General features: G+C 47.3%; 109 protein-coding genes (2 of these 109 cut by a window edge). 60 read left to right on the plus strand and 49 right to left on the minus strand.

What is annotated here, in order from left to right:
- The 11 genes from OZ401_RS00260 to OZ401_RS00310 all read left to right on the plus strand — a co-directional run.
- Positions 1-544, plus strand: the end of a protein-coding gene (locus OZ401_RS00260) for an adaptor complexes medium subunit family protein (protein ID WP_341468700.1). It extends 914 nt beyond the left edge of the window; only the last 544 of its 1458 coding nucleotides appear in the window; the start codon falls outside the window, past its left edge; the stop codon is at positions 542-544.
- Between the two features lie 72 nt (positions 545-616).
- The gene (locus OZ401_RS00265; RefSeq protein WP_341468701.1) at positions 617-955 is read left to right on the plus strand and encodes a hypothetical protein; all 339 of its coding nucleotides are present in this window, start codon (positions 617-619) and stop codon (positions 953-955) included.
- 124 nt (positions 956-1079) lie between these two features.
- Complete coding sequence (locus OZ401_RS00270; protein WP_341468702.1) at positions 1080-1592, plus strand: hypothetical protein; 513 nt, start codon at positions 1080-1082, stop codon at positions 1590-1592.
- Complete coding sequence (locus OZ401_RS00275) at positions 1592-2383, plus strand: DUF6754 domain-containing protein (RefSeq protein WP_341468703.1); 792 nt, start codon at positions 1592-1594, stop codon at positions 2381-2383. The genes OZ401_RS00270 and OZ401_RS00275 overlap by 1 nt, the downstream gene beginning before the upstream one ends.
- A gap of 6 nt (positions 2384-2389) precedes the next feature.
- The gene (locus OZ401_RS00280; RefSeq protein ID WP_341468704.1) at positions 2390-3010 is read left to right on the plus strand and encodes a hypothetical protein; all 621 of its coding nucleotides are present in this window, start codon (positions 2390-2392) and stop codon (positions 3008-3010) included.
- Between the two features lie 52 nt (positions 3011-3062).
- Positions 3063-7091: a zinc ribbon domain-containing protein gene (locus OZ401_RS00285; protein ID WP_341468705.1), complete on the plus strand. Its 4029-nt coding sequence runs from the start codon at positions 3063-3065 to the stop codon at positions 7089-7091.
- Positions 7091-7756 (plus strand): hypothetical protein, encoded by a 666-nt coding sequence (locus tag OZ401_RS00290; RefSeq protein WP_341468706.1) that lies wholly within the window; start codon positions 7091-7093, stop codon positions 7754-7756. The genes OZ401_RS00285 and OZ401_RS00290 overlap by 1 nt, the downstream gene beginning before the upstream one ends.
- A 4-nt stretch (positions 7757-7760) precedes the next feature.
- Entirely contained in the window at positions 7761-10010 is a 2250-nt protein-coding gene (locus tag OZ401_RS00295; RefSeq protein WP_341468707.1) for a glutamate mutase L, read from the plus strand.
- Between the two features lie 7 nt (positions 10011-10017).
- Entirely contained in the window at positions 10018-11208 is a 1191-nt protein-coding gene (locus OZ401_RS00300) for a hypothetical protein (RefSeq protein WP_341468708.1), read from the plus strand.
- Between the two features lie 95 nt (positions 11209-11303).
- Positions 11304-14435 (plus strand): tetratricopeptide repeat protein, encoded by a 3132-nt coding sequence (locus OZ401_RS00305; protein WP_341468709.1) that lies wholly within the window; start codon positions 11304-11306, stop codon positions 14433-14435.
- An 18-nt stretch (positions 14436-14453) separates the two neighbouring features.
- On the plus strand, positions 14454-14840 hold the full coding sequence (locus OZ401_RS00310) for a hypothetical protein (RefSeq protein WP_341468710.1): 387 nt from the start codon (positions 14454-14456) through the stop codon (positions 14838-14840).
- Positions 14841-14887: 47 nt separating this feature from the next.
- On the opposite strand, the gene fabF is transcribed toward OZ401_RS00310, so the two are convergent.
- The gene (fabF, locus tag OZ401_RS00315; RefSeq protein ID WP_341468711.1) at positions 14888-16132 is read right to left on the minus strand and encodes a beta-ketoacyl-ACP synthase II; all 1245 of its coding nucleotides are present in this window, start codon (positions 16130-16132) and stop codon (positions 14888-14890) included.
- Positions 16133-16694: 562 nt separating this feature from the next.
- Here fabF and thrS point away from each other — a divergent pair.
- The gene (thrS, locus tag OZ401_RS00320; protein WP_341468712.1) at positions 16695-18557 is read left to right on the plus strand and encodes a threonine--tRNA ligase; all 1863 of its coding nucleotides are present in this window, start codon (positions 16695-16697) and stop codon (positions 18555-18557) included.
- Between the two features lie 71 nt (positions 18558-18628).
- Here thrS and OZ401_RS00325 read toward each other — a convergent pair whose 3' ends face one another.
- Positions 18629-19420, minus strand: a complete 792-nt coding sequence (locus OZ401_RS00325; RefSeq protein ID WP_341468713.1) for an AfsR/SARP family transcriptional regulator — start codon at positions 19418-19420, stop codon at positions 18629-18631.
- A gap of 302 nt (positions 19421-19722) precedes the next feature.
- On the opposite strand from OZ401_RS00325, the gene OZ401_RS00330 reads away from it, so the two are divergent.
- The 3 genes from OZ401_RS00330 to OZ401_RS00340 all read left to right on the plus strand — a co-directional run bounded on the left by OZ401_RS00330 (position 19723) and on the right by OZ401_RS00340 (position 21380).
- Positions 19723-19929 carry a hypothetical protein gene (locus OZ401_RS00330; protein WP_341468714.1) on the plus strand — a complete coding sequence of 69 codons (207 nt, stop codon included), beginning with the start codon at positions 19723-19725 and terminating at the stop codon, positions 19927-19929.
- A 185-nt stretch (positions 19930-20114) separates the two neighbouring features.
- Positions 20115-20378, plus strand: a complete 264-nt coding sequence (locus OZ401_RS00335; protein WP_341468715.1) for a hypothetical protein — start codon at positions 20115-20117, stop codon at positions 20376-20378.
- A 24-nt stretch (positions 20379-20402) separates the two neighbouring features.
- A complete protein-coding gene (locus tag OZ401_RS00340) occupies positions 20403-21380 on the plus strand; it encodes a tetratricopeptide repeat protein (RefSeq protein WP_341468716.1) in 978 nt (325 codons plus the stop codon).
- A 68-nt stretch (positions 21381-21448) separates the two neighbouring features.
- Here the strand turns inward: OZ401_RS00340 and OZ401_RS00345 are convergent, their stop codons facing one another.
- From OZ401_RS00345 to OZ401_RS00370, 6 genes are all read right to left on the minus strand, one after another.
- Complete coding sequence (locus OZ401_RS00345) at positions 21449-22288, minus strand: PrsW family intramembrane metalloprotease (protein WP_341468717.1); 840 nt, start codon at positions 22286-22288, stop codon at positions 21449-21451.
- A gap of 18 nt (positions 22289-22306) precedes the next feature.
- Positions 22307-23245 carry an AEC family transporter gene (locus tag OZ401_RS00350; RefSeq protein WP_341468718.1) on the minus strand — a complete coding sequence of 313 codons (939 nt, stop codon included), beginning with the start codon at positions 23243-23245 and terminating at the stop codon, positions 22307-22309.
- Positions 23246-23264: 19 nt separating this feature from the next.
- Complete coding sequence (locus OZ401_RS00355; protein ID WP_341468719.1) at positions 23265-23807, minus strand: MerR family transcriptional regulator; 543 nt, start codon at positions 23805-23807, stop codon at positions 23265-23267.
- A gap of 245 nt (positions 23808-24052) precedes the next feature.
- Positions 24053-24427, minus strand: coding sequence for an HU family DNA-binding protein (locus tag OZ401_RS00360; protein ID WP_341468720.1), 375 nt, complete (start codon positions 24425-24427; stop codon positions 24053-24055).
- 92 nt (positions 24428-24519) lie between these two features.
- A complete protein-coding gene (locus OZ401_RS00365) occupies positions 24520-24825 on the minus strand; it encodes a hypothetical protein (protein ID WP_341468721.1) in 306 nt (101 codons plus the stop codon).
- A gap of 4 nt (positions 24826-24829) precedes the next feature.
- The gene (locus OZ401_RS00370; protein ID WP_341468722.1) at positions 24830-25111 is read right to left on the minus strand and encodes a hypothetical protein; all 282 of its coding nucleotides are present in this window, start codon (positions 25109-25111) and stop codon (positions 24830-24832) included.
- A 364-nt stretch (positions 25112-25475) separates the two neighbouring features.
- On the opposite strand from OZ401_RS00370, the gene OZ401_RS00375 reads away from it, so the two are divergent.
- The 3 genes from OZ401_RS00375 to OZ401_RS00385 all read left to right on the plus strand — a co-directional run bounded on the left by OZ401_RS00375 (position 25476) and on the right by OZ401_RS00385 (position 26827).
- The gene (locus OZ401_RS00375; RefSeq protein ID WP_341468723.1) at positions 25476-25964 is read left to right on the plus strand and encodes a DUF4177 domain-containing protein; all 489 of its coding nucleotides are present in this window, start codon (positions 25476-25478) and stop codon (positions 25962-25964) included.
- Between the two features lie 111 nt (positions 25965-26075).
- The gene (locus OZ401_RS00380) at positions 26076-26570 is read left to right on the plus strand and encodes a hypothetical protein (protein ID WP_341468724.1); all 495 of its coding nucleotides are present in this window, start codon (positions 26076-26078) and stop codon (positions 26568-26570) included.
- An 11-nt stretch (positions 26571-26581) separates the two neighbouring features.
- On the plus strand, positions 26582-26827 hold the full coding sequence (locus OZ401_RS00385) for a hypothetical protein (protein WP_341468725.1): 246 nt from the start codon (positions 26582-26584) through the stop codon (positions 26825-26827).
- Here OZ401_RS00385 and OZ401_RS00390 read toward each other — a convergent pair.
- From OZ401_RS00390 to OZ401_RS00400, 3 genes are read right to left on the minus strand one after another with little or no spacing between them, the layout of a single operon-like run.
- Positions 26824-27522: an esterase/lipase family protein gene (locus tag OZ401_RS00390; protein WP_341468726.1), complete on the minus strand. Its 699-nt coding sequence runs from the start codon at positions 27520-27522 to the stop codon at positions 26824-26826. The two genes, OZ401_RS00385 and OZ401_RS00390, sit on opposite strands and share 4 nt — an antisense overlap.
- On the minus strand, positions 27519-28778 hold the full coding sequence (locus tag OZ401_RS00395; protein ID WP_341468727.1) for a glycosyltransferase family 2 protein: 1260 nt from the start codon (positions 28776-28778) through the stop codon (positions 27519-27521). Before OZ401_RS00395 ends, OZ401_RS00390 begins: the two co-directional genes overlap by 4 nt.
- Positions 28775-29680: a tetratricopeptide repeat protein gene (locus OZ401_RS00400; RefSeq protein WP_341468728.1), complete on the minus strand. Its 906-nt coding sequence runs from the start codon at positions 29678-29680 to the stop codon at positions 28775-28777. Before OZ401_RS00400 ends, OZ401_RS00395 begins: the two co-directional genes overlap by 4 nt.
- 213 nt (positions 29681-29893) lie before the next feature.
- Here OZ401_RS00400 and dnaN point away from each other — a divergent pair, with 213 nt between their 5' ends.
- The 7 genes from dnaN (at position 29894) to OZ401_RS00435 (ending at position 37807) form a co-directional block, all read left to right on the plus strand.
- Positions 29894-31048: a DNA polymerase III subunit beta gene (dnaN, locus tag OZ401_RS00405; protein ID WP_341468729.1), complete on the plus strand. Its 1155-nt coding sequence runs from the start codon at positions 29894-29896 to the stop codon at positions 31046-31048.
- A 77-nt stretch (positions 31049-31125) separates the two neighbouring features.
- Entirely contained in the window at positions 31126-33168 is a 2043-nt protein-coding gene (gene ligA / locus OZ401_RS00410; protein ID WP_341468730.1) for an NAD-dependent DNA ligase LigA, read from the plus strand.
- Positions 33169-33268: 100 nt separating this feature from the next.
- Complete coding sequence (locus OZ401_RS00415; RefSeq protein ID WP_341468731.1) at positions 33269-33496, plus strand: hypothetical protein; 228 nt, start codon at positions 33269-33271, stop codon at positions 33494-33496.
- A 217-nt stretch (positions 33497-33713) separates the two neighbouring features.
- Entirely contained in the window at positions 33714-34679 is a 966-nt protein-coding gene (locus OZ401_RS00420; RefSeq protein ID WP_341468732.1) for a DUF4349 domain-containing protein, read from the plus strand.
- Positions 34680-34889: 210 nt separating this feature from the next.
- Complete coding sequence (locus tag OZ401_RS00425; protein WP_341468733.1) at positions 34890-35663, plus strand: ParA family protein; 774 nt, start codon at positions 34890-34892, stop codon at positions 35661-35663.
- 11 nt (positions 35664-35674) lie between these two features.
- Positions 35675-36751 carry a ParB/RepB/Spo0J family partition protein gene (locus OZ401_RS00430; RefSeq protein WP_341468734.1) on the plus strand — a complete coding sequence of 359 codons (1077 nt, stop codon included), beginning with the start codon at positions 35675-35677 and terminating at the stop codon, positions 36749-36751.
- 3 nt (positions 36752-36754) lie between these two features.
- Positions 36755-37807, plus strand: a complete 1053-nt coding sequence (locus OZ401_RS00435; protein WP_341468735.1) for an SAM-dependent methyltransferase — start codon at positions 36755-36757, stop codon at positions 37805-37807.
- 111 nt (positions 37808-37918) lie between these two features.
- On the opposite strand, the gene ndk is transcribed toward OZ401_RS00435, so the two are convergent.
- From ndk to OZ401_RS00465, 6 genes are all read right to left on the minus strand, one after another.
- Complete coding sequence (gene ndk, locus OZ401_RS00440) at positions 37919-38374, minus strand: nucleoside-diphosphate kinase (protein WP_341468736.1); 456 nt, start codon at positions 38372-38374, stop codon at positions 37919-37921.
- 139 nt (positions 38375-38513) lie between these two features.
- Entirely contained in the window at positions 38514-38861 is a 348-nt protein-coding gene (locus tag OZ401_RS00445) for a roadblock/LC7 domain-containing protein (RefSeq protein WP_341468737.1), read from the minus strand.
- A 64-nt stretch (positions 38862-38925) separates the two neighbouring features.
- Entirely contained in the window at positions 38926-44019 is a 5094-nt protein-coding gene (locus OZ401_RS00450) for a tetratricopeptide repeat protein (protein ID WP_341468738.1), read from the minus strand.
- Between the two features lie 110 nt (positions 44020-44129).
- Entirely contained in the window at positions 44130-45410 is a 1281-nt protein-coding gene (locus tag OZ401_RS00455) for a metallophosphoesterase family protein (RefSeq protein ID WP_341468739.1), read from the minus strand.
- Positions 45411-45422: 12 nt separating this feature from the next.
- Positions 45423-46400 carry a methylmalonyl Co-A mutase-associated GTPase MeaB gene (meaB, locus tag OZ401_RS00460; RefSeq protein ID WP_341468740.1) on the minus strand — a complete coding sequence of 326 codons (978 nt, stop codon included), beginning with the start codon at positions 46398-46400 and terminating at the stop codon, positions 45423-45425.
- On the minus strand, positions 46401-46847 hold the full coding sequence (locus tag OZ401_RS00465) for a cobalamin B12-binding domain-containing protein (protein WP_341468741.1): 447 nt from the start codon (positions 46845-46847) through the stop codon (positions 46401-46403). It abuts the gene before it with no gap.
- A gap of 193 nt (positions 46848-47040) precedes the next feature.
- Here OZ401_RS00465 and OZ401_RS00470 point away from each other — a divergent pair, with 193 nt between their 5' ends.
- The 10 genes from OZ401_RS00470 (at position 47041) to OZ401_RS00515 (ending at position 55492) form a co-directional block, all read left to right on the plus strand.
- Positions 47041-48405, plus strand: a complete 1365-nt coding sequence (locus OZ401_RS00470; protein ID WP_341468742.1) for a S41 family peptidase — start codon at positions 47041-47043, stop codon at positions 48403-48405.
- A gap of 15 nt (positions 48406-48420) precedes the next feature.
- Positions 48421-49608 carry a calcium/proton exchanger gene (gene cax, locus OZ401_RS00475; RefSeq protein ID WP_341468743.1) on the plus strand — a complete coding sequence of 396 codons (1188 nt, stop codon included), beginning with the start codon at positions 48421-48423 and terminating at the stop codon, positions 49606-49608.
- Between the two features lie 181 nt (positions 49609-49789).
- Entirely contained in the window at positions 49790-50131 is a 342-nt protein-coding gene (locus OZ401_RS00480; RefSeq protein WP_341468744.1) for a roadblock/LC7 domain-containing protein, read from the plus strand.
- 218 nt (positions 50132-50349) lie between these two features.
- Entirely contained in the window at positions 50350-50844 is a 495-nt protein-coding gene (locus OZ401_RS00485) for a roadblock/LC7 domain-containing protein (protein WP_341468745.1), read from the plus strand.
- Positions 50845-50867: 23 nt separating this feature from the next.
- Positions 50868-51446, plus strand: a complete 579-nt coding sequence (locus OZ401_RS00490) for a GTP-binding protein (RefSeq protein WP_341468746.1) — start codon at positions 50868-50870, stop codon at positions 51444-51446.
- A 99-nt stretch (positions 51447-51545) separates the two neighbouring features.
- Positions 51546-52355, plus strand: a complete 810-nt coding sequence (locus OZ401_RS00495; protein ID WP_341468747.1) for a DUF4388 domain-containing protein — start codon at positions 51546-51548, stop codon at positions 52353-52355.
- A gap of 58 nt (positions 52356-52413) precedes the next feature.
- Positions 52414-53436, plus strand: a complete 1023-nt coding sequence (locus tag OZ401_RS00500; RefSeq protein WP_341468748.1) for a lamin tail domain-containing protein — start codon at positions 52414-52416, stop codon at positions 53434-53436.
- Between the two features lie 15 nt (positions 53437-53451).
- Positions 53452-53820, plus strand: a complete 369-nt coding sequence (locus OZ401_RS00505) for a hypothetical protein (RefSeq protein WP_341468749.1) — start codon at positions 53452-53454, stop codon at positions 53818-53820.
- A gap of 97 nt (positions 53821-53917) precedes the next feature.
- Positions 53918-54598: a DedA family protein gene (locus tag OZ401_RS00510; protein ID WP_341468750.1), complete on the plus strand. Its 681-nt coding sequence runs from the start codon at positions 53918-53920 to the stop codon at positions 54596-54598.
- A gap of 150 nt (positions 54599-54748) precedes the next feature.
- On the plus strand, positions 54749-55492 hold the full coding sequence (locus OZ401_RS00515; RefSeq protein WP_341468751.1) for a DedA family protein: 744 nt from the start codon (positions 54749-54751) through the stop codon (positions 55490-55492).
- Positions 55493-55533: 41 nt separating this feature from the next.
- Here the strand turns inward: OZ401_RS00515 and larC are convergent, their stop codons facing one another.
- The 3 genes from larC to OZ401_RS00530 all read right to left on the minus strand — a co-directional run bounded on the left by larC (position 55534) and on the right by OZ401_RS00530 (position 58842).
- A complete protein-coding gene (gene larC / locus OZ401_RS00520) occupies positions 55534-56802 on the minus strand; it encodes a nickel pincer cofactor biosynthesis protein LarC (protein WP_341468752.1) in 1269 nt (422 codons plus the stop codon).
- Positions 56803-56832: 30 nt separating this feature from the next.
- Positions 56833-58005, minus strand: coding sequence for a dual-specificity RNA methyltransferase RlmN (rlmN, locus tag OZ401_RS00525; protein WP_341468753.1), 1173 nt, complete (start codon positions 58003-58005; stop codon positions 56833-56835).
- A gap of 84 nt (positions 58006-58089) precedes the next feature.
- Entirely contained in the window at positions 58090-58842 is a 753-nt protein-coding gene (locus OZ401_RS00530) for a response regulator transcription factor (protein ID WP_341468754.1), read from the minus strand.
- A gap of 197 nt (positions 58843-59039) precedes the next feature.
- Between OZ401_RS00530 and OZ401_RS00535 the strand changes: the two genes are divergently transcribed.
- Positions 59040-60131 (plus strand): IS4 family transposase, encoded by a 1092-nt coding sequence (locus tag OZ401_RS00535; protein ID WP_341467879.1) that lies wholly within the window; start codon positions 59040-59042, stop codon positions 60129-60131.
- A 44-nt stretch (positions 60132-60175) separates the two neighbouring features.
- On the opposite strand, the gene mutS is transcribed toward OZ401_RS00535, so the two are convergent.
- The 3 genes from mutS to OZ401_RS00550 form a co-directional block, all read right to left on the minus strand.
- Positions 60176-62926 (minus strand): DNA mismatch repair protein MutS, encoded by a 2751-nt coding sequence (gene mutS / locus OZ401_RS00540; protein ID WP_341468756.1) that lies wholly within the window; start codon positions 62924-62926, stop codon positions 60176-60178.
- Complete coding sequence (locus OZ401_RS00545; RefSeq protein WP_341468757.1) at positions 62923-64374, minus strand: O-antigen ligase family protein; 1452 nt, start codon at positions 64372-64374, stop codon at positions 62923-62925. The genes mutS and OZ401_RS00545 overlap by 4 nt, the downstream gene beginning before the upstream one ends.
- 62 nt (positions 64375-64436) lie before the next feature.
- Entirely contained in the window at positions 64437-65714 is a 1278-nt protein-coding gene (locus OZ401_RS00550; RefSeq protein WP_341468758.1) for a hypothetical protein, read from the minus strand.
- A gap of 201 nt (positions 65715-65915) precedes the next feature.
- Here OZ401_RS00550 and ilvA point away from each other — a divergent pair, with 201 nt between their 5' ends.
- Together ilvA and OZ401_RS00560 are read left to right on the plus strand one after the other, a co-directional pair.
- Positions 65916-67160, plus strand: a complete 1245-nt coding sequence (gene ilvA / locus OZ401_RS00555) for a threonine ammonia-lyase (RefSeq protein WP_341468759.1) — start codon at positions 65916-65918, stop codon at positions 67158-67160.
- A gap of 254 nt (positions 67161-67414) precedes the next feature.
- Positions 67415-67981: a TMEM165/GDT1 family protein gene (locus OZ401_RS00560; RefSeq protein WP_341468760.1), complete on the plus strand. Its 567-nt coding sequence runs from the start codon at positions 67415-67417 to the stop codon at positions 67979-67981.
- On the opposite strand, the gene OZ401_RS00565 is transcribed toward OZ401_RS00560, so the two are convergent.
- From OZ401_RS00565 to OZ401_RS00590, 6 genes are all read right to left on the minus strand, one after another.
- A complete protein-coding gene (locus tag OZ401_RS00565) occupies positions 67953-68174 on the minus strand; it encodes a hypothetical protein (RefSeq protein ID WP_341468761.1) in 222 nt (73 codons plus the stop codon). The genes OZ401_RS00560 and OZ401_RS00565 overlap by 29 nt on opposite strands.
- A 76-nt stretch (positions 68175-68250) precedes the next feature.
- Positions 68251-69246, minus strand: a complete 996-nt coding sequence (locus OZ401_RS00570) for an alpha/beta fold hydrolase (protein WP_341468762.1) — start codon at positions 69244-69246, stop codon at positions 68251-68253.
- A gap of 389 nt (positions 69247-69635) precedes the next feature.
- Positions 69636-72638 (minus strand): WD40 repeat domain-containing serine/threonine protein kinase, encoded by a 3003-nt coding sequence (locus tag OZ401_RS00575; RefSeq protein ID WP_341468763.1) that lies wholly within the window; start codon positions 72636-72638, stop codon positions 69636-69638.
- A 112-nt stretch (positions 72639-72750) separates the two neighbouring features.
- Positions 72751-74013: a phospholipase D-like domain-containing protein gene (locus tag OZ401_RS00580; protein WP_341468764.1), complete on the minus strand. Its 1263-nt coding sequence runs from the start codon at positions 74011-74013 to the stop codon at positions 72751-72753.
- Between the two features lie 33 nt (positions 74014-74046).
- Positions 74047-75222 carry an undecaprenyldiphospho-muramoylpentapeptide beta-N-acetylglucosaminyltransferase gene (gene murG, locus OZ401_RS00585; protein WP_341468765.1) on the minus strand — a complete coding sequence of 392 codons (1176 nt, stop codon included), beginning with the start codon at positions 75220-75222 and terminating at the stop codon, positions 74047-74049.
- A 24-nt stretch (positions 75223-75246) separates the two neighbouring features.
- On the minus strand, positions 75247-75888 hold the full coding sequence (locus OZ401_RS00590) for a ribonuclease HII (protein ID WP_341468766.1): 642 nt from the start codon (positions 75886-75888) through the stop codon (positions 75247-75249).
- A gap of 82 nt (positions 75889-75970) precedes the next feature.
- Here OZ401_RS00590 and OZ401_RS00595 point away from each other — a divergent pair, with 82 nt between their 5' ends.
- The 6 genes from OZ401_RS00595 to OZ401_RS00620 all read left to right on the plus strand — a co-directional run bounded on the left by OZ401_RS00595 (position 75971) and on the right by OZ401_RS00620 (position 80296).
- Complete coding sequence (locus OZ401_RS00595) at positions 75971-76375, plus strand: YraN family protein (RefSeq protein ID WP_341468767.1); 405 nt, start codon at positions 75971-75973, stop codon at positions 76373-76375.
- Between the two features lie 86 nt (positions 76376-76461).
- Positions 76462-77352 carry an ATP-dependent sacrificial sulfur transferase LarE gene (gene larE, locus OZ401_RS00600; protein WP_341468768.1) on the plus strand — a complete coding sequence of 297 codons (891 nt, stop codon included), beginning with the start codon at positions 76462-76464 and terminating at the stop codon, positions 77350-77352.
- Complete coding sequence (locus tag OZ401_RS00605) at positions 77349-77768, plus strand: M67 family metallopeptidase (RefSeq protein ID WP_341468769.1); 420 nt, start codon at positions 77349-77351, stop codon at positions 77766-77768. The genes larE and OZ401_RS00605 overlap by 4 nt, the downstream gene beginning before the upstream one ends.
- A gap of 1 nt (position 77769) precedes the next feature.
- Complete coding sequence (locus OZ401_RS00610) at positions 77770-78237, plus strand: hypothetical protein (protein WP_341468770.1); 468 nt, start codon at positions 77770-77772, stop codon at positions 78235-78237.
- 254 nt (positions 78238-78491) lie between these two features.
- Positions 78492-78986 (plus strand): hypothetical protein, encoded by a 495-nt coding sequence (locus tag OZ401_RS00615; RefSeq protein WP_341468771.1) that lies wholly within the window; start codon positions 78492-78494, stop codon positions 78984-78986.
- Between the two features lie 125 nt (positions 78987-79111).
- Positions 79112-80296 carry a trans-sulfuration enzyme family protein gene (locus OZ401_RS00620; protein WP_341468772.1) on the plus strand — a complete coding sequence of 395 codons (1185 nt, stop codon included), beginning with the start codon at positions 79112-79114 and terminating at the stop codon, positions 80294-80296.
- 71 nt (positions 80297-80367) lie between these two features.
- On the opposite strand, the gene OZ401_RS00625 is transcribed toward OZ401_RS00620, so the two are convergent.
- Positions 80368-81408 carry a PDDEXK family nuclease gene (locus OZ401_RS00625; protein ID WP_341468773.1) on the minus strand — a complete coding sequence of 347 codons (1041 nt, stop codon included), beginning with the start codon at positions 81406-81408 and terminating at the stop codon, positions 80368-80370.
- Positions 81409-81757: 349 nt separating this feature from the next.
- On the opposite strand from OZ401_RS00625, the gene recD2 reads away from it, so the two are divergent.
- Positions 81758-84127, plus strand: coding sequence for an SF1B family DNA helicase RecD2 (gene recD2 / locus OZ401_RS00630; RefSeq protein WP_341468774.1), 2370 nt, complete (start codon positions 81758-81760; stop codon positions 84125-84127).
- Between the two features lie 18 nt (positions 84128-84145).
- Positions 84146-84535 (plus strand): hypothetical protein, encoded by a 390-nt coding sequence (locus tag OZ401_RS00635; RefSeq protein ID WP_341468775.1) that lies wholly within the window; start codon positions 84146-84148, stop codon positions 84533-84535.
- A gap of 85 nt (positions 84536-84620) precedes the next feature.
- On the opposite strand, the gene OZ401_RS00640 is transcribed toward OZ401_RS00635, so the two are convergent.
- The 6 genes from OZ401_RS00640 to lysW form a co-directional block, all read right to left on the minus strand.
- Positions 84621-85805 (minus strand): aspartate aminotransferase family protein, encoded by a 1185-nt coding sequence (locus OZ401_RS00640; RefSeq protein ID WP_341468776.1) that lies wholly within the window; start codon positions 85803-85805, stop codon positions 84621-84623.
- 62 nt (positions 85806-85867) lie between these two features.
- Positions 85868-86674 (minus strand): [LysW]-aminoadipate kinase, encoded by an 807-nt coding sequence (locus OZ401_RS00645; protein ID WP_341468777.1) that lies wholly within the window; start codon positions 86672-86674, stop codon positions 85868-85870.
- Positions 86675-86709: 35 nt separating this feature from the next.
- Complete coding sequence (locus OZ401_RS00650) at positions 86710-87105, minus strand: hypothetical protein (RefSeq protein WP_341468778.1); 396 nt, start codon at positions 87103-87105, stop codon at positions 86710-86712.
- Between the two features lie 43 nt (positions 87106-87148).
- Positions 87149-88201 (minus strand): N-acetyl-gamma-glutamyl-phosphate reductase, encoded by a 1053-nt coding sequence (gene argC / locus OZ401_RS00655; protein WP_341468779.1) that lies wholly within the window; start codon positions 88199-88201, stop codon positions 87149-87151.
- A 70-nt stretch (positions 88202-88271) separates the two neighbouring features.
- A complete protein-coding gene (gene lysX / locus OZ401_RS00660) occupies positions 88272-89123 on the minus strand; it encodes a lysine biosynthesis protein LysX (protein ID WP_341468780.1) in 852 nt (283 codons plus the stop codon).
- A gap of 3 nt (positions 89124-89126) precedes the next feature.
- Positions 89127-89294, minus strand: coding sequence for a lysine biosynthesis protein LysW (gene lysW, locus OZ401_RS00665; RefSeq protein WP_341468781.1), 168 nt, complete (start codon positions 89292-89294; stop codon positions 89127-89129).
- Positions 89295-90009: 715 nt separating this feature from the next.
- On the opposite strand from lysW, the gene OZ401_RS00670 reads away from it, so the two are divergent.
- Positions 90010-90528 (plus strand): hypothetical protein, encoded by a 519-nt coding sequence (locus tag OZ401_RS00670; RefSeq protein ID WP_341468782.1) that lies wholly within the window; start codon positions 90010-90012, stop codon positions 90526-90528.
- 50 nt (positions 90529-90578) lie between these two features.
- On the opposite strand, the gene OZ401_RS00675 is transcribed toward OZ401_RS00670, so the two are convergent.
- The 5 genes from OZ401_RS00675 to OZ401_RS00695 form a co-directional block, all read right to left on the minus strand.
- Entirely contained in the window at positions 90579-91286 is a 708-nt protein-coding gene (locus OZ401_RS00675; RefSeq protein WP_341468783.1) for a hypothetical protein, read from the minus strand.
- 38 nt (positions 91287-91324) lie between these two features.
- A complete protein-coding gene (locus OZ401_RS00680) occupies positions 91325-91762 on the minus strand; it encodes a peptidylprolyl isomerase (RefSeq protein ID WP_341468784.1) in 438 nt (145 codons plus the stop codon).
- A gap of 95 nt (positions 91763-91857) precedes the next feature.
- Entirely contained in the window at positions 91858-92970 is a 1113-nt protein-coding gene (locus OZ401_RS00685; protein ID WP_341468785.1) for a peptidylprolyl isomerase, read from the minus strand.
- Positions 92971-93090: 120 nt separating this feature from the next.
- Positions 93091-95208 (minus strand): ArnT family glycosyltransferase, encoded by a 2118-nt coding sequence (locus tag OZ401_RS00690; RefSeq protein ID WP_341468786.1) that lies wholly within the window; start codon positions 95206-95208, stop codon positions 93091-93093.
- Positions 95198-96409, minus strand: a complete 1212-nt coding sequence (locus OZ401_RS00695; protein ID WP_341468787.1) for a glycosyltransferase family 87 protein — start codon at positions 96407-96409, stop codon at positions 95198-95200. Before OZ401_RS00695 ends, OZ401_RS00690 begins: the two co-directional genes overlap by 11 nt.
- A gap of 313 nt (positions 96410-96722) precedes the next feature.
- On the opposite strand from OZ401_RS00695, the gene OZ401_RS00700 reads away from it, so the two are divergent.
- The 3 genes from OZ401_RS00700 to OZ401_RS00710 all read left to right on the plus strand — a co-directional run bounded on the left by OZ401_RS00700 (position 96723) and on the right by OZ401_RS00710 (position 100917).
- A complete protein-coding gene (locus OZ401_RS00700; protein WP_341468788.1) occupies positions 96723-98588 on the plus strand; it encodes a sensor histidine kinase in 1866 nt (621 codons plus the stop codon).
- Positions 98589-98811: 223 nt separating this feature from the next.
- Entirely contained in the window at positions 98812-100089 is a 1278-nt protein-coding gene (locus OZ401_RS00705) for a sensor histidine kinase (protein WP_341468789.1), read from the plus strand.
- A gap of 45 nt (positions 100090-100134) precedes the next feature.
- Complete coding sequence (locus tag OZ401_RS00710; protein WP_341468790.1) at positions 100135-100917, plus strand: response regulator; 783 nt, start codon at positions 100135-100137, stop codon at positions 100915-100917.
- A gap of 52 nt (positions 100918-100969) precedes the next feature.
- Here OZ401_RS00710 and OZ401_RS00715 read toward each other — a convergent pair whose 3' ends face one another.
- Entirely contained in the window at positions 100970-102472 is a 1503-nt protein-coding gene (locus OZ401_RS00715; RefSeq protein WP_341468791.1) for a class I SAM-dependent RNA methyltransferase, read from the minus strand.
- Between the two features lie 110 nt (positions 102473-102582).
- Between OZ401_RS00715 and proC the strand changes: the two genes are divergently transcribed.
- Complete coding sequence (gene proC, locus OZ401_RS00720; protein ID WP_341468792.1) at positions 102583-103428, plus strand: pyrroline-5-carboxylate reductase; 846 nt, start codon at positions 102583-102585, stop codon at positions 103426-103428.
- A gap of 31 nt (positions 103429-103459) precedes the next feature.
- On the opposite strand, the gene OZ401_RS00725 is transcribed toward proC, so the two are convergent.
- Positions 103460-103765 (minus strand): ATP-dependent Clp protease adaptor ClpS, encoded by a 306-nt coding sequence (locus OZ401_RS00725; RefSeq protein WP_341468793.1) that lies wholly within the window; start codon positions 103763-103765, stop codon positions 103460-103462.
- A 154-nt stretch (positions 103766-103919) separates the two neighbouring features.
- Between OZ401_RS00725 and OZ401_RS00730 the strand changes: the two genes are divergently transcribed.
- The 6 genes from OZ401_RS00730 to OZ401_RS00755 all read left to right on the plus strand — a co-directional run bounded on the left by OZ401_RS00730 (position 103920) and on the right by OZ401_RS00755 (position 108240).
- On the plus strand, positions 103920-104417 hold the full coding sequence (locus OZ401_RS00730) for a hypothetical protein (RefSeq protein ID WP_341468794.1): 498 nt from the start codon (positions 103920-103922) through the stop codon (positions 104415-104417).
- A complete protein-coding gene (locus OZ401_RS00735) occupies positions 104417-104626 on the plus strand; it encodes a hypothetical protein (protein WP_341468795.1) in 210 nt (69 codons plus the stop codon). Before OZ401_RS00730 ends, OZ401_RS00735 begins: the two co-directional genes overlap by 1 nt.
- 193 nt (positions 104627-104819) lie before the next feature.
- Entirely contained in the window at positions 104820-106046 is a 1227-nt protein-coding gene (locus tag OZ401_RS00740) for a histidine kinase (RefSeq protein WP_341468796.1), read from the plus strand.
- A complete protein-coding gene (locus tag OZ401_RS00745; RefSeq protein WP_341468797.1) occupies positions 106043-106852 on the plus strand; it encodes a LytR/AlgR family response regulator transcription factor in 810 nt (269 codons plus the stop codon). Before OZ401_RS00740 ends, OZ401_RS00745 begins: the two co-directional genes overlap by 4 nt.
- A 4-nt stretch (positions 106853-106856) precedes the next feature.
- Complete coding sequence (locus OZ401_RS00750; protein ID WP_341468798.1) at positions 106857-107609, plus strand: hypothetical protein; 753 nt, start codon at positions 106857-106859, stop codon at positions 107607-107609.
- Positions 107610-107745: 136 nt separating this feature from the next.
- Positions 107746-108240, plus strand: a complete 495-nt coding sequence (locus OZ401_RS00755; protein ID WP_341468799.1) for a flavin reductase family protein — start codon at positions 107746-107748, stop codon at positions 108238-108240.
- A gap of 47 nt (positions 108241-108287) precedes the next feature.
- On the opposite strand, the gene OZ401_RS00760 is transcribed toward OZ401_RS00755, so the two are convergent.
- Together OZ401_RS00760 and OZ401_RS00765 are read right to left on the minus strand one after the other, a co-directional pair.
- Positions 108288-108701 carry a 6-carboxytetrahydropterin synthase gene (locus OZ401_RS00760; protein ID WP_341468800.1) on the minus strand — a complete coding sequence of 138 codons (414 nt, stop codon included), beginning with the start codon at positions 108699-108701 and terminating at the stop codon, positions 108288-108290.
- 12 nt (positions 108702-108713) lie between these two features.
- Positions 108714-109445, minus strand: coding sequence for an SDR family NAD(P)-dependent oxidoreductase (locus OZ401_RS00765; protein ID WP_341468801.1), 732 nt, complete (start codon positions 109443-109445; stop codon positions 108714-108716).
- A gap of 150 nt (positions 109446-109595) precedes the next feature.
- Between OZ401_RS00765 and OZ401_RS00770 the strand changes: the two genes are divergently transcribed.
- Positions 109596-110732: a glycosyltransferase family 4 protein gene (locus OZ401_RS00770; protein ID WP_341468802.1), complete on the plus strand. Its 1137-nt coding sequence runs from the start codon at positions 109596-109598 to the stop codon at positions 110730-110732.
- Here the strand turns inward: OZ401_RS00770 and OZ401_RS00775 are convergent.
- The 4 genes from OZ401_RS00775 to OZ401_RS00790 form a co-directional block, all read right to left on the minus strand.
- Positions 110729-111424, minus strand: coding sequence for an SDR family oxidoreductase (locus OZ401_RS00775; protein WP_341468803.1), 696 nt, complete (start codon positions 111422-111424; stop codon positions 110729-110731). The two genes, OZ401_RS00770 and OZ401_RS00775, sit on opposite strands and share 4 nt — an antisense overlap.
- A gap of 18 nt (positions 111425-111442) precedes the next feature.
- On the minus strand, positions 111443-112063 hold the full coding sequence (locus OZ401_RS00780) for an HD domain-containing protein (protein ID WP_341468804.1): 621 nt from the start codon (positions 112061-112063) through the stop codon (positions 111443-111445).
- Positions 112063-113115: a BadF/BadG/BcrA/BcrD ATPase family protein gene (locus OZ401_RS00785; protein WP_341468805.1), complete on the minus strand. Its 1053-nt coding sequence runs from the start codon at positions 113113-113115 to the stop codon at positions 112063-112065. The genes OZ401_RS00780 and OZ401_RS00785 overlap by 1 nt, the downstream gene beginning before the upstream one ends.
- A 123-nt stretch (positions 113116-113238) precedes the next feature.
- Positions 113239-113547, minus strand: a complete 309-nt coding sequence (locus OZ401_RS00790; protein ID WP_341468806.1) for a hypothetical protein — start codon at positions 113545-113547, stop codon at positions 113239-113241.
- A gap of 213 nt (positions 113548-113760) precedes the next feature.
- Between OZ401_RS00790 and OZ401_RS00795 the strand changes: the two genes are divergently transcribed.
- Positions 113761-115209, plus strand: coding sequence for a TldD/PmbA family protein (locus OZ401_RS00795; protein WP_341468807.1), 1449 nt, complete (start codon positions 113761-113763; stop codon positions 115207-115209).
- Positions 115209-115343, plus strand: partial view of a hypothetical protein gene (locus OZ401_RS00800; protein WP_341468808.1) — the 5' portion only. Its footprint extends 462 nt past the window's final position; the window shows 135 of its 597 coding nt (coding positions 1-135); the start codon lies at positions 115209-115211; its stop codon lies beyond the right edge, outside the window. The genes OZ401_RS00795 and OZ401_RS00800 overlap by 1 nt, the downstream gene beginning before the upstream one ends.

Raw genomic sequence — 115343 nt, forward strand, 5'->3', positions numbered from 1 at the left:
TGTCGCTGCGGGCAGAGGCAATCGCTATGTGTTAACTTTCACTTTGCATAACGGTCTTCAGAATACCATAAATGTACAGAACACCGTGGAAATCCCGCTTGCTAACGGCGTATCGGTGGTATCGGCTTCCACTGATATAGGCACAACTCGCACCGAAGATAACGGCAAGCGCGTGAGTTGGAACGGTTACGATTTGCCATCTGGACGTTCTGCAGTACTGAACCTGACGGTGGAAGCTCCGCCTGCATCAGCAGGGACTGTAAGCAGCCTTTTATCGCAGGATGTTTTCGCTGAAGTTATTGATGCAGTGACAGGCAGCCGCTATGAAGGTTATGCCGGTGCTATTAGTAGTCAAACCGGGCAGAGCCGAACTCAATTACAACCCCAACCCGCAGTACCGGGTAAAGTGCCTGCTACCGGTGCTAATAATTCAGACTTTCCACGCTGGTGGGGCTTGTTATTGCTTGGCAGTGGTACTCTCGCGATAGCGGTTTCCGGCTTGTGGTCAAGCTATATACTTTGGCGCAAACGAGCAAGGCGTTAAAAGCTGGAATGGCATAAATGGCTTATAGCGGAGCGTGGTGGTAAACTGCGCTCTGCTATAGTATTAGCCTTATTGACAGTAATATGGCTGGTGTTGGTGATTAGCCTGCCGCTAATGGTGGCAGGAGTGCTGGCATTAGCTCTTTTATTTACTTTACTCCCCTTTTTTACTCCAAGTTATTACCGGATAGATGCTGCTGGCATAACCATCCAGCGCGGTTTCAAGTTATTCAACCGCCAATATAAATGGTTGGATTTCGGTGGCTGCCGCGAAACTGCCGGAGGTTTCTGGCTAATTCCGCTTGAATCACGCGCCGCAGTGTTTCGCGCTCTCTATCTTCCATTTCCTCCCGACTCTGCTTTGCTTGAGAAATTGCGTAATACTCTGGAAGAGCATTTTCCAATTATTTAGTAGGCATTAACCATTTACAAAGCCTCAAAATATGGTATCATAAGGCTAAGACGTATTAACATAACAAATATTTATTGGTCTTTATTTCAGGTTTGAGGCAACTTAAGCCCGTCGCAATTGCTTAATGAGAAATAGCGAAAAAACTGGGGAAAGCTTTATAACTATACAGGCTACCCCCGCGCAAGCACAGCGACTCCTTGAACTGGGCGCAATAAGCGAATCCCAAGCTCGCCATGCCAGTGAGGCTGGTGGGCTAATGGTGCGTTTACCGGCTCATTTGGTAAATGAATTTCGCAACAACGAACCCGTTTCGTTACCTGACAGCCTTATCACTCTCGCTGCTACAGGCGGGACTCAATCTCAACCTTTCGATGAGGAACTTGAACTGGATAAAATGGCAGACTGGTTTCACCGCGCTGGGTTGAACTCCGCGGCGCGCCTGTTTTTCGCCACAAACCGTCCTTTAAGTTTTTTCGGAAGCCAGTTTTTACTGGCGCTGCAGCCCCTTACCCGTACCGCTTTCGGTTTGAACGATCCGACCGGGCGCTGGAGTAAATTGCTGGAAAAACGCTCCAACCTTGATCGGCTGGTTTACAAGCTGGAACGGTTGGCGCAGCAACAAAGAGGTAAGAAATAATGGCAGGCTTATCCGGTGGTACGCTGCTTTCAATAGTTATTATACTGGTATTCGTAATCTTATATTTCTATATCTGGGCGCAACTGGAACGAAAGCGCACTGTTAATTTACGCCCTTTAACGGGCTTGAATCGGTTGCGTCTGATGGTTCAGCGCACAGTTGAAACCGGCTCAAAAGTGCATTTTTCGGTTGGGAACGGTGGCTTGGAAGGTGAAGCCGGGACTGCTGAAACCCTTAGTGGAATCAGCGCTTTATCCTCGGTGCAACAAGTGGCAGCACGCAGTAAAGGGAATGTAATCACCACCACTAACGACTCGATTACTTATTTGATGGCAGCCGCTACCTCCGATGCCGAATACGTTCAGGCGGGTCGCCTTCAGGATTATAAGCCTGATCAAACCCGTTTTATTACTCAGCAACAAAGCGCTGCTTTTGCGGCAGGGCTTGCATCGATAATCGCAGAGCCGAACATTAGTGGCAGTGCCTTGATAGGGCGGATAGGTCCTGAATATCTGTTGGTGGGTGACACGGCAAATCGGCGGGATATTCCGCAGGTGGTAGGCACTACCAGTACACAAGCAATGCCTTTGGCGATTGCCAGCGCCGGTTTTGAAAATACGCTGCTGGGCGAAGAAGTATATGCTGCGCCTGCGTATCTCAGCCGTAAGCCGGCTCAACTAGCCTCGCTTCAAGTGCAAGATTTATTCCGAATTTTGATAATTATCGGCATTCTGGGAGGTGTAGTGGCGGCAACTCTCGGATTTAATGTTGGGGATTTATTTTTACGGTAATAGCTTATGCGCAAACCCGGTTTATATATACCAATAATCATTATTTACCTGAGTGCAGCTCTGGTTTTAATCGATTTTTTCACCAGTAATGTAGTAGAGGGCTTTGCCTCACTGTTGGGGCTTTGGGCTTCTATTATTATGGCGTTTGCTGTGCTGGTTGGACTGGGTAACGTAGTACGAGTCCATTTTGGGCGAGTACTAAAGCGCGAATCGGGCTATGTTTACAGCCTAATCTTGCTTTTGAGCGCCGGGGGCGTGCTTATTGCCGGTATAATCGGACGAGTCACAAATCTGCAAGATGATGTTACAAACTGGATATACCAGTATATTTATCAACCGCTTTCGACCACTTTGTTTTCTCTTTTGGCGTTCCTAATGGTTTCAGCAGCGGTAAAAGCTTTAAGAATAGGAACAGTAGAGTCTACTTTGATGATGGTGGGCGCTTTGATTGTATTGTTAGGGCAAGTTGCGTTACAACCATTCGGCGGTTTAAGTGACCTTGCGCACTGGTTCCAGAATTACCCGGTTATGGGAGTGTTGCGCGGCGTGCTAATCGGGGCGGCTTTAGGAGCAATTGCAACTAGTTTACGTTATATTCTGGGCGTGGATAATCGCTATCTGGGCTGAAAATTTGCCCAAAGGCGTTTTATGAAGTAGCAAACGGGATTCGGGTAACTTTATGTCTGACCGGGCTGAACAGGTTAATAAATGCCAGGCGTGTGGGCAAATAAATTTGCCTACTGCTACCCTATGCCAGAATTGTGGCACGCCACTTCCGCGTATAAAAGCGAAGAAAGATGAAAGCCAGTTAGGAAATCAAGAAACACCTACTCTTGGAGGGCGGGTGAACTTGCAGCAGTTCGGACAAGAGACTCCTACTGCTAACCGTAGGCTCTCGCGTTTTGCCGAAGCGGCTGCTAAAAAACGTCAGGAAAAAGGTAACGAATCCTCACATACCGAGTCCTTTGATTCTTTCAGCGCCCTAAGGAGTGATTTACCCAAACCCACCGATTTTTCACCAGTGGAGGAAGAATCTGTTGCGCTGGAAGAACTAAATTTGGATTTGCCCGCTTTTGCACCGGAAGATTTTGGGCTACTTGCCGAGGAATTACGCTTGCCAGTTGAGGAAATTCCACCGGAAGAGCGTCCGGTTGCAGCCCCACCACTTCGTCGCTCGAACCTGCCACAGACCGGTGAATTGCCAGATTGGTTATCTATGGCACAGCCTTCCGGTGAATCAGTTTTTCACAGTTCAAATATAGAGCAAAACTCTACACTTGAAGCCTTCTCGCCGGAAGAAACGGGAACTTTCAATTCTGCTGAAGTATTACCCTTTGAATTATCCCCGTCTGAAAGAGGGTTTGCTACCGGTAGCAGTAGAGTATCCGATACCGAAGATTTGGATAGTGGCGTACCTGAATGGTTGCGCGACCTTACTGCACCTTCCTCGGAAAAGCAAGAAAATCGCACCTCCAGCCGTTTGCGCGATCAGCCGGTTTTCGTTCCTTTCCCACACCAAACCGACGAACTGGTAGAGCCTACGGAAGGTTTGTTCTCCCAGACCGAAAAACAGCCTCGCCCTTTAAGAGATGCGCCGGAATGGCTCAACCGTAACCAAACTGAACCAGATTCTGCAAGCGGAAAGTCGGGCATTTTTGGCGATGTTGAACTTGAAAAAGCTCTCGAAGAGGCATTTGAAGAAGGCGATCCCAAATCTCTCGCCCGAAAATTACTCGGTCTTGACACTTTTGAGCTTGAAGAACTCCCCGATTTGAGTCAGCCTAATGTGGCTGGAGTGGTTAGGAAGAATAGCACTTCAGAGTTGTTAGATTCAGAGTCGCTACCACCGTTGGAAGAACTGTTTATAGAAGAAGAAAATGTTGAAGAGAGTGCAACCACTCTATCAAAAGAAACTGCTTCGGGGCAGCCTGATGCTAATAATGTACCACCTTGGGGTGAAGGTGTTGCTCCATGGCTTAGAGGGCTGGTTCTTCCAAATTACACACCATCTGCTCCTACTAAAGCCGAAATAACGCTTGCGCCTTTCAACCCTGTTGCTGAACAGCAAATAGCGCGCCAAAAGTTTATTCATACTGATGAGTTTGATGCCGATAAGCCCCAATGGGTAGAGGAAGCCGCTGTTTCAGCAGAATCTACAGATGAAACAAGACCGCTTTCGATGCGTGAATTGTTGCGACAGACTAACGAACTTGCCGGTCCTGAGATGTTGTTACAAGAGGTAAAATCTTCGGAGGATATAACTACACCTCCGTTAATTGATATACATCAACGCCCCACCGAAGAATTCAGCCTTGCCGATTTGGATATACAACAAATATCGGATAGTCCTGTAAATTTGCCGGAAGCTGCCTCGTCTGAGGAAAACCTGATTGAGCAAGTAGCCTCTCTTGATATGCCGGAATGGCTGAGTAGTGAGATAAAAGCAACCGGAAGTCAAGAAACCCTTGATGAACTGCCAGCATGGTTGAAAGCCGAAATTGGCGATGAGCCAGTTACACCTCCACCCGGAGTAATGCCGGATTGGCTTACAACCGGAGTCCAAACTGAGAAGCAAGCACAGGAAGAAGAAGCTATACCCGATTGGCTAGGTGAAATCTCACCGTCTGAACCTACTTCTGTTGAAGAAGAGATACCGGATTGGCTAAAGGGTTTAAAAGAAGAGCTACCAGAAGAAAAAACCATTGCCCCTGTACCCACCGAAGAGTATCCGCAGTGGTTGGGCGATGTTGACGTGCAAGCCACCGCTAAACCGGCTGAGCAAATGCCGGAGTGGTTACAATCGCCTATTTCTGAAAGCGCTACTGCCGCCCCTGACACTCAGCCAGAGTCTGCTGAAGATAAATTAGAACCGTTTGACCTTGCTCATTTTGTGGAGACAGAACCAGAAGTTGACGAGTCATCTCATACAGTTGTGGATGCGTCAAGTACTTCTAGTTCTGAAATTCCGGAATGGCTAGGTGAATTTGAACATCCGCAAGGTCAGGCAGGTGAGGAAGAACCACCTGAGTGGCTCAAATCTATGATGCAAGGTACTGCTCCATCTCGTAAAGCGGAAGAAGCGCCTAAAACCTATTCGCAGGTAGGCTCTTACGCTTTGGATGAGCAGCTTGAAAATATACCGGAATGGCTCAAGGATAAAACTGAAGCTCCTGTTGCAAATACCGCTGCGGCGACTCCGGTTGCGCAAGAGTCCCAGATAGGCGCATTATTGCGTGAAATCGCGCTGCTGGGCGATGATGAACAATTGCCCGTGACAACTCCGGAATGGCTCAATACCGAAAAGAAACCTGAGCCTGAACCTGAGCCTGAAATACCCATGCCGCTCTCTGAAATACCGGATTGGTTAAAAGATGATACGGCAAATCTTAAGGGTATCGCTCAAGTGGCGGACGTTGGTACTCTCCAGCCAAATTTGCAAATGCCACAGGTGGAGGTTGCTACTCCTTTTGAAATAGAAGGTCAGAACTTCCTCGGTGACCTAGATGTACCATCATGGTTGGTACAACAATCCCAACCTGCTGTTGTTGCGCCTGCTCAACCCCTGACTCAGCCCACCCCGGCAGAATTTGTGCCTGGGCAATTACCCGCTTGGTTGCGCACTGTTGGTCCGACTGTAACTGAAGAACCAGATCAACTTACCGATTCGGTTAAACTTGTCGGTAGCCTTCCTTTAGTGACTATACCGATAACGTTGGCTGGTGCAGAGGTGCTTAATACTTTGCTATCCTCCCCACATAAAATAGCAGTTGAGGATAAAAAAGAGCAGAAAAAACCGCTCATCAGCCAAGCTATCTTGATAAGATACGCAGGTTTTATGGTGCTGTTACTGGCGGCGTTGCTTGGTATTCTGTTAACACCGCTAAAAGATGCCTCTATTAATATTCAGCCTTCTACCCTCAATTTCTTTACTGCGGTTGAAAGTCTGCAACCAAATCAGAAGGTGTTGCTGGCTTATGATTGGGATGCTGAAGTAAACGGCGAAATGCGAAGCCTATCTCAGAGTGTGACCCAGCATGTTATGGCGAAACGTTCGCGCATTGTGACGGTTAGTTTGAACCCACAAGGACCTGCCCTTGCCAGCCAAATTCTGAACGAACTTGCTACTCGCCCTGAATATGGTAATAGCGCCACTCGTCTTTACGAATATGGAATCGGCTATTTGAATCTAGGCTACCGTTCCGGCAATGAAGCCGCTTTGCGCAGCCTTTTCTCAAATATCGGCGCTTTGCCCGATTACAAGAAAGGCGCACAGGCATCCAGTTACCCGGTGATGCAAGGGATTAACGGTTTACAAGATTTTGACATGATAATTGTGCTGGCTGGGAATGACGGCAGTGTACGTTCATGGGTCGAGCAATTAAGTATTCAGCCAAATGCCCGACTGTTATTGGTAACTCCCTCGGCAGTCGAACCTTTCGCGCAGCCTTATGTGTTTGGTCCTCCTGCTGCGGACACGCAAACCATCGGCAAGTTTACCAGACCACAAGCTTTGCTAACGGGATTGAACGGTGCGGCGCAATATCAGCAGTTACTGCTTGACCGTAATATTTCTTCAGATCGGAATCTGAATTTGCTCCAACGCCTAAATGCGCAAACTTTTGCAGCGTTGGGGTTGGTCTTGATAATTATTGTAGTGAACGTGGTTTACTTATCGACTGAGTTAAGGAAACGACGGGGGTCTGCCTGATGGATTGGTCAAGCCTAGGAACAGGTATTGCGGTGGTACTGACACTGATGATATATAGCTATCTGGTAGGCGACAATGTGCTGTTCCGGATTGCCGAATATCTGCTGGTGGGGGTTAGTATCGGTTGGTCTACTTTACAAATAATATTTGGAATTATTATTCCGGCGTTTGATTCTGTACGACAGGAAACTGCCGGAGGTTCACCCACCTTAGCTACCGTTTTAACCTTTGCAATTCCGCTAGTTCTGGGCGCACTTTTGCTGGTTAGAGTAGGACGCGCCACTCGCTCTCTCCATAATCTCATAATGGCGTTGGTAATCGGTACGGTTTCTGCGCTGGCATTGGCAGGTGCAGTATTCGGCACTCTAGTTCCGCAGGTTGGGCAAACAATTGTTAATCTGCGTGGGGGCGCGGGGTCGAATAGCTGGGATATTCTCGGCAATATTGTGCTGGTAGCAGGTGTGTTGCTTTCGCTGGCTTATTTCCAGTTTACCATTCGTAAGAACCCTGAAGAAAGTGGTACTGCTCAAGCAGGGGTGATAGTGCGTTTGTTGGGGCGCTGGTCTTTAATGCTAGCCTTTGGCGCAATTTTTGGGTCAGTATTCCTGACTTATTTTGCGGCTTTGATAGATCGGCTGATGTTTCTTATCAAATTAGGAGGCTGATCCGGTGTTTTCCAGTCGTCAAATGCTGGCGGGGCAAATTGAGTCGGCGTTGGTAGCGGATTGCGGCAGCAATGTAACCCGCGTGGTTTTGATAGAAATCGTCGATACTGCCTATCGCTTTATAGCTCGCGGCGAAGCGCCTAGCACTGCCGAAGCCCCATTTATGGATGTAACTGTCGGAATCATGAACGCCATCGCTTCGATTGAAGCCAGCACCGGTCGAAAACTTATTTCTAACGGGCGTATTCTGATACCACAAGAAGATGACCGTACTGGCGTAGATGCTTTCTTGGCAAGTAGTAGCGCTGCCGAATCTTTGCGGTTAGTTGCCGCTGGTTTGGTAAAAAATGAATCGGCTGAGGCTGCGGCACGTGGTAGCCATTCCACTTATACCACCGTGTTGGATACTATCAGTCTTGATGATTACGGTGATGACTTTGACCCTGAAACCGATTTTACTACCGTCGAGATTGATTTTGATAATCCTGAAGCCGAATTTAATCCTTTTAAGGGTTCCACTGCCAGACCGCCTATTTTTGGTAGCGCGCAGGAAGATTTAGTCAGCAAACGTACAAAAAAGAAACAAAAAGGCATAAGCCTAGCCGGTGACCGCACGTTGCGACATTGGCGTGAGCGGCAAATCGCCAAATTGCGGAGATTAAGCCCCAACTTTATCGTAATGAGCGGTGGCGTGGATAGCGCTTCTTACCAACCTTTATTGGATTTGCTCGATGTGTTGCTTGAAGCTAATCGCCAAGAAGCAGTACTGGCAATGGCAACTGGCGTATCTCATAAAGCGCCTACCCTTATATTTGCTGGTAATTCAAAAGCGCATGATGCTCTGCTGGAGAAAATGGCAGGGCAGTTGGAGTGTTTCCTCGTAGATAATATCAGACCCGTCCATGAGCGGGAGAATCTTGAACCTCTTCAGAACCAACTTTCCTTACTATATCAGGAAAGGCTCTTGCCGGGCTTGCCGGGCTATCAGAAACTTGCCCAATTATCGAGTGGGCAGATAAATACAACCTGTCGTGCAGTTGGTTTGATGACTCGCTATTTGGCGCATCAGATTGAGGGAAATAAGGTTCTGACCGCCGATATTGGCGGGAACAACACTTCTCTGTTTTATGCCACCGCCGAAGAATTTAACTCGATGGTGCAGGGCGATTTTGGCTTAAGCTATGGGCTGAGTAATGTACTAGCCCAAACAGGGGTAGCAAGGATAATACGCTGGATTCCTTTTAAAATTACTGAAGATGAGGTAATCCATTACGCCTTGAACAAAACCCTGCGCCCAAAATCTATTCCCGCCGATGAACGTGAGCGTTATATCGAAGCCGCGTTTGCGCGTGAGGCTTTGCGCTGTAACTATATAATGCTATCCAAACAGAGTTCCAAAGGGCTGGATTATAACCGGGTTATCGGGGCGGGTGGTCCTTTGGTAAATGTTAACCCTTGGCATGCAGTATTGATGTTGTTGGATGCTTTTGAGCCTGCCGGAAGTGCAGGAACGGGCTTACTTGATATAGAGCTTGATACCACAATGCTCATGTCAACTGCCGGTACGCTGGCAACTTATAACGCCAATGCAGCGGCTTACCTATTCCAATATGATTGCCTTAACCGACTCGGTTCGGTAGTTGTACCGTTGGGGCATGCCTCACCGGGTAGCCTTGCCGTAACTATAAGTTTGCATACTCGTTCTGGGCGTACTCGCGAATTGAAAGTGAAATACGGCGATATAGAAATTATTCCTTTTTATTCCGATGAAGAAGCAACCCTTGAGATTGTACCTTCACCTGGTTTCAGAATCGGTAGCGCCGCTGCAGGCGTACCGGTACGTAGCCAAGAATTTATTAGTGGCGGTTCGGTGGGGTTGATTATTGATGCGCGTGGTCGCCCTTTACACTTTTCTTCTAACTCAGATGAGCGGCAAGAAGCAGTTGCACGCTGGTATAGCGCTTATCGCAATGCTCTCCAAAGAGCCGAGCAGGATACTCAGGGGGGTTATTCGTTGAAGGCTTTGACCACTCGCAAAGCTCAACCTTCTCAACCCGTGACTGAACCAAAAGCGCCGTCTGAAAAAGAGCCAGTGAAAGCCGCGCCTGCTCCAAAGCCGCTGGCGAAGACAAAACCGCAAAAAACTTTCACGCCAGCCAAGAAGAAAACTGAAGAACCGCCAGCCCTTTCAGAGCTAACTCCTGAAGAGCTATTGCGAAGAGAATTGACCGGAAAAGGCAAGAAGAAAAGATAGTGGGACTATGAGCGTTAATATGCGTTTCCAACAAGCAACCCCCGTTCCGGCGTTTCGCCCCTACCCAACGTTGGCGTGGAATATTCCTATAGTGGTGGAACGCTATCTGCCGCTTGTGGGTGAGGTAGTTGTTGCCGGGGGTCAGCGGGTGGATAATGACACGCCTGTAGCACGCACTCTTTTGCCCGGTCGTCCTAGCTTATTCAATCTTAGCGAGTATTTTGATATGCCTCCTAAGGAAGTAACTAAGCTGATGCTCAAAAAGGTGAGCGATCGCCTTTCTGATGGAGAGATTATTGCCCAGAAAAAAGGGTTTAGGGGCATGCAGTTTCGCGCACCTTTCGCCTCTACCTTGAGCGCGTATGATGAGGCAATCGGCTATTTAAGCCTGAATCCTTCGCCCACACCTTTAGTGTTGGAAGCCTTTGTACGAGGGGTAGTTTCCGAGACTGTGCCGGGTTACGGTGTAAAGATAGAAACTAGGGCAAATTACCTGCGAGGGGCGGTTGGTTTCGGTGGTGAGGTTCACGGTGTATTACGTAGCATGGTAGCCGACCCAATTCAATCGGTGAGTCCCGAAAGTATAGACGCACGTAGCACCTATTTTATTTTGTTGGCAGGGGCAGTGGTTACGGCTGAGGTTTTGCGTAAGGCGGTAGAATTTCGGGTAAAAGGTGTCATTGCCGGAAGCATGCGCGAAGAAGAAATGACCAAGTTTTTGGATTATCGTAAACGCGAATCTTTTTATCAAGTGGGACAAAATAACTGGCGGTTTCCCGCCGAAGTCAATCCCCTTGATTGCCCCTTTACGCTGATCTTGACCGAAGGATTTGGGCAACGCCCTATGGCGAATCGGGCATTTGATATGTTGACAGATCAAAACGGTTTGCAAATTTCGCTAAATGGCACAACACGCTTGCGGCGTGGGTGGCAACGCCCTGAAGTAATCGCCGTGGTTGGCTCAGAATATATGCATCCATCCACCGATATAAGCCTTGAAGCACAGTTGCCGCGCATTAATTCGCTGGTCAGGCTCACCAATCCGACTTATCTGGGCGTATTAGGGAGGGTTATAAACTTACCACAGCGTCGTTATGTGGGCGCTAATTCGCTCGACCGTTTGGTGGAAGTGGAAGTGGGTGGCGGTAGAAAGCTAATGATTCCAGCCGTTGATATGGAGGTGCTGGAGCAATATTAGGCGCATTGCCCCGCTACGGCACACGACAATTTAAGTTATAATCTTTCCACCTCAACGGCAGTAATATTTTTGGGTAAGCAGGTTCACGCGATAAAATGCAGTTATACCAGTTAACAAAACGAAAAGGCTTTGCCTTAGTTGCCACCTCGGTAATGGTGCTGGCTCTTGTTATTGCGTTTAGCGACATTTTCAACTGGCTTAACTTTCCTCGCAATCCCGCTTTCTTTCTATTCAGAACTTTTATTGCGGCGATTGTATTGCTGGTTTGGCTGGTTTTGAATCTGCCACCTCCTAAGTTGCCCACCGGAAAATTTATTATTGCGCTAGCGGAATTTAGCCAAGAAAGAGAACCGGATGGCGGCTATAATGGCGTATTACGACCTGAGCCAATCCGGCGTTTGCCACTTCGTCGCTTTTCCGAACCTGTTCAGTACGAGGATGAAACCTTACCTTTTGAAGAAAGCTTGCACGGAAGCCGCTTTCTCGATAACTTGCGACAGAAACGCCGGGCGCAGCCTGTAGCGGCGTTGCGTGGAGAAAAACGAGCCGCTGCTCTGCCTGAGAATTATGCCCGAAATGGCTTGAACTTAGCTACTTCCACCCCATTGGCAACTCGCCCGAATCGCAGTGCTACACAGTATGCTGCTGCCGATTCCACTGCCGTTTCTCGCCTTGTTACCGGGGTTAGCACCAATTCAAGGTTGGTTGCCACTAACGAAATAGGGGAGCCGCAACAGGAAGGCAAGACGCGCCACAAATTCACCCCCCCTGATTATTTAAACCGTTGGATGTATGTGAGCGGGGCGCGTCAAATATCAGCTTTTTTAGTGGAAGGAATCGGGCGGGCAATTAGTCAGGCAGGTGTGGACGATCTGGCGATTTTCAAAACCGATTACGCCGATGACTCCGTTACTGCCAAGCAACATGCCGAACTGAACCGGGCGCATGTGGTTATTTGGGGTTGGAACACTTATCATACTCGGCGCGAGTTTGTGCCAGTATTTGAAATACTGGCTTCGCTGGAAGATGCACCACCTCCCGCAGGTGATATGCAGATAATGTGTTTATCCAGCTTTGAACTGGGGCTACATTCGGTACATCATAGCACTTCTTCTTTCAATGCTTTCGTATCGGGGTTGGGCGCATACGGTTTGCGCAAATTCGAGCAGGCACGCAATGAATTCAGTTTGGCGCTCATCGCCAATATAATGAGCGAAGTTTATCCACGCTATGAAAATCCTGTGGCGCGCGCCATTATCTATTTTTTCCTAGGTAATGCTTATTACTATTGCAACCAACTTGAGAAAGCCTTGCGTTGTTATCAGGAAGCATGGGCGCTTGATAGCCAGTTATTTGAGGCTCGCGTAAATATGGGGGTTGTACTGGCGTTACAGGGCAAGCTCGATTTTGCGGTTAAAAGCTTTATTGGGGTGGTACGGGATAATCCTGAACTGGCGGTAGCTCGTTACAACTTGGGGATGGCTTATCTGGAAAAGGGTGATTTCGGTAAGTGCCGCCGCGAGTTGGGGAATGCCATCAAGATTAACCCACGCTATGCCGTAGCCTACCGCGGGTTGGGTATATCTTACCTGAAGGAATTGCAACTATCTGAGCAGAATCGTTCGGATAATAAGGCTTTGCCATCCCCCAAACAAGATAATTCTGATAATCATCTACTTTATGAGGAAGCCATTACTCGTATTGGCGAGGCGTTGCGGCTTAAGCCCGATTACGCTCGCGCCAGAGTAGATTTGGGGCGCATCCGGTTACATCAAGCGCAATCCGGTTTGTATGATTCTGAAAAATGCTATCATCAAGCTTCTGCAGAATTGCAGGAAGCAATCCGGATTGATCATACACTGGTAGAAGCCCATTACATGTTAGGCTTGTTACTGCGTGAACAACAAGACCTCGAAAGTGCGGTACTGTCGCTCAAAGAAGCGGTGCGCCAGAGTCGTACCGAGCGCGACCCATTCTATGCGTTGGCACACTACGCACAGGGTGAAATTTATCAGCAACGCGGTCAGGTTGAGTTAGCCAAGGAAGAGTTCAAGGAAGCCACTCGCGCCCGCGCCGCTTTATCTCCAGCTACCGCGCAGGACTATATTAATCAAGGTATCGGCTATCTGGGCAACCAGCAATTCGCGGAAGCCCGTGAAGCTTTCCAGAAAGCTTTGCAACTAGAGCCGGATAACGCTGAGGCGATGTTATATATGGGCGTGGTTTATCAGGAGACCAATCTGCTCAATCAAGCTTTTACCATTTATCAGAATGTCATGAAGTTGCCTAACGCGCCCGAAGAGGTTTATAACCGCTTGAGCCGCCTCTATTTGGAGTTGGGTGACGAAAAAAATGCTTTCGATCTCATCAAGAACGCCGCCACACGCAACCCGCGCAGCGCGCGCCTTCAATTCTGGCTTGGCAACGCTTACCGCCGTTCCAAAGACGAGACTCAGGCAATGTCCTGTTATATCAACGCTTTCCGAATTGATCCAGATTCGGCAGACGCTCGTTTTAATCTGGCGATGATTTACCTCGGTCGCAAGCAGATTCAGGATGCAGTTCTTCAATTTACTGAAGTGGTGCGGATTCGCCCGAACGATTACAGCACTTATATTTTTCTGGGCAGAGTGTATCTGCAAATGGGACAAACTCAGGAAGCAGTTAATGCGCTCAATGAAGCTATCCGTATCAAACCTGATGCGGTAGAAGCATTACTGGCACTTGGTCAGATTTACCAGCGACAGGCTGAAGCCGAATCGGCTATTGCTCAGTACGAAACCGCCCTTACCTACTCACCCAACGACTTGCGTATTCGCGAATTGCTGGCTTCCGCCTATGCGTTGGCGGGTAGGGTTGAGCTATCCATCGAGCAGTTTCAGGCTGTTCTATCATCAGAACCAAGCCTTGATCAGAAAGCCGATGCGCACTACAATTTGGGCGTAGCTTATACCTCTCGCGAGAAATACCATCTGGCTGCTCAGGAATTTGTCGAGTATGTTAAACTGAAGCCGACTGATGCCGATGGTTATTTTAATTTGGGTCTTGCCTACAAGAACCAAGGCATGATAATGGAATCGATAGACGCTCTCAGTAAGGCGATTGAGTTGCGTTCTACTTACGCCACCGCATACCAGTTGCGTGGACAACTTTTTATTGCTATAAATGATAATGAACATGGTATCGCCGATTTGCAAGCGTTCCAGAGTTTGAAAGCAAGACAATAGTTATATTTTAGGTGAATTATGAGCGACCAGCATATTGATATTGATGATGTAGATGCACCGAAAGCCTCTTCTAAAAAAGAGCAGGTTTTTGATGATTATGATAGTGGAGATACCGGCAGTGGTGATCCCTACCGCGTCTGGGGTTTTGAGCGCATGCCAGAAATGGTGCGCGACTTTTCTGATAAAATCGCTTTTCGCGTACGTGATGCCACTGATGATGCTATTCCCGAAGATGCCCGCCGTTTGTTCCGCAACGCCCAACGCGAATTTTTGCTAGGCTGGCGTAAGGTGATTGATTATCAGTTGGAACGTATCAGGACGCAGGAGGAACTCGAACGTTCACGCCGCGCTCGCACTCAGGAAAGTTCTGACACCTCTATCAAAATCGAAATTGAGGAAGATTAGAAAAAAATCCCCTTCCCGTACTGGAGAAGGGGATCATTTATTTTTGACTAATTCTCAAATTTGCTGAGAATCACTGAGACGTTGTGCCCGCCAAAGCCAAAGCTATTCGACATAGCATGGCGAACGGGCTTTTTCTTTGCCACGTTGGGAGTTATATCTAAGTCACAATTGGGGTCTGGGAACTCGTAGTTAATAGTTGGGGGTATAATCCCTTCGTTAATGGCTTTCAGGCAGACTATCGCTTCAAATGCACCTGCCGCACCTAACAAATGTCCGGTCATAGATTTGGTGCTACTGATAGAAACTTCGTAAGCTGTTTTACCCATCGCCCGTTTAATGGCAGCGGTTTCGGCTTTTTCATTTAGCTGGGTGCTAGTGCCATGCGCGTTGATGTAATCTATCTGTTCAGGGGTGATCTTGGCGCGTTCCATTGCCAGCGTCATTGCACGGGCAGCGCCATCACCTGTTTCTTCCGGCTGAACAATATCGCCGGCATCATCGGTGCTGCCGTATCCGGTCAATTCACCGTAGATAGTGGCGCCCCGCTGTAAAGCATGCTCCAATTCTTCTAGTATCAGCACTCCTGCTCCTTCAGCCATTACAAAACCGTCGCGTTTGGCATCGAAAGGGCGGCTGGCTTTCTGTGGTTCATCGTTGTTGCGGCTAAGCGCGGTCATAGAGTTGAAGCCTGCCACCGAGATAGGCACGATAGGCGCTTCGCTACCACCCGCTATCATTACATCTGCTTCGCCCCGCTTGATGATTTCGCCCGCCTCCCCGATAGCATGCGCTCCGGTTGAACAAGCCGAGACCACGCAGAAATTGGTGCCACGCGCTCCATAGTAAATTGCAACCATCCCGCTTGCCATGTTGGCAATCATCATGGGGATAAAGAAGGGGCTGACACGGGTTGGACCCTTTTCGTGTAGCACTTTGAATTGATCGCTCAGAATACCGATGCCGCCGATACCGCTGCCCACAATAACGCCTACCCGGTTGCGGTTGTTATCTTCAATTTTCAAGCCGGAATGTTCAAGGGCTTGTTTGGTGGCTGCCAGCGCGAACAGAGCGTAACGATCCATTCTGCGGGCATCTTTGCGGTCTATATTGTAGTTGTCGGGGTTAAAGTTTTTGACTTCCCCGGCGATTTTGGTTTTATGTTCGGAGGCATCGAATAGAGTGATAGCGCCAATACCGCTTTTGCCCTCCACCAACCCGTTCCAAGTGGTTTCGAGATCTAGCCCTAGCGGGGTGATTGCGCCCATACCTGTAACAACAACTCTTGTAGCCAAACTACATTTCCCCCAATCTATCGGTTTGCTTATCTCCTGCTTTTGGTTGCAAGGGGGAGTATAGCACAGCCATGAAACAGCCCGCAAATCATTTTTGCTGCCTGTTTTCTCTGCGAATTAGCTTCTATTTAGGCGTTATATGGTCTTGGCGGGTGGGTTTATACTCAAGTGGGCGGGCATGTTGGTAAAAACTCCACTTGACAGCAATTGTCCTGCTGGCTATACTTTTCTAATAATAAAATATCTAGAAACGTTGAGCAGGACAATTAACCAAAGTGCCGGTTTCAGAGAGAGGGAGTATTTAGCTGGAAACTGCCTTAACCGGAAATGTGGCGAAAACCACCTGCGAGTCGCTCCGCTAAGCAAATGCCAAAGAGCGCGGGTATGCCCGTTACCGCATAAAAGAGCGTCTTTGCTAGGGCAAAGGCGGAAGCAGGGTGGAACCACGGAAGTGTTTTGAACCTTTCGTCCCTCGTTCAGTTTTGATAAACAGGGCGAAGGGATTTTTGTTTTTATAGGCAAAATTACTCTGCCGCTCCATTACAGACGAGGTGTAATCAAAATGAGCCAAAAAAACGAAAAGCAACTTTCCGAGTCTGAATTGATGCAGATGCGCCACTCCGCCGCGCATTTGATGGCGGCTGCCGTGCAGCAACTCTGGCCCGATGCCCGTTTCGGAGTAGGTCCGGCGGTCAAGAACGGCTTTTACTATGATATGGATTTGCCGGTGCAACTTACGCCCGAAGATTTGGGCAAAATCGAGCAGAAAATGCGCGAGTTGAAAAATAAGAAACTACCATTTGAGCGCGTGGAATTGCCCGTTGATGATGCAATTGCCGAGATGGATAAGCGCGGGCAAGCCTATAAGGTAGAGCTATTGCAATTACTTAAGGAGAAGGGTAGCACCGCCGTTGCCAAAGAGACAGGCGATGCTGATGTAGTAGATACGGATTCGAGTGGGGGCGTTACCAGTGTTTCTTTCTACAAAACGGGCGATTTCGTAGATTTGTGTCGCGGTCCGCATGTGAATAGTACGGTACAAATCGGCGCGTTCAAGCTCATGAATATTGCGGGGGCTTACTGGCGCGGCAACGAGAAGAATAAGCAATTGCAACGCCTGTACGGGGCGGCTTTTGCCACCAAAGAAGAGCTTGATCAGTATTTGTGGCAACTGGAAGAAGCTAAAAAGCGCGACCATCGCAAACTGGGTCAAGAACTGGATATTTTCGTCATATCTGATGAGGTTGGACCGGGTTTGCCCCTGTGGATGCCTAATGGTACGGTGCTGCGAGATGAGTTGGAGAGATTGTCGAAAGAAGAAGAACGCCGGGACGGTTACTATCGCATCTCTACGCCCAATATTACCAAAGCTCAGCTTTATTACCGCTCAGGTCACTTGCCTTTTTACCGCGAAGATATGTACGCGCCTATGATTATCGACGACGAGGAGTATTTTCTCAAGCCGATGAACTGCCCTCATCATCACCAGATTTATCTGGCGCGTCCGCACAGTTACCGCGACTTGCCCTTGCGTTTGGCTGAGTATGGTCAGGTTTATCGCTACGAGCAGAGCGGCGCTCTCTCCGGTTTGATGCGTGTGCGCGGTATGGCACAGAACGATGCGCATATCTATTGCCGCTACGATCAAGCCAAAGAGGAATTTTTGCGGGTAATGAACCTGCATTCGCGTTATTACAAATTGCTCGGCATTGATGATTACTATATGCGCTTCTCTAAACCGGATTTGAACAAACTGGACAAGTATGTGAACGAGCCAGAAAAATGGATCGAAGCCATGAACGTGGTCAAAGAAGCGATGGACGAATCGGGCTTACCCTATATTGAGGCAGAGGGGGAAGCGGCTTTCTACGGACCGAAGATCGACTTCATGATTAAGAGTGTTATCGGTACGGAGTATGCTATTTCTACCAACCAGCTAGACTTCCTCGCAACAGAGCGATTCGGCTTGGTTTATACGGGCGAAGACGGCAAGGAACACCCTGTGTACGTGATTCACCGCGCACCGCTTGGTTCGCATGAACGCTTCGTTGCCTTCCTAATTGAGCATTTCGCAGGCGCATTCCCAACGTGGCTTGCTCCGGTGCAAGCGGTGGTCATTCCTATCGCCGACCGCCATAATGAGTATGCTCGCAAGGTTTACGAGACACTCTTTAACGCCGATATACCGAATGCTATTAACGGTATGCGCGTTGAACTAGACGATGCCCGCGAGTCAATGCAGAAGAAGATACGCAAGGCGCAACTCCAGAAAATTCCTTATATGCTGGTAGTGGGCGATAAGGAAGCCGAGCAGGGCGCAGTAGCAGTGCGTTTACGTAATAACCAAGATTTAGGCTCCATGCCGCTGGATGAGTTCGTGGCGCGTGTACACGAGCGAGTGGTAAAACGCTCTCCAGAGCTTTAAGATATCAGAAAAAGTAGAGCGGTAGGCAAAACCTACCGCTTTTTTCTATAAAAAGTTTGCTCAAGACCTTATTAGCGTGAAGGTTTTTCACCCTCATCGGTTTGCTTTGGAATAGAGACGGGACTTAAAAGTTGTTGATACAAGGCAGTAGTTGCCGGATCAGGCGTAATATCCAGTTCTTGTCTTAGCGTTTCAGCGCATAACCGATAATAATTGATTGCCTCTGCATGCTTGTTGCAAGCAACTTGCAAGCGCATAAGCATACGATAGGTTTCTTCATCCAAACGGTTTTGCTTGAGTAATAATTCGGCATACATGATAGCAGTGACGTGGTCTCTTATTTGTTCATAATATACCGCCAGCCTTCTGACTGTTCTGAAATAAATATCAGCGAGTCGTTCACGCTCAAGTATTATCCAGTCGTCATAAATGCCGGGTAGCAATTCACCACGATATAGTATTACTGCTCGTTCAAGGTGCTGAACGGCTTTAGCTTGCTTTCCGGTATGCTCTTCTTTATCGGCACATGCGACTGCTTGTTCAAAACTGGCTGTATCTAATTCCAGTGTGTAAGCACCATTCCACTTTATTTGAGCATACTCAATGCGGAGGAATTGTTCTGCTTCTGGGAAAACGGCACGTAACCGAAAGAGCAACCTTCGAAGATTGGCTAGTCCTTGTGCTTCGGAAGATTCAGGCCATAAAAGAGAGGCGAGTTGTAAGCGTGAATGCGTTGAATTGAAGTAAAAAATCAGGTATGCCAGCAACGACTTGAATCTTAAGGAAGTGGTAAGGGCTAGAGGCTGGTTATCCATCACAATTAGGAAATCTCCTAACATTCTGACTTTGCATACCACTGCCATTTATTAAACCTCAAGTTTACCAATAGTTTCCTTTGTAGCACTGCGCTAAAAAAGCAACATTAATTCCAGTATGTACCAATTTTAGCATAAATTCAATAGTTAAAAATGTAACAATTTGTTTTGTGTAACGCTTTTGTAACGCTTTAAACGTTAGGATAGAAATAGAAATCAAACAGATGTAGAAATATACTTCTCAAATTTTCGCGGCAAAAATGATTTAAGTCTTCCAACTGAGTTTACTTTTATTAAAAACCTTGAATTACCGCAGATATTGGAAAAATTCTTAGTAAGGAAGGTTTAAAATGGCAGGCTATGAATTGGAATTGGCGAAAATGAAGCAAGCTGAATACCGTTACCAGATGGATACTGATGCGCTGGCGGAGGAAGTACGCAAACTTGAAAGACCGGAAAGCTCGTTATGGTACAGGCTTAGGAAATTGTTCACTTCTAAAAATGATTACCGCTCACGTAAGCATACTCGCACCTCCACGTTAAGGCATGAGCATTAGTAGCAAGCACAGCTTATTCAGGAATCTAACAAATAACTCATCTGGTTAAAATTTGGGTGGTAGGCAAAGACCTACCGCTTTTTTAAAATTTTGAGGCTGGAATTAACTTGCCATGTTAGGGCGCATGGCTATACAATACAGCCACTCGCAGCTTATCTATAACTAATCGAACGGAAGGAATACAAATGGGTTTTTTTGCTGGAATCCTTAAATTTACAATCGGTGTAACTGTAGGAGCCACAGTAGGAGCAGCCGTAACCACTTTCATTGTAACGCGCGATGGTGGACAAACCCTAGAACAGCTAAAGGGTTTGGTGCAAGAAATATCGAACGGGGCAAAAGAAGCTTATCAGGAAGAGCAAACGCGCCAAACCGAGCGCCGTCAGCAATTGATTGGCGATGCTGGCACAGCGCGAAACACTCGTAAGGCTGAGAAAAAAGACAAATAATCTCTTTTCCGGGAGTTATTTCTTTTGCAGGATGATTTAAAACGTCTGGATAGTGCCTTAGCCTCTTTGGTGGCAGGACGCAAGAATACCGCGCTACGTTTGCTTTCCACAGTGGTAGCGAAAGAGCCTGCCAACCAGCAGGCATGGTTGTATTTGTCTTTGGCACAACCGCGTGAAAAGGCGCAACAAGCATTAGATCAGCTTTTAAAGCTCAACCCTGCTCACCAAACTGCCATTACATTATCTCTCAAGTTGAAAGAAAATCCCGAAGCTGAATTATTGCTCTCTGATATTTTATCCGAAGCTGAAATTGCTGTTTTGGCGGCAAGCAATGAAGCTACCAAGCCAGTTCGTAAAGCGGGGCGACCTTCTCGCAAGGCTAAGGCTGTTTTAGAGGTGGATAGCAAACCTATTGAGTTTGTTGAAGCCGCTGTTGAACTTACAGAAACAGAATTTGAAGCTGCTGTTACAACGTTTGCCGAGAATGACTTAACCCATCCGGCTACTGCACAAATGCCTCTCGAAGATGATGCACAACAAACCCCTGCTTTAGCCGAAACCACAACTACCTTTGAGCCTATTATTGTGCCTAGTGATGAGCCTTTGCCGACATTGGGCGAAATTAGCGAACCTCTAACTTTTGAGACGGATTATACCTTTTTCTTTGATACGGAAAGAGTACAAGAAAAAAATAACCCGGTTGCTACTCCAATTTTGCAAGCCTCCACCAAAACAGCCACACCCCCGCAGAACTCGGTTATTACCGCTTCGGCTGATTCGTCCGTATCTGCTGCTCTAGCTAATGATGATTTCTGGAAACGGGCTGCTGCTCAGTTCAATTCGCCCTACACCTTGCGCGGAGTAGGGAAACTAAACCCACGTCCGGTACGCCGTACTCGTGGACCTACTCGTGCTTTTGTCTCAGTCACCAACTTCGGTTTGCTAATGATTATGCTGGCAAGCATCATCTTGCTGGTATATCTTTACCTGCTGTTCTTCTAGAAATCCAATTACCCCCAACTCTACCCTCGATTTTAGCCAAGACTACCCAATAAATCGTTTGTGGTGGGCTATCTGTCTTGCTCTTCTTCTTTTAAATCTATTTCAGGTTTCTTTAAATATGGATTTGGCACATAATGCTGGTCGTTTTCGCTAGAGCGACGCTGGCGCAAATCACGTAAGGTGTGGATTGCGATTGTAGCAGGTTTAAACTGTGATAGGTTCAATAACGCGGCTATCTGGCGCGATACCACCAGATATAATAGTCCTAGAAATAAAATGGATGATAAAGCCACCCATTCGGATATTCTTTGACCTAAAGCGATGATCAAGTCAAAGATAGCATGGGTAATTACCGCCAACATTAGCCCGGCAATAACCCGCCGCTTTGCTGTTGTTTTCAAACGATCGAATTTGGCGAGTCCTAGAGCTGCGCCCCACATTGCGGAGAACAGAACATGCCCCAGAGTGCTGACAGGACCCCGTAGCAGGATAATTACAGGACCTTCGTTAATTATAAAGAAAACATTTTCAAAAGTCGCAAAACCTAGCCCGCTTGCAGCGGCGTAAATAATGCCATCAACCGGTTCGTTGAAAGCAGGGTGTCGGTAAGCCAGCAAGTAAGTTATCGCCAGTTTGCCTAACTCTTCGGTCAAAGCTACTACTAAAAGGTAGAAGAGTATTACCGGTAGAATATTCTCACTTTCACTTAGTGCAATATTACCTTGTTTTCCGGCTTGATCTATCGAGTATTCAAACAAGCCGATTAGCAATGAAATTGGTATTCCGGTAATAAAAACTAAAGCCAGTAAGTGCTTGGGTTCTTTTTCGTATTTATCTTGGCGATAGTACCACCACATCCAAAATAAGCCGGGTATCAGAGAAGCGAGAAAGACAATGATAAATTCCATCTGCTCTCCTGCCCGGTTTTAACGCGGTAAGAATAACGCTGTCATGAGAAGAATCGTAGGAAGAGAAAAGAAGAAGCTTGAAAAAACTGCTGCACTGGTAAATTCTTCGTCCAACTTGTATTGGTTGGCATAGGCAAGACAGAGAATGATAGCCGGGGTTGAAGCGTTCAGTAAAATTACACCCTGTGTCATCTGGTCGTCCGGTAGCAAGATTTTAGCAAGGACAATTCCGATGATCGGTGATACTAGCAATTTGATTAGGTTCAGCGCAATGATAGAAGGTAAGATACTGCCGATATTTTTCCAGACTATCGTTACGCCTACAAGGAACATCATCAGGGGTAGGGTTACTGCTCCCAGTGTATCAAGAGTAGCAGTTATAAAGGTTGGCAAGTCGTCCTTATAGAAGATTAGCGCCAGTACCAACCCGATAAAAGGACCTGAACGCGGAATTGCCAGCAGCGTTTGCCAGCCAAAGCGCCCGCCTTCTCCGTAGAAAGAAGCAATAATCACACCCATAGTTACGAGCAGGGTTAGGCTGCCGATTTCGCTATAGAAGGCGTGCGGCAAGATTCCTTTGTCACCGTATATGCCCTTGACCAGCGGTAAACCCACAAAACCGGTGCTGCCGAAAGTAGCGGTCAGGATAAATGCGCCCATTTGGCGGCGTTGTAATTTAAGGATGCGCCCAAGACTCCATGCCATAACGCCGCAAAAGAGGATTACCAACAGAGCGATAAGCGAAACTTTGAGGACTTCCGGGGAGATGGGTTTATCTCTGGTTTTTTTGATGCCGTTAAAGATAACAGCCGGAAGAAACACATTGTTAATCAGTGGCGGGAAAATGCGCTTGGCATCTTCTGGACGTAGCCATTGAGCGGCACGTACACCTGCACCGACCATCACTAAACCGAAGACGACTATGATTGTTTGGAAAACTTGGTCAAAATTACCCATTTAGAGCAAAAACCGCTCACTATTCCATTTCTATAAAGTCTGGGAAGAAATATTTTATAGGGTCGCTAATTGTTTTTCGCAATTCTTCGAGCATTATGAGAATAATTTTGACACCGCTCAGGTTCACGCCGCGTTTTTGAGTCAAGAATTGAACAAATTGCAATTTAAAGATGTCGTTCTGGGAATAACGGCGGCGCTGAGTTTTGGTGCGAAATGGCACAACTAACTCTTGTTCTTCATAGATGCGCAAGGTGCGAGGGTGCAACTTAAGAATGTCTGCTGCAATGCTAAGCGGGTATACCGCTTTATCAGGGCTGATACGAACTTCAAACCCGCTTCCGGGATTAGGGGTTTTACTTTTGCGCCCTCGTCTTTTAGTTTCTGTTTCATGGGTAGTGCTGGTAATTTCCACGCCATAAGCTGGAAGGTTTTCCGGTGCAAGACTATCTGCGCTTTTTTCAATCTCTAATGGATGCGTTCTAGGACGACCTCGCCCCCTTTTAGGTATTCCATTATTGGGAGAATCTACAGGCGGGGGAACTTTGGTTTTATTTACTTCCATAGTCTGTCCGCTTTCATCGCCTGACTCATACAGAACTTTTAAGATAGGGAGCAGGCTAAAAAATTAAAAATGCACCAAACATCAGGAATTTTGAGCGAGTTTAGAATTAAACCAGTTCGCCAAATTTAACATAATGACTTATTACTGTCAAGACTACTAGCAAAAAGCATATCAATAAAACAGTATATAAGCCTGTCACTTTTGTTACTATTATTATGTGCAATTACAAAATAAACGATGAAGTACTAAGCTCCGTTTTTTCTCCCACGACCTCTTCTTTGCTTGGGCATTTCATCTTCATTATGGTTACTATCGAATTCACTGGATAATAACGAGGTTTCGGCTTTTCCCAAAACAATATTTTTCAGAGTATTGCTGGCGGTAAAGCCGGGAGTCTGGGTTTCGGGTATTACAATGCGCTCTTTGGTTTGAGGGTTTACCCCCTTGCGTTCGCGCCTAGTCCGCACCTCAAAAGTGCCAAAGCCTGTCAGCACCACTTTGTCTCCATTGCGTAGGCTGCGGGCAATCAGTTCAATCGTAGATTTGACGACCTGATTAACCTGTTTTTGAGGTAGAGAAGTTTCACGGGCTAATTGTTTGATGAACTCATTTTTGTGCATGGCTTGCCTAGCCTCCCAAAAATACTAACTGCATAGCTTCAGAAAAGTAATAATGAGGATACGCGAAGGATTTTGATCTTCTTGACACGAGGTTATACTTCAACAGAATAGTCGGAGTTTTTATGGCTAATATAGCTTACAATTCCGGCTATTATCCCACCCACCACTAATAAAATGAAAAACGTTAAGAGCGTATAAGATTCGAACGTTGCGCCTACAACTAGGTCTGACGGTTTCAAAATAGCTTTGAAAGGCGCTACTAACGGCTCTGACAAGTTGTATATGATGTTTTGTGAAACAGCGAAGAGCTTGAAAATAAAACGAACAAGCAGTAAAGAGCCGCTTAGACTCAGCAACACATAAAGTATTCCAATTATGCTGGTTTGCTTCACAGGCATTTTTCTAACGGCTTCGACGTTTGCGATAGAACCCAAATCCTGCTACCAGAAAAATCCCACCTAAAACGCCCCTTACTATCGGTATATCCTCTATTGTAGGCTCAAAATCGAATTGCGGTAAAGGCAACTCGATTAAAATAACAACGCCAAAAACTGCCAGTATTATTGCTCCAAAAAAACCGAAGTCGGGCGCTGCGCCTGCAATTAACTCACCTAGAAATGCAGCTATGGCAGCCAGAAACACTAGTGCAAAAAATTGGGGCAAAGTAGGTGGAAGTTGCAGCATGCTTCAAGATTCGCTCGCTACCGTTTGTTGCGGTAAATAATTGACTCTTTATACAGATTATACAAATTTATGGTTTATCAGAGATTGAGAAAAGCCCATTGCAAAAACTTATTTCATCAAAATCATAGCAAAGGGGTATAGCTTTGTCAATCATTACTCGCGTCGATAAAGACACGAATGAATCAAAGTGAGTTCATACGCAACTCTAACAGTGTAGTACTGGCATATCGGATAGGTTCGGTGATAGAATCAAAAGGCAGACCGGAGTTATAAGGCCGTGAGGCGGTAAAAAACGGTATCCGGTAGCGGTGTTTTATATATATACGAAGCTGACAGCCGCGTCGGTTTCGGAAAGGACATTAACATGAGCGACAGATTTAATTTACCTCCCAACTGGCAAGATATGTTCGGGCAATTTGTTCGAGAAGGGCAAAACTGGCTTGGTAAGATTGAAAGTTCAATGAACAGCACTATGCCTCGTCCTGAACAAGTTGAAATCGAAGAAGAAGAGGAAGGGGAGGGGGACACTCCACCTAAGGCACGCAAGCACACAAGCACGCCCTACACCGGGCAACGCTGGGAATATAAGGTAGCTTACGTTAACTTCAAAGGTCAAATCAGCGCAGAAGGCGAGCAACTATTAATCGGCAGAGGTGAGCGCCGGAGCACCTTCGTTCGCAAGTTCCTAGACGAGTTAGGGGCAGAAGGTTGGGAGTTATCTGGTGTCAGCCCGTTGGGTGTTTCTGAGAACAGCTATTTTGTATTCAAGCGCCCCGCCACCCGTGCGGCAGAACCGATTGAACGCAAGGTAGAAGCTAAGGAAGAACCGACTACTGAAGACGACGTTCTGTAAATTTCGATTGAACTGCTTTGGGCTTTCATAAATACCCGAAGCAGTTTTTTATTACTAAAAATTTTCCTGCAAAAATTTATGGAAGAAATTTTATGCTAAGCTATAAATACAATGAAACGTTATACCAGATTAATATTGCCGCTTAGTATGTTACTTGGTATGCTCTTTTGTGCCTATGCTGCTTTTTTCGTCGGCGTAAAGGAGGATTTGCCCTTTCCGCCTAGTTCCACCAGAATTCCGCTTAGCGTCATCCAACAACTTACTTTGGCTCAACAGTGGAACGAGTCGGCGAGTTGGCGAAACCCTACCGCAGAGGTATATATTCTGGGCGACAGCTTTGAAAAGACCGCTGATTTTTACCGGAATGCTTTTGTGAACAGGCGTGCTTGGAAAGAACTTCCTTCGCCTGCCCAACCCAAAGAAGTTGCGCCCGGACAAACATTTCAAACTTTAAGTTTTGCAAAAGATAACAAGCAGGTAATTATTGCCTTTACGGCTGCGCAAGTGCTGTTGCAAACCGATACAGCTTTAAATCGAGTGATTCAGAGCAGCAATTTACATTTGAACGATTCGTTAGCAATAGTTATTTACGGTCAAAAGAGTTAAAGGAGATATAAATGGGTCATGCAGTAGATGGTATTGAGCCATGCGCTAAAAGCGAACAAGAAGATGTGCAATGCATGTGCGGGATTGAAATAGAGACGGTTGCCGGGAAAGTAACACATGTAGGGGTAATTCCTAACTCCAGATGCCGCCTTTGCACGGGAGTTTCCGACCATGATAAATACGAAATTTTCCGCATGGGTGTCCCATGGGGGGTAATAGTCTGTAACATTTGCATGTTGATCTGCGACGAGTATTAAGCTTCCTGCTCAAGATGCTTTGCCCAGATTTTGGCAGCCGATGGGTGAGAATAATCTATGCGCCCAAATAACCCGTAATGGTATATTCCATCCAGCACATGATTTTCTGCGCCGGGCATATAAGCGCCATCCACCGTTATAAAACCGTCACCCCATTGGTTAGGGTTATCAGGCCACTGTAATTTGTAAGATTGATAGGCGAAACGCTCTGCCGGAGAACCGTTGCGACGTGCGAATACACTTTTGCCAATAGCCGATACGTAAGTGATATCGGGGTAGTATGCGCCGGGATAATATTTGTTGGCATAGGCGGCGCTTTTAGTTGCCCACGGTTCTTTGGTGGTATAAGGTGAGCCTAAAGAAATCAACCCGCGTACAAACCGATGTCCGTTACACTTTAGCCCCCCGTAGGGTCTTTCGCCCATCCATAGGCGCGCGATGCGTCCTCCTGCGCTGTGTCCAACCAGCCAAACTTTTTCTGCTCCGGTACGCTGGAGGGCTAGTTTTATAACTCTTTCCAGATCAAGTATTTGGGGCTGAAAACTATCATCACGGGTAATTGCCCACCTGATTCTTCCTACCGTTGAAACATAGACTTTTCGGGAATAGGGAGGCTTATTCAGCGCTTTAATCCAAGAAAGGTAATCGCCGGGTTCGGTTAGAAAGCCACCCGCTATCACAACAGGTTCATTCATGATTTTTTCTCGTTCACAAGTTTTGCTAACATTTCCTCAATCCGGTTTAAACGCTCTTCTACCCCTGTAAAACGTTCTGCTATTGCGGCTAAAGCAATGTTTTGCGTCGTTTCATGTGCTAAAACCACCTGTCCCAAGTCTTCGATAGCGCGTGCTACTGTTGCGTTATAATCTACTTGTTGTTGCAGGATGGGTTTAACATACCAGCGAGTCGAGATATTATTAAAACGTTCACGAAACTTCGCCACAAAAGGTAGGCGGCTACTGAAAGATTTTTCCTCGACCAGCCAACCTTTTTTTACATCGCTCAGGCGGGATGGTAGCCTTTCTAATACCGGATTTTGATCATCCACAATAATTTCATCCTTATTATCTTTTACTTGCCAAGAATGAGCAAGCGCTTGATATATCTTAATGCTGGCAGATAAGTCTAGACTGGGAGGGGTTATGGCAATGCGTTTGCTTTCCGACGCTATAAACTCGGTGAAGAATTGATGTGTGTCAAGGTGTTTTCGCGCAAGGTGTAGTCGATTGCGGTGCAATAATTCATAATAACTGCTTTTGCGCCCGAAACTTGTACCCTCGTAATGCCAAGCAACTGCACTTGCTTCATACCAGATTTTCCAACCCAATTTGCGCGCTCGGAGGCACAAATCGACATCCTCGAAATAGCCAGGATGAAAAGCAGGATCAAAACCACCCAACGCTTGCACTATTTCTCGCCGTACTGCTAACGCTGCGCCGGTTACAAAATCTACCGCCACGCTTTCATCCCAGCGCCCGTCATCCTCTTCGCGGTATCCGAAATGGATACCCAAAAGGCTTCCATGTATAATTAACCCGCCCGCGTGCTGGATTTTGCCATCTCTTGTTAGCAATTTGCAACCTGCTATGCCAATTTCGGGATTTTTGTCGAAAGGTGCGACAAACTTTTGCAACCAACCTACCGGAAAACTCATATCAGGATTGAGAACTATATATAGCTCTCCTTCCAGATGTTCCCAGCCATAGTTAGCGCCACCACCATAGCCCAGATTTTCAGGGGCTGGAAGCCATTTCAGATTACTTTTTAGGAAGGGCTTTATCGTATTATGAGTACGCTGTTGTGCGGCTTTATCGCCATTTTCAACCACTGCCACTTGAGTTTGAGCGGGGTACGCCTCACAATTCTCTAGCAGCGTTTTTAGACACTCAGGCAAATCCGCTGCCGAATCATAGCTGACTATTACAATTGCTAATGTGGGAAACTCGCTCATTCTGCTCCACTTTTCATTTGCTGAAGCTCTAACAAATATTTCTCAGCGCTCTGTTTCAACTCACTATTGATAGAAGTTTGAAGAAACTCTATGAAATCGGCGCTCGCATGCTCGCGATGTCCTGCCAATTTATAAACCTCGCCTCGTTGGAACAATAGAGGTAGGTCGGGTTTTAGCTTCAAAGCTTCACTCAAGTTCTGGATAGTAAGGTCGTACTCTTGCATAGCGAGATATGCTTCAGCTTGATCTTTCAAAGCAGCCAGCAAACCTATTCGTGCCAGAAAATCTTTAGGGGAAAGCTCAAGCGCTTTGCGGAACGTAGTAAGCGCTTGATTGTACAGACGTACCGCGCTTGCCGAGTCTGGTTGTATTCCTTCTGGTGGGTTTAACAGGCTGGTTGCTTCGGATGATAGCCGCGCCCCTTCTTTTGCCAAATGCGCTGCGTATGCCAAATTATCACCGCGTGGCGCAAGCTCAGTCAGGTATTTCTGAGCAGCTTCGCGCAGATATTCTATTTTTCCATAGCGTAAATACTGAGTCAGGTCGTTGCGGGCGGAGGCAGGGTCGTCACTTTTCAGATGACTCATGGCGCGATAATAATAATCCTCTGCCAGCGTGGGATTAAGGCGGATTGCCTGAGTCAAATCTGCCACTGCTTCTTTGTAATTATGTATATAGCGCTGCTGATGACCACGTTGGCTGTAAGCATCGGCTAAAGCCTTTCGCGCTACTTGCAAGGGTTCTTTCTCTTCGGTAGCGATTTCCAGTGTCTTTTTGAATATTGCCAAAGCTTCCCCGCAGTGTAGGATTGCCTGTTGCGGTGTAAGCGAAACCGTCGCTTCGTCTAATAGACGATACCCTTCGTTTAGCAATTTATCGAATTCAGAGACATTTTTTCCCAATTATGCTACCCTCGCGCTTGTTTTGGCGCATTCCAAGTTTAGCTTATTCGTTAGCGCGTTGCAATCGGCTGAAATAAATTTTTTGTCCAGATATTTCCACAAACTGTGGAAAAATATTTTCATTTGCTGGGATTGTGTTATAATTTAGCCCAAATATATCTTCTAAAATACCGTAATACTCTGAAAACTAGGTCGAAAAGGAGCAAACCAAGTATGAAGGTTAGTTGCCTGCAAGAACAACTCAGCAAGGGCTTGTCGGTAGTCGGGCGTGCCGTTTCCACCAAGACTACATTACCGGTTTTAAATCATATTCTGATTGCTACCGAAACTACCGATGATGGCGGGCGGTTAAAGTTGGCTGCGACTAATCTTGAAATCAGTATAACCTACTGGGTGTCGGCGCGTGTGGATGAACCGGGCGAAATCACTATACCGGCGCGCCTTCTTTCTGATTTTGTTTCCAGCCTCGGCAATGAACAAGTACATATGAGCCTTGATGAACAAACCCTTTCGCTCAATGTACGTAGCGCTCGTTATGAAGCCAATATAAAGGGTATTCCCGCCGAAGATTTCCCAACCCTACCAAATGTAACCAATCCCGGCAATAGCGCCGAAATCGCTTCTAATGTTTTCCGGGAGGCTGTGAGTCAGGTGGCTTTTGCTGCCAGCACCGATGAAACTCGCCCGGTATTGACCGGACTTTATGCCAGTTTTAACGGTGATAAAGTCACTATGGCGGCAGCGGATAGTTTCAGACTTGCGGTTAAAGAAGCTTCTTTGCTATCTTCGGTAAGCAATAATTTCAGTATAATTCTGCCTGCTCGCGCTATGTTAGAGCTTTCCCGTATTGTTAGTGACGATGATTCGCCGATCGAAATCAGCGTTACTGCCAATAGGAGTCAGGCTTTGTTCAAAGCGCAAGGGATTGATTTTACCAGCAGCTTGATTGAAGGGAGTTTCCCCAATTTCCAGCATATCATCCCCAAACGGTTTGATACCCGCACCTTGATTAGTACCGCCGATTTGCTCAAAGCCGTTAAGGTATCCAGCTTGTTTGCGCGGGATAGCGGCGGCAATATAATTCGGATGGCGGTTACTCCGGGCGAGGATATAACTCCCGGTAGCGTTATGCTGACGGCTAATGCGGCTGAAGTGGGCGATAACCGCAACGAGCTTGAAGCGACGGTAGAGGGACAGCCCGCCCAGATCGCTTTTAACGCCAAATATTTAACCGATGTTCTAGGAGCGATAAACACCGCGCAGGTTGCCATCGAACTCCAATCTCCTAGTAATCCGGGCGTTATCAAACCGGTAGGCAAAGAGGATTACACCCACGTAATTATGCCGATGCACCTCGCCAATCGCTAGAAATTTGCAGATATTTTCAAAGAAATAGAAAATGGTTAAGGGCGCTGTGATGCGCCCTAATTTTACGGCAACGAAAGATGAACCATACTCCAGAAAATGAAGATGCGTTATCGCGGCGGGTCGCTGAGCTAATACATCGGCTTGAATATCACAATTACCGTTACTACATACTAGATGACCCAATTATTAGCGATGTCGAATATGACGCTTTATATCGCGAACTAAAGCAAATAGAGGAATCTCACCCCGAACTGATTTCAGATGATTCGCCTACTCGCCGGGTGGGCGTTTCTACCGCTCAGACCGATTTTGCTAAAGTGCGCCACCCTTACCCCATGTTGAGCTTGAGTAATGTGTTTAGCATGGAAGATTTGGTGCGTTGGGATACTGCCGCTCGCAAATTCTTTCCCGGCAAGGTTGACTTTGAATATGTAGTAGAACCTAAAATTGACGGACTTTCGGTTGCGCTTACCTATGAGGATGGCGTGTTGGTGCGTGGCGCAACGCGGGGTGATGGCACTATTGGCGAAGATATTACACTGAATATCAAGACCATTAAGAGCGTGCCGCTCAAGTTGCGTCAATTAGAGGGTAAGCCTGTTCCCCGCCGCATTGAAGTTAGGGGCGAGGTTTATCTGGCTATAAAAGATTTTGAAACACTGAATCGTGAATTGGCAGAAAAGGGGGAGAAGCTTTTTGCCAACCCTCGCAACAGCGCTGCCGGTTCTTTACGCCAAAAAGACCCTGCCATTTCAGCTTCGCGACCGCTTAGTATCTTTCTATATAACCTCGGTTATATAGAAGATGGCTTGGAAATTCAAACCCAGACTCAAGCGCTCGAATATTTTCGGGAACTTGGCTTTCGCACCGCCAAAGATATTAAGCTATGCCGAACTCTTGAAGAAGTGGAAAACTGCGTCAGAGATTGGCTGGCACGCCGCGACTCGCTCGATTTTGAGATTGACGGCGCAGTGATTAAGCTTAACGATTTCAAGACTCAGGAATTGTTGGGCTATGTAGGGCGCGACCCGCGTTGGGCTACCGCTTATAAATTTCCGGCGCGAGAAGCTACTACCGTTTTGAAAGCTATTACCATATCGGTACGGCGCACGGGTAGTATCACCCCAAAAGCAGTACTTGAGCCGGTGCAAATCGGCGGTACTACTGTACAAAACGCTACCCTCTTTAATGAGGATGAGATTCGCCGCTTGCATTTGAAAATCGGCGATACGGTATTGGTTAAGCGCGCCGGAGATGTGATTCCCAACATTGTGAAGGTTCTCGATGAGCGGCGCACAGGCAATGAAACCGACTTCGAGATGCCCAAAAATTGCCCCAGTTGTGGCTTCCCAACCCGCCGTGACCCTGAATACGCGGTTTTATATTGTACCAACAACTCGTTTGATTGCCCTGACCGCATCCGTGACTGGATTAATCATTTTACCCAGACGATGGGTATGGAAGGGTTGGGCGTAAAAATAACCAACCGTTTCTATGATGAAGGCTTTATCCGCGACTTTGCCGATATTTACAGCCTTAAAAAAGAACAGTTGACCTCCCTTGAGCGTTTTGGCGAAAGACTTGCCGATAAGTTGTTGGCACAAATTGAGGAAAGCAAACAACGCCCGCTCTCGCAACTGCTGGCAGCTTTGGGAATTGAGGGTATCGGGCAGAAAGCGGCTGAAATGCTGGCACAGCACTTTAAGAGCCTTGCGCGTCTAAGGGCTGCTACCATAGATGAAATTGCCGAGATAAAAGGGATGGGTAAGGTTGCGGCACAGAGTATCGTTGATTTTTTTGCCAATGCTCGCAACGTTGCGTTGGTGGATAAATTGCTAGCTTTCGGGGTGCGTACTAGCGACCCGGAAGATAGCGATGAGAAAAGCAGCAAACCCTTTTCCGGTATGACCTTTGTTTTGACCGGAAAATTGCTAAACTATACTCGGCAATCGGCTGAGGAGTTGCTCAAGCGCAAAGGCGCTACCGTGGGCAGTTCGGTCAGCAAAAATACAACCTATGTGGTTGCGGGTGAGGATTCTGGAAGTAAACTCGCAAAAGCTCAGGCGCTCGGAATCAAAATTCTATCTGAGCAAGAATTTGAAAAATTGGTCAAGGATTAGGCAGTAGTAGGAAAGCGAATTTGGAGAAGCTTTGCAGTTAATTGTTTTGATTATTTGAATTCAGCTTATTCTGAACATTGTATTATATCTTGGAGAAAAAATGGCATATAGCGAACCTATAAAATCTGATAGCCCTGTGGTAAAGGTGCGGCAAATTGCCCGTCTTGCCCAATTGATTCTGGATTTACGGAATGAATACGAACAACGCTCGCGCCCCGATACTCTTCGCCAACTCAAGCAGCGCGCTGCCGAATTGAATGCGCTGGCGCAAGAACTTGAAGGCGAAACGCCCCAACCTTCCGAGAATCAGGAAAAAGGCTCAAAATAACTTTCTGCTAGCATCTTATCAATTTACCGGCTGTTTCCTCCCCGGTGTTTTCTGCTACGTTTAAACAGTTTATCCGGTATTCAAATTCTCCGATTTTTTGAAAATTGGCGTAATTCGCGTAATTTTTTTGTATAGCCTGCGTTTTATTAAGTAGAAACCTACTGATAGTGTTGGTATGAAGAGTTCGCAACAAATTAGTAAACGCAGGAGTAATCAAATGAAATCCTCAAGCTTTTTTTCTTCACATCGTCGTCTGTTTCTTTTCGGCTCAATCGCGCTGCTTGTGCTGCTGGTTGGTTCAGTGGCAATAGGTATAATGGCAAGCCCCAGAGTAGGAAATGTTTTTGATGAGGTTTCGAGCGGAATTGGCTATGCGCCGCAACCCACCGCTGCTGCCGCCGGTTCTGCCGCTAAAGCGCCCGCACAGGATTATGCTAGCGGCTCAACCTCTACAAGTTCTGGCAGCTATAATATAGGGACAAGCACGGACAAGATGATAATCCGCAATGCTACCTTAAATGTGACCGTAGAAAATATGGAAAAGACGCTGGCTGATATTCGGGCGCTGGTGGCGCAGCAACAAGGTACGATATTTAGTAGCAATACTACTGTCCGCAATGAACAAACATATGCCACTTTGGTGTTGCAGATTCCATCCGGCGCGTTTGATGAAACAATGACCCGCCTACGCGCTCTGGCTTATAAAGTGGATAGCGAAAATACTACCAGCCAGGATGTCACCGAAGAATATGTTGATTTGGACTCGCAAATGCGTAACCTTAAAGCAACCGAAGCTCAGTTGTTAGACTTGCTGAAAAAGGCTACTAACGTGAATGAAACGCTGACGGTTCAACGCGAATTAACCAACGTTCGCGGCGAAATCGAGCGTCGGCAAGGCAGAATGAACTATTTGCAGAAAAAGAGCGATTATTCGCTGGTAACTCTCAATATTTCGCCTAAAGGCGCACCCTCTACATTGAAAGTGGGCAATAACTGGGACTTCGGCTTAATCTTGTCGGATGCGTGGGAAGGTTCTCTGCGTGGTTTGCAGGGACTGGCAACCGTAACCGTAACCCTCGCGGTATATGGCATTTGGCTTGTGCCTTTGCTAGTACTGGGCTTCTACTTCGGCAGGAAATTCTACCGTCGCTTCCGCTCACTCGCTTCGCAGCAAACTAATTAAATCGAGTAAGGCTGGACTGAGTATAAATAAAATTCTTAGCCCAGCCTTAATCTTTTACTAATAAAGCTATTTATCCACAATTGACTCTCGTTTTCCACAAAATATCCCCATTTATCCACATTATGGAAAGCAGATTGCGGCTTAGGCTTAAAGCTGTTAAAATTAACCTACTTTAATAGGATAATTTAATTTATAAAGAAGCTTCAGGTTTTGAAGAGCAAAATTATCGCAATTGCGAATCAGAAAGGTGGTGTGGGTAAAACCACTACCGCCGTAAGTCTTAGTGCGGGTTTGGCTGCCGAAGGCTACCGTATATTGCTGGTAGATAGTGACCCACAGGGGAATGCTACCGGTAGTCTTGGTATTAACAAGCGCGAGTTGGAAGTATCGCTTTACGAGGTGCTGGTGGGCGAAAGTACCGCTACTCAAGCAATACTGGCTTCTGGTAGGGAAAGGCTGGAACTGTTACCCGCTTCGGTAGAATTGGCGGGCGCAGAGGTAGAGCTTACCAGTTTGACCGATGATGAGCGTGCCTTTCGTTTGAAAATGGCGTTGGAGCCTGTACGTTCTCGCTTTGACTATATCCTGATCGATTGCCCGCCTTCGCTAGGTCAAATAACTGTGAATGCGCTGACTGCTGCTGATGGTGTAATCATTCCGATCCAGTGCGAATATCTGGCGTTGGAAGGCTTGACACAGCTAAAGAATACAATTGATCTGGTAACAGCCGCGCTCAACCCTCGGCTGACCATTTTTGGCATCATTATGACGATGTATGATGGGCGTACCAACCTAGCGTTGCAAGTGGTTGAAGAAGTCAAAAAGTATTTTCCGGAGCAAATATTCAATACGGTTGTACCACGTAGTGTGCGCTTGAGTGAAGCTCCCAGTTTCGGGCAGTCTATTTTCGAATATGACCCGAATAGTCGAGGGGCACAGGCGTACAAAATTCTGACACGCGAGATGGTAGCACGCATTAAGTAGAGGGGCAAGAGATGGCTAAGGCAAGAGGCGGTCTGGGTCGCGGTCTGAATGCACTGATACCGGGGGCAATTCCTGCTCGTGAGGTGGAAGAAACAAAACCATCCCTCGACGATGAAAACGAGGAGTCCCTTAGTGCTGCTCCGATTTCTGACACTCCACCTGAAACTGCCTTGAGCAAATTGTCGGAAGTTCGCAAAATCGGTCTATTAACTGTACCGATTACTAGTATTGCGCCTAACCCATACCAGCCCCGTAAAAAAATTGATCCGGATGTGTTGGAAGAACTGGCAAATTCAATTCGGGTTCATGGTTTGGTGCAACCTCCGGTGGTAAGTTATAACCCCGATTACGACCCAAACAATCATGGGGAAGAGCCTGCAACAGTTGCTGACGGGGTTAAGAAAGAATATCGCGCCCGTTACCTGTTGATTGCCGGAGAGCGTCGCTGGCAGGCTGCAAAACTGATTGGGCTTACCACTATTCCGGTTGTAGTCAAAGAAACAACCCCGTTACAGATGCTGGAACTGGCAATAGTTGAGAATATCCAGCGTGCCGACTTGAACCCACTTGAAGAGGCATACGCCTACCGCCAACTAGTAGATGAATTTCGTCTCACTCAAGAACAGGTGTCGGAGAAAGTTGGTAAAAGTCGCACGGCTGTTACCAATTCGCTACGCTTGCTAGATTTGCCTAAAGAGATTCTTGATGCATTGAGTGATAATCTGTTCACCGAAGGTCATGCCCGTGCCTTGCTAATGGCAAAAGATAATCGCGACAGGTTGCGCTTAATGAACCTGATTATCGAGAAAGCTATGAGCGTGCGCCAAACCGAGGAAACAGCTCGTCGGATGAATACAGCCCACGCTGCCCGTGCCTATAACGATGAGGCTGAGCCTGAAATGCGCCAGAAACAACGCATTTCCGAGCTTGAAACCAGTTCTCTTGAGCAAAAATTCCGAGATGCGCTTAGCATGCAGGTCGAATTAACCCGCAGCAAGCGAGGGGGTAAATTGGTGGTTCAATTCTATAGTGAAGAAGAACTTGAATGGCTTTACCGGCGTATAACCGGTGAAGATTTTGGCATATAATCGATGTCACAAACTATCTTAACTGCGTCTCCTGATTTTATCAGTACTGCCCTTGAAGAACTGTGTGAAGCCGATCCTGCCCTTACAGTTGAAAAGCTACTTGGCGACGGTGTTTCACTGGTATCCGGTCCTATGGACTTTGAAACCCTCTCTACGCGCTTGCAAAAGCTTGAGCCGGTATTCTTAAGACATATCTGCCCTGTTTGGCTGATTCATAAAATGCGCGAGCGGGAAGAATTAGCTGCCCTTACCCAAGTTTTGGTAGAGTTGCCCGCTACCGCCCGTTTACTATCTCAGGGAGTTTCCTTTTCGGTACAGGCGCGCTTTTTAGGCGAAGACCCGCAGCATGTTTTAACCGCTTACGCCATTAAAGAGGACATATCCCAAAGCATAATAACCAAATTTGGAGCGGTTGAGAATATCAAAACGCCCGACGTAGTGGTTTCGGTGGCGGTTTACGAAGCTACTGCTTATGTTGGGATTTCAAAGGTAAGCCAGAACTTGAGCGATTGGGCAGGTGGGATGCGCCGTTTCGCCCGTGAGTCGCAACAAATCAGCCGCGCCGAGTTTAAATTGCTGGAAGCTATGGATATTTTCGGGCTAAAACTGCCGGAGTCGGGTAGTGCGCTTGACCTTGGAGCTGCGCCGGGTGGTTGGACGCGCCTTTTGCTCAAAAACGGGTTACAGGTAGTAGCGGTTGACCCGGCAGAATTAGACCCACGTCTGAACTCCTATACAAACCTACGCCATTTTCGAGGGCATGCTGCCGATTACCTGCGTTTGGCGCAAAAGCAGCGACGACGCTTTGACATAATTTTAAGCGATATGCGCGTAGATGCGCGCGTTACTGCCGAGCTTATGGGGCAATTTGCCAACCTATTACCGCCTAGAGGTCATGGACTGGCAACTCTCAAACTGCCTTTCGCTTCGCCCGAACTTGACCCGGTATTGCACATGCGCCAATCGCTAACCCTGTTGCGCCAAAGTTTCCGCCTCGTCCAAGCAAAGCATCTGTTCCACAATCGACAGGAAGTCACCGTTTTTCTGGAGAAATAAAAAATCGCCACTTCTGGCGAATCGCTGCTTGTATGCGCTGATTTAGCACAGGCACGCCCGATTCTATCGGACGTACCTGCGCTCATTACAACTTTGTGGAAAAGTTGCGTTTTACTCCATGATCCATTTATCGGTGTCGCGCTCGTAGCTTACCAATTCTTCGGGTTTGAAGAAAAGATTGATTTCTATCGCAGCGTTCTCCGGGGAGTCAGAACCATGTACTAGGTTGCGCCCAATTTCTACTGCCAAATCACCACGAATTGTACCTAGAGGGGCAGATACCGGGTTGGTGGAACCCATAGTGTTGCGGACGACTTCAATCGCTTTTTTGCCTTCGAGGACTGCTACCACTACCGGGCTGCTGGTAATGTATTTTACCAACCCCTCGAAGAAGGGCTTACCCTGATGGATTCCGTAGTGTTTATTGGCAAGTTCAGTTGAAATGTGCATCAACTTCATACCGACAAATTTTAAGCCGCGTTGCTCGAAGCGTTTGATAATTTCACCGGTCAAGCCGCGCTGTACACCATCAGGTTTAACAATAATCAGGGTTCGTTCGAGGCTCACTTGTTTAATTCTCCTTATATTGCAAAACTCAAGCCATAAAACAGCCCAAAAGCGGAACTTGGCTCCGCGTTTGGGCTACTTCAACTATTTTACAAAAGCTATATAAGGATAATACTTTTTTGGCAAAAGGGCAAACACGCTATTCCTGAAAATCGTCTCGCGCTCTGCGTGCGGCTTTTGCCATCGCCAGTCGCACTTCGCCTACATTGTAGGGGGGTTGGCAAATGACGACCAATACCAAATCTCCTGCTTCGCGCATTTGCAATGAGCCTTCTGCCGCGCCTACGATTGCATCATTTAGCTTGCCAATACCCAGCCTTTCAGTGGTACGTGCTACTGTATCGAAGGTGCTGGCTGCCATCGCACCTAAAATTTCAGCGTCTTCTTCTTCTATCATGAGGCTCTGAACTACCAAACCATCTTTTCCAACAAGGAGACCGCCAATAACTCCGTCAAGTTTAACCAATTCCTCAAAATACTTAGCCATTGCCTCTCCTTACCGCCGCGTTTCTCGGCGACAGCATTTTATGTAAGTGTTGCCGACGTAAGCTTTATTTTTTTGGACCTATAGCTTTGCTATATTCGCTCAGTGCCCAGTGATAATGTCCTTGCTTCATATATGCATCACCTAGAACACGATGGTAACGTGGCAATTCAGTGGATTGGGACGACATTTCTTGCAACTTAGCCACTATATTGTCGAGGGCGCTTTTATCTGCCAGCTTTATTGAAGTAGCGTAATATTCGAGAGCTTGTTTGTACTCTTTTTGCTGCATATAAGCGATACCAAGCTCAAAATTGGCAGAAAAATCACGCGGGTTGTTCTGTAGACGCTTCAGGTAATCTGATAAATCTGCTACGGGTGCCGGTTCTGCGGCAATTAATTCAGTTTCCTTCACCTGTAGCGTTTCAGGCTCAACCGGAGTAGCAGCCTCTTGCGTTTCCTGTATTTCTACAGGTATAGGCTGAGTTTCTGCCAGTGTTGCTGGCTCATGCAATGGCTTGTATTCTTCAACCGCCGCATGCTCTGTTTCTGGAAGATGCGGTAAGGCTTCTGCATAAGATTCTTCCACTGGCGACTCACTATGCTCAGGTGTGAAGTCAGTTAGAATGTTCTCAGCCTCGGGTTGCCTCGCCAATCCGAAATCGAAGTCAGGCAGTTCTTCCTCAAGATTTGCGGTAGGTACTTGCTCTGGTATTGTGATACCAAAGACTTTAGAAGCTTCATCAAACGACATTAAATTACCGGCAGTTTGTGGCTTTTCCGGTTCAGGATGGAACATCGCCAACCCCTCATCGGTATGTTGTTGCAAAAACTCCGGTTCATTGAAAAAGTCACCCAATAAGTCTAACTCGGCGGGCTTCTGTTCCTGCGCTTTTACTTCAGGTTCAGCAAACAGATTATCAAAGCTAAACTGCTCGGTTGGCTCTGGTTCACTATAGGAAGCGGGAATTTCTTCAGCCTTTGGTTCTTGTGCTTTTACTTCAGGTTCAGCAAACAGATTATCAAAGCTAAACGGTTCGGCTGGCTCTGGTTCTACGTAGAAGGTGGGCGTTTCTTCAATTGCCGATTCTTGCACCTTTTCAGCAGGTTCAGTAAACAGGCTATCAAAGTTGAATGGTTCGGCTGGCTCTGATTCAGCATAGGAAGCGGGAATTTCTTCGGCTGCTGGTTCTTGCGATTTTGCTTCAGGTTCAGCAAACAGATTATCAAAGCTGAACGGTTCGACTGGTTCAAAAGCGGGAATTTCTTCGGCTGCTGGTTCTTGCACCTTTTCAACAGTTTCAGTAAACAGGCTATCAAAGTTGAACGGTTCGGCTGGCTCTGGCTCAACATAGAAGGTGGGCGCTTCTTCGGCTGTAAGGAATGGAGCAAAACTAAAATCGCTTTCCGCTTTACTATCAAAAGGTTCAGCGGCAATCGGCTCGAATGGTTTTGTTTCCTCATCGAAACTAAGCGGGAACAATTCTTCTTCAGCTACCGGAGCAACCTCTTCAGTAAGAGGTTCGTCTGGTTTAAAGCTGAACGGCACGGCTTCTTTGGGCAGTTCTTGCGTTTTAAAGGTAGCAGGCGCAAATTCATTTAGGTCAAAATTATCGAAATGCAACTCTCCGAGATCAAAAGCCTCTTGCTCAACCTGTGTTTCGGCAACACCTTCGGTAAAGGCGGTTTGCATTTCGGCTTCAAGCTCTGGTTTAAAAACTGGAATCGCTTCTTCTCCAAATGGATTGGCTTGATTAGCCGCAGTTGTGAAGCTTTCAGCGATACCACTTTGCTCAGCTAATGCCGTTTCCTCTGTTTCGCCCGTTGCTGCCATTCGCTCGACTTCTTCAAATGATGGGAAAATATCGAACTCTTGCGCTACAGGTTCTTCCTGCTTAACCGATTCAGTCGGAATCTGCCCTTGCTCTTCAAGTTGGCGACGGCGGGCTGCCATTCGTTCGAACATCGAACCGCTTGCCTTCGCTTCTTCGGCTTCAGATTCTAATTCTGAGGATTTTCTCTTGCGATTTTCCAGCCAACTAAAGCGGCGCAACGGTCGTTCTTGTCCGGGTTCTACTTCCGGTTCAGGTTCACGCGGACGACGTGTAGTAGAAGGCATAAAAGGTTCGGGTTGATAATCGTTCAATTCGGGACGCAAGGCTGATTTACCTTTACCCAAACCGGGTATTGATTCGAATCCTTCTAGCGAGAATGGTTCAAGCTCCAATCCTTCCAAGTCATCTAAAGATGACTCATCAGTGAATGGGCGTTGGTGCTGTGGGTTAGAGGAAAGCCCGCCAAAACCGGGTATTCCGGTTGGGGAGTTGTCCAGAGAAGCGGCGGATGATAAATCATTCAGTTTCATTCCGCTCATATCTTGGAAGCCTTGCGATTTTAATGCTCCGGGAGGGCTACCCGCTTGGGAGTTGGGTAATTCTTCCTCAAAGGTGAATGGTTCTAGGTCATCCAGATTCTCTCCACTTTCAAAAGGTGACATTGGTGGAGTGAAACCGCGTGGCGCTCCAAAAGGACTGGTCGCCGGGGGTTGGTTGAATTGAATCGGTGGTGGAACCTGCGCTTGCGGCTTCTGGATTTTTTCGACCGCTTCTTCAAAAGGATTGAAAGGTATCAAATCCTCCATATCCCCAAAACCGGAAGGTGGGGTGAAAGCTGTAGGTGGCTGCACCGAGGTAGGTTGAACCGGTGGTTTGGTGGGCGCATTTGCTTGGGCTCCAAATCCGGGAGTTGGCGGTTGCCCGGTAATATCTTCAAAAGAGAATGGGATAAGATCATCATCATTAAAAGGTGAAATCGAGGCGGCAGGCTTGTCAAAATCCATATCATTCGGGGTAAATGCCTGCAACGGTTGGTTATTAAAGGTCGGTAGTGGCGCTTGTGGCGCTGTCGGTGGTGGTGGTGGCGTTTGCATAACCGGACCACCAAAAACTCCCGATTCTTCGAGCGAGAATGGCTGTAGTTCATCCAACCCAAAATCACCGGCGGGTGGATTGAATGAAGCACTAGGATTTACTTGACCTTCCATAGTGCTATCTACCCAATTGGGAAGATCGCTAGGAGGCATACTACTGCCTAAATCCATCATATTTGGACGGGCGGTTGTACTCTGGCGATTTGCGCCGGGGTTTAGCCAATCGGGAAGGTCACCACCGCCAAGCGTATCATCGCGAGGGCGCACGCGGGCAGGTGAGGTAGACACATCAACAATCGGAGGGTTTTCTTGTTGCGCGCCAAACTTTTCGGCTTCTTCTTCATTCATTGCAAAAGGTCGTAGATAATCCGGAAGTTCTTCTCGTTCCCAATCAAATAAATCGATTTCTTCTTCCGGTTTGCCTTTTTTGATAGGCATTTCCTCAATCTCCTTGCTAGCTGAGGAAGCTACACTATTTTCGGTTTGTAATACTTCCTCTTCCAACACGCCGGTGGGTGGAATAATTGTACTTTCGGCTAGTTCATTGGCGGCATAGGCAGGTTCTGGACCACGCTCATCACGCAGATGGAAGGCATGCTCCTGAATTTTACCGGGAGTATCAGTTTCAGCCGGAACAGCCCATTCTTCAGCAATAACTTCAACTACTTCTTCTTTTTCATTAACCGTTGCTTGTATCTGCTGCTCTACAAATAGATTCTCAAGGTATGAATTATCATATGGAGTCTCTTGTTGGTCAGGGTTGGTTGCAGCTGGTTGCTCAAAATTGCTCAGTTCATCATCAAGCTCAAAATCAAACCCTAAATCTGGCTGTTCTTGGAAAGATTCGTTAGATGTTGCCAGATTTGCAGCCAGATTTGGCGCTGGGGTAAAATCTTCTTCATCAAACAGGTCAAATAATTCGTTAGAAGTACTAACTTCCTCTTGATTGCCCGATTCAGCAATAGGGATATTTACGCCTGCTGGATAAGCTGAAGCCCCAAAATCTGTTACTTCTAAATCTTCCTGCTCTTCTTGCTCGGAATCGAAACTAAAAGGTTGTAGCCCCACAAGTTCTTCGTCAGGTACTTTCGGCGCAACAGAGGTTTGCGAAGGGGCAAGGGTTGCAGCATGCGGTATATCTATATCATCAAAGAAACTATCGAAGGAACTATCTTCATCACCTCGCCTGATTTTTTCAAGCTCGGCGATTGCTTCAGCTTCTTCCTGTGCTTTATTTTCCTGCTCTACAACTGCTTCGCTCTCGGCTAGCAAACGCTCAAACCAGTCATTTTCCCCGGAAAGCTCTTTAAGGGTGCTTTTTTCCTCTTCATCGGGGTTTACGCCTTTCAAGCCAAGTTGTAGGTCGGTTGCAGTATCGGCGGTAACCCATGCAGGTAAAAGAGGCTGATTTTCTTTTTCGGCTTCGAGTTTTGACCAGTCTGGCGGTGGCAATTGCGCAGCCCCTAACATTCCCAGATAATTTAAGGCTCCATCCGAAGCGGCAGGGTCTTCAAAGAGGCGTTCAGCTACTAGATACAACGGGTCAAGCGCTTGCGCTTTTTCCAGATAAGTGGCGGCTCTTTCCTCGCGACGGCGCACTCCATAAATATGCCACAAAATCAGGTTGCATTTGATCAGGTAGGGTTGTTCTTCCAGCAGTTCGCGGCAAAGTTGCTCTGCTCGGTAGTAATCGCGATTGCGCCAATAGGCTTCTGCCAACCCGGTTTGAATATCTAGGCGGTTGGGGGTTTCGCGAAGGATTGAGAGAAACTCGTCAATCGCTTGGCTGAAAAAACCATCGCGGATACGCTGATGAGCCAACCCGGCTTTGGTAAGTCGCAAGCGCGGACGATCCATGCCTTGATGTTCGCGGTATAGGCGTAGTAGCTCCACCCGCAATTGTTCTATATTGGGGTCAAGCTCTAGCGCACGCTCATAATAAACGATGGCGTTGTCGATATCGCCTCGTTCATACGCGATAAAACCTCTATCTACATAGCCAAGCACGTCATGTGGGTCTGCTGCTAGAACGTAGGTGAACAGTTTATCCGCTTCGTCTAATAGACGTTTCTCGGTATAAGCTTCACCTAGTTCGCGTGTAGCTTCAAGACAACGAGGGTAATAACGGAAAACATGCTGGCATAACAAAACTGCCTTATCAGGCTCCCCATTCTCCATGAGTTGCTTAGCCTGATTAATAATTTCATCGAGTTTAACTCGTTCGCCCGCCATTGGAGTTATCCCTGCAAATTTAATTGTGTCCCATTATTTACATAAAATTAGTTATGTAGCGTAATTATAAGGTAAACAATATAGAATGGCAATACTTTAGTCGGAAAAATTTATTGGGAACCCATGGGGTTGATAATATCGCGGGCGTGTTTGAGCAAAATTTCGATGCGGCGCGAGTCAACCTGCTTGCTTTGTAGGTATTTTTCAAGCAGTTGAAGTGGCGTTAATTCTTCTACTTCCAATCCGGCGAGGCGAGTCCTGCGTGGTTTATCTACTTCACGACTGATAGCAGCAACTAGGTAAACTTTCATTTCATGCAAGACGCGCCTTATTTCATCTTCGCGCACTTGCCCTTCCTGTTCCGGTCGCAATTTGATTTTAACTCGAACGATTGCCTCGTTCAAGCCGTTTTCCCAACGAATAGCTTCGCGCTGTAGCGCTTGTATAATCGCGGTAGTGGGATTTACCAGCCCATCACTTTCAACCTGCTTTATATCCAGTTCCAGCGTGTGAAAAGGGCGCGTCCGGTGGTCGGCATTGAATGACCAAACCGTGTTGCGTGAGGCAAGCCCACCGCCCGGATCATTAATATCCACAATTACGAAGCCTTTATCTTCTTTTTCTTCTCCAAAATCTATTCGTTCGATACTGCCGGGATAAACAATCGAAACACCATCCACTTCAAAATGCTGGTGCTTGTGGATATGCCCAACCGCTACGTAATCAAAGCGAGCGGCGCTAAGCATACTTTTCTGGATTACCAAATCTTGACCTAACATTATAGAACGCTCGCTACTCCAAACTGACCCGGCGATGGTGGCATGTGCTGCCAGCACTGCCGGTATTTGTGGATCGAGCTTGGTGATAAAGGCGTTTAAGGCGTTGGTAATCTTTACGGTCATTAATTCATTTAGCTCATCCATACTTTTGCCGCGATATTCTTCTCTGGCAATTAATCCGGCGCGGGTAACCCATGGGAGTGCTACTACCTGAAGTGGTCCACTTTTGGTTTGGATAACGGTCAGCCCGATTTCGCGCGCAACATACACATTGGGCACATACAAGGTCTGAAAAATTTCAATAGCATGGGCGCGATTGCTCATGCTTGGCAAGTCATGGTTTCCGGTCAAGAGATAAACCGGAATTCCGTTTGAGGCAAGACGCTGAATTCGTTTGGCAAATTCGCGTTGCACGGTAGGGTTGGGGTCGCGACTTTTATAGGCATCGCCCGTGAACAAAACTGCATCCACGCCCATTTCCATTGCCGCTTCGATGGCACGGTCAAAGGCGTACATGAAATCGAGTAGGCGCGTAGGGTAGCCCGTTTGCGGGTCTACCCTCGAATAGGTTTCGATGCCAAAATGTATGTCAGAGATATGCAGGAGGCGCATTTAATTTTACCGCTACTGGAGCGCTCCATCGAGTAATTTTATAGCTGCTTCGTACAGATCCAATTCGTGCTGCTCAATCCGTTCAAGCAACTCGTTCAGACCACCGGGCGCATTTTCGGATTTTAGCAACCGCGTCAATATTTCCTCGCTTATACGTGCGATCATCTCATCACGCAGGCGAAGTTTTTCGCGCTTGCCGTATTCACCGCTGGTTTTCAAATAAGCTAGATGGGCTTCCGCTTGATCTACCAGTTCGCAAATACCAGAACCTTCCGCCGCTATGGTTTTAAGAACAGGTATTTCCCAGTTGCGCTTTTTGGGAGCGAGACTCATCATTGCACGTAGGTGCAATTGCAAGCGTTCGACCCCCTCGCGATCAGCTTTATTAATTACAATCAGGTCGGCAATTTCCAGCACACCAGCCTTGATTGCCTGAATATCATCGCCCATGCCCGGTACTTCTACCAATATTGTGGTGTGCGCTGCTTTGGCAATATCAACTTCATCTTGCCCGACACCGACAGTTTCAAGGATGATGATTTCTTTGCCGAAAGCGTCCATCGCTCGCACCACATCGCTGGTGGCAGAAGCCAATCCGCCCAATTGCCCGCGTGTTGCCATGCTACGAATAAATACTTCCTTATCGTTGTAATTTTCGAGCATGCGAATGCGATCGCCCAATACTGCGCCTCCGGTTAGGGTGCTGGTAGGGTCTATCGCTATCACTCCCACCGAGTAGTTGCGCTTTCGGAATTCCTTGATTAGCTGATTGGTCAAGGTGCTTTTACCTGCACCGGGTGCGCCGGTAATTCCGATGATATGGGCGCGCCCGGTTAGCGGGTAAAGTTGTTTAAGAAGCATGGAGGCTTCGGTAGTACGGTTCTCCACGATGGTGATGGCGCGGGCAAGGGCGCGCCGATCACCTCCCTTACCACGTTCTACTAATCCCAGAATTGCTGGAGTAGGTTGCGGGATCGAACTTGAAGACATTTAGCTTTTTTCACTCCCGGTAGCCGCGCTTGCCGTTGGGCGCACGTTCTGGCGTATGAAGTTGGCGGTTTCTTCAATGGTAGTGCCGGGACCAAAAACAGCTTGTATGCCCAGCTTTTTGATTTCTTCCACTTCTTCCGGTGGAATGATGCCTCCGGCGAACACCAGTACATCTTCCATATTATTTTCAGCTAGCAACTTCATGACGCGCGGAAACAGGACAGTATGAGCGCCGCTGAGAATACTCAATCCAATGGCATCAACATCTTCTTGGAGCGCTGCTTCTAGTATCATTTCTGGGGTCTGGTGCAACCCGGTATAGATTACTTCCATACCGGCATCTCGTAAGCCGCGTGTTACTACCTTCGCACCCCGATCATGCCCATCTAAACCGGGTTTTGCGATTAATACTCTGATTTTGTGTTGTACTTCATTCTGCTGGGTCATAGCATTTCCCTTTCTCAGCATCCGCATTGATTGTAGAATGGTGCCGAATAATGTTAAATTTTATCATGCCTATCAACTCGCTTCAAATTGAACTGGCTAGAGCAGTTTGACTAGCTGACTTTGCTTCTTTATCATTACTATACCGCACTATATTCTCTAATTTGACCTATATTTAGGGGAATCGATTAATCAAATGCAAGAAGATGCAAAATCTGAAGATTTAAAAGAATCCGAACCCCGGATTCTTCCGCCGTCCAAACTGGATTATAAATCGTTACCTCGCCTTCTAAAATTACAAATAATGGTTAGCGGGGTATTTCTGTTTGTAGTCGCCTTTTTTCTGGGGATTATTTTTACTATTTTTATGCAGAACACCCCTTTCGATGACGGGTTTTTGAACCTGATTCAAAAACCAATCCTAAGCGCTAGTAATATCCCTACCGATGCCCATCGCCAATGGCTGAATTTAAGCCAGACTTTTACGCTAATTGACCGTTATTATTACGAGCGTGATAAAATCAAGCATAAGGATATGACCTATGCGGCGGCTCAAGCGGTAGCTAATTCGTTAGGTGATCCCTTTACCCAATTCGTGCCACCCGAACGTAGCGCCGAACTGAGCCAAAACCTATCGGGGCAACAAGTCGGGGTCGGTATTATTACCCAATATAACCAAGATAAATCAATTACAATAAAAGAGGTATTTGAGGGTACTCCTGCCGAGAAAGCGGGCTTAAAGGAAGGCGATATTTTCCTTAAAGTGGCTGGACAAGAGTTAACGCAGACAGGTGACTCCAACAAAGACCTAACACAGTTATCAACTTTGCTGCGAGGCGATAAAGGTTCAAAAGTAACGGTTACTTTACGCCGCCCTTCTGAAAATAATCGTGAACTGGATATTGAAATTATCCGCGATTCGTTTATCCGTCCCTCTGTTACTGTAAAATTACTGCCGGATAAAATCGGTTATATCAATGTTTCAGTGTTTGGCTCTAATACTGTTAAGGAATTTGACCAGAAGGTGAAACGTCTTACCGACGCTGGCGCTATCGGCTTGGTGTTGGACTTGCGCAACAATGGGGGCGGGTTAGTAGATACTGCTAAAGATTTGTTAGCACGTTTTATGAATGGTGGTGTGGCATACTATGCCGATATCCCTTCCGAGAATGAAAAATTTCGTACCGAAAATGTAGCCGAAAATAAAAGTGGTTTGGCATTGTATGATATCCCGCTGACGGTGTTGGTCAACAAGGATTCTGCCAGCGCCAGCGAGATTACTGCCGGTGCGCTGCGTGACCGAAACCGCGCTCCCCTAATCGGACAACGCACTTATGGCAAAGGTGTAGCACAATATGTAGTGCCGCTCTTTGATGGTTCAACTGCCCGTATTACATTTGAAAAATGGTACACTCCTGCTAAAATTGATATTTCTAAGCAGGGCTTGCAACCTAATATCGTTGTAAATCAGACTCAGGATGACATTACTGCCGGACGCGACCCACAATTGGATCGCGCCGTGAAGTTTTTATTAGATAAAGAACAGATACCACCCCTTTAGCAGACAGGAGTGCAAATGGCAGCAGGATTTGTTGGTCGTGCCTTTGGAGAACTTCGGCGCGCCTCGCTTTTCGACAAAATTTTGATAGTATTTTATGTATTTGTACCACTCGCTTTTGTAGCACGCTTTGCCGACTTGTCCCCTTTCGCCACTTTCTTCATCTCTGCTTTGGCAATCGTGCCACTTGCCAAGCTACTGGGAGAGGCTACCGAATCAATTGCCTCCAAAATAGGCGCAACTCTGGGTGGTTTACTCAATGCTACTTTTGGAAACGCGGTGGAATTAATTATTTCCATTATTGCGCTTTCAAAGGGCATACCGGAGGTTGTAAAGGCTTCGATTACAGGTTCAATCATCGGTAACATACTATTTGTATTAGGCTTGTCGATGTTTTTAGGGGGACTAGGTTACAAAAGCCAACGCTTTAACCGCTATATTGCCAGTTCTTCGGCTAGCCAAATGACCCTAGCCTGTATTGCGCTAATCGTGCCTTCAGTATTTGTAGCCACTTCGGGGCAAACTGCTAATCTGCCTTCACTGGTTGAAAACCTAAGCTTGCTGGTGTCGGTTATTTTACTCGTATCCTATGCTGCGCAACTTTTCTTTACCTTACGTACTCACAGCAAAGAAACTGCCGATGAAGAATTGCCGGAGGGTTTGCAGGAATATGAAAATGAGCTAGCTAAAGCCGATGAGGTTATACATGGTTCAGCGTGGGGTGTGCGCCGTTCGTTGATTACACTGGTGTTAGCTACCGTCATTATTGGGTTGGTATCCGAAACGCTGGTGGGGAGTATAGAGCCACTAACCAAAGAACTAGGCTGGACAGAGCTATTTGTGGGGGTAATTCTGGTGGCGATTATCGGTAATGCTGCCGAACACCTTACTGCCGTTACAGTAGCGATGAAGAATAAGATGACGCTGGCGTTAAGTATCTCAATCGGTAGCGCGGCGCAGATTGCTCTTTTTGTAGCTCCGGTACTGGTGTTTGTAGGCTTTTTTATGGGCGGCAATAGCCAACTTGATCTTTATTTCGGAGAGTTTGAGTTGATCGCGATTGTAGTCTCGGTGGTAATTATGAATCTGGTTACACAGGATAACGAAAGTAACTGGTTTGAAGGCGTACAATTGCTGGCGGCATATGCCATTCTGGGAATCGCCTTTTATCTGCACCCGCCTGTTGTTTTCCCAACCCTGAAATAGGCATTGCCTATTAAGAATCCTTGTCAAATTTTACTTGAAAAGGGTTATTGTCGGGTCTTGCATATTAGGTGATAATTTGACATAATTATATTATAAATATCTAGAAATCTTATAAATCCTGCTAAGTTAAGGACTGAATACTTGATTAAAGGGAGGCTGACGGATGGCGGCGTTACGCGACGTGTTAAACAAGTTTAAAGCGGTAAAAGACGTAGAGATGGCGGCAATAGTCAGCTTGGATGGCATGCAGTTGGACAGCTTTAGCAAGGGTAATTTGGATGTCGATTCCATCTGTGCCATCGCTACTACCGGTTTACAAATGAGTGTGGCGCTCGGTCATGAAACGGAACGTGGCGATGCCAAACAGACTGTACTGGAGTATTCGGGCGGTGCAATAGTGCTAGAGCCTTTGACTGAAGAAACTATGATGCTGGTGGTCTCTAGCGATCCCAATAGCATTGGCAAGATACGATATTTAGGTAAAAAATACCGTCAATTATTAATCGATGCCCTAGGTGAATAAATTAATTGACTATTGGTTTTACAAATACTATATTGTATAATCAACTCTGAAGCTCCGGGTGCTTTTTTACGCCTTGGTAAAGCACGCCTTAAATTATCCTTATAGTATTATTCAGCTATTACCAACCTGACAAGCCTATTAGGATAGTTTGGTCCTAAAATTGCCGCAAGCTGTAGCACAACTCCCGCCTGGCATAACGGGAATTGACAGGAGAAATTATGGATCCTCAACTAACTAGCATAATAGTTTCTCAGACTGAAACCTCCAATATTGAGGAATGCCTTGAGCGTCTTGTGGCTGAAACTGGAGCGAACTATTCGATGTTGCTCGACAAGAGCGGGCAAGTTATCGCTTCTCAAGGTGATACCGATCGCCAAGATATAACGGCGTTAGGCGCGTTGTTAGCAGGTACATTTGCCAGCAGCCGGGAAGTAGCGCGTTTATTAAAAGAAAAAGACTTTAGGGTATTATTCCAGCAGGGCGTTCGTGAGAATATTTTTACCGAACTGATTCAGGAACAATGGATGCTGGTAGTTATGTTTGATAAGCGCACCCATATAGGTTTGGTAAAAGTGTTAAGCAAACGTGCCACTGATGAGCTTGGGGCTGTTTTGGAAAGAGTAAAGGTTGAGAGCCGCGCAAAAGATGCTGTAATTAGCACCAGTTTCCGCACCAGCGTGGAAGATACAATTGATCTACTCTTTAAGGACTAATTTATACTTGCGGTGAATAAAAAATGGCTCTGATAAATGTTGCGGCTCGCGAAATACACTGCAAAATTGTTTATTACGGACCCGGCTTATGCGGCAAAACTACAAATTTAAAGTATATCCATTCTGCGGTACCCGGTCATGCCAAAGGTGATTTGCTTTCGATTGCTACCGAAACCGAGCGCACCTTGTTTTTTGACTTTCTTCCGCTAGATTTGGGTCAGGTTCACGGATTCCAAACCCGCTTCCACTTATATACTGTCCCGGGTCAGGTGCTGTATGAGCGAACTCGCGTGGCGGTGTTGAACGGGGCGGATGGGGTAGTTTTTGTAGCAGACAGTCAGCAAAACAAGTTACGCGAGAATATTCAAAGCTTACAGGAATTAGCCCGAAATATTCAAGCGCAGGGTAAGAAGTTTCTAGAATTTCCACTGGTATTGCAATATAATAAGCGCGATATGCCCAACGCCGTACCGGTTGAAATCTTGGATCATTATCTAAATTCTTCCATAAAAGTCCCGCGCTTTGAGGCGATTGCCAGCAAGGGCGATGGAGTTTTTGATACTCTTAAGTCAATCAGTAAACTGGTTATTAGTAAGTTATAATTAAGAACAGGGATTAAAGATAGCAGCCATAACAAACTTGTATAGTTTGGTTGCCCTAATCCTCCGGACACAATCTACAGCTAACGTGAAGGAAACAGCATGGCTCTGGAAGGTTCGCTACGCGAATTTCCAGTAACAGACATTATTCAGATGGTAAGCCTGACTAAGCAGACAGGTGCCGCTGAAATTAAAGCCGCCTATCGCGGGCAACCCACGGTGGGTCGTATTTATTTTAGAGGCGGGAACGTAGTGTTCGCCGAACTCGATAATTTGCCTACCATGGAAGCCCTTCTTTCTTTTTTCTCAATTGACGACGGCGAATTCACATTTATTACCGGTGAGCCTGCTCCTCGCGAAGAAATCCATAGTAGCAGCGAGATGATTATGATGCAGGGCATCAATCGCTCTGATGAGGTCAAACTCATTCGGGAAGTATTGCCCAGTGATGACATTGTGCCACGCCTTGCTGATAACCCTCAAACCGTGAATGGTGGTAGCATAAACCTGCGCCCTGAAGAGTGGAAGTTACTTACCCTTATCAATGGTCAAGATGATATTGCCACTATTTCCCGCAAAGGTAATATCAGCCTGCATAATACCGAGAAAGTAATTGTGCATCTGCTGCAACTTGGTCTGGTGGAGAAACAGCAGCGCAATGTCAAATATATCCTTTATGCAGAGTTAAGCGAACTAGCTATTGGTGTGCTTGGCACTACCGCTAAAAACCTGATAGATCAATCCTACCAGCGTGCGCATATTTATATCGAAACCGATATAACGCCGGATCAGGCTTATGAGGTGGTGGTTAACTTTCAAAAACTTTCACGCTTGCTGGTAGGTCCAAAAAAATCTGATATGCTGGCAGATCAAATGCGCGACCGTGTTAATAAGCTTTTCAACATCAGGTAATAGCTGTTATAAATCTCTACGGTGGCTTTTGATTAGAGGGTTGACGAGGCAGATGTATATGAAACATAAAAAGCGGTTACCTTACATCATTGCTATGTTGATGGTTCTGGTGATGGGGTTAGCTGCATGTGGCGAACTAACGCCCAGCGGGAATACGACCGGTTTTTTGTTGAATGAAGTATATTCCGGTTCTGCGGCAGGCGGCTTGCAATGGGTGGAAATTCTCGCGAATGCTTCAGGTAAGGATGGAGAAAATAGCCTAGACCTCACCGGCTTGACCCTTAGAACTGCTAAAGGCTCGCTGGATTTGAGTAAACAAAAGGCAACCGCGCTAATCCCCACAAAATCAGACTTACTAGAGGTAGGACAAGGAAAACCAGTTCCGGGCGGCGCTTACCTATTGGTGGTATCAAGCGTTTCGAACTTCAAAGCCGCCTTTCCCTCTTCTAAAGCTGTACCCTTTGATGGTTCAAGTGTTCTGGGTGATCTTGACCCCAAAGATGATGCCATTACTTTGTTGCAGGGAGGTCAGTTGCTTGATCAAGTCGGGTGGGGTAACCCTTCGCAAAGCTTATTGAATAAAATTGGCGTTTCCGGTTCGGTAAATCTTTCGCTTTCTTCTATTGGGGGTGATAATCCCAAAAGTCTAGGGAGAACTCCACCGACCGGCGCGCGCGATGTAAATAAACCGGGTATCTTTACCATTCACGAATCGGTTTCGCCGGGCGGCGCAGTGCCACAACCTCGTGAAAAATATAATTTCTTGCTGAATGAAGCTACCAATGTTATTACTATCGTTGGCGGTTTGATACTTTTTCTGGTATTCGTGATGATAGCGGTAATTGCCCGCCGCTTTGAGACTTTGGCTCAACAACGCACCTACTGGCAGTTGTTGTTGCTAGCCCCAATCGGAATTATGGTTTATAACGTTGTTACAATTCTAGCTTTCATTTCCAGAGGCAGTTTAAACGATCAAGATCGCTGGATTGGTTTTACCTCGTTATTCATCTCCGGTATAGCCTGTGCTGCGGTTATCAATGTATTTCGCAATATTGCCAAAGATATACTGGCGGCTGAGTAAAGGGAGGCATAGGCGATGACCGTATTCGGCAATGTTATAGAGTTATTCCAGCAACAACAACTCCAGGCTTTACTGCTGGATATAGGCTTTATTATATTGGCTCTGGCGCTCTTCTGGTTTGCTCGTATTCTGGGAGAATTGTTAGAAATTATCCAAAAACCCCCGGTAGAAGGACTTACTCGCATTGCGGGTTGGTTGTTGATTTTGACTTTCTCCATACCGCACTATGTCGCGAATATTTACTTGTATCCGAACCTAACCGGAGATAGTAATATGTGGGTAGCGCTTTGGATTTTCCGTACTATCTCAAATGTGGGTTTGCTGGTTGCCTCAATTCTGGCATTAATCCCGGTAGTCTTGTATTGGCGTTGGACTAGAGAATAGTTTTTAACCTGACTGTAATAATTTTTTATTGACAAAACCCCGCTTTACCACTATTTTGGAAATAGTGGTTTTTTTACTATTTATCGGAGGATTAATTGTGTTAAAGGGTCTTGAAAACTGGCTGATCGACTTCCTGACAACTTTTTACCATAGTGTTGGCTGGTGGGGCGTAATAGCGATGATGGCAATTGAAAGCATGATGATTCCGCTACCCAGCGAAATTATTATGCCGCTGGCAGGGTGGTTGCTGGTGACCAATATTGCCGGTGATACTCCCGTGTGGCTGCAACTGGTCTGGGCTGGTGTAATCGGTGGTGTAGGCTGCACAATCGGCTCTATAATCGGCTACTATATCGGACTCTTTGGCGGCAGACCTCTGGTAGTTAAATACGGCAAGTATGTGCTGATTAACGTTGGGCATCTGGAAATTGCCGAACGATGGCTCGATCGTTGGGGCGCCCTTGCCACTTTTATTTCTCGTTTGCTACCGGTGGTACGCACATTTGTAAGTTTGCCTGCCGGTGTGGTACGCACGCATCTTGCCATATTTTTACCTTTAACCTTTATAGGTTCATTTATTTGGTCGCTGGCTTTAGCTTGGGTAGGGTTTGTGTTGGGGGCACAATTTGAGTCGGTTCGCAACTCAATCGGCTGGTTAGATTACCCCATCATTGCTGTAATTCTACTTCTAGTAGTTTGGTTTGTGTACAATTCGCTGAAAAAGCGCAAGCAAGAACGCCTTGCTGCTTCGGTTGTAGGCGGCAAAGGCAAGGAATAAGCCTCCGCTTTCATTGAAATTTGACATATCCTTTTTGCCGCTCACCTGTCGAGAGCTTTGTTGTTAAGCTTAACCATCGACTACAAGGGATGGTGAACGGTTTTTTGTGGGAAAATTTAATAAATATAACCGAGAAGGAGTTTGCGGGATTTGGAACTGACAATTTTTCTTGACTATGATGTAATTGCAGCAACAGACGTTGTTGCCAAAGAAGGCGGCTTCTTCCTCGATCCTGTTTATCTTATCAAAACCCTAGGCTTGTTCGGCATAGTGCTGATTGTTTTCGCCGAGTCGGGTTTGCTGTTCGGCTTTTTCTTTCCGGGTGACAGTTTGCTCTTTACTGCCGGGTTTTTTGCTTCTCAGGGTTGGTTTGATATCTGGTTACTGGTTCCCCTATGTTTTATTGCCGCTGTTTTGGGCGATAGTGTAGGTTACTGGACAGGCAGCAAGTTTGGTCCGAAGTTATTTAACAAGGAAGATTCATTTTTCTTCCATAAGGATCATATTATTCGCGCTCAAAAATTTTACGATAAATACGGTGGCAAAACAGTTCTGCTGGCGCGTTTCGTGCCGATTGTGCGCACCTTCGCGCCGATTGTAGCGGGCATGGGCAAAATGCGCTATGCCACATTTCTAGCTTACAATGTGGTGGGCGCTTTCGTATTTGCAGTTTGTATCACTCTCGCTGGCTATTTCTTGGGTCAGGTGATACCGGATATAGATAAATTCCTGTTGCCAATTATTTTCTTGATTATTTTAGTTTCAGTTGCGCCGGGGATATACCATATTTTCAAGGAAAAAGATAACCGGATGCGCTTTACGAATAGCCTCAAGAAGTTGCTCAAACGTGATGGTAAGGTGGAATCTGCCGCTCAACTTAATAAAAAAGACTAAAATCGCGGTTAATTTATGGCTAGTACCGGAGTTTCCCCCTGCTATGCCGGAGGGGGATTTTTTATTTCGGCTGTGTTTTTTGCTGCTTCATAAATTTCACGGAATGGTCTCTTGGTGCGGCGTGCGATTGCCGCTACATCTTCGTATTCCGGCACGGCTTCTACCGCTATGCCGTTGAGAAACTTGAGCTTGAGCCGTACTTTTGAGCCTGCCACTTCCACTTCTCGGAAATTGCGCCCGGCTTTGTAACGGCGATATTGGCTTACTCGCACGCCAAAGGCGCTGGTTTCTTTCAAGATAAGCTCGGCAATACGCGCTTCATCGCTGGTATTTGCCAGCACGCCTAGCATTACACCGGGGCGGTTTTTTTTCATCTGGATAGGGCTGAAGTAAACATCTAGTGCGCCTTCTGCCAGCAATTTATCCATCAGATAACCCAAGCCTTCCGCGCTCATATCGTCAAGATTGGTTTCTAGTCCGCAAATTTCGTCATGTTCAAAAGGGTCGCTAGTAAGCGATTCCTGTGTTAACTGTATTGTTTTATGAGTCTCAGTTTCTGGCAGAGGTTCTCCTAGCCACAGGCGCAGCGCATTTAGCCAATCAAATTCGCGACTCCCGAAGCCATAGCCGATTTTTTCCAGTTGCATAGCGGGTTGGGTGAAGCGGCACAAGGTTGTTACAATTGCCGCTCCTGTAGGCGTTACCATTTCGCTGCGGGCAGGGTATTGGCTACCATTGGATAGGGTTACTTGGGGCGACAAAATAGCCCCGGCGTTTGCCAGCAATTGCAGGGTGGCAGGGGCAGGCACAGGCAGAATTCCGTGCGCCGTATTTACAAAGCCGCTACCCAGCGGTAATGCGCTGCAATAAAAATGCTCTATTTCGAAATATTCGAAGCCTAGGCACGTCCCTACAATATCCACGATAGCATCTACTGCCCCGACCTCGTGAAAATGCACCTGTTCAAGCGGTACTCCATGAACCTGCGCTTCGGCTTCTGCCAACGCCCGGAAAATGCGAGAGGCTCTATCCTTGACTCTATCAATCAATGCGCTGTTTTCGATAATAGCGAGTATCTCGCGGAGATGGCGCTGCGTTTCCAGTTCCGGTTGCTCTAAAATTACATCTAGCTTTATCCCGCTGATGCCATGCTGCTCGACTCGATTCATTTCAAGATGGTAATTAGCTACACCGAGTTTTGCCAGTTCAGCTTTGAGGTAATCAAGCGGCATTCCGGCATGCAGCAATGCGCCGAGTGTCATGTCACCGCTTACACCGGAAAATGCGTCAAAATAAATCAGTTTGCCCATTGCTTATATTTTCTGAAAGTACCTTGTGGGTTATTGACTCAAACGGCTGTGTTTACCGTCTTGCGCTACCTTTAGCTGTCCGCAAGCCGCCTGAATATCGCGTCCCATCTCCACCCGCACCGAGTTAGGAATACCATAACGAGTCAATTCTGCTTGGAAAACCTTAACTCGATTTATATCAGAACCGCGCTGGCTACTACCGGGAACGGGATTCATCGGAATCAGGTTTACGTGGCATAACATTCCTTTGATGAGTTTGCCCAGTTCTCGCGCACAAGCCACCGTATCATTAACCTCTTCTACCAGTGTATATTCAAAACTGAGGCGGCGATTGGTATTGGCGATATAATCCCGGCAAGCCTCGATTAGCTCGGCGATGGGATAACGGCGACTGATAGGCATCATCTGGCTGCGTAGCGTATCATTTGGGGCGTGCAGCGAAAGAGCTAGATTCACCGGCAGTTCTTCTTGCCCGAAGCGTTTTATCATTTGGGGTAAACCCACCGTGGAAACGGTCATTTTACGGGCGCTCAGGTTGATACCATCCGGGTCATGCAAGCGTCGAATCGCTTTCCAGAGGTTCAGGTAATTTGCCAACGGTTCGCCCATTCCCATAAACACAAGGTTGGAAACCCGCTTATGCCCCAAAGTCAATTTTTGATCTTCGGTGTTTATCAGGAAACGCTCGTAGTGCAAGATCTGTTGCAAGATTTCCCCCGCCGTCAGGTTACGATTCAAACCCATCAAGCCGGTAGCACAAAAAGAGCAAGCCATCGCGCAGCCAGCCTGCGTTGAAACGCATACAGTAGCGCGATCGGAGTAAAGCATTAATACCGTTTCGATTTCCGCGCCGTCCCATAGCCGGAAAAGAGCTTTACGGGTTTGTCCGTCATGCGCAACTTTTTCAGCTATCACTTCCAGCGGGGCAAGGCGATAATTTCCCTGCAATTTTTCCAACAAAGGGCGAGGCAAGTTGCCCAACTCGCTGTACTCTGCGGCGAATTTCCGATATAGCCAGTCCCAAATCTGGTTAGCGCGAAAGGCAGGTTGCCCGAAGCTCAAAACAACATTTTTCAATTCATCCCGCTCAAGCGCAAGCAAATCAGGCAGCGGTTTGCTTGTCTGGGTAAGCGGTATAGAAGCGGTGGCAATATTTATATTTTCTATTTCGGCTAGATCTGCCTGAAAATCCTGCGGTAGCATTTATACATCCAATCAATAAAAAATCCCGTAGCCTCACTGGTTACGGGAGAAATTTTACCATTACTGCTAGGATAAGCAAAGTGGTTAAGGTTTATTCGAAAACTTATAGCCGACTCCCCGAATAGTCTGCACATAGCGAGGGTTGGAAGGGTCTTCCTCTAGCTTTTTACGCAGACGCGCTAGGTGTACATCTACTACGCGCCCATCGCCAAAGTAATCATAATTCCAGATTTGCTCTAATAATTGGTCGCGGCTGAAAACCAATCCGGGATGATCATGTAGGTATTTTAGTAGGTCAAATTCCAATTTGGTCAAATCCAGTTCCTGCCCGTTCTTCCAAACCTGCCTTCGCTCTGAATCTATAATCAACCCGGTTTGAGAAGGAGCTTCGGTGGCTTTAGGTACTGAGATTATTTCAGCCTGGATTTTGTTGCGCCGCATCATTGCGTTTACACGTGCTACCAGTTCGCGTCCACTGAAGGGTTTAGTAACATAATCGTCTGCGCCCGCTTCTAGACCGAGAATTTTCTGATCCTCCGTGTCCAAGGCAGTGAGCATCATAATAAACATGCTCGGATTAATCTGGCGTAACTGGCGACAGACTTCTACCCCGTCCATTTCTGGCATCATTCGATCCAACAAGGCAACCACCGGGTTTTCTTTGCGCGCAATCTCAATTGCTTGTTTACCACCTTCTGCCACCAGTACATTGTATCCGGCGCGTTTAAGATGATATTCAACCAAAACCCTTATATCGGACTCATCGTCAACTACTAGTACTTTATCGGCAATTGCGGTATTTGCCGATTCTGCGTTTGAGTTGGTTTTTTCTGTCATAAAATAGATACCACTATGTTCCTTTTTATTGATTAACTACTCTATTTTAACAGGAAAACCTAACAATTAACATAACGATCAAGGACAAATTTGCTACCGTACAGATATAAAGGAGAGGAAAAGGAGGAGAAGGTTGAGGCAGAGTGGTAAACTGTAGTTTTCTTACCGACCAAAGTAGAAAGCAAAAGGATACCAAAATGAGTGACAACCTTCGCCGACATCGTGCCATAAAACAGCAATTGTTGCAACTCCACCCACAAGCGCAGGGGCGCGAATTACAATATTTAACAATTCTAGCGATGGTGATCAGTGGGATTGTAGGTAGTCGGCATAGTGCGTTGCCTAATATCGCCGCCAAAGTGCCAGATAAAACTAAACGGGAAAGCCGCATCATCCGAATGCGCCGATTGCTCAAAAATGATAACTTTAACCAAAAAGTGGTGTATGCTCCTTTCGCCAAACAATTGCTGAGTAGCCTGTGTCATTGTCCACTGGTACTGGTGATAGATGGCAGTCAGGTTGGTGCTGGTGGAATGGGCTTAGTAATCAGTGTAGTATATCAGGGGCGGGCTTTACCTTTGGGTTGGTTGGTGGTTAAGGCTAAAAAGGGACATTTAGCTCAAGCTTTGCACATCAGATTGTTAAAGCAAGTTCACTCGTTGGTTCCGTCTGGTAGCCAAGTAGTCTTTTTGGGTGATGGTGAATTCGATGGCTGTCGTTTGTTAAGACGGTTAGATTATTACGGTTGGCAGTATGTCTGTCGTACTGCTAAAAATAGCCAGGTCTGGTTGGATGAACAAGCTCATTATGCCATCAGTAAGTTAGGGGTTCAGCCTGGTCAGGTAGTGAGTCAGAGCGGCGTAGCATTCAGCAAACACGAGTACGGACCAGTACTGGTCATAGCGGTCTGGCAAAAGCCTTACCGTGAGCCACTTTATCTGGTGAGTAATTTGGCTCTAGCCCAGGAAGCAATCCGGTACTACAAAAAGAGGTTTAGGATTGAAACCTTCTTTTCCGATAGCAAGAGCCGAGGGTTTCGGCTGGACAAGAGCCATTTGGATGACCCTAAACGGCTAGAAAGGTTATTGTTAGCGGCTTGTCTGGCTTATCTTTGGATTGTACATCTGGGTACGATAGCTTTAGCTGAAGGCTGGAACCGGGTCATTCATCGCACCGAACGACTGGATTTGAGCCTGTTCAATTTAGGTTTGAACCTGCTTGAGCATTTTTTGAATGAACATTTACCCTTACCAGTCGCCTTTATCCCTTTTCTTTTAGAGGATTTCTAATTGTGTACGGTAGCAAAAGGACAAATAACTATATTAAATAGAGTTTATTCGTTTTTCAGGGATTTTTGTTGCAATTCATAAAGTTTGTTTATAGCCTCTATTGGCGATAACTCCATTATATTCAATTCTCGCAATTCTGCCAGTAGTGGATTCTCAGTTTCAACTTGCATTATCGGGGCTGAAAATAAGCTCATTTGGGTGGATTCTTCATACCCATTGGGCTGTCGGGCGGCTTTACGTGAGCGTCCGCGTTTCATTTCGTTTTCGTTTATCCCTTCCAATTGTGCCAGCAACTCTTCAGCGCGATGGATTACGCTGCGCGGCAAGCCTGCCAGTTGCGCCACATGGATGCCATAACTGCGATCTGCGCCTCCCGGTATTAACTTGCGTAGAAATAAAACCTTGCCCCCTTCCTCGGTAACAGCCACATTGTAATTAACCACTCGCGGTAATACATTCGCCAGTTCGATTAATTCGTGGTAATGAGTGGCAAAGAGGGTTTTTGCGCCACATTTGGGGTTGTTATGGATATATTCTACTACGGCGTGGGCGATTGCCAATCCATCATAAGTGCTAGTTCCACGCCCCACCTCATCCAGCAGAATTAGGCTGCGGGGGGTGCTGTGTGACAAGATATAGCTGGTTTCGGTCATTTCTACCATAAAGGTGCTTTGTCCGCCAGAAATGTCGTCCTGCGCCCCTACGCGGGTGAAGATTCGATCAACCAACCCGATAGTTGCTGAATCGGCAGGCACGAAAGAACCAATTTGCGCTATCAACACAATTAATGCAACCTGACGCATAAAGGTGCTTTTACCCGCCATATTAGGTCCGGTGATTATAATAACTTGCTCGTGCTCGGTGTTGAGCGTCACATCGTTGGGTACAAAGACCGAATCGGGGTTTGCCGCTTCTACCACCGGATGTCGCCCCGCCACAATTTTTATCAGCGAACCGTTATTGATTTGTGGGCGCACGAAGTTATTGCGTTCGGCTACTTCTGCCAGCCCTACAAAAGCATCAATATGTGCCACTGCCGAGGCGGTTTCCAGCAGTCGCGCGGTAAATGTACCCGTAAACTCAAGCAACTCCTTATAAAGGCGGGTTTCCAGCGCATCTATTTTGTCCTGCGCCGTGACAATTAGGCTCTCTTTCTCCTTCAATTCGCTGGTGAAGAAGCGTTCGCCGTTGGCAATCGTCTGCTTGCGTATATAATCGGGTGGCACTAGCGAAAGATAAGATTTGCTAATCTCGATGTAATAGCCAAAAACCTGATTGTAACTTACCTTCAGGTTGGGGATTCCGGTTCGGGTGCGCTCCCGCTCTTCTAGCTTTGCAACCCACTCTTTTGCTTCCCGCACTCCGATTTTGATGGAGTCCATTTCTTCGGAGTAGCCTTCGCGGATGACATATTTCGCCTTGTTTACCGCGCCACGTCCTGCGAATTGCGCCAACAAATCGGGGTCGTCAATTACTGCTTCGGTAATGCGTCCGGTTACATCGGTGCAAGGGTCAAGTCGTTTGATAATAGAGGCTAACGCGCTCTGCACTTCTGGTTGGGCGGTTTTAAGCAGTTCGGCGAGAGGTTCTACCCGTTCCAGCGAAGCCTTAAAAGATAATAGCTCTTTGGGAACAGCCACGCCCTGCGATATACGCTGCGTAGTGCGCTCTATATCGCGAATATTCTTGAGATGGTCTATTAAAGCATCGCGCAAGGTGGCGTTGCGATAAAGGGCTTCTACCGCATCGAGACGCGCTTGAATGCGAGGTACTTCCAACAGTGGTTGCCCAATCCAGCGGCGTAACAAACGCGCTCCCATGTCGGTATGGGTGCGATCCAGTACGGCGGTAAGCGAGTTTTTTTTCAGCCCTGTGCGAGTCGACTCTTCCAGTTCGAGGTTGCGGCGGGTTTGTGGGTCAAGCGCCATAAATTGCTTAAGGCTGTAAGTAACCAGTGTATTGAGGCGTGCCGCGATGGATTTTTGCGTTTCCTTGAGATAGGCGACCAGTGCACCTGAAGCCCGAATTACCAAAGGCATCTTCGCGCAACCAAAACCCTCCAGCGAGGCTACTTCAAAATGTTCCAGCAGGGCGTGACGGGCATTATCTTCTTGCCAGCGAAAATTTTCAAACTGGGTGAGCATCGTTTTTTCGCAAGCGGTGGTAAGGGCGCGATAAGGCAGCAAGGGGTCATCTTCGTCCGCTTCGGTCTGGAACAGCATTTCAGGGCGAATGCGGCGTTGTTCGTTTCGGCGTGGCGCGACCAATTCAGCCGGGTTGATGCGCACAATCTCCTGCCGCACCGCATTGAGCAATTCCGCCCGGTTTTGTTCATTAAATTCGGTGGCGCGAAACTCCCCGGTGGTTATGTCGGTATAAGCCAACCCTGCGCTTTTCTCTTCCAGCCACAGCGCCACGATAAAATTGTTGCGGCGCGGTTCTAGCAAGTGCGGTTCTACCAGCGTGCCGGGCGTTACCACGCGGATTACCTCGCGCTGCACCAACGAACCCGGTTTTGGCTCAGTCATTTGCTCGCAAATGGCGACCTTATAGCCCAAATCCACCAGTTTTTTGAGATGTGGTTCTAGGGCGTGAAAGGGAATACCCGCCATCGGCAAGCTGTCATTCTTGTTGAAGCCTCGTTTGGTGAGATACAAGCCTAACTTTTCGGAAGCGGTAATAGCATCCTGCTCGAAAGTCTCGTAGAAATCGCCCAACCGAAATAACAATATCGCGTCGGGGTATTGTGCCTTGATTTTCTTATATTGTTGTATTAGCCCGTTCTCGTTGCTCATTTTTTGTCAGCTTTAGTTTCCTGAATCTTCACCTGTGCCACTGCCAGCGCCATAAATAACCAGAAGAGCGCCGCCATATGCGAGAATTCAATATTGAAAAAGTAGTGATCTAGCACTCCAACCGCCAACGCTCCCACAATGCCGCCCGCAAAGCCCAACAAATATGCCTGCTGGCGTGGGTCAGGTAAGCGCCCCATTCCTTTAAGGCAGAAAGCGAAAAATAAAACTATTACCAGTAGGAAGGAAACCAAACCAAACAAGCCCATGCGTTGGGCGATGGTCAGGTAAATCATGGAAACGCCTGTCGTGAGGTCAACCGAAGGGGCGTTGCCAAAACCTACCCCAAACCATGGGTAACGTTGGATAATTTCAAGGGCGTTTTGGTATTCGGCAAGGCGCATCAAGGTGGCAGGGTCTTGCAGGGCAAAGCCCTCGGCGAAGCGCGTTTTGATATTACCCGGCAACACCAGCCAGCCAGCGATAGCTGCCGGGATAGCGTATAACCAGATTTTGCGGTACTTCACCGTTGCCACGAAAGCGACTACTACCAGCGTACCCAATTGCGCCCCACGCCCATAGGTCAGCACCAGCGCAGCAGCAGGACCAAGCATTAACAATGCCAGCACCCAACGTTTGAAAATGGGTTTGGGCGAAACCAGTTGTACAAAAAGTAGTGCAATTACCAGTACCAGCAAACCGCCGTAGCTATTCGGGTCAACGCTGGTTCCGGTGGCGCGTTGTCCTTTGGCGGGGTCGTCCTCCACATAGCGCAACACCCGATTGGTGGGGTAGCCGATGGTCTGCAACGCCAGTAAAAGCCGCTCTTGCAATGTTTGCGGCAATACATATAGCCCTAGTCCGATATAACCTGCCCCAGAACCTGCCAATGCCAGCAATTTCACCACTTTATCCAGCACCGTTTGGGTACGCACAATATTTATTATGGCGAAAAAACTCACGATGGAAAGCATCAACTTGAAGAAATTGTGCATCACATCGGTGCTGTTCACGTAGCCAAAGCCGAGAATAAAAGCGAATAGGCATACGCCCAAGAACAGTAATACTGCCCAATCGAAGGGTGAAGAAACCAGCTTTTGATCCTCGTCGTCACTGCGGAGCGCCAAGCGGAATAACCAGACCGTGAATAGCGCCAGTTGAGCTGCTTCTAATAGAGTGAGTGTAATGCCAAGCTTTACCGGGATAACGGCAAAAGGTAATAGCAACGCTATGCTTATTCCTACCATCAGGGTAAAGATGGGGCGACCAAGCATGAAATAAGCTACTACCAGCCCTGCTACCGCGCCAAAGCCGAAAAGAGGGTTGGGTAGCGCCACCGCCATAAAGCCGCCCGCCACGCCCAACAACAACGCGCTTCCTACCAGCATTATCAGTTTGCGGGTTTCGGGAGTTAGTATCAGGGATTTGGAAGTAGCTTTTTGATAGTTCAAGATGCTTTAGCTGTTTTCAAGAAAATGTTCTAACTTTTCAATGATTCATTCCGCTTATCGGGCTAGACCTCTCGTAGCAATTCCTGATGTCCTTTTACTTCCAACCGCACGATAAAGCGCAGGCGCGGCGTATGCTCTATCTCTACCACATCGCCTACTTGCAATTCATCAAATAGAAAATTGCTTATCTCAAATTTCCGCACCCCGTCGCTGCCTGACTCCAGACCACCGTCTGCTACCACAATCTGGCGGCGGGTATCGTTCGTGCCGCCATTCACGCGCCACTTGCTCAACACCGGACCTATTGTAATCTTTTTGGGCGCTTTCAGGTCTTTGAGTTTACGCAAAAAGTTAACGCTGAAAAGCAAGCCCATACAAAACAGAAAAATAGCTGTACCCGGCAAAAGAAAACGCTCGGCAGTAGCGCCGTAGTTGCTGAAATTAGAATCCAGCCAACTTGGAATCGAGTTGAATAAACAAAGCGCACCACCAGAAAATAATGCTGTAGCGATTATACCATCAGATAGCAGGGCTAATTTTTGCTGCCAGCCCGGCATATAGCGCAAATTTATCGCCTTGCGCTGTTCCTGCTCCAACACCAGTAGTTGCTCTAGCTCAAAATCATCTCGCCGTAGTATTTTTACTTCTCTTACAAACTGGAATAGAGGCGTGTAGCAGACTTCGACAAAATCCACCCCATCGGTTGACAGAAAATCCTTTTCATTTAATTCAAAGCGCAAATTTTTCCGGGCTTTTGGCGCGGGCAAACTGCGTAACAGCAAGCCATAGCCTGCCGCGTTGAAATCGGCTTGCTCAATCCGCGCCACTACTATTCCACGTTTACGATAAGGCGGCAACAACCAATCTGCAAGCTTAACCAGTGCATAGATAAGAATAAACACTATTAATATAATAATGCATGCCACTGTCCAGAATGCGGGAGCCTGATATTCCTGAAAAAGCACCCCTGCTACCCACTCATCTTGTACCAATTCTCCTAAGTTCTCGACATTGAGCGAATATATATGGTGGATGTGGGGAGACATAGAAATTAACACATTTTGCCCGTTTTGAATTTGCCGAATCATTTCTGAGCGCAGTTCAAAGTGCGAAATTAATGAGCCTGTATTACTCTCTATCAGGTCAAAGCTGCCGTTATTGTTGCGAGGGTATGAGCGGGGGCTTTTGTTAGCAATTTTGCCTTCAACTACAACCGGTGGGTTGCTGCCATCGCTCCAGTAATCCTCGCCAATTATGTATGCGACCCCAAGTCCAAGCCCCAAAATTAACGCAAGGCTGAAGCCGAAAATGAAGCGAGTTAAGGGATGTTTTTTCCACATGGCGCAGTTAGCGGTAAAGGAATTGCAAAACCGGACAATTTTGTGGGGTTATTATACCTTTTTTTTACATAAATTAAAGCATTATGCTTTTTGCAGTAACCATCAAAAAGACCTGTGTGTCTATTCTCAAGCTTTCGGTTTAGAGTATAATTTCGCTATTACTTTATTCAACCTGTATCCTGTAAATAGTGGTGGGAAAGAATGACAGCCTCAACTGAGATACCCGTAAAATTGGAAACTATTCTGGAAGCAGCCGGGCGCATCTCCGGTGTGGTACGCCGCACCGATTTGATGGAATCTCAGGCTTTTAGCAAGGAGTGCGGTGCGACAGTATTTCTAAAATTTGAAAATATGCAACGCACCGGTTCTTTTAAAATCCGGGGCGCTTATAATAAAATCTCTCGCTTAGCAGAAATGCGCGGTGACGAGCGCCCTTTAGGGATTATCTGTGTCAGCGCGGGAAACCATGCTCAGGGCGTTGCCAGCGCCGCCCTATTTAGCGGGTTTGCGGCTACAGTAGTAATGCCGTTAGGGGCATCCTTGACTAAAGTAATGGCGTGTCGCGACTTGAAAGCAGAAGTCATCCAGCATGGAAATACATTGGAAGAAGCCTTCACCTTTGCCAATGAGTTGGCAAAAGCGCGTGAATTAATGATGGTGCATCCCTATGATGATTGGGATGTGATTGCCGGGCAGGGTACAATCGGTCTGGAAGTGCTTCAGGATTTACACGATGTCAATACTGTAGTAGCGCCTTTGGGTGGTGGCGGGTTGCTTTCTGGAATTGCGCTGGCGATTAAATTACAAAAACCCGAAGTCCGGGTTATCGGGGTACAAACCGAGGCGGTTTCGCCCTACTACGGCTTTATCCAGAGTGGGAAGTATAGCGCAATTAACCCGGATGCCACTACTATAGCCGATGGTATCCGGGTGAAGTTGCCGGGAGAGCGTCCTTCGTTGGTGTTGCGCCGCTATGTGGACGATGTGGTGACGGTGGATGACGGTAAAATTTCGGAAGCGATTGTTTCAGTTTTAGAACGTACTCGAACGTTGGTAGAAGGGGCGGGGGCAATTGGGCTTGCTGCACTAATGGCTGGTAAAATCCCGCTTAAACAGGACGAACGGGTGGCAGTAATTCTCAGCGGGGGCAATATTGATACGCCATTGGTCGGAAACATCATTGATTATGGTTTGTCCAGCAGTGGCAGGCTATTTGCGGTTTCTATACTCTTAACCGATAAGCCCGGACAACTCCATAACTTGCTTAGATTGGTAGCCGAAATGGGTATGAATTTGCGACAGGTGCAGCATCGGCGTGGCGAACTTAACGTTCCGGTGGGGCGCACCGAAGTAGTATTGCAAATCGAGTGTCGCGCGCGTGAGCAGCATAGCCAACTGGTGGAGCATCTCAGGAATAATGGGCTTGAGGCAAGAATCATTAACTGATCGCCGGATTAAAAACAATTTGATTGTTGCTCACCTGCGCTATATAATAGCGGCGAAACAAGATAAAAGGGAGTAGTTTTCGGGCTTTAAGCCCGTTGCGGTGGTTTCGACATACTGGCTAAAAAAGCCTGGAACCGTCGGTCAGTATAGATTTATTGGCAAACGAGACTTTTACCTTACAGCAACCCCCCCTATTTGGGTGTTGGGTTTTGCGGTAGGGTGAAAAGGCTCGTTTTTTTGTTAAGGAGGAGAAAGTGTCTGCTATTCTGGCAAGTTTTTTCTTTATCTTCGCAGCAGAGATGGGTGACAAGACACAACTGGTGGCGTTGGCGTTTGCCACTCGTTACCGCCCAAAGCTGGTACTGATTGGCATAACGATAGCAACCTTGTTGGTGCATTTGTTTTCGGTGACTATCGGCGAAGTGTTAGGGGCAAGCCTGCCCTCTTTCTGGATAAGCATCGCGGCAGGGTTGGCGTTTATCGGTTTTGGTATCTGGACTCTGCGCGGTGATGAACTGGATGATGAAGGCGAAGTTAAGGAACATGCGCTTGGACCGCTTTTCACAGTAGGTATTACCTTTTTTCTGGCAGAACTGGGCGACAAAACTATGCTCGCCACTGTTACCCTGAGCAGCGAATATCGCGACTTTGTGCCAGTCTGGATAGGTTCAACTTTAGGAATGGTGCTGGCAGACGGGCTAGCAGTAATTGTGGGGATTGTAGCGGGCAAACGCTTGCCGGAAAAAACTATACAAATCGTGGCGGCTCTAATATTTATCGGTACGGGGATTTTTACGCTGGTAGAGACGATTTTCTTATAAAAAAAATTAAACCCCAGTTGCTCACAAACCGGGGTTTTGCTTGTACTGCCATTCTAATTGTGGGGTCGGCAGACTCGCGTTTGAAAAAGGTTTGCTCGTCCACTTGTCGGGAGGAGGGCGGCTTACCGTAATTTCCAAACTCAAGCGCATTATAACCTACTTCATGAACCATGTCAAGGGGTGCGCGACTCATCCCCACCAGATTACTAATCCCACATGTAAAATTTAGTATTTAAAGATTGTGCAAAAAAGCGCCTTGCAAGCGTTTATCACCCCTGCTTGATGAGTTCTTGAATAGATTGGGTTATCAGTTCAGGTTGTCTTAAAGGTATTGAATGATCGCTTTTTTCGGCAATAACCTGCTTTCCTTTGGGCGATAATTTCACTAGATCAGCTTGCAATTCCCTCCAGATATTCTCGAGTTCTGGAAAAGGGTCTCCTAGTGAGGTCGGCCAATATGATTCTGGTGGTTTGACCATACCTACCCACCCTCTGGTCAAAACGATCAAGGGCACAGGCGGAAACTTTGCTGCCGTTCGCGCCTGTTCAACGCTCTCCTTGAAATTCTCATAAGTCATTTTTTCAGGGTTACCGGTAAAATCATTAATTATCGCCGCTTGTTCTTTAGTCAGCGCTTTGTCAAAACGGGCAAATTGGTCAACATGCATGGATTCTACCAGCACCACACCCGCTATCTCATTTGGATACTGGCTGGCGTAAAGTTGCATATTTAGCCCACCAAGAGAATGCCCTACTATCAGGTAAGGACCTTTGACTTGACTGTTTGTGAGTAGAGTTTTTAACTCTTTGACCATTTGTTGAGAGGTACGCGGGGTAGTTGCTTGTTCGCTCTTACCCAAATTGCCTCGGTCATAGCGACATACACGGGTAAATTGGGCAACTTGCGACTGAACTGCCGACCAAACCGATGAATCGTCTGCCGCACCTGTATCTAGAATCACCGTTGGACTACCTACGCCGGTACAGGAAATAAACAGTTTGAAACCTCCTACATCTACCAAGCCCGCTATATCCTGAGCAGTTGGAGTGGCTGTTGTAGCCGCAGTGGTTGAAACGGGTGCGGTGGGAGATGGTGTTATAACAGGCGCGGTTGTAACAGGCACAGTTGTCGCAGCCACTGTAGTAGGCGAATTGGTGGTAGTTGCACTACTTGTAGCGCTTGGTGATGGGTCACCACAAGCTGCAAGGAGCATACTAAAAAACAATCCTAATACGACCAGACGGATACCTAAAATACGTTTCATCTTTGCCTCTTTTCTTTTTTTGTTCAACAGAAAGCTAAAAGAGTATGCCGTTTATGATCTGGTAACCTCATTTTATCTGGTATATTGACAGATTTGATATTAATTTTGGAAAAACCAAATGAAACTATTTAATTGGGCATAGTTATATTAACATGAAAAATAGTATTATAATAGTATTAAAGTAACTATTCTAGGATTTATTTCAGGATCAAATTAAAACAAAACGAGGATTATGGTTTCCAAACCATTTGGTGCAAAGAGCCTTGAGTTATCATTTTTATTAAATATTGTATCTCTATGAGGTTTTGGCAAAGTGTGATAGTTTATTTTCCTAACATTTAACCACGCTATATTCCCAGATACGGACGAGATTACGAAGTAAGGTTGTTTTAAACTTTCCAGATTCGCAGTGTCCCATCCTCCGATGCGCTTAAACCATAGTTCTCATCCAGCACGAAGGCAAAGCCACTGACGCTATCTTGATGACCCTGTAGGTTAAGCGGAGTTTGATTCGGCAATTGCCAGATCATAATATTATTGCCCGGTAGTGAAGCCGCAAGTCGCTTTCCTGAAGAATCAAAAGTCAATTGCCGCACCCCGTAATCTTTTGTATCCAGCAAGAGCCTTTCCTTGCCGCTTGGTAGGTCGTACATGCGCACCTTGCCGCTGATAGCTACCGCAAGGAATTTTTTATCCGGTGAAATCGCCAGAGTAGCGATATTATCATCTTCTTGGGTCAGCAATTTTGGTTGTTCGTTGCCATTTATATTCCAAAGATAGGTATTTTTATTGCCCCATACCAGCGCCAGAGTTTGGTTATCTGCAAATGCTAGGCTGGTAGCGCTGATTTCTTCCTGCGTGTTCGGCTTTAATTCTTTGCCAATGCGGTAGTTGCTTGTATCATAAAGATAAACCTGTTTGTACGAACCAACCGCCAGCTTTTTACCATCAGGTGAAAACGCAATCCCTCCGATAGCATTATCGAATTGTTCAATCTCCGCCCGTTTGCCGGATTCTGTATCCCACAACATTAGCTCATTGTAAGAGGTTGAGACAAGCCGCTTGCCATCTAGCGAGAAAGCCAGATTATAGGGCGTATTTTTATGACCCTCTAACTGATAACGGATAGTACCTTTTGCAAGGTCGAATAGCACGATTTTTTTATTCTGGGTAAAAGCAACCTGCCGCCCGTCAGGAGAAAGCGTCAAAGTTCTCAACGCTGAGGATGCCGAGCCTATGCTTTTATCCAGCTTTAGTCCGTCCAATGTGCTGATGGCAACCGTGTTATCGTTTGAAGCAGTTACTACTTGTTTAGAGCCGGGCATAAACTTAAGGCGAGTAATGCCCCGCTCGTGGGGGTTGGTTGATGAGATTTGCTTGCCCGAATCCGCCTCCCATACTCCTAACCTTCCCTCGGTACTGCCACTAATAAGAAATTTCCCATCGGGGGTATAAAGTAACGCTGAGAGCGATTCCGAATCGGGTAGCGCTAGTTTTATTAAAGGGTTGAAGATCAGCATATTTTGCTTGGCAGTAATATTCCAGAAGCGTAGAGAACCATCGTCAATCGCAGTAACCAGTATATTGAGGGAAGGGTGGAACGCAACCGCCGTAATATTTTCGTTAGTTTGTAGGGTAATTCGTCCCGCTTCACTAAAGGTAGTAAGGTTAGTAACGGAAAGATTTTGCGGCTTGTCAATCACTGCCACGAATTTGCCATCGGGCGAAAAAGCTACCAGATTCGATTCGAGCCTTTGCCCGGACTGTACGTTAGCGGGAGTATTACCGGAGTTGTTAAGCTCCCACTGACGGCGTGAGTTATCTTCGGCGATTGAATACACTGTCCTGCCGTCATTTATAAAATCACAAGCCAGCGCATTTACGGTTTGACCCTCTAAGGTACGCAGAATTTTACCATCGGGCATATTCCAAATAAGCAAGGAGTTATCTGAACCGCAGCCAAGTAATCGCTTTCCATCTTGTGAAAAACTTAACCCGTGTACTGTGCCGTTAAAACCCGACAGGCGGGTTAACTCTTTTCCGGTTTCAGTACGCCAAGTAATCAGCGTTGCATTGCTATAGCCAGCCGCAATCACACTTCCATCCGGTGAAACATCCATTGCCGTTACGCTGTTTTGAGCAACTCCCGCCAAGATTCTGGATTCGCCGATTTGCGTTGGCAAGGGATAAGAAGCTGTTACAGGACGAAATGCCCCGATAGTGCCATTGGAATTGCTGCTTGAATTGCTTGAAACTATCAGCACCAGAATTGTGGCAACGGTAGCCAGAATTAAGATTACACTGGCGATAATCACTAATAACGGCATTTTTTTCATTTTTTCCGATGCGGGTTCAATTGCAGGCGGGGGTGTTTGGCTCGACCCGTTAGGCAATTTCAGATCAGGGGGCGTATTTGCTCCGGAAATATGCGCCGGATTTGGGGTGATACCTGTCGGTGGGGTTTGAGGATTCTGATACATACCAAAGGTGCTGGGACCCGGCAAAGGGGCGACCCTACCAAGCGGGGTAGTCTTTTCACCCTGATTAGGGCTGCTGATATGAAGGGCATGCTGATAAGCCATGTAAAATTCGGTAGCGTTTTGAAAACGGTCTTCGGGGTTTTTGGCTAGGGCGCGTAGAATCACATTTTGCACTTCAACCGGAACGGTGGGGTTAAATTCTCTCAAAGCTGGCGGTGGCGTGGTGACATGTTGCACAATTATAGAAGTAGTAACCCCAATGAAAGGTGGTCGCCCTGCCAGCATCTCATAAACCATTGCGCCCAGCGAATAAATGTCGCTGCGTTTGTCGGCATTACCATGCGCCTGTTCAGGAGCCATATAAAAGGGTGTACCCATATATTGACCCGTTGCGGTCAAGCCACTATCACCATCCGCCTCAAGGTTTTTGACCAGCCCGAAATCGGTAAGTTTGGCAATATTTCCGTTTTTCTCGTCAATCAGAACGTTGGCGGGTTTAATATCTCGGTGAATCATCCCTTGTCGGTGGGCGGCTTCCAGTCCGGAGGCAATTTGTCGTAGGATTTCTGCGGTTTCAAAGAGGGACATCGGTTTACGCAGATTCATGAGGTCGCGTAGGCTTACACCTTCTACATATTCCATAACCATGTAAGGCATATTTTCATGCTGGCTAAGTTCGTAAACCCTCACAATATTGGGATGTCGTTCCAACCGCAGCGCGTTACGGGCTTCGCCTCGCACAAACCTATCTCGCAACTGGGTGTTTTCAGCAAGCTCACCCAATACAATCTTGATTGCACGCGACTCATCAAGGAGGTTATGGTGTGCCAGCCAAACTTCGCCCATACCGCCTTTTCCCAATCTGCGTACTAGACGATAGGTTCCGCTGATTACGTCTCCAGCCTGCAACATATTTTCAATATTCCTTCCAGCTTATGAAACGGGGAAACTCCAATTCATTATAACCGATATTTTGAGCATAAAAAATCCGCACCAAACGCGGTGCGGAGTGAAAGTGACGCTGCTATTTCTTTTTGGCTTTAGCCACTTCCAATACTCGGTCATATTCTGTTTTGAAGGCTTTAGCCAGCCCTTCATCATCAATAATTAGCAAGTTTTCATCATTGGATTTGTCGGCGTTGTCGCTGAAGTTGAAGGAGCCAAAGATTGTAATATGTTCATCTAGAATGATGACCTTGTGGTGCATAACCCAAGGATTACCATCGGTATAAACGTCTAGCTTTTGCTCCAGCATCTTTTTGTACTGCGAGTAAACGGTTTGTGAACCGGTGGTTTCGAAAACGCCACCGACTTTCACCCCTGCTTTTGCTTTATCCATAATGGCTTTGCCGATTCCGTTGTGAGTAAAGGAGAAAGCCATAAAATAAATGCTGGATTTAGCAGTGCCGATTTTATCTACAATCTTTTGGGCAACCCCATCTTCGGCAGCAAAATAATTCTCAATTTTGGTATTCCCGATAAGCAGCGAGGGATAGGGTACGCCTTTATCCTTGTTTGGTCCAAAATCTTTCTTAATAAACATCTTCTCGAATTCGGTAGTATAGTTCTGTGCCAACTGCGGATTCTTGATAAAAATCACATTATTATTCAGATGATAAGTATCGCCATCGGTGTAATTCCAGCTTCCGGTAGAGACTGCCTTATTGTCCACCACCGTGAACTTGTTATGCATAATCGGGCTGCGTTGGTCATCGACAATGGTTATACTAGCTTTTTTCAGTTTGTCGAAAGCCGCTTGAATATTTTTGTCTTTGTTGGTGATGGTATCGGTATCTGTAACCATGCGCACCCTTACGCCCCGCTTTGTGGCAGCAACCATTGCGTCCGCCACGTTTGCCAAATCAAAGTCATAATCTGCCACGTCAACGGTGCGTTCGGCAGTATTGATGAAATTGGTTAAGTATTGATCAAGGCTGCCTTTGTGGTTTTCAGGCTTATCCGGGTAAACAGGCGCAGTAAAGTACAACTCGTACCAATCGGTTTTATAGTGACCCCCTGAGCCAAGCGCGCCTTCAACCACAGTGCCTTCGATAGCCTTGGGGGTTGTATCCAAAACGCTGCTAACTTCCTGCTGTGGGTCTTCGGTAGCTTCCGCTGTTATTACGGCGACAGTGGTTTGGCTGCCACCCATCATCAGCAAGCCAACAATGGCGATAGCTGCTACCACAATTAGTGCGATACCTGAGATTAGTAACGTTCTGATAGTGCGTTCTCGTTGCGGCACATAGTTTTCAGGATCGTTTTTTTTATTTTGATTACCAGCCATCCGATGTGGACTCCTCTCTGTAAAAGGAATAGATTATAAAACAGCCTGTAAAACAACCTGCGCCAAATCGTGCGCTGCGTTAGGGCGTGCCAGCGTGCGCGCGGCTTTGCCCATCGTTTCAAGTTGTTCGGTATTCTTTAGAAGCTTCTTGATTTCGTCCAGCAAACGCACCCCGTTTAATTCTGCTTGCGGGATAATAACCGCTGCGCCCGCTTCCACGCTACGCTTTGCATTGCGTGTTTGCTCATCGCCGCCGGTTGGTACAAGGGGAATGAAAATCGTAGGTTTACCCAATGCCGAAACCTCAGTAACCGTTCCTGCTCCGGCGCGACTGATTACGAGGTCGGTAAGAGCGAAAACATCTCCGATTTCATCGCCCACAAAACGGGTCAGCCAGTAACGGTGGCGCAACTGTTCTGGCAAACTACTTTCTACTTTTGCCAAACGGTCGTAATCCTGTTCATCTCCGGCGGGTTGCTGTCCACATTGGTGCATAATCCGGCAAAGTGGCAACAACTCCCCTAAAACTGCTTCTATTGCCCGGTTGATGATACGCGCCCCTTGCGCCCCTCCGGTTACATACAGGGTTGGTAAGTGATTATCAATAGGGTCAAAGCCACTACGGGCTATTGCTTTTTCTCTGTCACCTTTAAAAATTATAGAACGTACCGGGTTGCCTGTTACTCTAGTTTTGCGCCGCAAGCGTGGCGATAGTTCCTGCGCTGCCCCTTCAAAGGTCAGGGCGATAGTGCGGGCAAAACGCGCCGTTATCCGGTTGGCAAGACCCATTTGGACGGTTTGTTCGTGGGTGATAACCGGGACTCGCAATAACCAAGCCGCTATAACAGGCGGTACACTGACATAACCCCCGGTACTTAAGACCACATGCGGATGAAACTGCCATACTTTCCAGAGCGCTTGCACAATACCCACCGGGATTCGGAAAGCATCGGCGATATTCTCGCTGGTAAAGTAACCGCGTAAGTTAAAGGCGCGGCGCAACTTACCGCTTTCTACGCCTTCAAACTCAATATCCGCTTCTACTGCCAGTTTACTTTCGATACCACGTTTATTGCCAAGATAGCGGAATACAGGCTTCCAATCTGTATTTTGCGCTTGCTCACGGATGGCACGGACTACCGCTATTGCCGGAGTTACATGTCCGCCAGTACCACCGCCCGTAACCAATATGCGGATTTCTCTGCTCAAAATTCCCGTTCCTTTAATATTGGTTTATGCGCCATCGGCACACTGTAGTAATGCGCGAATCGGGGCAAAACTGCGGCGATGATGCGGCGTAATTCCAAGACGGTTTAGCCCTGCTATGTGTTCGGGCGTACCGTATCCAACATTATTTTCCCAGCCGTAGCCGGGATAACGCGCTGCCAGTTTGTACATCAGCCCATCGCGGCAAACTTTAGCGATTACCGATGCACAGGCAATGGAGAGGCACAGCGCATCGCCCTTCACAATGGCAGTTTGCTGTTCCAAACCCAGTTCTTTTACCCGCAAGCCATCTACCAGCAAATGATCGTATGTGCCGATTCTACGCAAGGCGCGTTTCATTGCCAGTGCGGTAGCCCCTCGGATATTGAAGCGTTCGATTTCGGCAGGGGAGGCTGCTCCTATACCGTAGGCAACCGCTGTTTGGCGAATGCTCGAAACAAGGCGCACACGCGCTTCACGCGATAGCATTTTGCTGTCACGTACACCGGCTAACCGGGACAGGGCTTTTTCATCATTGGGCAAGATTACCGCTGCTGCTACTACACTGGCAGTATATGCGCCACGCCCAACTTCATCCAAGCCTACCAGTCGGGTTTTTCCCTCTAGCCAAAGGGCTTGTTCAAATTCAAGATTTGGAAATATTGGCATTAGTAAGAATTCTTTGTTGACATCAATCTAAGCAAAGTTTACACTTTGCCTGTCCGTTTCGCAACCTAGAGAGCGTATAATTATGGATATGCACCTACCAGACTCAAAAGCCCGCAAAAAATTAGGCGACTTGGGAGAGCGTTTGGCTTCCGAGAAATTAGCGGCGGTGGGTTACAAAATTATAGAGGCAAACTGGCGCTGCCGTTATGGTGAATTTGACCTAGTGGCGTGGCATGGAAAGTGCCTTGTTTTCGTGGAAGTGCGAACAAGGCGCGGTGATCAATCCGGTAGCCCTGAAGAGTCGTTGACACCCCGGAAGTTGCGAACCCTACACCTGTTGGGTGATTTATATCTACAAGCTCATCCTGAATTATATGATGAACATGGTGAGCCACCGGAATGTCGCTACGATTTGGTAGCGGTACAATTCAACCGGAGTGGCTTACTTGAACGGCTTGAAGTGGTTGAGAACATTCTGGAGGGTTGATTTGGGTTTAGTGCTGTGCTAACCTGAATAATATATATGTTTTTAATACTGCCTTTTGCCTAATACCAATCAGGAATATAAATAAAATGACTATAGATTTTGCTAATAATAGAATAATTAATTCTTTTGGTGAGCTTGAATCTGCGCTCGCCGAAAAAGCCGCACATTTGCAAAGTATCTTGCTTGCAATGGAGTCGGTACTGGTCGCTTATAGCGGTGGCGTTGACAGTGCGCTCTTGCTCAAAGTTGCCGACCTGACGCTAGGTTCTGAGAATGCGGCAGGTTGCCTTGCAATTTCGCCAAGCATTCCACCTCGTGAGATTGAGCTTGCCCGCAAGCATGCCGAAGAAATGGGGGTGCGGCTGATTATCACGCAGACCAACGAAATGGAGCGCGCCGGATATGTAGAAAACAGCCCACAACGCTGTTATTTCTGCAAAAACACGCTTTTTTCGGAATTGGGTGAAATAGCGGCGAGTGGCAGATTTAAATTTATCGCCGATGGGTTTAACCTGGACGATATGGGCGATTATCGCCCCGGCATGCGGGCTGCCAAAGAGTTGCAAGTGCGTAGCCCCTTGCAAGAAGCGAGTTTGAGTAAAGCAGATATTCGCGTTCTATCCAAGGCGCTAGGTTTGCCCACTTGGAACAAACCGGCAGCGGCATGCCTCAGTTCACGTATTCCCTACGGCACTGCTGTTACGGTTGAGGCTCTGGAGATGATAGGTAAAGCGGAAGAACTGCTACAGGATTTGGGCTTTAGCGGGGTGCGCGTGCGCCACTACGATAAAATGGCACGCCTCGAAGTTTCGCCCGCCGATTTGCCTCTTTTTGTGCAAGAACCCATCCGTACTCAGGTAACTGAGGGTTTGCACCGACTCGGTTATAGTTATGTAGCGCTTGACCTAGATGGCTATCGCACCGGAAGCCTGAACGAAGTAATTCAGATTAAGCGAAAGACGACGACACAGTCGTGAATTTCTTTATCAAGCGCGCAGCACTGGCGAACATCGAGCAACTGGCGCGAGAAGGCTTTCCTTATGAGATTTGCGGTTTTCTGGGCGGTAGTGTGCTGGGTCAGGCAATTGAGCTAAAGCCCACCCGCAATATCTCAGGGCAACCGCAAGTAGAATACAATATAGCGCCAGAGCAAACGCTGGAAACTTTACTGGCGTTTGAGGTGCGTGGCATGAAATTGACCGGGGTTTACCATTCGCACCCGCGCTATCCTGCCCGTCCTAGCCAAACCGATATACGGCTGGCAGATTTACCGGGTGTGATGTACCTGATTACCTCGGTTTATGAAAACAATAACGGCACTTTAGACTGTGAGACGCGCGCTTATCGAATTGAGAAGGGACGCGCTCACGAAACTAAACTTGAAGTGATTTAAAATGGCGAAACAAACTGTAGAAAAACAAGCCGCTAAAAAGCCTCAGCGCAACGCTTTTAGCGACCGCAATTGGGAAGTCCTGTTTATTACCTTTGTATTCTTTCTATCGGTGGTGGCAACAGGGGTAATGGTATTAGTTTCGGTGCAGCAAGAAGTATTCCGCATCATCCCTGCCGCTGCACTACTGGCAATGGTTGAGTTGTGGCTCTTGTTCACAATTCCTTTATATAGCCGACTCTCATTTTGGGGGTCGCTAATATTTATTGCTACATTTCTTTTCTTTGCAGTTCCGGCGGCGGTTCTGAATCTTTTACCGGACATCTGGATCGTGATTACTTGGCTATTTGTTGTCGTTTCAGGGGTGTGTTTTGTACTAATGTTCCGGCAAAAAGCGCTTTTCTTGCCGCCTCCCCCGGTACGGAATCACTCGAAAAAGACTCCTGAACAGCCGCATAGTTCAAAACAATGATAAAAATGGATTAATAAATATTTAGACATGTAGTACGTTGTAGCTATTGAATATTAACATCTAATGTTTTACAATATAATTAGTAAAGAAAAAATAGAAATAATTTATATGAACTTAATCTCTCCTCCTCTCAAAGAGGCTCACCAATGGTAGCGGGTGAGCCTTTTTGAGTTTTAAAGGCTTTTTAGTGTAATATAAGCTTTGAAGTTTTACTCTAAGGGTCATACTTTTCAAAATGAGCAGGGAATCCATATATGTTTGACAGACGAGAGAGGGATTATTTGCGACCCAAAGGTCCTACTATGGGTTGCGCCGATGTTACCATTATCTCTATTGCCGCTATCACTGCTTTTGTAATTCTAATCATGGTGTTAAGCCGAGCAGATTTTTCTAATCTAGTAGAGAATTTTGGGCGCAATAGTTCCCCGATAGTAGTTACACCTGTAACCACGACAGTTAGCCGCACTACTATTGCGATAATAGCGCCCTCGCCCACTTCAGTACCAAAACCAGTATCTACCGCAACTCCTACTCCTGCTCTTAAAAAACTGGCGTTGTTAACGAATTGTAATCTGCGCCCTGAACCTTCCACTACCAAAGGGACAAAGGGAGAATATCGTCCCGGCATTGTCTTTATAATTCTGGGGAATCTCACCCAAGCGGAAGGAATACGTTGGGTAAATGTAGAAGTGGATGATGGCTCTAAAAATCAGGGCTGGATGTGGGATATTTGCTTTAATTTGGGTTAAGCGGATGTAGTCACAAAATCACCTGATATTTCTACTATTTGTGAAATGATAGCGCAGTCATATGTCCAGAAGCCTACTGCACTATACCACCTAACTTTTTTTCAATTTGAAAGGAACTTTTATAAATGGCAACCCAACCCTCGCAACACGGCATTCAAACCCGCCTTATCCATGCGCCTCGTATAGCCGATGATACCACTGCCGTTAGTCCTCCCATTTACCAAACCAGCACTTTTCGAGTCAATAGCCCAGAAGAGGGTGCGGAATTATCAAATGTGATTGCGCCTGCCACGCTTTATGGGCGTTACGGTACGCCCAATACCAAACAAGTGGAAGCGGCGTTAGCTGATTTGGAGGGTTCGGAAGCGGCGCTGGCGGTTGGCTCAGGTATGGCGGCGGTCACCATCGCTTTGATGTCCAACCTGAAAGCGGGCGACCACCTGATTGCCCAAAATACCCATTACACCGCTACGCTAACACTCTTTACCCACACCTTGCCTTCTTACGGAGTAGCAGTGACGCTGGTGGATCAGCGCGACCCTGAAGCCTTTGCCCGTGCTGTTCGTCCAAATACAAAAATTATCTATACCGAATCGCCTACCAATCCCACTATGGATTTGACCGATCTGCAAATTACCGCCGAAATAGCGCATGCGGCGGGTGCGCTGGCTATTACCGATAACACTTTCGCCTCGACATGGAATCAGCGTCCGCTAGAGCTTGGCTATGATGTGGTGATACATAGCGCCACCAAGTATCTCAACGGGCATGCTGATGTGACGGCGGGGGTTATTCTGGGTAAGCAGGCTTTGATAGAGCGGGCGTGGGATTATGCGCGCGTGATGGGTCCGGTTTTGCACCCTTTCGAGGCGTGGCTATTGCAGCGCGGTCTGCGAACCTACGGTTTGCGAATGGCAGCGCACAACCGCAATGCGCTGGAAGTGGCGCATTATCTGGAAAAGCATCCGGCGGTAGCGCAAGTCTTTTATCCGGGCTTGCCCTCGCACCCGCAGCACGAATTAGCAAAACGCCAGATGAAGGGCGGTTTCGGCGGGATGCTTGCTTTTGATATGAAAGGTGGCTTTGACGCAGCCTATCGCCTAATCGGGCGCACCAAAATTTGTGTGCTGGCGGTCAGTTTGGGTGGCGTGGAGACGCTTATTACGCATCCTGCCTCGATGGTACATTCGCGCCAGACTGAGGAAGAATTGCGCGCTGCCGGGATTCTGCCGGGACTTATTCGGCTCTCGGTGGGGGTAGAAGATGTAGCGGATATTATCGCCGACCTTGAGCAAGCGCTGGCAAACTGAAAATCGGATGCGTAGGTAACTCAGACAAGGGGCTTAAACCCCTTGTTACCAGATTTATGGAGGATGAGGGGTTATTTTGTTTTAACCAACTCCAGCAAGGTTTGTTCGAGATTATCCAGTCCAGTTATCGCCACATTCCCCAACGTCTGTCTCAATTTCTGGCACTCTTCTATGCTTTTATCTGCCGCTACTACCAACAGAAATTTATTTTCAAGACCCAACGGTTTGACCCGTTTAACCCATTCCTCCAACTCTTCCTTGTCTGGCTTCAGCTTCGCCTCCACACAATAAACTTTCTTCCCCAATGCAAACAGCACATCCAGTTCGCGTTTAGCCCCATCCTTGCAGGTAATTTCCACGTTTGACCATATCTTGAACTGTTGCTTGCTATTTTCGCCATAAGGTTCCACAATGCGGACTATCTCATGTCTTACAGAGCTTTCCAGCCACGCCCCATTTATAAACTTTTTCTCCGTGCCACTGGCTTTTATCTGCACCTTGAAATCAGGCGAACCATGATAGCTGTATTCCTCTAATAGTCCGGCAACTTTGAGCAGATGGCAAAACTGGCGGATTATTTTCTTATGCGCTGGTACAATTTCCTTGAGGCTGTAACTGAAAGCTTCTTGAGGCGCATTTAGATTGCGCTTGAGCAAATTGTAGAGTTCCTCGCAAGCCGCGTAATTATGTCCTAGATATACCGCTAATCGTTCCAATTTGGGATCAGTTTCTGTTTTTGATTTATCCAGCGTTATATTGTGTTTCTCCAGATACTGACGCAGCACAATCGGTTCGGCGAGTATCGGTGCGGGCTTAGCTGCTGGATTTTGCTGCGTGGTGGCAACCTTGGTCGCTGGAGAAATTGCTCCATTCTTTGGTGGGTTTGTGATATTTTGCTGAGTTGTAACAACTTTGGTCTCGGTCTTGACTGTACCGTTTTGTAATGGTGCGGTAGGAGAAACCGGAGCGAGTTTTTCCAAGGAGGCAGCGATACGCTCCAAGGCGTTGGCTATGCGCTTGAGTTCAGGGGTAAGGGTAGGTGTTTCTGGTTCGTTTGCCAGGCTTTCCTCAAGGAAAGCTACCAGCAAGGGCAGGATTGATTTTTTTGTCACTCATACGCCTTTCATTCATTACCCCTTGAAAAGGCAATTAGGCTGGAATTGTTGGTTGTTTAAACTGTTACTAAACTATCTCAATTATAACCAACAGGTTAGGCTGGCACAAGCTTGAACCTAAAAATCGGTTTTTGAGGAAATTGGCTGGAAAAGCCGCATGCCTATTGACAACGAACAAATATTCGTATATGATTAGAACATAAAATCTGAAAGATACATAAAAGCGTATCCTCTTCCCGACACAATCTTAGCCCACCTGCTCACAAGGTGGGCTTTCACTTTTTTTGCAGGAATATGATATAATAGACACGAATCTTGAACATTAATTCTCATGTTGAGGTTTCATATGACTGCTGCCCCTGCCCACCTAGATAATTCTACTCCCACCCCGCGCTTTAGCGTGCTGAGTGGCGTGGTTGAGCGCATCACTTTTCAGAACGAAGATAACGGCTGGACTGTCGCTAAAGTTCAACCTGACAAAGGGCGCAAAGACGAACTGGTGACGATTGTCGGCAATTTGCCTTCGCTAGCGCCGGGCGAGAGCCTCGAAATGGAAGGCTTCTGGATTTCCAACCCCACTTACGGCAAACAATTCAAAATCGAGCAATACCGGGTGCTTTTACCCGCCACTATAACGGGCATTCAGAAATATCTGGGTAGCGGGCTTATTAAGGGCGTAGGACCTAAAACCAGCGAGAAGATTGTCAACAAGTTTGGGATGGAAACGCTGAACATTCTGGAAATTCAACCGGAGCGTTTGGCGGAAGTGCCGGGTTTGGGCATGAAAAAAGCCGAGATTATCAGGAAAGCATGGGATGAGCAGAAAGCCATTAAGGAAGTAATGGTTTTTTTGCAAGGACACGGTATCAGCGCCGCGCTGGCAGTAAAAATATACCGCGAGTACAAAGATGCCTCTATCGTGGTGGTCAAGAATGAGCCTTACCGTTTGGCGCGTGACGTTTTCGGCATTGGCTTCAAAACCGCCGATAAAATCGCTTCGGGCATGGGTGTGGCGAAGGACGACCCCGAACGCTTGAAAGCGGGCTTGCTCTACACCCTCAGCGAAGCCAGCGACGATGGGCATGTGTTCCTGCCCCGCGAGGAATTGCTCAAGAACGGCACAGAACTGCTGGAAGCTGCCTCTGAACAGGTTGAGCAGGCGCTTGAAGCGTTGGTGGAGGAGCAGGGCGTTGCCAATGAGCGCATTTACAATCTCAAGGAAATCCCCACCCTCAAACCTGATTCGCCCGCTTTAGCCGATGTGGACGAGTGGGAGCGCAGTTTGCATGAAGAACGCGCCCCCTATGTTGTTGCAACGCCTGAGCCACAGAACGCGGAAATTCCCCTCGAAGCAATTTACTTGCCACCTTTTCGCAATGCCGAGATGGGTATCAGCGCAGGAGTTTTGCGATTGCGTGGCGCAACCCATGACCGCCTCACCTCTTTCAAATCCGCTGCTTTCGATGTGGTTTTTTCCTACCTGTCGGATAAAGATGGGCTGGTGTTGAATGAGAAGCAGAAAGAAGCGGTGCAACTGGCGTTAACCGAGAAGGTAAGCGTGTTGACAGGTGGACCCGGCACAGGCAAAACCACTTCGATGCGTGCACTTTTGCGAGTTTTGCAGGTGAAGCGCAAGAAGGTGGTTTTGGCTGCACCCACCGGACGCGCCGCTAAGCGTCTTTCCGAAACCACCGGGGCAAGCGCGACCACTATTCACCGCCTGCTGGAATTGCGTCCGGGTGGGAAAGCGGCTTTTGACCGCGAACGCCCGTTGGATGCGGATATGGTTATCGTGGATGAAGCCAGCATGCTGGATGTACTGCTCATGAATAACCTGCTCAAGGCTGTGCCAAGTGGGGCGCATTTGCTGCTGGTGGGCGACACCGACCAATTGCCGAGCGTGGGCGCGGGTAATGTGCTGGGTGATATTGTAAATAGCGGGGTTGTGCCGGTGGTGCGCCTCGACCAGATTTTCAGGCAAGGCGCAGACAGTGCGATAGTCACCAACGCGCACCGCATCAACAGTGGTCAGATGCCGCAAGTCGGACGCGATATAGCCGATTTCTTTTTCTTCGTGGAGGACGACACCGAGAAAGCCGCCGACCTGATTGTGGAACTGGTTTCAAAGCGCATTCCCGCGCGTTTCGGCGTAAATTCGGTACGCGATATTCAGGTACTTGCGCCAATGCATCGCTCTCGCGCCGGAGTGGGCGAGCTTAATAATTTGCTGCAAGAAACGCTCAATCCCGCTTCCGAACGCAAACGCGAGCGGCGTTGGGGTGGTCGCCTGTTCCGCGAGGGCGACAAGGTGATGCAACTCAAGAATAATTACGAGAAGTTGGTGTTTAACGGTGACGGCGGCTATATCACCCTCATCAACCATGAAGACCAGTTTGTGAGAGTTGCGCTGGAAGACGGACGCGAGGTGGAGTACGATTTCGCCGAACTGGACGAGCTTTCGCTGGCTTACTGCGTTTCGGTACATAAGAGTCAGGGTTCAGAATACCCGGTGGTGGTGATGCCGCTGCTAACCAGCCATTACCCCATGCTACAGCGCAACCTTGTCTATACCGCCATAACCCGCGCCAAAAAGGTGGTGGTGTTGGTGGGTAGCAAACGTGCCCTCGCTATGGCTATCAAGAACGACCGCACCGGGCGACGCTATACCGGACTCGCCCCTCGCCTCAAGGATTTCGCGCCAAATAAGCAATTATAATATTAGAGTAGTAATTTCATGACAACCGTTGAAACTTGTCCAAATTGTAAGAAACCCTTTAATCAAGATTCTACTAGCTCCCATGCTCCTATTTTAGTATGCTCGAATTGTGGAGCTAGCTTATTTAAGCAAAGCATCACTGCAAATATTATTTCAAAACCTAAAATAGTTTTAAAAGCAAAAAATGGCGGTAAGGGTAAACCCTTTATTGAAATCATAGTTGGTTATGATTGGTCTCAGGCACTAAAGCGCTTTGTTAATAAATATAGGCTTGTTGATCGTCACAGTAATAAATATAAAGAAGTCATTAGTGATGGTGAAACTGATAATGTAATTCACTTTTGCGAAGAACCCTTAAACGAGCATCAAGATCGGGGTACCGCTAAACTTAAAAAAAGTCCTGATTAATATACTCTTTTTGAGTTGAAAACTGAATCAAAAAAGCAGGACTTTCTCAAGCCCTGCCGTTTCTACGTGTTCAGTTATGCTGAAATTAGCCCAGAACCGCGATGAGTTGCTCAATCGCGAAATCGAGGTCGGCTTTCTCGATGACCAGCGGTGGAAGCAGACGCAATACGTTCGGTCCGGCGGGTAACGCCAGCACGCTCCTTTCCAACAAGGCTTTCAGGTAAGGCACGACCTTCTGCTTTAACTCGATGCCGGTAATCAGCCCACGTCCGCGAATTTCACGCACCACATCGCCCTTTTCCGCAAGCGGCTCAAGGCGAGAGCGCAGATAATCGCCCATCTCGGTGGCGCGTTCCTCCAGTTTGTTATCCTGCATAAACTGGATGGCGGCGATAGCGGCGGCGCAAGCCAATGGGTTACCGCCAAAGGTTGTGCCATGCGTACTTTTTTGCAGTTCGCCGAACTTCTCGTCAATTAGCACCGCGCCCATCGGCATGCCGCCCCCGATGGCTTTCGCCAGCGCCATGATGTCGCCCCGCACGCCCTCATGGTCGCCACCCCAAAACTTGCCGGTTCGGCAGAAGCCGGTCTGAATCTCATCCAAAATCAGCAGCACTCCCGTTTCGTCGCAAAGCTGGCGCAACTCGCGCAGGTATCCGGCGGGCGGTATATGCACCCCACCCTCACCTTGAATCGGCTCAACCAGAATTGCGGCGGTATTTTCAGTAATGGCGTTGCGCAACGGCTCGATTTTGCCGTAAGGTACGTGGCTGAAGCCCGGCACTAACGGCATGAAAGGCTCGCGATACTTTTTCTCCCACGTTGCGCTCAGCGCACCCATCGAGCGACCGTGAAAGCTGCGTACAGTGGCGATGATATCGGTTTTGCTTGTAATGAGGCGGGCAAACTTGATGGAAGCCTCTATCGCCTCTGTACCGCTGTTGCACAGGAACACTCGGCGTAATCCGGCGGGGGCAACCTCGACCAATTTTCGCAAAAGTTCGGCACGCTTATCGTTGTAGAAAATCTCAGGGCAAGTAATCAAACGTTTAGCCTGTTCCTCGATGGCTTTCACCACCAATGGGTTGCAGTGACCTACGTTTGCCACGCCCTGACCACCCACGCAATCCACATAGCGATTGCCTTTATCGTCCCACAGTATAGCCCCTTCCCCTCGCACGATATTTACTTCGCGCTTGGGATATACGCCCACTTCAAGGCTATCTTCGGTGGCTCTGATTTGATCTACAACATCAAGCGTTTCGGACATTTTTCCCTCCATCAAACTCAGGGGATAGTAACCCGTTTCAGAAAACAGGTCATCCAGAATGATTAACTGATCACTGTGCCATTGTGCGCTATTGCGGCGGAAATGGGTTTATCTACCCGCGCATCGGCGAAAATTACCTCTTTTACGCCTTCTTGCAACGCTTCCGATGCGCCCATTACCTTTTTCTTGAAGCGCCCTTCGGCAAAGCTCATGCTCTCTTCCACAAAGGCTTTTTCAATATGGGTGATGAGCGAGCTTTCGTCCTTCACGTCACGCAACAAGCCCGGCACGTTGCTCAAAATGATAAGCTGGTCAACTCCCAGTGAAGAAGCAATAATAGCGGCGGCGCGATCTCCATCTACGTTGATTGCCTCGCCCGCGTAGCTAATAGCGGGAGGCGTTACTACCGGCAAATAGCCGTTATCCAGCAGCAGGGTGAGCAACCCGGTATTGACCTTTTCCACTTTGCCGGTGAAATCGTCCCGCAAAATGCGCTTGCGCCCCTCGCTGTCGATGATTTTAATGGCATCCTTGCGCGTGCCTTCCAGCAACCGCCCGTCAATCCCGCTCAAGCCTACCGCGTTTACGCCCTTTGCCTGTAGCATTTCCACGATGCGCTTGTTGACCTTACCGCAATAAACCATCTCGAAGATTTCGAGGGTCTCGCGATCGGTATAGCGGCTTTCGTAGCCCGAAACGCTGGTTACAAACTTGGGCGGGTGTCCCAGTTTTTCGCTGAGGACGTTGGTTTCGTAAGAACCTCCATGTACCAGCACAATTTTCTGCCCGGCAGCATGCAATTCGGCTAAATCTGCGGTCACCGCCTCGTAATTAATTCCTTTTCCGCCCCCAACTTTTACGACTATCATTTGTCTTTTCTCTTAGGCTAAAAATTTATTCAACATTACCAGCGCGGTGAGATACCGCGCCGTTTGCTCAATTCCACCGAGAGTAGGTAGGTAGCTTTGCGTTCGCCAATATCCTCAGCCTTCTTGGTGTAATAGTAAATAGCCCCATCGGGCGTGTCCACTCTTCCTGCCAATGCCATATCAGTTTGTACCTGCCAAAGATATTCTTCGGCGGGTCGCATCGCGATACGATAGATAATCTGGCAAATGGTGCGTTTATCCAATTGTAAGAGCGAGTCTATCAAATCGTGTTTCTCGATATAATCGAAAGCCTGCTCGACATAGCTTACTGCCTCGTCTCTGGAGAACAACAAATTTTCGGCAGCGTTTGCGAACTGCTTGATAATCCAGTTTTCGATATTTTGTCGCCCTAGGTATTCTATCCAGTCCATATGCCAGTCTTTCTGTTACAATCGCTCTTCAAAAAATCAGCTATCAGGCAGGGTGTAGCCCGGTAAATTCAAGACTCAGCGTCTCGTCCCACCCAAACATGAGGTTCATCGCCTGTACGCAGTTACCCGCCGCCCCTTTAACGAGGTTATCAATTGCTGAGATAACCACCAGCGCATTGCTGTTCTCGTCTTTTTCGAACCCTATGTCGCAGTAATTTGAGCCGCTCAGAATCTTGGGCTGTGGGTAGCGATAAATCCCCTCTTTGGTTTTGACGATGCGTATAAATGGTTCACTGCCGTATGCCTGACGATACACCTTCCAAATGTCTTTCTCTTGCAAATTTTCTTTCAGGAAAACGTGACAGGTGGCAAGGATGCCGCGCACCGCCTCGACTGAGGTAACGGTGAGGTGGATATTGGGTTTTGCGCCGAAGCTAAGCTCCTGAATAATTTCGGCGCTGTGGCGGTGTCCGGTAGCTTGATAAATTCGGCTTACTCCGCTACGTTCCGGGTGATGTCCCGAAAGGCTTGGTTTGTTACCCGCCGCGCTAGAGCCGATTTTAGTTTCAGCCACTATAATATTGGTATCTACCAGCCCGTGTTTAAATAAGGGCATCAAGCCCAACGCCACCGCGGTAGCGGAACAACCCGCCCCGGTAACGTAATTGCTCTCCCGGATTTGCTCACGATGCAATTCGGGGATACCGTACACGAATTTGGAGAGCCATTCCTTGTTGGGGTGTTCATGCTCATACCATTTCGGGTAATCGGTGGGGTCGCGTAGGCGAAAATCGGCGGAAAGGTCGATAATGCGCGGCGCAAGTTGGGCGAACTTGTCAATTTTGCCCATCGCCGAGCCATGTGGAAGCGCCAAAAACAACACATCACATTCCTCAAGCTGAGTCATGGAGATGAATTTGAGTTCGGTGCGTTTGCGTAGGTTAGGGTGAATGATGTGAACAAACTTGCCGCTGTTGGTTTCGCTGGTAATCTGCGTCACTTCCACATGGGGATGTCCAAGCAGAATTCGCAACAACTCGCCCCCAGTGTAACCGCTACCGCCAACTATGCCTACTCTAATCTTGCTGCCAGACAATTTTTCTATCTCCTGATTTCAAGAATAACGGGAATCAGGCTAACTTCATCCCGTTTCCCTCATTCTATATTTATGAATGCTTACCTGCTCCTACTTCCAACACATAATCCACCACTCTGGCAGGGATATTGACCCCGGTGGTGTCGATGCTGTTGCGGAATTCCATTGTGTAATTGACTTCGATTACTAGGAAGCCTCGGTTTTTGTCTTCTACCACGTCGATTGCTACTACGCCACCACCTACTGCTTTGGCAGCACGCACGCAAATATCGTTAAGCTCCGGCGTTATGGGGCAATTAGTAGCTTCCCCGCCCCGCGCCGTATTGGTAATCCAGTGAGGGCTGCGGCGATAAATAGCGCAGATGGTTTCACCGCCTACCACGAAGGCGCGAATATCGCGTTCGGGTTTGGCAATATACTCTTGCACATAGAAAATGCTATGTTCGTAATGACCCAGCGTTTCCTTGTGTTCCAGAACAGCTTCGGCGGCTTCGCGATCGTTGAGTTTTGCTAACAAGCGTCCCCATGAACCCACCGGTGGTTTGATTACTACCGGATAGCCCAGTTCTTCAATCGCTTGCAAAGCCGACTCGGGGGTAAAAGCCAGTTTGGTGACAGGGCTTGCCACACCAGCGTGAATCAATGCTTGGGTGGTAAGAAATTTATTGCCGCAAACGTTCGCCACGTGATAGGTGTTGACGGTGGGAATACCCCAGTCGTTCAATATTTTGAGAGCGTAGAGGGCGCGGCTGTGGTTAATACAGCGTTCCACTACCACATCATATTCAAAAGGTTTTTTCTCAAGGTCAAAAACCAGTTCCGGATCGTAGAGACGATCAAACCCAATGCCGCGCTTTTCAAACTCGGCAAAAAGTAATTTTTCTTCCACTCTGACCCGCGAAAGCAGCATGCCGATCTTCATGGTTTATTCGCCCCAATCCTCTTCTTCTTCGGGCGCTACCGCCAGTTCTATCGGGTTGACACTGACTACTTCCAGTTCTGCGCCACAATCGGGGCATTGTACGATTTCCCCTTTTTCTACATTCGCAGCGAGAGTCAAGGTTGCGCCGCATTCAGGACATTCAGCTGGCATTTTCACATCTCCTTTTACAATGAATTTAGAGCTATTTTGACCATGATAATATAACAAAAAAACGACACTTTCGCCCATTTTTATAAGGACGAATGTGTCGCACAAAGCAATCACCTAATTCGTGTTACCACCTTACTTCGCTGCGCACCTTACGGTAAGCAGCCTCGCCCGGTTTATACCAACCGGCGCTCTATAACGGGAGCATCCCGAACGGTTCTACTTTCTGGCGGCATTACTCCGCAAAATTTCTTCCGTTAGCTCGGCGGTCTTTCTCGAAGCGACATGCTGACCACCCTTACAGCGCTTGGGGTGGCTCTCTGGTAGCTATGCCACAGCTTCTAACTATCCGCGTCTTGGCTTTGTTAGCCTGTGAAAATTCGATTTTTGAGATTTTACATCACTGCCGCAGGTGAGTCAAACCTAAAAAAGTTTTTACAAATCCGAATTTTATGCTATTTACTTTTCCACAAGCCTGTTCTAAAATGTAAATATAGCTGTGTGGGGAGCAGCTCACGTTTGTAGTATGAGTCTCAGCAAAGCCCCGTATTGTTTTAGTTCTCCTTAGCAATGCCGGTCAACCATATACTTAAAACTTTGAGCCCCCCTGCTCTCACAGTCTTTTCAATCTGACAGACAGATTGAACGCGCTCCACTCCTTTGTGGGGCTTTTGGTCATATAATCGACCAAACCTTATCCTAACGGGATGGTGAAGCCATGAAGAAGTATGAAAAAGAGATACGCGAAATTCTGGAGAAGATGGATACTTTTATTCCTGAAACTCCTTCTCAAGAAAAAGAGCGTGAGCGTGAGCCTAAAAAGAAACCAACCAATATTGGCGTTTTACAGCCTATGCCACCGCGCCCGATACGCGCAAAGCAATCTTTCGGGGCGGGCTTTAGCAAATGGCTGCGTGATAATAAAATTACCGGTAGTTTAGCCTATCTTATTTCTGGATTCTTCTTTATTATTCTCGGTTTGATGGTGCGCGAGAATTTCAGTAGTATCCAAATCGTGGCGCAATTGTTGGTGCTAACCGGCTTTGTGTTTTACATCGCACCTATTTTCATTCGATTTTTCGGTGGAAACCCTGATAAAGACTCTTCAACTCAATACTGGCGCGGTGATTTGGTTGAGCATGATTCGGTCTTTACTTGGCAAAAGCTAAAGAGTTTGATCAGCGGGGGACGTAAACGGGGGGGAAATGATCCCTGGAATCGTCGCAACCGCTGGTAAAGGACTTTCCGGATTTTTATCCCCTTCCTGTGAAAACCGGAAGGGTTTTTTTATCCCCTTGACCAATGTAGCAAGTTGGCACGTACCAAATCTTCGGCTATCAAATCTTCGTTGAGTTGCAACAGATGAGGCATGGTGATGTAAATATGGCTTTTGTAGCGTGGTAGTTCATGCTCTGCTCTGCCTTCCGCTACTTGTCGGTCATGTTCAAGTTTGGCGTAGCGACTGAAGCCGTAGCGATTGTTGATTTCAGCGTGAAAAGCAGTCGGTTTTAGCGGATTCATGCCGGATTTAATCAGCAGGTAACAGGCACGGCTGACAGTTTCAAAAACCCGATCACTCTGCGGCATAGGCAGATACATCAACTGTGGGTCTAGTTGGAAAGCTACCATCCCATAACTGGAAGAACCGCCCGAAACATACCCCATCAAGCTGAGCGTGCGTCCGCTCACCACCTGTTCAATCTGGTCAACCACATAATTCTCATCCAGTTGTCCCAGTATTTCGCGGGCGTGGTGTTCGAGCGCACCGTGTTGCTCAAGGGTAGTGCCGGGCAATATACCTGCCACTGTGTTGTAGGTGAACTTGCCAAGCATCAGGTTATTGTTTTGATCGCGTGTATCCCAAAGATTGCCGGTAGGGCTATGCAGTGAGCCGAAGTATTCAATCGCCCTCTGCAAAGCCGCCCGTACAATTTCAGAATTCAAGCCTGAACCCGCTTCAAGATTCAGTTCAAGGCTATCCAACGTTATTTGCATCAGAGAATCAAGCGCAATCTGAAAGTGTGTTAACCACGCTAAACAGTTTCAACCGTGACGCTTGTCATTTTGTCGCCGCGCCGGATTTTTTGCACTTCATCCATTCCTTCGGTTACTTGACCAAACACGGTGTATTGTCGGTCGAGGAAAGGTGCGGGAGCAAGGCAGATGTAGAACTGGCTACCGGCGCTATTGGGGTCGCTGGCGCGTGCCATTGCCAGAGTTCCGGTAACATGTTTGCGCTCGTTGAATTCTGCCTTGATTTTGTAGCCGGGACCGCCAGTGCCATCTCCGTTCGGGTCGCCACCCTGCACCACAAAGCCCGGTTCTACCCGGTGGAAATTCAAGCCGTTGTAAAAGCCGGAATTTGAGAGTTTCTCGAAGTTAGCTACTGTGGCTGGGGCGCTATCGGGATAAAGCTCAATTTTAATCGTACTACCGTTTGCTAGCTGGATAGTAGCAATTTTTGTCGCCATCGTGTTTTATCTCCTATTCTTAAAAAAATAAGCAACTGGGACAACTCCTTACGCAGGAATTGTAACAGCCGCTTAAGAGAGGGTCAATGGTTAATTTATTTAACCTCTATTTTGATACTCTTGATTTTGTCACCCTTCTGGATTTTGACTACCAGATCCATACCCTGCGTGACTTTGCCAAAAACGGTATATTTACCGTTCAAGCTTGCTACGCTGGCATCGGTTTCCTGCCCGGTCACGATATAGAACTGGCTACCGGCGCTGTTCAGGTCAGTAGAACGTGCCATTGCCAAAGAACCATAAACGTGTTTTGCCTTATCTTTAAGGGTTGCCGGTAAGGTGTAAACGCCGGTATTGGTTTCAAACTCGCCCGGTATAGTGTAGCCGGGACCGCCTGTGCCATCACCTTTCGGATCACCGCCCTGTACCACGAAACCCGGCTCTACCCGGTGAAAGGTCAGACCATTGTAAAAACCACCACTGGAAAGCTTTTCAAAGTTCTCCACTGAAATAGGCGCAAGATCGGGATAAAGCTCTCCGGTAATAGTGCCGCCTTTATCCAGTTCGATAGTGAAGATTTTCTTCTGCCCCGCGCCGATGGTAGCAATAGGCGTACCGGGAATAACCAACGGGGTAGGGGGCGGGTCAGTGGGGACACCAGTTGCCACAAGAATCAGGCTATCGTTCTGTTTTAGCTGGCTTTTCATTTCCTGTGGGAAACTGTCGAGGCTGCTAAGCTGGCTAATATTAATTACCAGTTTGGTTCCGGCTTTCTGGTACACCAAGATAGTGCTTACATCATCTCCTTGGCGGTTGAAAGCACCCCAATTAGAGCTAATCATAAGCTTGCGATAGTATTCCTCAATCTTGTCCTTGGAGTCAGTTGAAGAATAAATGGTAATTTTGTCACCGTTGAATTTGCCCACCAGCGAGGCAGCGGAACCAAGATTAGTGATAACTTGCTTGGAAATGGTATCGCTGACCTTTATTTCTTTACTATTGCTGCTGTAAACCAAATTAGGAATGGTATCGGCAGTTGCAGAAGCCACCGGAGTCGCTACAGGGGTTATCGGTGCATTAAATGGGTTTATAGTGGCGGCGGGCACGGAAGTAGCGGTGGTGGTGCCGCAAGCCGCTAGAAGCGCCCCAATCATAGTGCTAACCGCTAATAGCGCCAGCAATCTGGAAAACTTGAATTTGCGTCCCAAAAGTTTCTCCTCAAAAAAGAATTATATCCTAGTCTATTAAAACGTTAAAAATTTTAACCCCAAAGTTCGATAACGTCAAACTCTGAGGCTGGAAGCCAATAATAATTGCTGTGCATAGTGTTACCCAAGCTCATAAACGCTGTACTGCCCTTTTTCCTCATATAGCAAGGTCAGATAACGGGTTTTCAAGCCCCCCAGCAATTTAACCGCCGCTTGCGCCCGTTCAGGTTTTGCATAGTCGGGATTATCCTGAATAAATTTCAAGCCTGCTTCCCAGATTAGTAGATGAGTTACGCCCCTCCGTTTCAAATCAGCCAACATTTTTTCAGGCGTAGGTTGATTATCTACAAAATAAAAGATTTCGCCACCGTTCAAATCCGGTGCTACCTTCCGATCAAAATAATAACTGCGTGGCTCGAATAGGAAAAAGGTGTAGCTATCTTGTGGCAGAGTATTTACAAAGTGTGCCGCTCTTATTTGCGAACCCAGAATATCGTTCAAAAAAGCCTCTTTGGTTTGTAACCCTGCCAGATAAGGCGCAGTATCGGCAGCAGCAAACCACAATCCTAGATTTAATAGATTTCCAAGCAAGAAGATTCCGAGTAAAAAGGCTGCAAAGGTTTTTAACATCGCGGCTTTAAGTGAGGGTAAAATCGCCAGCCCATAGCCCGTAGCCAATGCCAACAACGGGAAGGTGGGTAGCAGAATGCGGCTATGATCAAGTTGTGCAGTTGAAACGATTATGGCAATCCAGCAGAAATATTGTACTCCGACATTGAGTAGCAACGCTGCTACTACTTTTTCGCGCCAAGCCGCCCACACTGTCAGCGGTAAAAAAGCCAAGTATAAAGGCGAAATGGTGGCATCCATTGCACCTCCGGCGGAGCCAAAAATAGCCGCTTTGAATGGTCGTCCCAAAACCATTTCCAGACTCAAAGATTGTCCCAGACCTTTACCAACTATTGGGGCAATTTCGTCAGGCTGCCAGCCATTTACACCCCAGAAAATAGGAGCAACCGGGTTGCCGGTAAAGAACCAGTTACGGAGAAGCCAAGGCAACACTACAGCAAATGCTATTCCTCCGTAAAGGAAACCCCATCCAACATAACGGCTCAGCTTAAATCGACCTGTGACTAGGGCAAAATAAAGCCCGGTGGCTACTATCGCGATTGCTACAGTAACGGCGGTGTACTTGCCGCTAAACGCTAAACCCGCAAATACTGCGGCTATAGCTACATATCCCCAAGAAGGTTTATCATCACTATTAATAGCAACAAGCAGGGCGTGAACCCCAATCAAGGAGTAGAATGCAATCAGCAAGTCGGTATAAGACCAACTTGCCAGCAACTGTACGTGCGGCACTGAAAAATATAGGGTAACTGCGAGAAGCGCTGCTCTTTGTCGGTTATGCTCATCTAGCCCGGTAAAAAAGCGTTTGGCAAAAGCCCAAATTGCGGCTCCTCCTAGCGGCATAAATAACCAGTGAATGGTTTGTGCCAACTCATCCCCTTGCAGGGTCAGCGCCCACGTGTACAACATTTCTATTCCAAAAGGATAACTGGCGGGGGGCATTTCAAAAATGTTATAAATCCTACCCGCTTGTACATATAATTTTGGCGCAGCCAGATGATACATAATTGCGTCCCAGCTAAAAACCGGAGCAAGTCCAATCGTCAGGGGAATAGCCAGTGCAATACCAAGATAAAGGGCAAGGGCGCGTTCCCACCACTTTGCGCCCAGAAACCAACCCCAAATTTTAAGAATCAGCTTTTGATAGCCTTTTATTACTTGCAAGCTCTGGCGCGGGTTGAGCAGAATTAAAGCCAGCAGTAACAGATACATAACAGGCTTGTTCAAGCCTCCCAATAGCCCTAAACCCAATATCGTGAAGATTTCAACGCCAAGCCCAAGCCCAAAGGCATACAACGCCAATTCTAGCCCGGTTGCGCCTTCTTTAATTTTCAGCCACGCTAGCAGCCTAAAACCGCTTGCTCCTGCTCCCGTTGCTATAGCTGCTAGCAGCAACAAGTCGGACAGAGTTCGTCCTACCCCTGCCGCAATATCGGTGGTAGCGGAAATTCCGAGCGCATCTACAGAAAAGGGACGATGTACCGCAAACCACGCCGCTACTATTATCGCTGCCCAGAATGTGATAAGCGTTCCGGCTAAGCGCCGACCCTTAAATGCCCGTTTCTTTTTTTCAAGGGATGGTGGTTTATTTTGAGGTTCAATTTGCATTTGCGTTAAGCTCAGACAACGCTTTTCTGAAGTTGAAAAACAAAAGTATTGCTACTACTACAGGCGGAATGATTATTACTGCCCCATATGCCACGTTGTAAAATAGAAAGTAGATTAACCATGAAATAACAATAATTCCGAGCGCAAGACTCCAGAATCCACGCCCGCTTGCTCGGCTCATCAGCAGCCCAATAGGTATTACTAGTAATACGGGATTGCTGATATTGGTTTGGGGCGGTAGCAGCAGTGTAAGAATGAGGGCACTTGAAAAAGCCAAGTCATAAGCCAAACCCGGTTTTACCCCATCAGACTCTACTTGTGTAAAACGCCACCACAGCCATAATCCGGCGCATGCCAGCAGCAACCAGCAAAGCCATCCTAGAATTGTACCTACTGCCCCGTCTAGCCACACAAATGCAAAAGCCGGAGCGGTGAGAGAAGGCTTGTAACTAGGATAGCGCGTTGCAACCGCTATAAATTCGCTTAGCCAAGCGGGAAACAATATAAATGAAATTCCTGCCAGCGAACCCATTGTAATGAAAAAGGCGATAATGAAACGCCATTCACGTCTCCACAACGCTCTTATCAGCAATAAAGGAATTAGCACCAGCGTTAGTTGAGGTTTGACCGTAGCCAACGCCAGTAAAACGCCCGCAGTTCCGGTTGCGCCTTTTTTGAGAAAGTAATAAACCCCACCGATAAACGCCGTTACCAGCAAAGCCGCTTGTCCCAACATCAGAGAGGAAAAAGCAGGGAAGGCAAATATAAAAGCTATATAGTAGAAAGCGTTTTTGGCAGGGGACTTTGGCTTCCAATTCAGCCCACGCTGTAGTAAATATAAAGCCCCACAATATAGTGTCAGCAGAAAACCCAACCAAGCGGCTGAAGCCAAATCATAAGATAAAAAAGCGATGGGCGCGTTAAAAAGGATTCTCCAGTACGGGTAAACAAAAGCCAGTTGATCTTCTCCGGGATCAACCAACCTGCCTTTACTGCCCAACTGAATCAAACGTGTCGTTTCATTGCTGTAAGGGTTTCCGCCCTCCAGCGCAACCTGTGTTCCCTTCCACTCGATATAAAAATCGGCAACTGCATTTCGTTGGGAGGTATAAGAAAAATAAAAAGAAATAGAAGCAACTATAAATAAACAGAGCAGTGCAAAACTAAAGGTTGGTGAAACAATACTAGAATTCAAATTCAAGTTCGGGTGGTTTCCCAAAGGGGCTGAATTATTTTTCATAGTAATAAAGTGTACGCAATTTGATAGCCGTATAGTACTAGCAGAGTACTATTTAATTAAACCGGAACAAACTGATAACATGCTATCATAAAAGGTAATACAAAAATAGTGTATTCCTTTATCCTACATGAGGATTTATGAATGTAGGAGAAAAATTAACATAAGGGGACAAGTGTAATTCCACAACAAATATTGCTTGTCAAAATTTGATGGTAGTGGGATAATTTCATCGTAAAAGGAAATGATTCGACGTCCTAACAACGTCTACACAATTATGCAAACTACAACATCCGCACCTTCACTAGTACAGGATACGAGGGCAGTAGACCTGATTAACCAATCTCGCAAACTTATGTCCCAACGCACGCTTGATATAGATAACTTATTCGGTATCAGGCTTTCTTATGCGCGCTGGTTGCTAATCTTAGCTCTGGGAATATATTATTTTCTAGGACAATCGCTAAACGGTGGCATACTCACCTTTACTAATCCTGCCTTGTTGCTTACTGGTGGCTATATTGTGTTTAATATGGTAGTTTGGTTGCTGACTTTATCGTTCAGCAAACAAGCTAGTTTGTTAATCAAGGTATCCCTCGTTTTTGATCTTATCTTTGTTTGTATGATTTCGCATTTCCTTCAAGCTTCTATATATTCTTTTGCAGTTATTCCTGTTTTCCTCACCTTGCTACTAGTGGGCTTATCCCCTGCAATATTTTCCATTATCGTGGTAGTGGTTGTGAATTTTACAGACCTGTATCTTACCAACTTCGGGGTTGCTAACACGAAAGATATAATGCTGCTTGAGTTTTATTCTATATCTGGGGCACTATTGCTTTTGTTGGTTTGTTACTACATCATCACGCAAACACCAGAGGCGCTTATCCGCATTTCGAATACTATGGTGGAAGATGCGTTGGCACGTGCCGGTGAAAGCCATCTGTTGGATATGCAAAACCGTACCCGCGCCGTTTATCATGTAGCTAACACGCTGAGTGGTACTTTGGATTATCAAGAAGTCATCAAAGCGATTTTGCACGAAATGGAATCGGTCTTTGATATGCACTGTGGCGCAGTGCTACTTTTTGATAGTAGCTTGAATAATGTAAAAGTGGTCGATTCGCTCAGATTTTCCCCTGAAGAATCACACCGCAGCATTTTACTGCAAAAAGGTCTTTTCAAAGATGCCCTAAATGGTGGGCAACCTCGTTTGCTGGTAGTTCCTACCGAACTCGAAGAAATCCGAGCATTCTTTCCTTCCCTTCGCAACTGCCAGACTACTATGCTGATTCCATTACGCGCAGGTATGGAAGTTTTTGGTTTGCTGTTGATCGCTAGTAAGAATGAAAATGCCTATAATACCAGCGATACCGAACTGATGATCAGTATGGGTGCGCATACTGTGTTGGCGATGCAAAATGCTACTCTCTATCATAACTTGCTGGAAGATCGCAACAAGCTGTTGACTCAGGAAGAAGAAGTTAGGCACGAACTAGCTCGTAACCTTCACGATGGTCCTGCACAGGCTGTAGCCGCTATCTCGATGCAAACCGAATTTATCCGAAAACTTTTCAGAACCGAGCCAGACCGCGCTCTGGAAGAACTGGCAAATTTGGGTAAGCAGGCGCTACAAACTTCCCGCGAGATTCGCACCTTGCTTTATGAACTGCGCCCGTTGGTACTTGAGACTCAAGGGTTGATTCCGGCTTTGGGACAATACGCCAAACGGTTTCCGCATAACCCTAGCGACCCAACTGCCCATTTCTCTACTGCTAATTTTGATCTTAGGCTTGCACCACAAGTCGAAACAATGGTCTTTACTATTATTCAGGAAGCCGTCAATAATGCTCGTAAGCATGCGCGCGCCCGTAATATCTGGATACATCTTGAAACCCGTGATGGCTTTATTATTGCGATGGCTCAAGACGATGGACGCGGTTTTGACGTATCTCAGGTTGAGCGAAACTATGAGCAGCGCGGTAGCCTTGGTTTGACCAATATGCGCGAGCGCGCCGGGTTCGTGGGTGGGCAAGTAGATATTCATTCGGTAATAGGACAAGGCACTGCTGTAATCATGCGTATTCCAATCAACGAAAATACGGTGCTTCAACCTGGTAGTACCGTTAGTCAAGAAACCTTTTAATTTATATAAATCCTCTTAAAAAGTTCTCGAAACTATAGATTATTTATAAAAATAATTATATTCTTTTGCGCTAGCATTACTATTGCGTTATGTCAATGCTGATGTTATACTTTTCTTTAATAGCCATAAAGTACTTAAAGTAGTGTTATTTGATGATCTACTTATAACTTGCTATTAAGAACTGGTAATTGCAAAGGCTATTAAGACAAGGTCGTTTGGCTAAATGCAATCAGGTGATCCGGGCTTGAAAATGCCTGAAGGTGCCAATAATACCCCAAACGCTTCTGGCAAGGCTACCAATAATGCAGTAGATGCGCTTGTAGAAAATTCGTCCGTAGCTAGAAGCTTCCAAAGCGAGGTTGGAGATACTCTTCTGAGCCGGGCATCAGACCTCGTTTCAATCCAGCTAAAGCAACTACGAGAATTGAGCGGTGCCGCCCGGCAACTGGTTGAAGATACTGCAAAAGAACGTCAAAATCTTTACCAGATACGTGAAGAAATTAATTACCGGATTCGGTATCTCGATACTACTGACCAGTTAGAAAAAAAGAAACCGCGTACACATTCGCGCAAGGCAGAAAAACCACCGATAGGTAATCTATCCGCGGCAGAAAAAGAGAGCCGCCGCCGAGTACTTAATGAAAAACAGGCAAAATTGGAAGTTCGTGAGTCGGAACTCTCAATGGCGCAAAATGATCTCGAAGATGCTTCTAGGCGCATTGAATTATTGGTAAGGCAACTGGAAATTGCCGGAAGCCACTTGATAAGAACCAGCAATTCTTCGGTTACTGCAATAGTAGATCCAAATTCTGACCCTTTGGAAATCGCCTTGCGTGCCCAAATGGTGCAGGGTCAGGAAGATGAACGTGGCAGACTGGCACGTGAGATGCATGATGGTCCTGCGCAGGTGCTTTCAAATGCGGTGATGCGCTTGGAACATAGCACTAACCTCTTGCGCAATAACCGCTCTGAAGTTCAAAAAGAGTTGGAAAACCTGACCGGAGTGATGCGCGAGTCGCTTTATGAGATGCGGCGTTTTATGTTTAACCTTCAACCCCGCACCTTGTTGCAACACGGTTTATCTCGCACTTTGCAGGAATATTGCACCGATTTTGCCAATATATATGCGCTAGAAATTGATTTGGATTTGCCCGATTTCAGTGGCTTGTTAGATGTTAATCAAGAAATGGCAGTGTTCCGTATTGTGCAAGAAACCTTGCAAAATATCCGAAAGCATGCCGAAGCACGCAAGGTACATATCTACGGAACGCGAGATGGTGACGGCTTGATTTCGGTAATCATCCGTGATGATGGCAAAGGTTTTCAGTACCAGTTAGTACAGCCTAGTTTGAGTAAAGGCGCAGGCATTCCCGGTATGCGGGAACGCGCAGAGTTTGCGGGAGGTTTTTTGAAAATCATAAGCGCTGCCGGAGCTGGCACTCAGGTTGTTTTAAGAGTAAAGCCTACTGGTAGTGGCAAAAAACCCGCCGGAACTCATTAAATTATTGAATTAAAATCTTCCGCCAAAATTAGTTCCTAATCCGGCATGATTGACCGATTCATTAAAGAAAAGAAAGAGGGTAGCGTTACGGGTAACGATTGGAGACAAGACAGACGTAGCCAAAAAGAAAAGCCTCGTTTGCTAATAGTAGATGATCACCCGCTTTTTTTGCGTGGTGTAAAAACAACCCTTGAAGATTCTGGTGAGTTTCAGGTAGTTGGTGAAGCTCCTGATGGGCAACGCGCCATAATGTTGGCTGAGCAACTTTTGCCGGATGTAATTCTAATAGATATTAATCTGCCCGGAATGAATGGTCTTGAAGTTAGTAGGGTAATTAAACGCCGCCAACCACAATCAAATATCATAATTCTAAGCGTTTACGAAGACGATGAACAGTTGTTTAATGCCATTAAAGCGGGTGCCGCGGCTTATTCCCCTAAAGATATAAGCCCTGAACGGTTGGTAGATATTGTGCGTCAGGTAGCGCGTGGTAACTATATTATTAATGATAATGTGCTTAGTAAACCCACCGTTGCCAGTCGTGTACTCAATCAATTCCGGGAACTAAGTACTACCGAAAATGAAAACGAGCCGATTTTTGCGCCGCTTACTCCACGCGAAGTTGAAATTCTTGACTGTATCGCGCGTGGTAATTCCAATAAAGAAATAGCACGTAGTCTAAGCATTAGCGATCAAACAGTAAAGAATCATATCACCAGCATACTCAAGAAATTGAACGCTAATGACCGTACTCAGGCGGTGATAACTGCGCTGCGGCACGGCTGGATTAAAATGTCTAGTGATATTAGCGGCTCAGGGCATTCTTAGAATTGCTGATTTAAACTTCGGTGAAAGGCGCGATACAATCGCGCCTTTTTGTTTAGATTCGTTGAAACAGTGACACACTTTCCATGTGGTAGGTTTGCGGGAATAAATCAACTGCCCGCGAACTAAGCAGTCGATAGCCTGTTGCCAATATTTTGGCATCCCGTGCTAGAGTACTGGGATCGCAAGAAACATAAACTAGCGTTTGTGGACGAGTTTTGAGCAGGCTATCCAACAAAGCCGGGTCACAACCACGCCGGGGCGGGTCAACCAATACCCCATCAAATGGTTCGTCAAGGCTAAGAATATATTCTTCCGCTTTAGCGGCTACGAATCGGGCATTACCCTCTAGCCCGTTCAAACTGGCGTTATCACGGGCATACTCAATTGCCCCTTCATATTCTTCCACGCCCAGCACTTGCGCACCTTTACGCGCCATTTGCAGCGCAAAAGTACCGACTCCACAATATAAGTCCAACAACTTTGCCTCTTTCCAATGCAAGCCCACCGAATCAAAGGCAGCAAGCGCCTCATTTATCAGCATCTGCGCCATTACCGGATTGCTCTGGAAAAAGCCTAACGGCGGAATTCGGTATGTTATGCCTTCAAGCGTTTCTTCAAGGTAGGGTTGCCCGCAAATCAAATCCATCCGCCGCTTTTTACCCTCTCCTAGCACGGTAATTGGCACGAACCGATCTAGCGCTGCTTCTAGTTCCTGCGCGAAGGGGCGCACATCCTCAACCGTCCATTGTCCTAGCATACGCAAAACGAACATGAGGGTGGTTTGAGGAATATTTAGCGCCCCAGCGAGTGGTTCACGAGCGGCAAACTTTTCAAGCGCCGCCAATTGTTCCGCTTTGTCCTGTCCCAAACTTGAGAGCGCAAAAATTTCGTTGGCTTCTACCGGAGCGGCATTTGCAACCGGTCCTACTCTTATCGTAACCTGATGCACTTTACCGGGCAAATGCTTTTTTAGAGCGAGTCCTAATGGCTCTAATGCCAGCGTAATGAAGGGATGCGCAATTTGGCAAGAAGCTATTGGCACTAGGCGAATGCTATTTTGGCGATGGTAGCAGGGTCTATTTTCTTCATTCACCTGAAATTCGACATTGTTGCGGTAGCCCCACTGGCTTAATGCCCCGCTTGGCGCTTGCAACGGAGGTTCGGCAATTCCCCCCAACCGCACAAACTGGTCGCGCAGAATATGTTCTTTGGCTCCAAGCTGGCGTGCATAGTTGATATGTTGCCACTGGCAGCCGCCACAATTGGGGAATTTCTCTATGCCGAAATAAGGGCAAGGGGATTCGCGCCTATCTTTTGAAGGTTCGATAACCCGAATCACGTTGCCGCGCAGATAGCTTTTCTTACGTCGGTACAGTTCTACATCTACTACTTCACCCGGTACGCCACCCGCGACAAAAACTACCGCTTCTGTGCCCGAATCATCCTCGGCGCTACCAGTTAGTCGCGCCACCGTTTCGCCGCCATACGCTATATCCTGAAGTTGCAATCCGCTGGCGATTTCCGGTTCTCGTGCTTCTCTGACCTTCTTGTTCATTTTCTCTTCTGCTTTTGCTTGGTTAGATATCAGGGTTTGAATTATACCATAAGCTCATTTTATAAAGCCGTGCTATAATTTGCCCGGATTTTCAGAGAGGAGAAAATAAATTGAGTGAATCCAATTCGGTATTGGAAGGCAAAAAGCTGGCTTTTGTCGGTAGTGGTGTCATGGCAGAGTCGATGATCAGCGGTGTGTTGGAGAAAAAGTTGATACTGCCTCAGCATATATTTGCCAGCCACCCACGTACCAAACGCGCCGAGGAATTGCAAGCGCAATTAGGCGTGTGTGCCTCTACTTCTAACCGCGAAGCCGCCCAAGCCGCCGATATCGTTGTTATCTGTGTGAAGCCCCAACGTTTGCGCGCAGTTTTTCATGAACTGGCGGGAGTGGTGACGAGTTCCCAATTGGTAATTTCTATCGTAGCGGGCGCAAATTCCAGTTCAATTGCGCAGCAACTCCGACATGCAGCGGTGGTACGGGTCATGCCCAATACTCCGGCGCAGATCGGTCATGGCATTTCCGTTTGGACTTGTACCCCGGAAGTAAATGAAGAGCAAAGGGTACAGGTTCGCGCTATCTTGAGCGCGTTAGGCAAAGAACTATTCTTTGAAGAAGAAAAATTCGTAGATATGGCGACCGCTATCAGCGGTAGCGGTCCAGCCTATGTATTTCTGGTGATGGAAGCTTTGATTGATGCGGCGGTTCATTTGGGTTTTTCCCGCCAAGATGCGCGTGAGTTGGTTACTGAAACCTTGCTTGGTTCGGTACTGTTCGCGCAAGAATCGCATCGCCATCCCGCTGAACTGCGCAATATGGTAACATCGCCTGCCGGAACCAGCGCCGAGGCGTTATACCAACTTGAAAAAGGTGGCTTGCGAACTATTCTTTCTAAAGCGGTTCATGCCGCCTATCAAAAGACGGCGACGCTGAGCGATATTATCAACAAGGGCTGACAAGTACGAGAGCAAGAGATGGCTTTGGGACTTATTCATCTCGCTCGATAGTGCAGGTTAGCCCGAAACTGAGCAAACGCGCTTGGTACAACTCGGCTGGCTCTTTTGGGCATACTGTGACCACTGCCGTGCCTTTCTCGTGCGCCGTCATCATAATTTTGACTGCGGCTTGTTTTTTTAATTGTGGCACCGATTTGACCAAGGCTTTGACCACATAATCCATGCTGTGGTGGTCATCATTGTGCAAAATTACTTTGTAGGGCGGTAGAAGCTTCCGCAACAAAGCTTCATCTATTTCGGGGACAGTTTTTGAACCCATTTGTGCTACTTGTTTCATCTCCGAATAACTCACTCTACTTGCTTACAATTTTACTGTTTATTTTCCGTTATTTATGGGCTAAATTATAACAAAACTTATTCTGGGTTGCACCGCTTGAACGAATATGATATACCAACCCCGGCATATTCTAATCAATTTCTGAGGAAAACCAATGGCTGAAAGTGAAAAAAAATCCTTCCGTCTGACCTGCCCGATTTGCCAGACTCGCTTGAAAGTAGCGGAAGGAATAAATCTGTTTGCCTGCTTGAATTGTGGCAACGAGCTTGAAGTAGTAATGGTGGATGGGGAAGCACGCCTTGAACCAAGTGCTGCTACCCAAGCGGAACTTTCCCCCGCTGAACTTGAATTAGTTGAAGTAAATCGGAAACTTAAAGAAAAAGACGATATTTATGGCTCAGGTTGTGCGATTGCTACTCTGGGAATTACTCTGATTGCCTGCATCTCGATTCTGGTGGCTAATCTAGTATCGAGTAGCTTGCTTTTCTGGGTTGCTCTGATAATCCCTTTGCTATTGCTTTTGCTGGTTATGGCTGTTTTTATCAATAGTAGCAACCGTACCACTGCCCCTTTGATTCGTCAGCGCGACAAATTGCAAGACGAAATTGAGCAGGTTAAAGATGCTGCCGATGGAGATGTGGAGGAGAGCTAATGGAACATACGGCGACTAATGGCAAATGCGAGGTTTGTGGCGGTACTACCCCTCCCGGTCACCGTTTTTGCGATAGCTGCTGGCCTGATTCGGCGATAGCGGCGGGGTTAGCGGCGCTTTGTGCAGTTTGCGGTGCGCCTAAAGTGCTGGAAAAATTGCGAAAGGATGCGAAGGGTCGCATGCTCTGTGCCACTCATTCTGAATTATAATTCTAAAGACTTATTTCTTTTATCCGTTCCTAATCAGCTTGCCAAAACAAAGCTATACTCACTACTGGTCACTAATAATACCCTCAAATAGGGTAGCTAAAATAACATGTTGACATGGTATAGCCTGCACCTTAAACTTAAGGGGTAGCCATCCTATATTTTTAGCTTACAATCGCACTAGGGATAAAACGCGATGGAGCAAATTCCACTTTGGGCGATGTTATTAGCCCAAGTAGTTATAACCGCATTGGTGGGTTTTATAGTTGCGCTACTGGTGATAAGACGCAACAAAACTTTCGGGCAGGGGCGCGAGGAAGCCACTTTCCAGACACTTCATCTTGCCCACCGCACGTTACCTTTCTTGCGGCAAGGTTTGAATAAAACTACTGCCGAGAAAACGGCTGAAATTATCTACCGCTATATGCAAGCGGAAGCCATCTCTATTAGCAACGGAGACGAAATTCTCAGTTACATTGGGGTGGGGCATAACCATCACTCGCAAAGTACCGCCCATAACTTGCAAGTGAATCGGGAAGTGCTAAAAACCGGACGCACCCGGGTAGCTCATGGTAAAAGTGACATCGGTTGTAAATTCCCGCTGTGGGATTGCCAACTAATCTCATCGGTCAGCGCGCCGCTTAAAATCCAGAAGAACACCGTAGGCGTTTTAACGCTTTTATACAGCGATAACCCTAGCCTGACTGCCGGGAAAATTAAAATTGCCACCGGTTTGGCACAACTTATGAGTACCCAGATGGAATTGAGTGAGCTTGATCGTAAAACCGAACGGCTCGCCAAAGCCGAATTGCAGGCTTTGCAAAGTCAGATTTCCCCTCACTTTGTATACAATACGCTTAATACCATCGCCTCTTTCATTCGCACGCGCCCTGAAACCGCCCGCGAGTTAATCGTGCAGTTTGCCGAATTCACCCGCCGCACCTTCAAAAAACATGGTGAGTACAGCACTTTTGCCGAAGAGCTTGAATATGTGCACCAATATCTCAGCTTTGAGAAAGCGCGCTTTGGTGATAGGCTTACGGTGGTTTACCGGGTTGACCCAGAGGTGTTGCCTACGGTTGTTCCGGTGCTAATCCTACAACCGTTGGTAGAAAATGCGGTGCGGCATGGTATTGGCAAGAAAGTCGGTCCCGGCAAGGTAATTGTCTCTGCCGAAGATCATGGCGCAGAATGTATTATCAGTGTAATCGATGATGGTATAGGAATGACCCAGGAAGAGTTGAGAGAGGCTATCAAGCGGCGTACTGGTATTAATTACGGTGTAGGGTTGAGCAATGTTAACGAGCGCGTGAAAAGTATTTACGGCTTGGAGAATGCGCTGCAAATTGAGACGAAACCGGGCGAAGGAACGAAAATAACTTTCCGTGTACCCAAATATAAATCAGGAATTGTGGTTTCATGACGCAGATTACACAGAATATACCTTCCACCAAGCCGGGTTTTCGCGCACTGGTGGTAGATGATGAGCGTCCTGCTCTGGAAGAATTGAGCTATATGCTGGATCAGAGCGGTTACTGCTCTAGGATAGATACTACCAGTGAAGTGCTAGAGGCTTTAAAATTTCTCAAAGAGAAGAAATACGACCTGATTTTTGTTGATGTGCAAATGCCGGGCTTAACCGGACTGGAATTGGTACATGTGTTGCGCCAGTTTGCTTCACCGCCCAAAGTGGTTTTCGTTACCGCCTTTGACGATTATGCCGTACAAGCTTTTGAACTGGATGCGGTTGATTACTTGCTCAAACCCTTTTCCAAAGAACGGTTAGAACAGGCTTTGCAACGTGCTGCACGACGACCCGGCGATTCCGCTACGATCGAAAGTGAGGACGAGACTTACTCACGCAGGAAAGTTGATGCTCAACCCGGCGAGAAATTGTTGGATAAACTTCCTGTTGACAAAGAAGGCAAAACCATTCTGATTGACCTTGCCGATATTCGCTTTGCGGTGGCACGGGGCGATTATGTTTATATCAAAACGCTTGAGCAGGAGTATCTGACCCGTTATTCAATCTCGGAATTGGAAAGACGCTTGCCTTCACCTCCATTTTTGCGCACACATCGGGCTTTTCTGGTAAATTTAAAGAACGTCATCGAAATTTACCCCTTTTTTAACGGCGCTTATGTGCTTAAGGTGAACGACCGCGAGAACAGTGAAGTTCAGGTAAGCAGAGGCAATGCCAAGAACCTGCGCGCTTTATTAGGAATGTAGCTTAATGGAAGAAGTATTAAAAATAGCCGTACAAAGAAAAGTTTTGGCTGTTGCTCGTTCAAGGGTGAAATATTTCTACGGGGGCGTAGCTTGCCATGCTGTAAAATTACTGCGTACTGGCTACACTGAACAGCACCGTCTTGCTCTGCGAGAACTGGCTATGTCGCATCGTGGCGAATTAATTTTTACTGAAGCGGGCTGGCAGAGTGTCTGGGTAGGGGCAGGTGAGGAGAAATCGGTTTATCTGGTGATTGACCCGCACTCGCAAGCTTTTGCGCTTGAACTGGTAGGGCGTGATGGTTATAAAGATGGCAGACTTGTGGACGGACATTATTTCGATGAGCTTTATATACCACGTCTCAGCGGTCACCAATGGCATCCTGATTCGATTTTTGGGCATACTTTCAGTGGTCAATGCTACGTGCGTGAGTTTATCTACGGCGAGACTCTTGCCGGGGATCTCTCACGCTTCTATACCGAAGAATATCGCGCTATGCTACGTCGCAACATTCTTGGACGTACTGTAACTTTTATATCTAGGCGCCTTGCCCATTTTATTGTGGACAATGCCTATCAGCGCATCAAACAAAATTACCGAGATACCCACGAAGCCAATGTGATGATTGAACGTCTGCCTCTGCACAACCCTGAAAACAAGAGTCACTTCCCTTTACCCTTGCTATGGCTGGAAGAAGACGGACAATTAGTCTGGTGCTATGTACGCCTGACCGCCATAGATGTTCGGGTTAATCCATGAGTTTGTAAAATTTACCCTTTTCCTACCCCTACTCTCCCGTTTCTTCTCACCCGTTTTTATTGAATAGTCACCCATAGTATGTTAAGCTTATTTGCCTTAACACGCTAATTAAACTTTATGGAGATATTTAAAACAAATGTCCTTTACCTCAATAGATTTCCGCCGCACTATGGGTCACTTTGCCACTGGTATAAATGTTGTGACCACTGTTCTAGACGGCACATATTATGGTATTACCGTTAACGCTTTTTGTTCGGTTTCGCTGGAACCACCACAAGCGTTGATTTGTATAGATAAAACCACTTATACTCACGAAGTTCTTAAAAAAAGTAAGGTTTTTGCGGTAAGTATGCTTTCTGGTGAGCAGCAATACCTGTCAGAACGTTTTGCACAGCACGATTCCACAGGCGGCAAAACCTTTGATGATCTAAATTTGCGAGCGTTGGAAACCGGTTCTCCGGTTTTCGAAAAGGCATTGGCTTATTTGGATTGCAAGATTGTAGCTGAGTACGAGGGGGGCGACCACACTATTTTTCTGGGCGAAGTGCTAGCATTGGGTTATAGTGAGGCGCAAAATCCCGCTCCTCTTTTATACTACTGCTCTGAATACCGCATCTTGGACGAGAAATAAGAAAGAGCATTGAAGCGACAGGTATGATAAACGTATCTGCCGCTTTATTATTCCCCGCGATACACCGCCACATTGTTTTCAGTTTCCCAGAGCTTGACCTCATGTAAAATACCACCTTTGAGACGTTGTTCTAGTAATTTCCAGAATACCACCACCATGTTTTCGGCGGTTGGATTAATCTCACGGAAAATCGGTACATCCAGATTCAAGTGCTTGTGGTCAACCTCATCGATCACCGCTTCTTCCATCGCTTTCTTGAGTTCAGTCAGATTTAGTACCATCCCGGTAACAGGGTTTATTTCACCTCGCACTGTAACTTCCAGCGTATAGTTATGCCCATGTCCGTTGGGGTTATTACATTTACCGAAGATAATGCGGTTTTCTTCTGCGCTCAGTTCCGGGCTATGGAGGCGATGGGCGCTACTGAAATTGGCGCGTCGCGTCAGATATACAACTGCCATCTATATCTCCTGTTACTCGTTACTGAATATCTCAATTAATGCTCCGGTCATGTGGCGCGTTTGACTCTCATCGGCGAGAAATAGAATGGTTCGCGCTACATCTTCTGGGGTGGTGCTAGTTTTCAAGAAGGGTGCGGCTTTTCTCAACATGGCTGTTTCCACTGCGCCGGGCGCAACACAATTCACCCGTATTCCCAGCGGTTTACCTTCCACTGCAAGACTCTCGGTTAAGCCCGTTACAGCATATTTGCTGACCACATAGCTGCTCATGCCGGGGAATTTCTCAGGTCCTCGCACTCCCGATAACGAACTGAGGTTCACGATACAGCCGCCCCGACCCGCCTTTTCTATTTGCCGGAAAGCCTCACGGCTACACAGAAACGATCCGCGTATGTTTACCGCCATTATGCTATCCCATGTTTCAGCGTCAAAATCTATAAAATCGCGCTTCTCGATTACTGCGGCGTTATTTACCAATATATCTAGTGTTCCAAAGGTAGCGAGGCATTCTCCAAAGAGTTGTTGCACCTCTTCTTCTCGACTTACGTCTGCCACTACCGCTAACGCTTTGCCCTTTCCGCTCTCGTCCTCTATCTGTGCGATAATTCCCTGCAATTCGTGCTGGGTGCGGCTGGCAATTACCACTTGCGCCCCTTCTCTGGCAAAAAGACGGGCGGTTGCTGCACCTATCCCGCGCCCACCTCCGGTAATTATGGCAACCTTACCTTTTAATGATTCCCCCAAGTGTAATTTTGCTCCTTGCTATTTACCAATTCTTTACTCATTCAAGTTTAACCTAACAAGCGGGTTAATACTATATAGTTTGTCAGAGAACTCGGTTAACAAGCTCAAAAAACTGCCCACCCATGCTATAATCCCCGCGAGGTTCAAAGAATGAGTAATAGAAAAAAGCTAAACATCGCGTTGCTCGCTCCGTTGGTTTCCCCCATTGCTCAACCCTTTATTGGGGGAGCGCAAGCCATGCTGCATGATATGGCGCTGGAGTTAGCGCGGCGTGGTCATAAGGTTACGCTTTTTGCTGCTCCCGGTTCTAAAATAGAAGCAACCAACCCTGTAGATGCTGCTTTAGCTCGGCAAGTTACATTGGCAGAAGTGCCGGTTAAACCGGGTGAACTCATCCCTGCCGATTTCAGTAAAGCGGACGGCTACCGTGAAAGTGACGAAGCTTTCTTTCGGCAGAGTGAGCTTTTCCTGCAAACCTACTTGCGGATAAATCGGGCTGTCCCTACTTTTGATATAGCTCACGCGATGGCTTACGATTTGCCCGCCTTTGCTTTCGCCCCTCTTTCCGGCGTGCCTACCGTTCATACCTTACATATCGGTGCGCTAGATGCGCGTATAAACTCTATCTTGCGCACCACCTATCTTGAAACGGGAAAAAGTCGCGCTACCACCGTTTCAAAAGCTTGCGCCGCTACTTACGCCCCTTATTTTGAAATAGACCGGGTGATTTATAACGCGATTGACACCGCTGCCATTCCTTTTGGGGAGAAGGGCGAGGGCTTTTTGCTTTTTGCCGGGCGTATCACCCCTGAAAAAGGTCCCGACCTTGCTATTGAAATCGCGCGTATGGCAGGAAAAAAGCTGGTGTTGGCAGGTGGCATTTACGATTCTGGCTTTTATGAAAGCAAGATTCGTCCTCAACTTGAGGCAGACTCGAACCTGCAATATGTGGGGCAGTTGCATCGTGCTGACCTTTTTGCTTTGATGAGTCGCGCCGATGGGCTGTTGTTCACCAGCCGTTGGGAAGAACCTTTTGGGCTGGTAATGGCGGAAAGCATGGCGGCGGGTACTCCGGTTATCACTTGGCGGCGTGGGGCGGCTCCTGAAATAATAACGCATGTCAAAACCGGATTTTTGTTACCCTACGAAGATATGGTAGCAGCGGCAGCGGTAGTGCCTAATTTAGAGGAAATTGACCGGGCAACCTGCCGCCGTCACATCGAGGATAACTTTAGCTGGGCGCGTATTATCGAGGAGTATGAAGATTATTATTATTCGATGCTCTAAGCCTTGCCATAAACCGGGATTGCTGCGCCGTTGATAAGCTCGGCATCTGGCGAGGTTAGAAACATCACTACTCGCGCAATTTGCTCCGGCTTCGGCCATTTGGTAGTATCTGCCTCCGGCATTGCGCTCCGGTTGGCGGGTGTATCAATGATGCTAGGCATAATGGCGTTGATAGTCAGGCTTTTGCCTTTGAGTTCAGCGGCGGTTGCTTCCACCAATCGCAAAACTCCTTGCTTGCTCATGCTGTAGGCGAAAGAGTTTTTCCCTCTATCCACAGCGGCGCGGCTGGAAGCATGCACAATACTGCCGCCCTTTTGCTCCATTGTTTGTACGGCATATTTGGTAATCAGGAAAGCCGATTTCAGATTGAGGTCAAATTGCTCTTGCAAATCCGCCAGCGTCAGTTTTGAAACCGGGTCACCTGCTTTGTAACCGCCCACCACATTTACCAACGCATCGGGCACACCGTATTTTTGCGTTACCTCATCAAAAAAGTGGCGCACGCTTTCCTCATTCAGCACATCTAGCTTGAAATACGTGACGTTTTCGATACTGCCAGAGTTGTTCGGTATTGAGCGATTAGCTACCAACACCTGCGCCCCCGCTTCGGCATATGCCTGCACCACTGCCCCTCCCAATGCTCCGCTTCCACCTGTTACAACTACTACCTTGCCTTTATAATCATAGCCCATAATACATATCCCCTATAATTATAACTTACCGCTTAAAGACTGGATTTCTTTTCGGAGGTTAGTCCGCGCTTGCACTTCATATCGTTCATACATAGGGTGTGTATAGTACAGGCGCGCTCTTTGCAGAAATTTTTCCAGCACTTGTATGCGTCCTGTTTGGTATTGTTCTTCGGTAACCCATGCGTATTCCAGCCTGATTTTATGACGGTAGGTTTCGTATTCTTCGGCAGGGCTACCCAGAATAGATAGGTCGGCATCTAGAAGAATCTGGCAGTCGGTGTCGGTGTCGTTGGCTTGATGCGTTTTGGTGGCTAAAATTAATCGCTCGGTTTGTTCTATTATTGCTAAGGCTACACCTGCCGCGCCTAATACTTTGCGCATATAGGCGGCGCTTTGCTCCTCGTTGTCCTTCGCTTTCGCGTCGTAGATGACATCGTGGAACCATGCAGCCAACTTCAACGCCACAGGGTTTTGCGCCTTGTCTTGCAAACTCTCAATTACGCTAAGCGTAGCGACAATATGCTCTAGCGTATGATAATATCTGTCTGCTTCCGAATAACGATTCCCCACCTCACCTGCTATTTGAGCGGCTTTTTCGACTACAACGCCGCTTTGTACCAATAGCTCAGCAAGATTCATTACGACTCCATTGCTAGGCGTACTGCCCCTTCTGCGGGTTCGGAAACCAGCACCGGTTCGGCGCAAAGAGGTTCTAGACGTTCGGTAAGGCGACGACGTAACTCGCCCGGATTGCTCAATAACAAAGAGCCTGTGTACACTAATGGGGCTTTTTCGCTTACAGTAGTTACCTGTAGCACCTGCTTGGCAAGTTGGAGAGCATTTGTTTCAGCACCCATCCCAACCCGAGTTAGGGCAGCGCGTGCCGCAGATTCGAGATGGTCGGCTGCACGCTCTAGTATCGAAATAGCTACCGCATCGCCTTTGACGGCAGCGCGTTCCACTAAGGGGCTGAGCGAACCCACCTGCCGCCGGAAGTTATCCAGCGTATCTTCCATTTGCGCCTTGTTGCCTCCGGTGCCTAGCGCGGCGGCGTGGCGATAGAATTGCTGCGATAACGAGTCGGGGCGTTTAGCTGAGATTTTCCATTCCAGCGCGACCGTTTCGGTTAAAGCTGTTTCAGGTGCGCGCCCGTCTGCCGCTGCCAGCACCGCTTTTACCGCTTCGACTCCAACCCAGTAGGCGCTGCCTTCTTCTCCTAACAAAAAGCCCCAACCGCCTGCCCTTGCTCTGCTGCCGTTCTCGCCCATTGCAAATGCCAAACCGCTCTCACCCGCTAGTACGGCAACGCCATAGCCGCTTTCCGAGCCTGCCAATAACGCTATGTGCGCATCTGAGGTTACTTTAATATTATCGGTGAAATTGTATTCTTGCAGAATACGGCGTATTGTCGATTCCTCTTTGGGCTTCTCTATGCCGGGCATGCCTATCGCGATTGCTTCCACTTCGGGGAGGGGCAAACCGCTGGTCAATAGGTCGCGAGCATTAATTCCGGCTACACCAAAAGCGGCGAACAGCGCACTCCAGATAGTCTGGCTGCAACGATCTTGCCCTACAATCGAGTAAGTAGACATGGTAGCCGCTCCACGTCCCACGATGTTTCCTTCATTATCTGCTAACAGGGCGATAGTGCGGCTGCCCGCTTCTATCCCGATGTAATAACTTGTTCCCATTGTTTTATGTTGTTGCTTTCCCACCCATTTGTAAGGTTTGATTCAGTGTTACATCACACCGAACCCTCTAGATTTTGCTGTCAAAATGGTGCTATATGAAGGCAAAGCCTTCCAAAAATTCTTTCATACTAAAACCAATGCCAGCCCGGTTGCTACGAGCGTCTTGATTTCAAGAACCGCCAGATTTAGCGCGGCGCGAACATTTTCGGCTGCTGCCTTCAAATTGAGCTTGCCGGATTTTACGGGTACAATCTTCTCGCGCCTCTCGTAAATAACTTCAGGAGTGGCTTCTTTTAATGACTCAGGAATTGGCTCTGGCTGTGATTCAGGCATTTGAACTTTGTTTCTTTTTGCCTTGATAATTCTGAAAGCAGCATAGCCTCCGGTAAGTGCAGCAGCAGCGATGCCCAAACCCACTTTCTCGTTGAACATTGAAAGGTACTCCTGTCGATCACATTCAAGGTACTAAGCTCTCTGCCGGAACGGCGAGTTGTTCGGTCTGACAATTTTATGTGTTAAAGTATATTCTAACTATGCTCTTAAGTCCATATAGTTAGAATAACCTTTTCTAGCTGGATAATAGTATGGTAACATGCCTATGTAAAGCAATTATAAATTACCGTATTGTTTATTGAAGGAGTGCTTATGCGCGACCTTGCAAATATAGCTTTAGATGCCGCTCTCTTGAGAGGGGCTACTTATGCGGATATTCGCTTTGTAACCGATAAAACCCAAAATGTTCAGGTAAAAAATGGCGTGGTGGAATCGCTATCTCTCAACGAAAGCGCCGGGTTTGGGGTGAGGGTTGTGGCAGATGGTGCATGGGGCTTTAGCAGCAGCAGTTTGGTTACAAGGTCTGAAATAGAGCGTGTTACCGCCGAAGCAGTGGCAATTGCTAAAGCCTCTGCCAGCGTTCACCGCCGCCCGGTACAATTAGGCAATCCGGTTTCAGTGGTGGCTAAATACAGCACCCCGGTTGAGATTCCGGTTTTCAGTGTGCCGATAGAACAGCAGATTGAGCTTTTGCTACAAGCGGATGCGACTATGCGTAGCGTCAAGGGTATCCACGTGGCGAAAGGTTTTATCAGCGTATTGAATACCAGCAAGATTTTCGCCAGCAGCGAAGGCAGTTATATTGAGCAGGAATTGAGTGAAGCAGGCGCAGGTATCGAGTGTTATGCGGTAGGCGAAGGCAGTTTCCAAAGGCGCAGTTACCCGAACTCGGAAGGGGGGCAATGGGAAACCGGGGGCTATGAAGTTATACCACGGTTGGTTCTGCCTGAGCATGCGAACCGCATAGCGGAACAGGCAATACAATTGCTCACCGCGCCTATCTGTCCTAATAAAGTTACCACGTTGGTTTTGGATGCTAGCCAAGTAGCCTTGCAAGTGCATGAAAGCTGTGGGCATCCCACCGAATTGGATCGGGTTTTTGGTATGGAAGCCAGTTTTGCCGGAACCAGTTTTTTGACTACCGAGAAGCTCGGAAAATTAAAATACGGTTCGGATATTGTAAATATCACTGCCGATGCCACTGCCCCGCGTGGGCTTGGCACTTTTGGTTACGATGACGAAGGTATCAAAGCCACTCGCACCCCCCTTGTACAGAATGGGCTTTTCGTGAATTATCTTACCGACCGGGAAACTGCCGCTGTGCTTGGTCAGCAGTCGAACGGCACTGCCCGCGCCGATAGTTGGAATCGTATCCCGCTCATTCGCATGACCAATATCAACCTCGAACCGGGCAACGGGGGTTCGCTGGATGATTTAATCGGTGGTGTGGATGACGGCATCTATATGGAAACCAATAAAAGCTGGAGTATTGATGACAAACGCCTCAATTTTCAGTTTGGTCTGGAAGCCGCTTGGGAAATAAAGAACGGTAAATTGGGTCAGCTGTACCGTAACCCTGCCTACACCGGCATGACTCCCCAGTTCTGGGGTAGCGCCCAGGCAATCGGCAGTCGCGATAGCTGGAATATTTGGGCAATACCGAACTGTGGCAAGGGCGAGCCAATGCAGGGAATGCACGTTGGGCATGGCGCAGCCCCGGTGCGTTTTCATAATATTAAGGTATTCGGGGCAGAAGGTTAATGAACTATCTTCAAAACATACCAACACCCGATATATCCACGCCTCAGATGTACCCACCTCCTCCACCGGGTTATGCGCCGATAACCCGGCTTTACCCATCGGCACAAGCTTACCAGTATTATCCGGGCGTTTAT

Source organism: Candidatus Chlorohelix allophototropha, from assembly GCF_030389965.1.
In the GTDB taxonomy this organism is placed as follows: Bacteria; Chloroflexota; Chloroflexia; order Chloroheliales; family Chloroheliaceae; genus Chlorohelix; species Chlorohelix allophototropha.

Bases quoted from the DNA above. Each gene is read 5' to 3' on its own strand.
- OZ401_RS00270 (WP_341468702.1), top strand. From the start codon at position 1,080: ATGAGAAATAGCGAAAAAACTGGGGAAAGCTTTATAACTATACAGGCT.
- OZ401_RS00275 (WP_341468703.1), top strand. From the start codon at position 1,592: ATGGCAGGCTTATCCGGTGGTACGCTGCTTTCAATAGTTATTATACTG.
- OZ401_RS00280 (WP_341468704.1), top strand. From the start codon at position 2,390: ATGCGCAAACCCGGTTTATATATACCAATAATCATTATTTACCTGAGT.
- OZ401_RS00285 (WP_341468705.1), top strand. From the start codon at position 3,063: ATGTCTGACCGGGCTGAACAGGTTAATAAATGCCAGGCGTGTGGGCAA.
- OZ401_RS00290 (WP_341468706.1), top strand. From the start codon at position 7,091: ATGGATTGGTCAAGCCTAGGAACAGGTATTGCGGTGGTACTGACACTG.
- OZ401_RS00300 (WP_341468708.1), top strand. From the start codon at position 10,018: ATGAGCGTTAATATGCGTTTCCAACAAGCAACCCCCGTTCCGGCGTTT.
- OZ401_RS00305 (WP_341468709.1), top strand. From the start codon at position 11,304: ATGCAGTTATACCAGTTAACAAAACGAAAAGGCTTTGCCTTAGTTGCC.
- OZ401_RS00310 (WP_341468710.1), top strand. From the start codon at position 14,454: ATGAGCGACCAGCATATTGATATTGATGATGTAGATGCACCGAAAGCC.
- thrS (WP_341468712.1), top strand. From the start codon at position 16,695: ATGAGCCAAAAAAACGAAAAGCAACTTTCCGAGTCTGAATTGATGCAG.
- OZ401_RS00325 (WP_341468713.1), bottom strand. From the start codon at position 19,420: ATGGCAGTGGTATGCAAAGTCAGAATGTTAGGAGATTTCCTAATTGTG.
- OZ401_RS00330 (WP_341468714.1), top strand. From the start codon at position 19,723: ATGGCAGGCTATGAATTGGAATTGGCGAAAATGAAGCAAGCTGAATAC.
- OZ401_RS00335 (WP_341468715.1), top strand. From the start codon at position 20,115: ATGGGTTTTTTTGCTGGAATCCTTAAATTTACAATCGGTGTAACTGTA.
- OZ401_RS00345 (WP_341468717.1), bottom strand. From the start codon at position 22,288: ATGGAATTTATCATTGTCTTTCTCGCTTCTCTGATACCCGGCTTATTT.
- OZ401_RS00350 (WP_341468718.1), bottom strand. From the start codon at position 23,245: ATGGGTAATTTTGACCAAGTTTTCCAAACAATCATAGTCGTCTTCGGT.
- OZ401_RS00355 (WP_341468719.1), bottom strand. From the start codon at position 23,807: ATGGAAGTAAATAAAACCAAAGTTCCCCCGCCTGTAGATTCTCCCAAT.
- OZ401_RS00360 (WP_341468720.1), bottom strand. From the start codon at position 24,427: ATGCACAAAAATGAGTTCATCAAACAATTAGCCCGTGAAACTTCTCTA.
- OZ401_RS00365 (WP_341468721.1), bottom strand. From the start codon at position 24,825: ATGCCTGTGAAGCAAACCAGCATAATTGGAATACTTTATGTGTTGCTG.
- OZ401_RS00370 (WP_341468722.1), bottom strand. From the start codon at position 25,111: ATGCTGCAACTTCCACCTACTTTGCCCCAATTTTTTGCACTAGTGTTT.
- OZ401_RS00375 (WP_341468723.1), top strand. From the start codon at position 25,476: ATGAGCGACAGATTTAATTTACCTCCCAACTGGCAAGATATGTTCGGG.
- OZ401_RS00380 (WP_341468724.1), top strand. From the start codon at position 26,076: ATGAAACGTTATACCAGATTAATATTGCCGCTTAGTATGTTACTTGGT.
- OZ401_RS00385 (WP_341468725.1), top strand. From the start codon at position 26,582: ATGGGTCATGCAGTAGATGGTATTGAGCCATGCGCTAAAAGCGAACAA.
- OZ401_RS00390 (WP_341468726.1), bottom strand. From the start codon at position 27,522: ATGAATGAACCTGTTGTGATAGCGGGTGGCTTTCTAACCGAACCCGGC.
- OZ401_RS00395 (WP_341468727.1), bottom strand. From the start codon at position 28,778: ATGAGCGAGTTTCCCACATTAGCAATTGTAATAGTCAGCTATGATTCG.
- dnaN (WP_341468729.1), top strand. From the start codon at position 29,894: ATGAAGGTTAGTTGCCTGCAAGAACAACTCAGCAAGGGCTTGTCGGTA.
- ligA (WP_341468730.1), top strand. From the start codon at position 31,126: ATGAACCATACTCCAGAAAATGAAGATGCGTTATCGCGGCGGGTCGCT.
- OZ401_RS00415 (WP_341468731.1), top strand. From the start codon at position 33,269: ATGGCATATAGCGAACCTATAAAATCTGATAGCCCTGTGGTAAAGGTG.
- OZ401_RS00420 (WP_341468732.1), top strand. From the start codon at position 33,714: ATGAAATCCTCAAGCTTTTTTTCTTCACATCGTCGTCTGTTTCTTTTC.
- OZ401_RS00430 (WP_341468734.1), top strand. From the start codon at position 35,675: ATGGCTAAGGCAAGAGGCGGTCTGGGTCGCGGTCTGAATGCACTGATA.
- OZ401_RS00435 (WP_341468735.1), top strand. From the start codon at position 36,755: ATGTCACAAACTATCTTAACTGCGTCTCCTGATTTTATCAGTACTGCC.
- OZ401_RS00445 (WP_341468737.1), bottom strand. From the start codon at position 38,861: ATGGCTAAGTATTTTGAGGAATTGGTTAAACTTGACGGAGTTATTGGC.
- OZ401_RS00450 (WP_341468738.1), bottom strand. From the start codon at position 44,019: ATGGCGGGCGAACGAGTTAAACTCGATGAAATTATTAATCAGGCTAAG.
- OZ401_RS00455 (WP_341468739.1), bottom strand. From the start codon at position 45,410: ATGCGCCTCCTGCATATCTCTGACATACATTTTGGCATCGAAACCTAT.
- meaB (WP_341468740.1), bottom strand. From the start codon at position 46,400: ATGTCTTCAAGTTCGATCCCGCAACCTACTCCAGCAATTCTGGGATTA.
- OZ401_RS00465 (WP_341468741.1), bottom strand. From the start codon at position 46,847: ATGACCCAGCAGAATGAAGTACAACACAAAATCAGAGTATTAATCGCA.
- OZ401_RS00470 (WP_341468742.1), top strand. From the start codon at position 47,041: ATGCAAGAAGATGCAAAATCTGAAGATTTAAAAGAATCCGAACCCCGG.
- cax (WP_341468743.1), top strand. From the start codon at position 48,421: ATGGCAGCAGGATTTGTTGGTCGTGCCTTTGGAGAACTTCGGCGCGCC.
- OZ401_RS00485 (WP_341468745.1), top strand. From the start codon at position 50,350: ATGGATCCTCAACTAACTAGCATAATAGTTTCTCAGACTGAAACCTCC.
- OZ401_RS00490 (WP_341468746.1), top strand. From the start codon at position 50,868: ATGGCTCTGATAAATGTTGCGGCTCGCGAAATACACTGCAAAATTGTT.
- OZ401_RS00495 (WP_341468747.1), top strand. From the start codon at position 51,546: ATGGCTCTGGAAGGTTCGCTACGCGAATTTCCAGTAACAGACATTATT.
- OZ401_RS00500 (WP_341468748.1), top strand. From the start codon at position 52,414: ATGAAACATAAAAAGCGGTTACCTTACATCATTGCTATGTTGATGGTT.
- OZ401_RS00505 (WP_341468749.1), top strand. From the start codon at position 53,452: ATGACCGTATTCGGCAATGTTATAGAGTTATTCCAGCAACAACAACTC.
- larC (WP_341468752.1), bottom strand. From the start codon at position 56,802: ATGGGCAAACTGATTTATTTTGACGCATTTTCCGGTGTAAGCGGTGAC.
- rlmN (WP_341468753.1), bottom strand. From the start codon at position 58,005: ATGCTACCGCAGGATTTTCAGGCAGATCTAGCCGAAATAGAAAATATA.
- OZ401_RS00530 (WP_341468754.1), bottom strand. From the start codon at position 58,842: ATGACAGAAAAAACCAACTCAAACGCAGAATCGGCAAATACCGCAATT.
- OZ401_RS00535 (WP_341467879.1), top strand. From the start codon at position 59,040: ATGAGTGACAACCTTCGCCGACATCGTGCCATAAAACAGCAATTGTTG.
- mutS (WP_341468756.1), bottom strand. From the start codon at position 62,926: ATGAGCAACGAGAACGGGCTAATACAACAATATAAGAAAATCAAGGCA.
- OZ401_RS00550 (WP_341468758.1), bottom strand. From the start codon at position 65,714: ATGTGGAAAAAACATCCCTTAACTCGCTTCATTTTCGGCTTCAGCCTT.
- ilvA (WP_341468759.1), top strand. From the start codon at position 65,916: ATGACAGCCTCAACTGAGATACCCGTAAAATTGGAAACTATTCTGGAA.
- OZ401_RS00565 (WP_341468761.1), bottom strand. From the start codon at position 68,174: ATGAGTCGCGCACCCCTTGACATGGTTCATGAAGTAGGTTATAATGCG.
- OZ401_RS00570 (WP_341468762.1), bottom strand. From the start codon at position 69,246: ATGAAACGTATTTTAGGTATCCGTCTGGTCGTATTAGGATTGTTTTTT.
- OZ401_RS00575 (WP_341468763.1), bottom strand. From the start codon at position 72,638: ATGTTGCAGGCTGGAGACGTAATCAGCGGAACCTATCGTCTAGTACGC.
- OZ401_RS00580 (WP_341468764.1), bottom strand. From the start codon at position 74,013: ATGGCTGGTAATCAAAATAAAAAAAACGATCCTGAAAACTATGTGCCG.
- OZ401_RS00590 (WP_341468766.1), bottom strand. From the start codon at position 75,888: ATGCCAATATTTCCAAATCTTGAATTTGAACAAGCCCTTTGGCTAGAG.
- OZ401_RS00595 (WP_341468767.1), top strand. From the start codon at position 75,971: ATGGATATGCACCTACCAGACTCAAAAGCCCGCAAAAAATTAGGCGAC.
- larE (WP_341468768.1), top strand. From the start codon at position 76,462: ATGACTATAGATTTTGCTAATAATAGAATAATTAATTCTTTTGGTGAG.
- OZ401_RS00610 (WP_341468770.1), top strand. From the start codon at position 77,770: ATGGCGAAACAAACTGTAGAAAAACAAGCCGCTAAAAAGCCTCAGCGC.
- OZ401_RS00615 (WP_341468771.1), top strand. From the start codon at position 78,492: ATGTTTGACAGACGAGAGAGGGATTATTTGCGACCCAAAGGTCCTACT.
- OZ401_RS00620 (WP_341468772.1), top strand. From the start codon at position 79,112: ATGGCAACCCAACCCTCGCAACACGGCATTCAAACCCGCCTTATCCAT.
- recD2 (WP_341468774.1), top strand. From the start codon at position 81,758: ATGACTGCTGCCCCTGCCCACCTAGATAATTCTACTCCCACCCCGCGC.
- OZ401_RS00635 (WP_341468775.1), top strand. From the start codon at position 84,146: ATGACAACCGTTGAAACTTGTCCAAATTGTAAGAAACCCTTTAATCAA.
- OZ401_RS00640 (WP_341468776.1), bottom strand. From the start codon at position 85,805: ATGTCCGAAACGCTTGATGTTGTAGATCAAATCAGAGCCACCGAAGAT.
- OZ401_RS00645 (WP_341468777.1), bottom strand. From the start codon at position 86,674: ATGATAGTCGTAAAAGTTGGGGGCGGAAAAGGAATTAATTACGAGGCG.
- OZ401_RS00650 (WP_341468778.1), bottom strand. From the start codon at position 87,105: ATGGACTGGATAGAATACCTAGGGCGACAAAATATCGAAAACTGGATT.
- lysX (WP_341468780.1), bottom strand. From the start codon at position 89,123: ATGAAGATCGGCATGCTGCTTTCGCGGGTCAGAGTGGAAGAAAAATTA.
- lysW (WP_341468781.1), bottom strand. From the start codon at position 89,294: ATGCCAGCTGAATGTCCTGAATGCGGCGCAACCTTGACTCTCGCTGCG.
- OZ401_RS00670 (WP_341468782.1), top strand. From the start codon at position 90,010: ATGAAGAAGTATGAAAAAGAGATACGCGAAATTCTGGAGAAGATGGAT.
- OZ401_RS00675 (WP_341468783.1), bottom strand. From the start codon at position 91,286: ATGCAAATAACGTTGGATAGCCTTGAACTGAATCTTGAAGCGGGTTCA.
- OZ401_RS00680 (WP_341468784.1), bottom strand. From the start codon at position 91,762: ATGGCGACAAAAATTGCTACTATCCAGCTAGCAAACGGTAGTACGATT.
- OZ401_RS00690 (WP_341468786.1), bottom strand. From the start codon at position 95,208: ATGCAAATTGAACCTCAAAATAAACCACCATCCCTTGAAAAAAAGAAA.
- OZ401_RS00700 (WP_341468788.1), top strand. From the start codon at position 96,723: ATGCAAACTACAACATCCGCACCTTCACTAGTACAGGATACGAGGGCA.
- OZ401_RS00705 (WP_341468789.1), top strand. From the start codon at position 98,812: ATGCAATCAGGTGATCCGGGCTTGAAAATGCCTGAAGGTGCCAATAAT.
- OZ401_RS00710 (WP_341468790.1), top strand. From the start codon at position 100,135: ATGATTGACCGATTCATTAAAGAAAAGAAAGAGGGTAGCGTTACGGGT.
- OZ401_RS00715 (WP_341468791.1), bottom strand. From the start codon at position 102,472: ATGAACAAGAAGGTCAGAGAAGCACGAGAACCGGAAATCGCCAGCGGA.
- OZ401_RS00725 (WP_341468793.1), bottom strand. From the start codon at position 103,765: ATGAAACAAGTAGCACAAATGGGTTCAAAAACTGTCCCCGAAATAGAT.
- OZ401_RS00730 (WP_341468794.1), top strand. From the start codon at position 103,920: ATGGCTGAAAGTGAAAAAAAATCCTTCCGTCTGACCTGCCCGATTTGC.
- OZ401_RS00735 (WP_341468795.1), top strand. From the start codon at position 104,417: ATGGAACATACGGCGACTAATGGCAAATGCGAGGTTTGTGGCGGTACT.
- OZ401_RS00740 (WP_341468796.1), top strand. From the start codon at position 104,820: ATGGAGCAAATTCCACTTTGGGCGATGTTATTAGCCCAAGTAGTTATA.
- OZ401_RS00745 (WP_341468797.1), top strand. From the start codon at position 106,043: ATGACGCAGATTACACAGAATATACCTTCCACCAAGCCGGGTTTTCGC.
- OZ401_RS00750 (WP_341468798.1), top strand. From the start codon at position 106,857: ATGGAAGAAGTATTAAAAATAGCCGTACAAAGAAAAGTTTTGGCTGTT.
- OZ401_RS00755 (WP_341468799.1), top strand. From the start codon at position 107,746: ATGTCCTTTACCTCAATAGATTTCCGCCGCACTATGGGTCACTTTGCC.
- OZ401_RS00760 (WP_341468800.1), bottom strand. From the start codon at position 108,701: ATGGCAGTTGTATATCTGACGCGACGCGCCAATTTCAGTAGCGCCCAT.
- OZ401_RS00770 (WP_341468802.1), top strand. From the start codon at position 109,596: ATGAGTAATAGAAAAAAGCTAAACATCGCGTTGCTCGCTCCGTTGGTT.
- OZ401_RS00775 (WP_341468803.1), bottom strand. From the start codon at position 111,424: ATGGGCTATGATTATAAAGGCAAGGTAGTAGTTGTAACAGGTGGAAGC.
- OZ401_RS00780 (WP_341468804.1), bottom strand. From the start codon at position 112,063: ATGAATCTTGCTGAGCTATTGGTACAAAGCGGCGTTGTAGTCGAAAAA.
- OZ401_RS00785 (WP_341468805.1), bottom strand. From the start codon at position 113,115: ATGGGAACAAGTTATTACATCGGGATAGAAGCGGGCAGCCGCACTATC.
- OZ401_RS00790 (WP_341468806.1), bottom strand. From the start codon at position 113,547: ATGTTCAACGAGAAAGTGGGTTTGGGCATCGCTGCTGCTGCACTTACC.
- OZ401_RS00795 (WP_341468807.1), top strand. From the start codon at position 113,761: ATGCGCGACCTTGCAAATATAGCTTTAGATGCCGCTCTCTTGAGAGGG.